The sequence below is a fragment of the Kitasatospora sp. NEAU-CNBT7 genome (genome assembly GCF_057220535.1).
On the sequence record NZ_JBXQQB010000015.1, the window covers coordinates 1 to 111680 of the forward strand.

The 111680-nt window shown below is 73.6% G+C and carries 106 protein-coding genes, 3 tRNA genes and 1 pseudogene (1 of these 110 running past the window's edge); 41 read left to right on the top strand and 69 right to left on the bottom strand.

Annotated features, from left to right (window positions below):
• Together AC2TEW_RS20240 and AC2TEW_RS20245 are read right to left on the bottom strand one after the other, a co-directional pair.
• A partial coding sequence (locus AC2TEW_RS20240) for an acyl-CoA carboxylase subunit beta (protein ID WP_484624737.1) occupies nt 1-1577 on the bottom strand: 1577 nt, incomplete at its 3' end.
• A gap of 161 nt (nt 1578-1738) precedes the next feature.
• The gene (locus AC2TEW_RS20245; RefSeq protein WP_033820403.1) at nt 1739-2557 is read right to left on the bottom strand and encodes an AfsR/SARP family transcriptional regulator; all 819 of its coding nucleotides are present in this window, start codon (nt 2555-2557) and stop codon (nt 1739-1741) included.
• A gap of 243 nt (nt 2558-2800) precedes the next feature.
• Here AC2TEW_RS20245 and AC2TEW_RS20250 point away from each other — a divergent pair, with 243 nt between their 5' ends.
• The 4 genes from AC2TEW_RS20250 (at nt 2801) to AC2TEW_RS20265 (ending at nt 8261) form a co-directional block, all read left to right on the top strand.
• On the top strand, nt 2801-3073 hold the full coding sequence (locus tag AC2TEW_RS20250) for a hypothetical protein (protein WP_051812391.1): 273 nt from the start codon (nt 2801-2803) through the stop codon (nt 3071-3073).
• Nucleotides 3070-5361 carry a TOMM precursor leader peptide-binding protein gene (locus tag AC2TEW_RS20255; protein WP_484624738.1) on the top strand — a complete coding sequence of 764 codons (2292 nt, stop codon included), beginning with the start codon at nt 3070-3072 and terminating at the stop codon, nt 5359-5361. Before AC2TEW_RS20250 ends, AC2TEW_RS20255 begins: the two co-directional genes overlap by 4 nt.
• Nucleotides 5362-5503: 142 nt before the next feature.
• Nucleotides 5504-6997: a SagB family peptide dehydrogenase gene (locus tag AC2TEW_RS20260; RefSeq protein ID WP_484624739.1), complete on the top strand. Its 1494-nt coding sequence runs from the start codon at nt 5504-5506 to the stop codon at nt 6995-6997.
• A gap of 58 nt (nt 6998-7055) precedes the next feature.
• A complete protein-coding gene (locus AC2TEW_RS20265) occupies nt 7056-8261 on the top strand; it encodes a sensor histidine kinase (RefSeq protein ID WP_484624740.1) in 1206 nt (401 codons plus the stop codon).
• A gap of 32 nt (nt 8262-8293) precedes the next feature.
• Here the strand turns inward: AC2TEW_RS20265 and AC2TEW_RS20270 are convergent, their stop codons facing one another.
• The 5 genes from AC2TEW_RS20270 to AC2TEW_RS20290 form a co-directional block, all read right to left on the bottom strand.
• On the bottom strand, nt 8294-8902 hold the full coding sequence (locus AC2TEW_RS20270) for a response regulator transcription factor (protein ID WP_033820400.1): 609 nt from the start codon (nt 8900-8902) through the stop codon (nt 8294-8296).
• 197 nt (nt 8903-9099) lie between these two features.
• Entirely contained in the window at nt 9100-9972 is an 873-nt protein-coding gene (locus tag AC2TEW_RS20275) for a 4'-phosphopantetheinyl transferase family protein (protein ID WP_484624861.1), read from the bottom strand.
• Nucleotides 9972-10250: an acyl carrier protein gene (locus tag AC2TEW_RS20280; protein ID WP_484624741.1), complete on the bottom strand. Its 279-nt coding sequence runs from the start codon at nt 10248-10250 to the stop codon at nt 9972-9974. Before AC2TEW_RS20280 ends, AC2TEW_RS20275 begins: the two co-directional genes overlap by 1 nt.
• Before the next feature lie 52 nt (nt 10251-10302).
• The gene (locus tag AC2TEW_RS20285) at nt 10303-12063 is read right to left on the bottom strand and encodes an acyl-CoA dehydrogenase family protein (protein WP_484624742.1); all 1761 of its coding nucleotides are present in this window, start codon (nt 12061-12063) and stop codon (nt 10303-10305) included.
• The gene (locus AC2TEW_RS20290; protein ID WP_484624743.1) at nt 12060-13925 is read right to left on the bottom strand and encodes a fatty acyl-AMP ligase; all 1866 of its coding nucleotides are present in this window, start codon (nt 13923-13925) and stop codon (nt 12060-12062) included. Before AC2TEW_RS20290 ends, AC2TEW_RS20285 begins: the two co-directional genes overlap by 4 nt.
• A gap of 183 nt (nt 13926-14108) precedes the next feature.
• On the opposite strand from AC2TEW_RS20290, the gene AC2TEW_RS20295 reads away from it, so the two are divergent.
• Nucleotides 14109-17360 carry a S41 family peptidase gene (locus AC2TEW_RS20295; protein ID WP_484624744.1) on the top strand — a complete coding sequence of 1084 codons (3252 nt, stop codon included), beginning with the start codon at nt 14109-14111 and terminating at the stop codon, nt 17358-17360.
• A 78-nt stretch (nt 17361-17438) separates the two neighbouring features.
• Here the strand turns inward: AC2TEW_RS20295 and AC2TEW_RS20300 are convergent, their stop codons facing one another.
• The 5 genes from AC2TEW_RS20300 to AC2TEW_RS20320 form a co-directional block, all read right to left on the bottom strand.
• Nucleotides 17439-17633: a hypothetical protein gene (locus tag AC2TEW_RS20300; RefSeq protein ID WP_484624745.1), complete on the bottom strand. Its 195-nt coding sequence runs from the start codon at nt 17631-17633 to the stop codon at nt 17439-17441.
• Between the two features lie 167 nt (nt 17634-17800).
• Complete coding sequence (locus AC2TEW_RS20305) at nt 17801-19852, bottom strand: phosphocholine-specific phospholipase C (protein ID WP_484624746.1); 2052 nt, start codon at nt 19850-19852, stop codon at nt 17801-17803.
• A 162-nt stretch (nt 19853-20014) separates the two neighbouring features.
• The gene (locus AC2TEW_RS20310; RefSeq protein ID WP_484624747.1) at nt 20015-20686 is read right to left on the bottom strand and encodes a pentapeptide repeat-containing protein; all 672 of its coding nucleotides are present in this window, start codon (nt 20684-20686) and stop codon (nt 20015-20017) included.
• A gap of 60 nt (nt 20687-20746) precedes the next feature.
• Nucleotides 20747-21922 carry a low temperature requirement protein A gene (locus AC2TEW_RS20315; RefSeq protein ID WP_484624748.1) on the bottom strand — a complete coding sequence of 392 codons (1176 nt, stop codon included), beginning with the start codon at nt 21920-21922 and terminating at the stop codon, nt 20747-20749.
• 434 nt (nt 21923-22356) lie between these two features.
• Nucleotides 22357-24054 (bottom strand): ABC transporter family substrate-binding protein, encoded by a 1698-nt coding sequence (locus tag AC2TEW_RS20320; RefSeq protein WP_484624749.1) that lies wholly within the window; start codon nt 24052-24054, stop codon nt 22357-22359.
• Nucleotides 24055-24417: 363 nt separating this feature from the next.
• Here AC2TEW_RS20320 and AC2TEW_RS20325 point away from each other — a divergent pair, with 363 nt between their 5' ends.
• From AC2TEW_RS20325 to AC2TEW_RS20335, 3 genes are read left to right on the top strand one after another with little or no spacing between them, the layout of a single operon-like run.
• Complete coding sequence (locus AC2TEW_RS20325) at nt 24418-25401, top strand: ABC transporter permease (RefSeq protein WP_484624862.1); 984 nt, start codon at nt 24418-24420, stop codon at nt 25399-25401.
• Nucleotides 25401-26345, top strand: a complete 945-nt coding sequence (locus tag AC2TEW_RS20330) for an ABC transporter permease (RefSeq protein ID WP_484624750.1) — start codon at nt 25401-25403, stop codon at nt 26343-26345. Before AC2TEW_RS20325 ends, AC2TEW_RS20330 begins: the two co-directional genes overlap by 1 nt.
• Nucleotides 26342-28426, top strand: a complete 2085-nt coding sequence (locus AC2TEW_RS20335) for a dipeptide ABC transporter ATP-binding protein (RefSeq protein ID WP_484624751.1) — start codon at nt 26342-26344, stop codon at nt 28424-28426. Before AC2TEW_RS20330 ends, AC2TEW_RS20335 begins: the two co-directional genes overlap by 4 nt.
• Nucleotides 28427-28440: 14 nt before the next feature.
• On the opposite strand, the gene AC2TEW_RS20340 is transcribed toward AC2TEW_RS20335, so the two are convergent.
• Nucleotides 28441-28923 (bottom strand): hypothetical protein, encoded by a 483-nt coding sequence (locus AC2TEW_RS20340; RefSeq protein WP_484624752.1) that lies wholly within the window; start codon nt 28921-28923, stop codon nt 28441-28443.
• 111 nt (nt 28924-29034) lie between these two features.
• Here AC2TEW_RS20340 and AC2TEW_RS20345 point away from each other — a divergent pair.
• Nucleotides 29035-29108: transfer RNA gene (locus AC2TEW_RS20345), tRNA-Lys, on the top strand.
• Nucleotides 29109-29166: 58 nt separating this feature from the next.
• On the opposite strand, the gene AC2TEW_RS20350 is transcribed toward AC2TEW_RS20345, so the two are convergent.
• Nucleotides 29167-30039, bottom strand: a complete 873-nt coding sequence (locus tag AC2TEW_RS20350) for an alpha/beta fold hydrolase (RefSeq protein WP_484624753.1) — start codon at nt 30037-30039, stop codon at nt 29167-29169.
• Nucleotides 30040-30120: 81 nt separating this feature from the next.
• On the opposite strand from AC2TEW_RS20350, the gene AC2TEW_RS20355 reads away from it, so the two are divergent.
• Nucleotides 30121-30194 (top strand) — tRNA-Lys (locus tag AC2TEW_RS20355).
• Nucleotides 30195-30248: 54 nt separating this feature from the next.
• Here the strand turns inward: AC2TEW_RS20355 and AC2TEW_RS20360 are convergent.
• The gene (locus tag AC2TEW_RS20360) at nt 30249-31091 is read right to left on the bottom strand and encodes an ATP-grasp domain-containing protein (protein WP_484624754.1); all 843 of its coding nucleotides are present in this window, start codon (nt 31089-31091) and stop codon (nt 30249-30251) included.
• Between the two features lie 203 nt (nt 31092-31294).
• On the opposite strand from AC2TEW_RS20360, the gene AC2TEW_RS20365 reads away from it, so the two are divergent.
• Nucleotides 31295-33571, top strand: a complete 2277-nt coding sequence (locus tag AC2TEW_RS20365) for a transglycosylase domain-containing protein (RefSeq protein WP_484624755.1) — start codon at nt 31295-31297, stop codon at nt 33569-33571.
• Nucleotides 33572-33672: 101 nt separating this feature from the next.
• Nucleotides 33673-34713, top strand: coding sequence for an EamA family transporter (locus tag AC2TEW_RS20370; RefSeq protein WP_484624756.1), 1041 nt, complete (start codon nt 33673-33675; stop codon nt 34711-34713).
• A gap of 54 nt (nt 34714-34767) precedes the next feature.
• On the opposite strand, the gene lepB is transcribed toward AC2TEW_RS20370, so the two are convergent.
• Together lepB and AC2TEW_RS20380 are read right to left on the bottom strand one after the other, a co-directional pair.
• Complete coding sequence (gene lepB, locus AC2TEW_RS20375; RefSeq protein ID WP_484624757.1) at nt 34768-35364, bottom strand: signal peptidase I; 597 nt, start codon at nt 35362-35364, stop codon at nt 34768-34770.
• Between the two features lie 242 nt (nt 35365-35606).
• The gene (locus AC2TEW_RS20380; RefSeq protein WP_484624758.1) at nt 35607-35954 is read right to left on the bottom strand and encodes a chorismate mutase; all 348 of its coding nucleotides are present in this window, start codon (nt 35952-35954) and stop codon (nt 35607-35609) included.
• A gap of 270 nt (nt 35955-36224) precedes the next feature.
• Between AC2TEW_RS20380 and AC2TEW_RS20385 the strand changes: the two genes are divergently transcribed.
• Nucleotides 36225-36650, top strand: a complete 426-nt coding sequence (locus AC2TEW_RS20385) for an OsmC family peroxiredoxin (RefSeq protein ID WP_484624759.1) — start codon at nt 36225-36227, stop codon at nt 36648-36650.
• 297 nt (nt 36651-36947) lie between these two features.
• A complete protein-coding gene (locus AC2TEW_RS20390) occupies nt 36948-38915 on the top strand; it encodes a putative bifunctional diguanylate cyclase/phosphodiesterase (RefSeq protein WP_484624760.1) in 1968 nt (655 codons plus the stop codon).
• Between the two features lie 79 nt (nt 38916-38994).
• Here AC2TEW_RS20390 and AC2TEW_RS20395 read toward each other — a convergent pair whose 3' ends face one another.
• Entirely contained in the window at nt 38995-40056 is a 1062-nt protein-coding gene (locus tag AC2TEW_RS20395) for an LLM class flavin-dependent oxidoreductase (RefSeq protein WP_484624761.1), read from the bottom strand.
• 497 nt (nt 40057-40553) lie between these two features.
• Here AC2TEW_RS20395 and AC2TEW_RS20400 point away from each other — a divergent pair, with 497 nt between their 5' ends.
• Entirely contained in the window at nt 40554-41147 is a 594-nt protein-coding gene (locus AC2TEW_RS20400) for a hypothetical protein (RefSeq protein WP_484624762.1), read from the top strand.
• Between the two features lie 277 nt (nt 41148-41424).
• Complete coding sequence (locus tag AC2TEW_RS20405) at nt 41425-42690, top strand: polysaccharide deacetylase family protein (protein ID WP_484624763.1); 1266 nt, start codon at nt 41425-41427, stop codon at nt 42688-42690.
• A 44-nt stretch (nt 42691-42734) separates the two neighbouring features.
• Here AC2TEW_RS20405 and AC2TEW_RS20410 read toward each other — a convergent pair whose 3' ends face one another.
• From AC2TEW_RS20410 to AC2TEW_RS20420, 3 genes are all read right to left on the bottom strand, one after another.
• On the bottom strand, nt 42735-43445 hold the full coding sequence (locus AC2TEW_RS20410) for a uracil-DNA glycosylase (protein WP_484624764.1): 711 nt from the start codon (nt 43443-43445) through the stop codon (nt 42735-42737).
• A gap of 107 nt (nt 43446-43552) precedes the next feature.
• Nucleotides 43553-44713 carry a low temperature requirement protein A gene (locus AC2TEW_RS20415; RefSeq protein ID WP_484624765.1) on the bottom strand — a complete coding sequence of 387 codons (1161 nt, stop codon included), beginning with the start codon at nt 44711-44713 and terminating at the stop codon, nt 43553-43555.
• A 95-nt stretch (nt 44714-44808) separates the two neighbouring features.
• Complete coding sequence (locus AC2TEW_RS20420; protein WP_033824822.1) at nt 44809-45588, bottom strand: HAD-IIA family hydrolase; 780 nt, start codon at nt 45586-45588, stop codon at nt 44809-44811.
• 363 nt (nt 45589-45951) lie between these two features.
• Between AC2TEW_RS20420 and AC2TEW_RS20425 the strand changes: the two genes are divergently transcribed.
• From AC2TEW_RS20425 to AC2TEW_RS20440, 4 genes are all read left to right on the top strand, one after another.
• Nucleotides 45952-46992 (top strand): lytic polysaccharide monooxygenase auxiliary activity family 9 protein, encoded by a 1041-nt coding sequence (locus tag AC2TEW_RS20425; RefSeq protein ID WP_484624766.1) that lies wholly within the window; start codon nt 45952-45954, stop codon nt 46990-46992.
• A 36-nt stretch (nt 46993-47028) separates the two neighbouring features.
• Nucleotides 47029-48099, top strand: a complete 1071-nt coding sequence (locus AC2TEW_RS20430) for a Gfo/Idh/MocA family oxidoreductase (protein WP_484624767.1) — start codon at nt 47029-47031, stop codon at nt 48097-48099.
• Nucleotides 48100-48262: 163 nt separating this feature from the next.
• Nucleotides 48263-48571: a DUF6412 domain-containing protein gene (locus AC2TEW_RS20435; protein WP_484624768.1), complete on the top strand. Its 309-nt coding sequence runs from the start codon at nt 48263-48265 to the stop codon at nt 48569-48571.
• Nucleotides 48572-48652: 81 nt separating this feature from the next.
• Nucleotides 48653-49342 (top strand): YidC/Oxa1 family membrane protein insertase, encoded by a 690-nt coding sequence (locus AC2TEW_RS20440; protein ID WP_484624769.1) that lies wholly within the window; start codon nt 48653-48655, stop codon nt 49340-49342.
• Between the two features lie 48 nt (nt 49343-49390).
• On the opposite strand, the gene AC2TEW_RS20445 is transcribed toward AC2TEW_RS20440, so the two are convergent.
• The 8 genes from AC2TEW_RS20445 to AC2TEW_RS20480 all read right to left on the bottom strand — a co-directional run bounded on the left by AC2TEW_RS20445 (nt 49391) and on the right by AC2TEW_RS20480 (nt 57789).
• Nucleotides 49391-50383 (bottom strand): adenosine deaminase, encoded by a 993-nt coding sequence (locus tag AC2TEW_RS20445; protein WP_484624863.1) that lies wholly within the window; start codon nt 50381-50383, stop codon nt 49391-49393.
• 111 nt (nt 50384-50494) lie between these two features.
• Entirely contained in the window at nt 50495-51808 is a 1314-nt protein-coding gene (locus AC2TEW_RS20450) for a DUF445 domain-containing protein (protein WP_484624770.1), read from the bottom strand.
• A 36-nt stretch (nt 51809-51844) separates the two neighbouring features.
• Nucleotides 51845-53146: a nucleotide sugar dehydrogenase gene (locus AC2TEW_RS20455; RefSeq protein ID WP_484624771.1), complete on the bottom strand. Its 1302-nt coding sequence runs from the start codon at nt 53144-53146 to the stop codon at nt 51845-51847.
• 2 nt (nt 53147-53148) lie between these two features.
• Nucleotides 53149-54333: a glycosyltransferase family 2 protein gene (locus AC2TEW_RS20460; protein WP_484624772.1), complete on the bottom strand. Its 1185-nt coding sequence runs from the start codon at nt 54331-54333 to the stop codon at nt 53149-53151.
• 110 nt (nt 54334-54443) lie between these two features.
• Entirely contained in the window at nt 54444-55403 is a 960-nt protein-coding gene (locus AC2TEW_RS20465) for an ABC transporter ATP-binding protein (protein WP_484624773.1), read from the bottom strand.
• Between the two features lie 23 nt (nt 55404-55426).
• Complete coding sequence (locus AC2TEW_RS20470; RefSeq protein WP_484624774.1) at nt 55427-56254, bottom strand: ABC transporter permease; 828 nt, start codon at nt 56252-56254, stop codon at nt 55427-55429.
• A complete protein-coding gene (locus AC2TEW_RS20475; protein ID WP_484624775.1) occupies nt 56247-57089 on the bottom strand; it encodes an ABC transporter permease in 843 nt (280 codons plus the stop codon). The genes AC2TEW_RS20470 and AC2TEW_RS20475 overlap by 8 nt, the downstream gene beginning before the upstream one ends.
• Before the next feature lie 334 nt (nt 57090-57423).
• Complete coding sequence (locus tag AC2TEW_RS20480) at nt 57424-57789, bottom strand: ATP-binding protein (protein ID WP_484624776.1); 366 nt, start codon at nt 57787-57789, stop codon at nt 57424-57426.
• 237 nt (nt 57790-58026) lie between these two features.
• Here AC2TEW_RS20480 and AC2TEW_RS20485 point away from each other — a divergent pair, with 237 nt between their 5' ends.
• Together AC2TEW_RS20485 and AC2TEW_RS20490 are read left to right on the top strand one after the other, a co-directional pair.
• Entirely contained in the window at nt 58027-59244 is a 1218-nt protein-coding gene (locus AC2TEW_RS20485; protein WP_484624777.1) for a helix-turn-helix domain-containing protein, read from the top strand.
• Nucleotides 59245-59271: 27 nt separating this feature from the next.
• Nucleotides 59272-59745 (top strand): NUDIX domain-containing protein, encoded by a 474-nt coding sequence (locus AC2TEW_RS20490; protein ID WP_484624778.1) that lies wholly within the window; start codon nt 59272-59274, stop codon nt 59743-59745.
• A gap of 122 nt (nt 59746-59867) precedes the next feature.
• On the opposite strand, the gene AC2TEW_RS20495 is transcribed toward AC2TEW_RS20490, so the two are convergent.
• Complete coding sequence (locus AC2TEW_RS20495) at nt 59868-60170, bottom strand: GroES family chaperonin (protein WP_484624864.1); 303 nt, start codon at nt 60168-60170, stop codon at nt 59868-59870.
• A 232-nt stretch (nt 60171-60402) separates the two neighbouring features.
• Entirely contained in the window at nt 60403-60753 is a 351-nt protein-coding gene (locus AC2TEW_RS20500; RefSeq protein WP_484624779.1) for a DUF3618 domain-containing protein, read from the bottom strand.
• 161 nt (nt 60754-60914) lie between these two features.
• Here AC2TEW_RS20500 and bcp point away from each other — a divergent pair, with 161 nt between their 5' ends.
• Complete coding sequence (bcp, locus tag AC2TEW_RS20505; RefSeq protein WP_359892461.1) at nt 60915-61391, top strand: thioredoxin-dependent thiol peroxidase; 477 nt, start codon at nt 60915-60917, stop codon at nt 61389-61391.
• 198 nt (nt 61392-61589) lie between these two features.
• Nucleotides 61590-62300, top strand: coding sequence for a hypothetical protein (locus AC2TEW_RS20510; RefSeq protein WP_484624780.1), 711 nt, complete (start codon nt 61590-61592; stop codon nt 62298-62300).
• Nucleotides 62301-62340: 40 nt separating this feature from the next.
• Here AC2TEW_RS20510 and AC2TEW_RS20515 read toward each other — a convergent pair whose 3' ends face one another.
• Together AC2TEW_RS20515 and AC2TEW_RS20520 are read right to left on the bottom strand one after the other, a co-directional pair.
• Complete coding sequence (locus AC2TEW_RS20515; protein WP_484624781.1) at nt 62341-62943, bottom strand: DUF4291 domain-containing protein; 603 nt, start codon at nt 62941-62943, stop codon at nt 62341-62343.
• Nucleotides 62944-63107: 164 nt separating this feature from the next.
• Nucleotides 63108-65483: pseudogene (locus AC2TEW_RS20520) on the bottom strand (chitinase C-terminal domain-containing protein).
• Between the two features lie 415 nt (nt 65484-65898).
• Here AC2TEW_RS20520 and AC2TEW_RS20525 point away from each other — a divergent pair.
• Together AC2TEW_RS20525 and AC2TEW_RS20530 are read left to right on the top strand one after the other, a co-directional pair.
• Nucleotides 65899-66552, top strand: coding sequence for an HNH endonuclease signature motif containing protein (locus AC2TEW_RS20525; RefSeq protein ID WP_484624782.1), 654 nt, complete (start codon nt 65899-65901; stop codon nt 66550-66552).
• 70 nt (nt 66553-66622) lie between these two features.
• Nucleotides 66623-66705 (top strand) — tRNA-Leu (locus tag AC2TEW_RS20530).
• Between the two features lie 50 nt (nt 66706-66755).
• Here AC2TEW_RS20530 and rdgB read toward each other — a convergent pair.
• The 4 genes from rdgB to AC2TEW_RS20550 form a co-directional block, all read right to left on the bottom strand.
• Entirely contained in the window at nt 66756-67364 is a 609-nt protein-coding gene (rdgB, locus tag AC2TEW_RS20535; RefSeq protein WP_484624783.1) for an RdgB/HAM1 family non-canonical purine NTP pyrophosphatase, read from the bottom strand.
• 28 nt (nt 67365-67392) lie between these two features.
• The gene (locus AC2TEW_RS20540) at nt 67393-67788 is read right to left on the bottom strand and encodes a DUF8711 family protein (protein WP_484624784.1); all 396 of its coding nucleotides are present in this window, start codon (nt 67786-67788) and stop codon (nt 67393-67395) included.
• 220 nt (nt 67789-68008) lie between these two features.
• On the bottom strand, nt 68009-68734 hold the full coding sequence (gene rph, locus AC2TEW_RS20545) for a ribonuclease PH (RefSeq protein ID WP_484624785.1): 726 nt from the start codon (nt 68732-68734) through the stop codon (nt 68009-68011).
• Nucleotides 68735-68824: 90 nt separating this feature from the next.
• Nucleotides 68825-69058 carry a PTS sugar transporter subunit IIB gene (locus tag AC2TEW_RS20550; protein WP_030569190.1) on the bottom strand — a complete coding sequence of 78 codons (234 nt, stop codon included), beginning with the start codon at nt 69056-69058 and terminating at the stop codon, nt 68825-68827.
• Nucleotides 69059-69414: 356 nt separating this feature from the next.
• Here AC2TEW_RS20550 and AC2TEW_RS20555 point away from each other — a divergent pair, with 356 nt between their 5' ends.
• The 3 genes from AC2TEW_RS20555 to AC2TEW_RS20565 all read left to right on the top strand — a co-directional run bounded on the left by AC2TEW_RS20555 (nt 69415) and on the right by AC2TEW_RS20565 (nt 72753).
• Nucleotides 69415-70704 carry a PTS transporter subunit EIIC gene (locus AC2TEW_RS20555; protein WP_484624786.1) on the top strand — a complete coding sequence of 430 codons (1290 nt, stop codon included), beginning with the start codon at nt 69415-69417 and terminating at the stop codon, nt 70702-70704.
• A gap of 255 nt (nt 70705-70959) precedes the next feature.
• Nucleotides 70960-72219: a PTS transporter subunit EIIC gene (locus tag AC2TEW_RS20560; protein WP_033823837.1), complete on the top strand. Its 1260-nt coding sequence runs from the start codon at nt 70960-70962 to the stop codon at nt 72217-72219.
• Between the two features lie 198 nt (nt 72220-72417).
• Complete coding sequence (locus AC2TEW_RS20565) at nt 72418-72753, top strand: cupin domain-containing protein (RefSeq protein ID WP_484624787.1); 336 nt, start codon at nt 72418-72420, stop codon at nt 72751-72753.
• Here AC2TEW_RS20565 and AC2TEW_RS20570 read toward each other — a convergent pair.
• Nucleotides 72741-73487 (bottom strand): MBL fold metallo-hydrolase, encoded by a 747-nt coding sequence (locus tag AC2TEW_RS20570; RefSeq protein WP_484624788.1) that lies wholly within the window; start codon nt 73485-73487, stop codon nt 72741-72743. The genes AC2TEW_RS20565 and AC2TEW_RS20570 overlap by 13 nt on opposite strands.
• 179 nt (nt 73488-73666) lie before the next feature.
• A complete protein-coding gene (locus AC2TEW_RS20575) occupies nt 73667-73861 on the bottom strand; it encodes a MerR family transcriptional regulator (protein WP_033823838.1) in 195 nt (64 codons plus the stop codon).
• 182 nt (nt 73862-74043) lie between these two features.
• Between AC2TEW_RS20575 and AC2TEW_RS20580 the strand changes: the two genes are divergently transcribed.
• A complete protein-coding gene (locus AC2TEW_RS20580) occupies nt 74044-74469 on the top strand; it encodes a type II toxin-antitoxin system PemK/MazF family toxin (protein WP_484624789.1) in 426 nt (141 codons plus the stop codon).
• 57 nt (nt 74470-74526) lie between these two features.
• Here the strand turns inward: AC2TEW_RS20580 and AC2TEW_RS20585 are convergent, their stop codons facing one another.
• The 7 genes from AC2TEW_RS20585 to clpS form a co-directional block, all read right to left on the bottom strand.
• Entirely contained in the window at nt 74527-75495 is a 969-nt protein-coding gene (locus tag AC2TEW_RS20585; protein WP_033821652.1) for a PLP-dependent cysteine synthase family protein, read from the bottom strand.
• Nucleotides 75496-75506: 11 nt separating this feature from the next.
• Nucleotides 75507-75785 (bottom strand): MoaD/ThiS family protein, encoded by a 279-nt coding sequence (locus AC2TEW_RS20590; RefSeq protein WP_484624790.1) that lies wholly within the window; start codon nt 75783-75785, stop codon nt 75507-75509.
• 91 nt (nt 75786-75876) lie between these two features.
• A complete protein-coding gene (locus AC2TEW_RS20595; protein WP_359887644.1) occupies nt 75877-75993 on the bottom strand; it encodes a putative leader peptide in 117 nt (38 codons plus the stop codon).
• 170 nt (nt 75994-76163) lie between these two features.
• Entirely contained in the window at nt 76164-76595 is a 432-nt protein-coding gene (locus AC2TEW_RS20600) for a M67 family metallopeptidase (RefSeq protein WP_484624791.1), read from the bottom strand.
• 102 nt (nt 76596-76697) lie between these two features.
• Nucleotides 76698-78167, bottom strand: a complete 1470-nt coding sequence (locus tag AC2TEW_RS20605) for an amino acid permease (RefSeq protein ID WP_484624792.1) — start codon at nt 78165-78167, stop codon at nt 76698-76700.
• A 254-nt stretch (nt 78168-78421) separates the two neighbouring features.
• Complete coding sequence (locus tag AC2TEW_RS20610) at nt 78422-78997, bottom strand: DUF2017 domain-containing protein (RefSeq protein WP_484624793.1); 576 nt, start codon at nt 78995-78997, stop codon at nt 78422-78424.
• A 57-nt stretch (nt 78998-79054) separates the two neighbouring features.
• On the bottom strand, nt 79055-79348 hold the full coding sequence (gene clpS / locus AC2TEW_RS20615) for an ATP-dependent Clp protease adapter ClpS (protein ID WP_033821648.1): 294 nt from the start codon (nt 79346-79348) through the stop codon (nt 79055-79057).
• Nucleotides 79349-79482: 134 nt separating this feature from the next.
• On the opposite strand from clpS, the gene AC2TEW_RS20620 reads away from it, so the two are divergent.
• On the top strand, nt 79483-80853 hold the full coding sequence (locus AC2TEW_RS20620) for a nicotinate phosphoribosyltransferase (RefSeq protein ID WP_484624794.1): 1371 nt from the start codon (nt 79483-79485) through the stop codon (nt 80851-80853).
• An 85-nt stretch (nt 80854-80938) separates the two neighbouring features.
• Nucleotides 80939-81529, top strand: coding sequence for an isochorismatase family protein (locus tag AC2TEW_RS20625; RefSeq protein WP_033821647.1), 591 nt, complete (start codon nt 80939-80941; stop codon nt 81527-81529).
• Nucleotides 81530-81758: 229 nt separating this feature from the next.
• Here AC2TEW_RS20625 and AC2TEW_RS20630 read toward each other — a convergent pair whose 3' ends face one another.
• Nucleotides 81759-82787, bottom strand: coding sequence for a hypothetical protein (locus AC2TEW_RS20630; protein ID WP_484624795.1), 1029 nt, complete (start codon nt 82785-82787; stop codon nt 81759-81761).
• A gap of 314 nt (nt 82788-83101) precedes the next feature.
• On the opposite strand from AC2TEW_RS20630, the gene AC2TEW_RS20635 reads away from it, so the two are divergent.
• Nucleotides 83102-83608 (top strand): hypothetical protein, encoded by a 507-nt coding sequence (locus AC2TEW_RS20635; RefSeq protein ID WP_484624796.1) that lies wholly within the window; start codon nt 83102-83104, stop codon nt 83606-83608.
• Here the strand turns inward: AC2TEW_RS20635 and AC2TEW_RS20640 are convergent.
• On the bottom strand, nt 83583-84545 hold the full coding sequence (locus tag AC2TEW_RS20640; RefSeq protein WP_484624797.1) for a hypothetical protein: 963 nt from the start codon (nt 84543-84545) through the stop codon (nt 83583-83585). The genes AC2TEW_RS20635 and AC2TEW_RS20640 overlap by 26 nt on opposite strands.
• 427 nt (nt 84546-84972) lie before the next feature.
• Between AC2TEW_RS20640 and AC2TEW_RS20645 the strand changes: the two genes are divergently transcribed.
• Both AC2TEW_RS20645 and AC2TEW_RS20650 read left to right on the top strand, forming a co-directional pair.
• Nucleotides 84973-85425 carry a hypothetical protein gene (locus AC2TEW_RS20645; RefSeq protein WP_484624798.1) on the top strand — a complete coding sequence of 151 codons (453 nt, stop codon included), beginning with the start codon at nt 84973-84975 and terminating at the stop codon, nt 85423-85425.
• A 194-nt stretch (nt 85426-85619) separates the two neighbouring features.
• Nucleotides 85620-86747 carry a DUF2332 domain-containing protein gene (locus AC2TEW_RS20650; RefSeq protein ID WP_484624799.1) on the top strand — a complete coding sequence of 376 codons (1128 nt, stop codon included), beginning with the start codon at nt 85620-85622 and terminating at the stop codon, nt 86745-86747.
• 180 nt (nt 86748-86927) lie between these two features.
• Here AC2TEW_RS20650 and AC2TEW_RS20655 read toward each other — a convergent pair whose 3' ends face one another.
• The gene (locus AC2TEW_RS20655) at nt 86928-87449 is read right to left on the bottom strand and encodes a DinB family protein (RefSeq protein ID WP_484624800.1); all 522 of its coding nucleotides are present in this window, start codon (nt 87447-87449) and stop codon (nt 86928-86930) included.
• 229 nt (nt 87450-87678) lie between these two features.
• Here AC2TEW_RS20655 and AC2TEW_RS20660 point away from each other — a divergent pair, with 229 nt between their 5' ends.
• Nucleotides 87679-88656 (top strand): transglycosylase SLT domain-containing protein, encoded by a 978-nt coding sequence (locus tag AC2TEW_RS20660; protein WP_484624801.1) that lies wholly within the window; start codon nt 87679-87681, stop codon nt 88654-88656.
• Nucleotides 88657-88751: 95 nt separating this feature from the next.
• Here the strand turns inward: AC2TEW_RS20660 and AC2TEW_RS20665 are convergent, their stop codons facing one another.
• The 6 genes from AC2TEW_RS20665 to AC2TEW_RS20690 form a co-directional block, all read right to left on the bottom strand.
• Nucleotides 88752-89237: an HIT family protein gene (locus tag AC2TEW_RS20665; RefSeq protein WP_484624802.1), complete on the bottom strand. Its 486-nt coding sequence runs from the start codon at nt 89235-89237 to the stop codon at nt 88752-88754.
• A 173-nt stretch (nt 89238-89410) separates the two neighbouring features.
• Entirely contained in the window at nt 89411-89602 is a 192-nt protein-coding gene (locus AC2TEW_RS20670) for a hypothetical protein (protein WP_033821212.1), read from the bottom strand.
• 90 nt (nt 89603-89692) lie between these two features.
• Nucleotides 89693-91162, bottom strand: coding sequence for a S8 family serine peptidase (locus AC2TEW_RS20675; RefSeq protein WP_484624803.1), 1470 nt, complete (start codon nt 91160-91162; stop codon nt 89693-89695).
• A gap of 86 nt (nt 91163-91248) precedes the next feature.
• Nucleotides 91249-92694, bottom strand: a complete 1446-nt coding sequence (locus AC2TEW_RS20680) for a WXG100 family type VII secretion target (RefSeq protein WP_484624804.1) — start codon at nt 92692-92694, stop codon at nt 91249-91251.
• A gap of 85 nt (nt 92695-92779) precedes the next feature.
• Complete coding sequence (locus AC2TEW_RS20685; RefSeq protein ID WP_484624805.1) at nt 92780-93304, bottom strand: DUF2563 family protein; 525 nt, start codon at nt 93302-93304, stop codon at nt 92780-92782.
• A 264-nt stretch (nt 93305-93568) separates the two neighbouring features.
• Complete coding sequence (locus AC2TEW_RS20690; protein ID WP_484624865.1) at nt 93569-94285, bottom strand: endonuclease V; 717 nt, start codon at nt 94283-94285, stop codon at nt 93569-93571.
• 208 nt (nt 94286-94493) lie between these two features.
• On the opposite strand from AC2TEW_RS20690, the gene AC2TEW_RS20695 reads away from it, so the two are divergent.
• On the top strand, nt 94494-94745 hold the full coding sequence (locus tag AC2TEW_RS20695; protein ID WP_484624806.1) for a hypothetical protein: 252 nt from the start codon (nt 94494-94496) through the stop codon (nt 94743-94745).
• A 20-nt stretch (nt 94746-94765) separates the two neighbouring features.
• Here AC2TEW_RS20695 and AC2TEW_RS20700 read toward each other — a convergent pair whose 3' ends face one another.
• From AC2TEW_RS20700 to AC2TEW_RS20710, 3 genes are all read right to left on the bottom strand, one after another.
• Nucleotides 94766-95506 (bottom strand): RDD family protein, encoded by a 741-nt coding sequence (locus AC2TEW_RS20700; protein ID WP_484624807.1) that lies wholly within the window; start codon nt 95504-95506, stop codon nt 94766-94768.
• A gap of 107 nt (nt 95507-95613) precedes the next feature.
• Entirely contained in the window at nt 95614-96216 is a 603-nt protein-coding gene (locus AC2TEW_RS20705; protein WP_484624808.1) for an RDD family protein, read from the bottom strand.
• Between the two features lie 64 nt (nt 96217-96280).
• Nucleotides 96281-97402, bottom strand: a complete 1122-nt coding sequence (locus tag AC2TEW_RS20710; RefSeq protein WP_484624809.1) for a DUF2510 domain-containing protein — start codon at nt 97400-97402, stop codon at nt 96281-96283.
• Between the two features lie 155 nt (nt 97403-97557).
• Between AC2TEW_RS20710 and AC2TEW_RS20715 the strand changes: the two genes are divergently transcribed.
• Nucleotides 97558-97974 (top strand): SsgA family sporulation/cell division regulator, encoded by a 417-nt coding sequence (locus AC2TEW_RS20715; RefSeq protein WP_033825294.1) that lies wholly within the window; start codon nt 97558-97560, stop codon nt 97972-97974.
• A gap of 237 nt (nt 97975-98211) precedes the next feature.
• Here the strand turns inward: AC2TEW_RS20715 and AC2TEW_RS20720 are convergent, their stop codons facing one another.
• The 4 genes from AC2TEW_RS20720 to AC2TEW_RS20735 all read right to left on the bottom strand — a co-directional run bounded on the left by AC2TEW_RS20720 (nt 98212) and on the right by AC2TEW_RS20735 (nt 103893).
• On the bottom strand, nt 98212-99669 hold the full coding sequence (locus tag AC2TEW_RS20720) for a glycosyltransferase 87 family protein (protein WP_484624810.1): 1458 nt from the start codon (nt 99667-99669) through the stop codon (nt 98212-98214).
• A gap of 246 nt (nt 99670-99915) precedes the next feature.
• The gene (locus AC2TEW_RS20725) at nt 99916-101466 is read right to left on the bottom strand and encodes a glycoside hydrolase family 18 protein (protein WP_484624811.1); all 1551 of its coding nucleotides are present in this window, start codon (nt 101464-101466) and stop codon (nt 99916-99918) included.
• Nucleotides 101467-101785: 319 nt separating this feature from the next.
• The gene (locus AC2TEW_RS20730) at nt 101786-103171 is read right to left on the bottom strand and encodes a HAMP domain-containing sensor histidine kinase (protein WP_484624866.1); all 1386 of its coding nucleotides are present in this window, start codon (nt 103169-103171) and stop codon (nt 101786-101788) included.
• 17 nt (nt 103172-103188) lie between these two features.
• Nucleotides 103189-103893 (bottom strand): response regulator transcription factor, encoded by a 705-nt coding sequence (locus AC2TEW_RS20735; protein ID WP_484624812.1) that lies wholly within the window; start codon nt 103891-103893, stop codon nt 103189-103191.
• Between the two features lie 201 nt (nt 103894-104094).
• Between AC2TEW_RS20735 and AC2TEW_RS20740 the strand changes: the two genes are divergently transcribed.
• The gene (locus tag AC2TEW_RS20740) at nt 104095-104637 is read left to right on the top strand and encodes a hypothetical protein (protein ID WP_484624813.1); all 543 of its coding nucleotides are present in this window, start codon (nt 104095-104097) and stop codon (nt 104635-104637) included.
• 11 nt (nt 104638-104648) lie between these two features.
• Here AC2TEW_RS20740 and AC2TEW_RS20745 read toward each other — a convergent pair whose 3' ends face one another.
• Nucleotides 104649-105200 (bottom strand): VOC family protein, encoded by a 552-nt coding sequence (locus tag AC2TEW_RS20745; RefSeq protein WP_484624814.1) that lies wholly within the window; start codon nt 105198-105200, stop codon nt 104649-104651.
• A gap of 179 nt (nt 105201-105379) precedes the next feature.
• Between AC2TEW_RS20745 and AC2TEW_RS20750 the strand changes: the two genes are divergently transcribed.
• The gene (locus AC2TEW_RS20750) at nt 105380-105862 is read left to right on the top strand and encodes an Lrp/AsnC family transcriptional regulator (RefSeq protein WP_484624815.1); all 483 of its coding nucleotides are present in this window, start codon (nt 105380-105382) and stop codon (nt 105860-105862) included.
• A gap of 36 nt (nt 105863-105898) precedes the next feature.
• Here the strand turns inward: AC2TEW_RS20750 and AC2TEW_RS20755 are convergent, their stop codons facing one another.
• The 5 genes from AC2TEW_RS20755 to AC2TEW_RS20775 all read right to left on the bottom strand — a co-directional run bounded on the left by AC2TEW_RS20755 (nt 105899) and on the right by AC2TEW_RS20775 (nt 110367).
• Nucleotides 105899-106696 (bottom strand): S16 family serine protease, encoded by a 798-nt coding sequence (locus AC2TEW_RS20755; protein WP_484624816.1) that lies wholly within the window; start codon nt 106694-106696, stop codon nt 105899-105901.
• A gap of 64 nt (nt 106697-106760) precedes the next feature.
• A complete protein-coding gene (locus AC2TEW_RS20760; protein WP_033821679.1) occupies nt 106761-107411 on the bottom strand; it encodes an IclR family transcriptional regulator in 651 nt (216 codons plus the stop codon).
• Nucleotides 107412-107873: 462 nt separating this feature from the next.
• Entirely contained in the window at nt 107874-109703 is a 1830-nt protein-coding gene (locus AC2TEW_RS20765; RefSeq protein WP_484624817.1) for a DEAD/DEAH box helicase, read from the bottom strand.
• A gap of 122 nt (nt 109704-109825) precedes the next feature.
• On the bottom strand, nt 109826-110218 hold the full coding sequence (locus AC2TEW_RS20770; protein WP_484624818.1) for a type II toxin-antitoxin system death-on-curing family toxin: 393 nt from the start codon (nt 110216-110218) through the stop codon (nt 109826-109828).
• Nucleotides 110215-110367 (bottom strand): hypothetical protein, encoded by a 153-nt coding sequence (locus AC2TEW_RS20775; RefSeq protein ID WP_484624819.1) that lies wholly within the window; start codon nt 110365-110367, stop codon nt 110215-110217. The genes AC2TEW_RS20770 and AC2TEW_RS20775 overlap by 4 nt, the downstream gene beginning before the upstream one ends.
• A gap of 258 nt (nt 110368-110625) precedes the next feature.
• Here AC2TEW_RS20775 and AC2TEW_RS20780 point away from each other — a divergent pair, with 258 nt between their 5' ends.
• Nucleotides 110626-111075, top strand: a complete 450-nt coding sequence (locus AC2TEW_RS20780; RefSeq protein ID WP_484624820.1) for an SsgA family sporulation/cell division regulator — start codon at nt 110626-110628, stop codon at nt 111073-111075.
• A gap of 62 nt (nt 111076-111137) precedes the next feature.
• Here the strand turns inward: AC2TEW_RS20780 and AC2TEW_RS20785 are convergent, their stop codons facing one another.
• Nucleotides 111138-111680 carry the 3' end of a phosphatidylglycerol lysyltransferase domain-containing protein gene (locus tag AC2TEW_RS20785; RefSeq protein WP_484624821.1) on the bottom strand. The gene runs 1977 nt beyond the window's last position, so 543 of the gene's 2520 nt are visible here — the last part of the coding sequence; the start codon falls outside the window, past its right edge; it ends in the stop codon at nt 111138-111140.

The following is a 111680-nucleotide window of genomic DNA, read 5'->3' on the forward strand; positions in this document are numbered from 1 at the left end:
GGCGGGTTGCCGTGCTTGCGGCTGGGCAGGTCGGCGTGCTTGGTGCGGAGCATGGCGAGGGCGGAGGCGAGGACGGTGCGGGTCTCGGCCGGGTCGATGACGTCGTCGACGAGGCCGCGTTCGGCCGCGTAGTACGGGTGCATCAGCTCGCTCTTGTACTCCTTGATCTTCTGGGCGCGCATCGCGTCGGGGTCCTCGGCGCCGTTGATGTCGCGGCGGAAGATGACGTTCGCGGCGCCCTCGGCGCCCATCACGGCGATCTCGTTGGTCGGCCAGGCGTAGGACAGGTCCGCGCCGATCGAGCGGGAGTCCATCACGATGTACGCGCCGCCGTACGCCTTGCGCAGGATCAGCTGGATCCGCGGCACGGTGGCGTTGCAGTACGCGTACAGCAGCTTCGCGCCGTGCCGGATGATCCCGTCGTGCTCCTGGTCCACACCCGGCAGGAACCCGGGCACGTCCAGCATGGTGATCAGCGGGATGTTGAACGCGTCGCACATCTGCACGAACCGGGCGGCCTTCTCCGACGCGTGGATGTCCAGCACCCCGGCCAGCGACTGCGGCTGGTTGGCGATGATGCCCACCACATGCCCGTCGATCCGCGCCAGCGCGCAGATCACATTGGTCGCCCACCGCTCGTGCACCTCGAGGTACTCGCCGTGGTCGACGACCTCCTCGATCACCTTGCGCATGTCGTACGGCCGGTTGCCGTCCGCCGGCACCAGGTCCAGCAGCGCGTCGCCCCGCCGCTGCACCGGGTCGTCGTTCGGCTGCACCGGCGGCATCTCCCGGTTGTTCTGCGGCAGCAGCGACAGCAGGAACCGCACCTCCTCGATGCACGACTGCTCGTCGTCGTACACGAAGTGCGACACCCCGGACACCGTGGAGTGGACGTCCGCGCCGCCCAGGCCGTTCTGCGAGATCTTCTCGCCGGTCACCGCCTGCACCACGTCCGGGCCGGTGATGAACATCTGCGAGGTCTCCCGCACCATGAACACGAAGTCCGTCAGCGCCGGCGAGTAGGCCGCGCCGCCCGCGCACGGGCCCAGCATCACCGAGATCTGCGGGATCACCCCCGACGCCCGGGTGTTGCGCTGGAAGATCCCGCCGTACCCGGCGAGCGCCGTGACGCCCTCCTGGATCCGGGCACCCGCGCCGTCGTTCAGCGACACCAGCGGCGCACCCGCCGCGATCGCCATGTCCATGATCTTGTGGATCTTCTGCGCGTGCGCCTCACCCAGCGCACCGCCGAAGATCCGGAAGTCGTGCGCATAGGTGAACACCGGCCGCCCGTGCACCGTCCCCCACCCGACGACCACGCCATCGGTGTGCGGCTTCTTCGCCTCCAGGCCGAAACCCTGCGCCCGGTGCCGACGCAACGGCTCCACCTCGTTGAACGAACCCTCGTCCAACAACAGCGCGATCCGCTCACGCGCGGTCAGCTTCCCCTTCGCGTGCTGCGCCTCGGTGGCCTTCTCGCTCGGGCCACGGCGGACCTGCTCCCGAAGGTCGTGCAGCTCGGCCACCCGACCCCGCACATCGGCGGGAACGATCTCCAGCTCATCAAGGATGTCCATGCGGCGGACGGTAGGAACGGCATCTCGCGCCGCACTCGTCCGGTACTGGACAACCGGTGGAGACCGGCTCGGATCACGGCACGGACCAGCCGGGAAGCGGTCCGTACCGGAAACACGAACAACGGGTGGCCGAACGGCGAACACGGGCTGATGCCGCGTCACTAGCCGACGACGTGCTGCAGCTCCATCGACAGCTCGGCACCGGCCAGGTCGAGCCTGGTGTCGGCGGCGAGCACCGCGGCGTGCAGCCGCTGCAGCCGGGCCGACGGCTCGATCCCGAGCTCACCGACCAGCGTGGAACGCAGCCGCTGGTAGGTCTCCAGCGCCTGCCAGGACCGCCCGGAGCGGTACTGCGCCAGGATCAGCTGGGCGTGCAGGCCCTCGTGCATCGGACGCTGCGCGGTGAGCATGGTCAGCTCGCTGAGCAGGATGGCGTGCCGGCCGAGCCGCAGGTCGGCCGAGATCCGGCTCTCCAGCGCGCCGAGCCGGGCCTCCTCCAGCTGCAGCACCTCTATCTCCAGCACCCGGCCGACCTGGATGTCCACCAGGGCCGGCCCGCGCCACAGCGCGAGCGCCTGGCCGAGCAGCTTCGAGGCGCTCAGGTCGTCGTGCGCGGCGAGCGCCGTCCGCCCGAGGGCCAGCAGCCGCTCGAACTCCGAACTGTCCACCTCGCCGGGCTGCACGTCGAGCAGGTAACCGCCGTACCGGGTGACCAGGATCTCCTTGGCCGCCTGCGGCTGCTCGGCGTGGAAGGCCGTCCCGAGCTTGCGGCGCAGCTGCAGGATGTACGTCTGGAGCGTGGTGGAGGCGCTGCGCGGAGGCTGGTCACCCCAGATCTCCTCCATCAGCGTCGGCACCGTCACCACCTGGTTGGCCTGAAGCGCCAGCAACGCCAGGATCTGGCGCGGCTTGGCGGCACTTGGTGCGAAGGAGGTCTCCTGCTCCTGCGCGACGAACGGGCCCAGAAGGTTGATCTGCATGGATCCGCCTCCCTTCCATTGCTGGGCGCCACCGGGACTCACTCCGGAGAGCGTCGCACGCGGCGGGTGGCCGGCAACAGTGAGATCCTCACGGATCGGGCGGGAATCGCGGCACGCGTCCGCCATGGGATTCTCACACCACGCGCATGACGGATCCACTGTCCACGGCGGGGTCGGATCACACAGACTTCCGTGCCGTACCCATTGTGAGCACAGGCCATCCCTAACACCGGAGTAGCTCCCGTGACCGCACTCGCCGTTCCAGCCGCACCGTCCAGCACCTGCCTCGAGCGCGACTGGCGTTTCGCCGAACTGGTCATCGCCGCCCATCTCGACCCGGCCCTCCGCTACCGGTACGACGCCGAACCGGCGCCCGTGCTGGCCGAATTCGGCATCCACCTGCCGCTCGACACGCCGGCCCCGGCCCTCGGCAACCCCGGCGGCGCCCCGCTGACCATCGAGAACCTGAACGACGTGACCATCCTCCCCGACCTCACCTTCTGCACTCGCCAATGAGAGCTGCGTCGGAGAACGGGGCGCCGGCCACGGCCGGCCCGCAGGTCCTGGCGTTCCGACGCCACCTGCGGGCCGAGGTCGTGGCCGGTGAGGGGGCGTACCTGATATCCGAGCGGGGCACCACCCGCCTGCGCGGCCCGCACGTCGAGGCCGTGGCACCACTGCTCGACGGCACCCGGGACCTTCCCTCCCTGCTGCGGGAGGCCCAGGGCCTCGCCTCCGCGGCGGAGATCGGCGAGCTGCTCGGCTCGCTCTCCGCCGCGGGGCTGGTCTGCTACCGCCCGGCCGACCAGCCGGGCCGGGACCCGCGGGCCGAAGCGTTCTGGGAGCTGGCCGGCCTCGACGGCACCAGCTCCTCGGCCCGGGTCGGGGCGGGCCGGGTCAGGATCCTGACGGTCGGCCAGGACGACGAGGCGGCCGTCCGCCCGGCCTTCGAGGCCGCCGGACTGCGCTGCGTCGGGCCCGGCGGGCCCGCGGCCGCCGAACTGACCGTGGTGGTCTGCGACGACTACCTCTCCCCCGTGCTGCGCCGGATCGACCTGGCCCAGCGGGCCGCCGGACGGCCCTGGCTGATCGCCAAGCCCACCGGCTCGGTGGTCTGGTCGGGCCCGGTGCTCGACCCGGCCGCCGGCGCCTGCTGGCAGTGCCTGGCCCACCGGCTGCGGGCCAACCGGGTCCACGAGGTGACCGTCCAGCACGCCCTCGGCATGTCCGAGCCACCGCTCGGCCCCGAGGCCTCGCTCGGCGCCACCCGCGCCATCGGCCTCCAGCTCGCGGCCCTGCAGGCCGCCAAGTGGCTGGCCGGGAAGACCGGTTCGGAGCACCAGGAGATCCACACCCTGGACACCCTGAGCCTGCGCGCCGAGCAGCACGCGGTGGCCGGCCGCCCGCAGTGCCCGGTCTGCGGCACCCCGGGCGCGGGCCCGTCCCGGATGCTGCGGCCGGTGGTGCTGCGCCCGGCGCGCAAGCACTCGCTGACCGGCAACGGCCACCGGCACCTCACCCCGCAGCAGGTCCTCGACCGCTACGGCCACCTGGTCAGCCCGGTCTCCGGGATCGTCCAGCAGATCACCCGCGCCGAGGCGCCCGCCCTGCTGCACTCCTACACCGCCCGGACCTGCACCGTGCCGGACGGCCGGGCCCCGCTGCGCCGCGAGAGCGGCGGCAAGGGGGTCACCGAACTCGACGCCCGGGTCAGCGCGCTGTGCGAGGCGCTGGAACGGGAGTCCGGCCGGCTGCACGGCGACGAGCCGAGGATCCGCGACACCCTGCACGGCCTCGGGGAGGCCGCCGTCCACCCCAACCGCGTCCAGCTCTACCACGAGCGGCAGTACCGGGACCGGGTCTGGTGGAACACCGCGCACGGCAGCTACCAGCAGGTCTGCGAGCCGTTCGACGAGCGGGCGGCGGTCGACTGGACCCCGGTCTGGTCGCTCACCGCGCAGCGGCAGCGGCTGCTGCCCACCTCGATGCTGTTCTACGGCCCGGCCCACCCGGGCGACGGCGGCCGCTACGCCCGCGCCGACTCCAACGGCTGCGCCGCGGGCGGCACCCTGGAGGACGCCGTCCTGCACGGCTTCCTGGAACTGGTGGAACGGGACGCGGTCGCCCTGTGGTGGTACAACCGCACCCGCCAGCCCGGGGTGGACCTGGCCGCGCTGAACGACCCCTGGATCGCCGAGGTGTCCCGGCTGCACCGCCGCCAGGGCCGCGAACTGTGGGCCCTCGACCTCACCGCCGACCTCGGCATCCCGGTGGTGGCCGTACTCTCCCGCCGGGTCACGGGGCCGACCGAGGACATCGTGTTCGGCTTCGGCGCCCACTACGAGTTCCCGCTGGCGGTCCGCCGGGCCGTCGCCGAGGTCAACCAGCTGCTGCCGGCGGTCGCCCCGGCCGAACCCGGCGGCCCGCCGCGCTACTCGCTCCAGGACCCGGCCGCGCTGCACTGGTGGCGGACGGCGACCGTCGCCCGCCACCCGTACCTGCTGGCCGACCCGGCGCAGCCGCCGGTCCGGCCGCGGGACCGCCCCTCGCCGGCCGGTACCGACCTGCGGGCGGACCTGGAGACCGCGGGCGAACTGCTGCGCCGGCACGGCATGGAGCTGCTGGTGCTCGACCAGACCAGGGCGGACATCGGGCTGCCGGTGGTCCGGGTGATCGTGCCGGGGCTGCGGCACTTCTGGGCCCGGTTCGCGCCGGGCCGGCTGTACGACGTCCCGGTCCGGCTCGGCCGGCTCGCCGCGCCGACCCCGTACGAGCGGCTCAACCCGGTGCCGCTGTTCGTCTGACCCGGGCCTGCGAACTCGGGCCCACCGGAGGTGAGTTGCCCGGCCGACGGTATCGTCGGATCGGTTCGTGCGGGACTCGAGCGGTGCTCGACCGGCACGCCCGATAGTGGTCATCCGCATACTGTCTAACCCGGAGAGCCCCATGGACCTATCGGCCCGAGGCTCCGCGCCGGAGCTCCAGCGTCTCTGGTCGCTCCGCGAGGACGTGGACGTCGAGTTCGAGGGGCCGAGGGGCGACGCGGTACTGCGCAACCGCTGGACCACCGTGCGGCTGGCCCGGCCCGACCGCGCCGGCCGCGAGGCGCTGCGCCGGATGACCTTCGGGCCGATCTCGCTCGGCAACATCCTCCGGGACGCGGAGAGCGGCGCCCCGGCGCGGCTGTCCGCCCTGCTCGGCCGGATCCAGCACCTGACGATCCGGTCGGTCGGCCTGACCGACAGCGAACTGCCGCTGCTGTCGGTGGTGCCGATCTCGCCGGCGGCCGTCCTCGAACCGGTGGAGCTGCGGCCGGACCAGCCGATCCGGCTGTCCCGGTTCGCCGTGCTGTCCGGTTCGGGGGCGGGCCTGACGGTGGAGTCCCCGCTGTCGCTGTTCCGGGTGGCCGCGCACCGCCCGGCGGTGGCGGGGCTGCTCGGCGCGCTCGGCTGGACCACCACGCTGGCCGAGCTGACCGCGGCCCACCCGTTCCCGCCGGACGCCGTCCGGGAGATGGCCGGCCACCTGCTCGGCGCCGGCCTGGCGGTCGCCGGGTCGCCGGGGCGGGGCGGCGGCCCGGCGGAGTTCGCCGAGGACTCCGACCCGGTGCTGTCCCTGTGGTCCCCGGTGGACCTGCTCTTCCACACCCGCAGCACGATCGGCCGGCACGACCACGACTTCGGCGCGACCTTCGCCCACGCGGGCCGGGTGGCGCCCGAGCCCGCGGTGCGGCCCGCCCCCGAGGGTCCCCGGTTCACCCTGCCGCGCCCGGCCGCGGACGGCCCCGCCACGCCGCCGCTGGGCGCCGTCCTGGAGCGGTCGGCCCCCGAGCCGGACTGCGCCGACCCGGTGGCCACGCTCAGCCTGGAGCAGCTCGGCGAGCTGCTGTACCGCTCGGCCCGGGTCCGCTCGGTCGGCAAGGACCCGTCCGGGCCGCCCGACTACGAGGTCAGCGACCGGCCGTACAGCAGTTTCGGCGGCACCCATCCGCTGGAGCTGTACGTCACGGTGAACCGCTGCCGCGGCCTGCCCCCGGGGGTGTTCCACTACGACCCGGACGGGCACCGGCTGACCCTGGTGAGCGACGACCGCGAGGTGCTGGCCAAGGTGCTGTCCTGTACCAGGGTGTCGGCCGGGCTGGCCGGGGCGCCGCCGCTGGTGATCACGCTGACCGCGCGGTTCGCCAGGACCGCCTGGAAGTTCAGCGGGCAGAGCTACGCACTGGTGCTCCGGGAGACCGGCGCGGCCCTGCAGACCCTGGAACTGACCGCGGCGGCGATGGGTCTGGCGACGGCCTCGCTGGCGGCGGCCGACATCTCGGCGGGGGCGCGGGTCACCCGGCTCGACTGGCGCGCCGAGTCCTCGACCGGACAGTTGGTGGTCGCACCGGCGGCCGCACTCCCCGCCGCCGCCAACCATCCCTGGAACCACGGTGCCTGACCGCCACTCACCCCGTACGCTCAGTCCTCAGTTGTGTCTGATCGGAGGACCTGGACCCGTGGCGAGAGACGAGTTGGCCGGTGACGAGGCAGCCCGGCCCGAACCCGCACCGCTGTTCGCGCTCGGCATCCTCTACACGGCGCTGCTCGCCTACCTGGTGCAGGTCTCGGTCAACCTGAGCGTGCTGCCGCTGGCCACCACCAGCATCGTGCTCGGGATCGTCTGCTTCGTGGCGATCTGCTGCTGCCAGCTGGTCCACGCGCTGCCCCAGGCCAAGCAGGTCCGGCGAAGATACGGCCGGGTGACGCTGACCGTGCAGGCGCTGCTGACGTACCTGCCGATCCTGGTCTTCGGCGCCATCTGGGGCGCCGCCGGCGGCTTCCTGGCCGCCTCGGGACTGATGCTGCTGGAAGGGCTCTGGGCCTGGGTCTGGTACACCGGGGTGGTGCTCTCGATGGCGGGGGTGGCGGTGGCGTTCCAGCTCCGCCCGGTCGAGGTGGTGTACGTCGCGGTCTCCACCCTGCTGTCCGGGCTGATGATGTACGGGCTGAGCCGGCTGGTCACCCTGGTGGTCGAACTGCACCGGGCGCGCGGCCAGCTGGCCCGGCTGGCGGTCGCCCAGGAGCGGCTGCGGTTCGCCCGGGACCTGCACGACCTGCTCGGGTACAGCCTGTCCGCGATCACGCTGAAGAGCGAGGTGGCGATCCGGCTGGTGCACAACAACCCGGGGCGGGCGGTCGACGAGCTCACCTCCGTGCTGGGGATCTCCCGGCAGGCGCTGTCGGACGTGCGGGCGGTCGCCCGGGGCTACCGCGACATGTCGCTGGCCGGGGAGGCCGAGTCGGCCCGGGGGATGCTGGAGGCCGCCGACATCGCGGTGGAGACCCGGATCGAGTGCGCCGACCTGCCGGGGGTGGTCGACACCACGCTGGCCACCGTGCTGCGCGAGGCGGTGACCAACATGCTGCGGCACAGCAAGGTGGAGCGGTGCCGGATCGAGGTGAACGAGGCCGGGCCGGACATCCGGCTGCGGATCGTCAACGACGGCGTCCCCGAGCGCCAGCGCCAGCGCGCCCGGGTGGTGGGCCAGTTGCCGATGCCGCGGGCCGCCGGCGAGGAGGGCGGCAGCGGTCTCGGGAACCTGGAGACCCGGCTGGCCGCGATCGGCGGCACGCTGACCGCGGGCGTCCAGCCGGACGGCACCTTCCAGGTGGTGGCGCTGGTGCCGCTGGCCCAGCAGACCGACCTGCGCAGCGTCTCCTGACGCCCCGCCGCGGCCGTCCGGGCCGGCGGCGCTCAGCTCAGCCAGCCCGCCTCGTCCGCGATCCGGATCGCGTCCACCCGGTTGCGGGCGTTCAGCTTGGTGACGATGTTGGTCAGGTAGTTGCGGACGGTGCCCGCCGACAGGAACAGCCCGGCGGCGATCTCGGTCACCTCGGCGCCCTGCGCGGCCATCCGCAGCACCTGCACCTCCCGGTTGGTCAGTGGACTGTCGCCCGAGTCCCAAGCGGCCATGGCGAGTTGGGGGTCGATCACCCGTTCGCCGGAGGCGATCTTGCGGATCGCCTTGGCCAGTTCCTCCGGCGGCGCGTCCTTGAGGATGAAACCGGAGACCTTGGCCGCCATCGCCCGGCGCAGCGTGCCGGGCCGGCCCAGGCTGGTGAGGATCAGCGCCCGGCAGGACGGCAGCCGTTCGCGCAGCATGGTCGCCGCGGTCAGGCCGTCCACCCCGGGCAGGTCGATGTCGAGCACCGCGATGTCCGGGCGGTGGGCCAGGGCCTGCGGCAGGATCTGGTCGCCGTGGTCGACCTCGGAGACCACCTCGATGTCCGGTTCCATGCCTAACAGCGCCACCAGCGCCCCCCGGACCATGTTCATGTCCTCGGCGAGCAGTATCCGAATCACTTGGCCCGGGCCCCCGTCCGCGCACCGGCTCACAGAGTCAGCCTCCGATACCGGTACAGCTTCGAATCGGTCTGGCTCTGTGTCCTGCCAGAGGTGCGATTCTAGTCAGGAGATCGCGGCAAGCAACCTTCTGATCACACTCCGGAAGCTCGGCCGGATCCGGCGTCGCGCGCCCGGCGGGAAACGTCGGACACGGCCTATCCCGGGCGGACCGGGCCGATCAGGGCGTCCACCAGACCGTCGTCGAGCATGGTGGCGGCGGCGATGTCCGGGGTCTCGTCGAAACCGGCGTCGAACAGCGCGACGCTGACGGTGTAGCCGGTGACCGCCCAGGTGCCGAAGCTCCACTCGCCGCCGGTGCCCGGGGAGCCGTCCGGCCGCAGCACCTGGACCGGTTCGTCCTCGCCGGGGAAGCCGAACTCGGTGAAGCGGAACCGCAGTCCCTGCCCGATCGCCTTGCTGTACGCCTCCTTGAGGGTCCACAGCCGCACCAGCGCCGGGTTGCGCCGCTCCGGCTCCAGCAGGTCCAGCTGGGCGGCCTCGTGCGGGGTGCAGATCTGCTTCTCGGCGCCGGTGCCCAGCAGCAGCCGGTCCTCCAGTTCGGCGTCCACCCCGATCCAGCCGCGTCTGGTCAGCCCCACCACCAGCAGGTCCTCGGTGTGGCTGAGGCTGATGTCCACCTGGTCGCAGCCGCGCAGGTACGGGCGGCCGCCGAGCTTGTAGGCCAGGTCGACGGTCTCCGGCGGCGCCTGGAGGGCGGCGCCGGCGGCGGTCTTCAGCAGCAGCCGGGAGGCCAGGAAGCGGCCCCGCACCTGGTCGTGGGACATCGCCTGGTAGCGGGCCCAGTCCCGGCCGAGGACCGCCCGGTCGCCCGGGTAGTCCTCGCCGGCCGGCTCGGCGGCGGGCCCGTCGGCCGCCCGCTCACCGGGCATCCAGTCGCCGAGGGTGGCGACCAGGACAGCGCTGCCGCGCCGGGCGAGCGACTCCCGGACGTCGTCCCAGCCGCCGTCCGGGCCGCGGTACACCGGGATCGGCCGCCCGATGGCCGCCCCCGGGCCCTGGACCGGCATCACGGTCGTGCCTCCGCGGCCAGCTCGGCGAGGTACTCGGCCAGCGTCGAGCAGTTCACCAGGCTGTCCACCATCTCGGCCAGCGACAGCTCGCCGAGTTCCGGGAAGCGCAGCTCGATCCGGTACTTCAGCTGCATCAGCATCACCGAGTCGAAGCCCAGGTCGTCGTAGAAGCGGGCGTCCACCGGCACCGCGGCGTGCCCTCCGCCGAGCACGGCGGCGGCCTCCCGGACGATCTCCTCCACCAGCTCGGCCGGCCGTTCCAGCACCACGCTCATCGTCCGCTCCCTGTCCGCTGGTCGGTTGTCATCTGTGGCTCCTGATCGGGTGTCAGCCGGCCGGCACGGCGGCGGTGGGGTCGTCGTAGAGGTCGAAGCTGCCGCCCGTGCGGTAGCGGCGCAGCAGTTCGTCCAGGACCGCGGCCTCGGCGCCCGGCGCGGGCCGGCCGGCGAGGCCGAGGCCGAGCCGGCGGCAGATCCGCAGCAGGGCGAGCACCACCCACTCCGGGCGGGCCAGGAACTGGTCGGGGCCGCAGTTCTGGTGGCGCCAGACGCCGAGCGCGGAGGCGGCCGCCAGCAGCAGCGAGTACCGGTCCATCAGCGCGTAGCTGCGCGGGTCGGCCAGGTCGTCGCGGCGGCGGCCGGCCAGCGCGCGGGCGGCCGAGCGCAGTTCGTGCAGTTCGGCGCCGAGCGTGCGGACCAGGGTCTCCAGTACCTCGCGGTACTCCCCGGCCGCGGTGACGGCGGTCGATCCGGCGGCGAAGTCGGCGAGTTCGGCGAGCAGCGGATCGCCGGTGCCGGCCACCCCGAGCCGGCCCGGGTCGAAGGCCGGCAGGTCGTCGCGCAGCCGGAACAGGCCCGGCACCGGGGCCGGTTCGGCCAGCCAGGCGTGTTCGGCGAGCACCGGCAGCCGCGGGATCACGGTGGACTGGCAGGCGGCGGTGCCGGAGTGGCCGAGGCTGGTGATCGGCAGGTCGCGGACCTGCTTCTGGAAGATCCCGTAGGCGCCGGAGCGCTCGTACAGGCTGGAGCCGAGCAGCACCGACAGGTCGTAGACGGTGTCGCTGAGCAGGATCGGCAGCAGGTACTTGGTGGCCGCGGCGTACACCCCGGTGGCCTCCGGGTGGAGGTGGGCGGCGCGGGTGCTGGTCAGTGCGAGGCTGTCGCAGACCAGCAGGTCGGCGAAGGAGCCGGCCAGGCTGGCCTTGGCCTGCGGGTTGCGCAGCACCGGGCGGCCGTTGACCCCGCGGTCCAGCGCGAACCGCAGCGCGGTGCGCAGCGCGGTGTCGACGCCGGCCAGCACCATGGAGGGCAGCACGCTGCGGGTCAGCTGGAACGAGCTGAGGGCCAGCTGGACGCCGTCGCCCCAGCCGCCGAGCAGCGCGTCCCGCGGCACCGGGCAGTCGGTGAAGGCCAGCCCGCTCATGGTGCAGCCGCGCAGTCCGACGGTGGGGAAGCGGTCGAGGTCGCGGACCCGGTCGCGGGGCAGTGCGGCGCGCTCCAGCAGGACCGCGGAGTGGCTGCGGCTGCCGGGGCGCTCGTCGGTGCGGCAGAAGACCACCAGGGCGGCGGCGTGCTCGGCGTTGACGATGACCCGCTTGGCGCCGTCCAGCCGCAGCCCGTCATCGTCCTCGGTGAGGCCGAACTCGTCGCGCAGGAAGGCGTTGCCGTGGGCGAGGTCGCGGTAGGCGACGGCGACCCGGCCGCCGGAGAGCAGCAGTTCGGCGGTGCGGCGCTGCTGCCGCTCGGTGCCGGCCGCCCAGACCGAGACGGCGGCCAGGAAGGAGCCGGCGCCGAAGCCGACGCCCAGCGAGGGGTCGCGCCGGAAGACCGGCCGCAGCATCCGGGCGAGCAGGTCGACCCGCTCGAAGCGGCCGCCGAACCGCTCCGGCACGAACTCGGCGGCGAGCCCGAGGGTGTGCAGCAGCCGCACGGTCTCCTCGGGCAGCTCGCTGCGGTCGTCGGCCTCCAGGACGGCCCGGTGGCCGTGCGGGTTGTCCGGGTCCCAGGGGTCGCCGAGGGCGCTCTCCAGTTCGTGGATCCGGCGGGCGGCGGCGGTCTCGGCGGAGCGGGTGCCGACGGCGGTGGTCATCGTCCGGCCTCCGTCCGCTCGGGGCCGCCGGCCACCAGGGCGGCCACCGCGGGTTCGACGACCTGGTGCAGGGCCTGCAGCCGGCCGGAGAGGAAGAGTCTGCGCATGGTGCCCCGTTCGAGTTTCCCGCTGGTGGTGCGCCGGACGGTGCCGGGCCGCACCAGCAGCACGTTGCCCGCCCGGACCTCGAACTCCCGGGACACGCACTGGCGGACGCTCATGTTGAGCCGGGCCAGGTCGACGTCGAAGCGGCCGCCGGTCCGCACCTCCTGCACCACCACCACGTGCGGGCGGCCCGGTTCGACCTCGAAGACCACGCCGGGGCCGAAGGAGCTGCTGATCTGCTGCACGGCGCGTTCGATGTCCTGCGGGTAGAGGTTGCGGCCGGCCACCACCAGCAGTTCCTTGATCCGGCCGGTGACGAACAGCTCGCCGTCGCGCAGCACCCCGAGGTCGCCGGTGCGCAGGTAGCCCTCGTCGCCCTCGGCGGTCACCGCCCGGAAGGTCTCGGCGGTCTCCAGCGGGCGCTTCCAGTAGCCCTGCGCGATGCCCTCGCCGCGCAGCCAGATCTCGCCGACCTTGCCCTCCGGCAGCACCCGCCGGGTGGCCGGGTCGACGATCCGCAGGGTGAGCGCGTCCGGCGCCGGCCGCCCGCAGCTGACCAGGGTGCGGGCCGGCCGGCCCGGCACCGGCTGGACGAACTGGTGCTTCTCCAGCGAGGCCGCGTCCACCACCCGCTCGGACGGGGCGGTGGCGTGGCCGCTGGGCCGGGCGGTGGCCAGCAGGGTGGCCTCGGCGAGGCCGTACGCGGGGACGAACGCGGCGGCCCGGAAGCCGGCCGGGGCGAAGCGCTCGGCGAAGGCCCGCAGGGTGTCGGCCCGGACCAGTTCGGCGCCGCTGACCGCGGTGGTCCAGCGGGACAGGTCGAAGTGGGCCAGGTGCCGGTCGGCGATCCGGCGCACGCACAGCTCGTAGCCGAGGTCGGGGCCGCCGCTGACGGTGATCCCGTACCGGGTGATCGCCTCCAGCCAGCGGGCCGGGCGGCGGATCAGCAGGTCGGTGGGGAGCAGCACGCCGGTGCCGCCGAGCCACAGCGGGTGCAGCAGCTGGCCGACCAGCCCCATGTCGTGGTGGTACGGCAGCCAGCCGCCGACCGTGGACTCGGGTCCGGTGCGCAGCACGGCCCGGATCGCCCGCTGGTTGGCGAGCAGGTTGCGGTGGGTCACCATGACGCCGCGCGGGTCGCGGGTGGAGCCGGAGGTGTACTGGAGCATCGCCAGCGTGTCGCCGTCGGTGTCCGGGCGCCGCCAGTCGCCGGCGTCGGGCAGTTCGGTGCCGTCCAGGGCGAGGCAGGCGACCTCGCCGTGCCCGGCCACGGCCGCCATCAGGGAGATGTCGGGGGCGTGGCCGCGGTCGGTGAGGATCAGCCGGGGCGCCGAGTCCTTGATCATCCCGAGGGTGCGCTCGTCGTTGCCGCGGCGGCCGTTGGGCGCGGGGCCCGGGACGGCGACCACACCGGCGTACAGGCAGGCCAGGAAGGAGACGGCGAAGCGCTCGGCGTCCGCCTGCAGGATCAGCACCCGCTCCCCGGCCAGCCGTCTGTCCTGCAGCCAGGCCGCCAGCCGGCGGGCCGCGGTGTCCAGCTCGGCGTAGTCCATCCGGCGCTCGGCCAGCCGGTACTCGCGCCGGGCCGGCGCCGGGTGGTCGATCCCGGCCGGCACCGCCAGGGCCGGCAGCCTGACCTGGCGGGCCGCGGTGGGCCCGGCCGGCTCCTCCCGCAGGAACACCAGGGCGTCCTTGTCCGACTGCTGCTCGGCGTGGTGCAGCAGTACGTCGGTGAAGGTGCTCTCGTTCTCCGACATCGCTTCCCTCCTTGGCCGTGGTGTCCGGCGCGGCTTGTCAGGCCTGCGCTGCGCACCGGCAGCCCGCCCCGTTGGGGGTCAGGATCAGCGCAGGTGCTAGAGCGACTCTCGACTGCGGGGCGGGCCCGGGTGGACGGGTCTTCGGCGGCGCCCGGCGGTTCGCCGAGGGGCTGTTGACGGTGCATGAGCCGGAGCCCGGTTGCGGGTGCCACGGCCCGGCCGAACCATGGAGAGGTGCCCGGATACCTGCGCCACCCCCACCTGCGCGGCGGCCTGCTGACCTTCACCGCCGAGGACGACGTGTGGGCGGCGCCGCTGGAGCCGGACGGCGGGGTCGGCCGGGCCTGGCGGATCAGCTGCGACCGGACCCGGGTCAGCCACCCGCGGCTGTCGCCCGACGGCACGGTCGTCGCCTGGACCAGCTGGCTGGCGCTGGTGCCCGAGGTGTGGACCGCGCCCGCGGCCGGCGGCGAGGCCGTCCGGCTGACCCACTGGGGCAGCAACGACACCCGGGTGCGCGGCTGGCTGCCGGACGGCGAGGTGCTGGCGGTCACCTCGTACCACGAGCCGTTCGCCCACTACACCTGGGCGTACGCGCTGCCGCCGGACGGCGCGCCGGGCCGCCGGATGCCCTGGGGGCCGGTCGCCGACGCCCAGGTGAGCGCCGGGCACACGGTGCTGCTGACCGCCGCGGCGCCGCACGACCCGGCCGCCTGGAAGCGCTACCGCGGCGGCGCGACGGGCCGGCTGTGGGTGGACCGGGCGCCGCTGCTGCCAGGCCACCGGGGCCATCTGGCGGCGCCGATGCCGGTGGGCGGGCGGATCGCCTTCCTCTCCGACCACGAGGGCATCGGCAACCTCTACTCCTGCCGCCCGGACGGCGGCGACCTGCGCCGGCACACCGACCACGCCTCGTACTACGCGCGGGAGGCCGCCACCGACGGCACCCGGGTGGTCTACCAGCACGCCGGCGACCTGTGGCTGCTGGAGAGCCTGGATTCCCCGGCGCCGCGCCGGCTGTCGGTGCCGCTGGGCGGGGCCCGGGCGGGCCGCCGGCCGTACCAGGTCGGCGCGGCCTCCCACGTCAAGGACCTGGCCTGCGACGCCACCGGCCGGGCCGGGGTGCTCACGGTCCGCGGCAGCCTGTACTGGCTGACCCACCGGGAGGGACCGGCCCGGGTGCTGGCCGACACCCCCGGGGTGCGGGCCCGGCTGCCGGTGGTGCTGGGCCAGAGCGGCCGGGCGGCCTGGGTGAGCGACGCGCAGGGCGCGGACGCCATCGAGGTGGCCGAGCTGCCGACCCGCGACGGCGGCCGGGCCGCCGAGCCGCACCGGCTGGCCGCGGGCCGGCTCGGCCGGGTCCTGGAGCTGGCCGCCAGCCCGGACGGCCGGACGCTGGCGGTGGCCGCCGCGGACGGGCGGCTGCTGCTGGTCGACACCGGCGACGGCACGGTGCGGGAGGTGGTGGCGTGTGCGTTCGGGCCGGTCAGCAGCCCGGCGTTCGCCCCGGACTCGCAGTGGCTGACCTGGTCGCAGCCGGTGGCCGGCCGCTCACTGCGCTCGATCCAGCTGGCCAGGGTGGACGACCCGGCGCGGACCCTCGACGTGACCGGCGGGCGGTTCGAGGACGAGCACCCGGTGTTCACCCGGGACGGCCGGTTCCTGGTGTTCCTGTCCTGGCGGGGCTTCGACCCGGTGCACGACGTGCACACCGGCGACCTCTCCTTCCCGCTCGGCTGCCGCCCGTACCTGGTCCCGCTGGCCGCCGACACGCCCTCGCCGTTCGCCGCGCCGGTGCAGGGCCGCCCGCCGGTCGGTCTGGACCCGGAGGAGGCGACCGGCGACGGCACCGTCCGGGTGGACGAGCAGGGGCTGTCCGAGCGCCTGGTGCCGTTCCCGGTGATCGCGTCCAAGTACTCGGCGACGGCCCCGGTCCGCGGCGGGGTGGTCTGGCTGCGCTGGCCGATCTCCGGCGCGCTCGGGCAGACCTTCGCCAACCCGGCCGACACCTCGGGCCGGCCCTCGCTGGAGTACTTCGACCTGGCCCACGGCACCCGCAGCACGGTGGTCGACCGGCTGGACGGCTTCGCGGTCTCCGGCGACGGCGGCGCCGTCTCGGTCTTCTCGGCCGGCGGGCTGAAGCTGCACCCGCTGTCCTCGCCGAACTCGCCGATCACCGTGGACCTGCGGCGGATCACCCACACCGTGCACCCGGCCGCCGAGTGGCGGCAGTCGTACCACGAGGCGGCCCGGATCGTCCGCGACCAGTTCTGGGACCCGGACATGTGCGGCCTGGACTGGGAGCAGCTGACCGCCCAGTACGAGCCGCTGCTGGAGCGGATCGCCTCCCCCGACGACTTCGCGGACCTGCTGCGCGAGCTGCTCGGCGAGCTCGGCACCTCGCACGCCTACGTCACCCCCGCCCGGCGCGGTGAGGGGCCCGCCCCCGCCCAGCAGCCGCTCGGCCTGCTCGCCGCGGGCGTGCGCCGCGCCCCGGACGGCCGCTGGCTGGTGGAGCGGATCCTGCCGGGCGAGTCCTCCGACCCGCGGGCCAGGGCCCCGCTGGCGGGCCTCGGGGTGCTGGACGGCGACGAGGTGGTCGCGGTGGACGGCCGCCCGCCGGACCCGGTGCGCGGCCCGGCCCCGCTGCTGGCCGGCACCGGCGGCACCACGGTCGAGCTGACCTTCCGCCGCGGCGAGCGGCTGCGCCGGTACGCGGTGACGCCGCTGACCGACGAGCGGCCGGTCCGCTACCAGGACTGGGTGACCAAACGCCGCAGGCTGGTGCGGGAGTTCAGCGACGGCCGGTGCGGCTACCTGCACATCCCGGACCTCGGCGGGTCCGGCTGGGCGCAGTTCAACCGCGACCTGCGCAGCGAGCTCGCCAAGCCCGCGGTGGTGCTGGACGTGCGCGGCAACGCCGGCGGGAACGTCTCGGAGCTGGTCCTGGAGAAGCTCGGCCGGCAGGTGCTGGCCTGGGACTTCACCCGCGGGCGACATCCGGTCCGCTGGCCCAGGGACGCCCCGCGCGGGCCGGTGGTGGCGCTGGCCGACCACGCCACCAGCTCGGACGGGGACGTCATCATCACCGCGATCCGGCTGCTGGGCCTCGGCCCGGTGGTGGGCACCAGGACCTGGGGCGGGGTGGTCGGGATGACCGGGCGCCACCCGCTGGGCGACGGGACCCAGATCTCGGTGCCCAAGAACGCGTCCTGGTTCACCGGGGGCATCGGCTTCTCGGTCGAGAACCACGGCGTCGAACCCGACGTCGAGGTGGTCCGGACCCCGCAGGACTGGGCCCGGGGCGAGCATCCGGACCTGACCGCCGCCGTCGGGCTGGCGCTGCGGCTGCTGGCCGAGCACCCGGCGGCGGCCCCGCCGCCGTCCGGCACGCCGCGGCCGGACCTGCGGCGGCCGCCGCTGCCGCCGCGCTGAGGCGCCGCCCGCCCGCCGGGCAGCGCGAACGGGGCGCAGCCGTCGTGCCGGCGGGTGCGCCCCGGTCCGTGCGGGCGGTCAGCCGAGCGGGTCGCCCTCGGCGGTCATGTCGGCGGCGGCGCGGCGGTCCTGCTCGGCCTGGTCGGCCTGCTGGCGGGCCCGCTCGGCCTTGTCGCCGAAGGCGTCGGAGGCCTCGTCGTGGGCGAGGGCCGCCCGTTCGGTGGGGCTGGCCATCTCGTGCGACTTGTGCCGGAACCTGTCGAAGATACCCATCGCTCTGTGCTCCCTGGCGTGGTCGGACGGCGGATCCCTCCCACTGTCACACCGTGCACCCGGGCGTGCCACCGGGGCGGCAGGGCCGGGCGGCGCGGCCGGGCCGGGAGCGGGCCGGGCCCCGCGCGGGGTGCGCGGGGCCCGGCTGCGGACGGTCGGCGGGCGGGTCAGCCGCTGATGCTGGGGGCGCCGCTCTCCAGGTGGCCGGTGAACCGCTGGGACCACGTGGTGTCGCAGTCCGCGGTCACCGTGAAGTCGTACCAGCCGTTGCTGTAGGCGACCGCGTTGAAGTAGTCGCTCGCGTTGCCGCCGGCCGGGACGGTGTAGGTCCAGGGGCCGTCGGTGCGGTAGTTGTTCGAGGTGATGGTGAAGGTCACCGCGGTGGTGCCGGCGTTGGCGAGCCTGAACCAGAGCGCGTTCTTGCCGGTGTCGGGGGCGGCGGCGTACGAGGAGGTGACGGTGAGGTTCTTGCCCGCCTTGGTGGCGTCGCCCTTGAAGCGGCGCAGGAAGCGGTTGGGGCCGGTGACGCTCAGGTCGTAGGGGCCGCCGCCGAAGTTGGCGCCGCAGTTGAAGAAGTCGCTGGTGTCGGTGCCCGGGTCGACGGTGTACTGCCAGGGGCCGCCGGTGCGGTAGGCGTTGGCGTAGGCCGCGAAGTGGGTGGTGGCGGTGCCCTGGTTGGCCATCTTCAGCCAGACCTTCATGACGTTGCCGGAGGCGAACTCCAGGTGGTCGAGGTTGGCGTTCGGCTGGTACGGCAGCGCCCGGGCGGGGCGGGTGCCGGCCTCCTGCAGCGGGAGGGCGTTGTTGACCGGCGCCGGGTTGGGCAGCGGGCCGCAGGCGGCGAGGCCGATGGTGGCATCGGTGTTGGGCAGCGCGGGCATGCCGTAGACCGGGTTGGCGAAGTCGAACATGCCGGTCAGGTCGGAGCAGACCTTGCGGCGCCAGGCGCTGATGTTGGGCGTGGTGGCGGGCCTGCCGATGGCGGCGGTCCACTTCTCCAGGAAGCGCAGCACCGACGTGTGGTCGGCGACCTCGGAGTTGACCCAGCCGCCGCGGGTCCAGGGCGAGATGGCGATCAGCGGGACCCGGAAGCCGAGGCCGATGTTGGTGCCGTTGTAGAACTCGCCCGCGGTGCCGGCCGGGGCGACCGGCGGCGGCACGTGGTCGAAGAAGCCGTCGTTCTCGTCGTAGTTGAGGAACAGGACGGAGGAGTTGAAGACGTCCGGGTTCGCGTTGAGCGCGTCCATCACCATGTGCACGAAGTGCGCGCCGTCGGCGGGGGTGGCGTACGGGTGCTCGGAGGAGGCCTGGTCGGCGACGATCCAGGAGACCTGCGGGAGGGTGCCGTTCAGCACGTCGGAGCGGATCGCCGCGGCGATGTCGTCCGGGGTGCGGCCGGTCGCCTTCGGGACGGAGCCCATGCCCTTGACGGCCAGCGCGCTGCCCGCCGGGGCGGTGGAGAACTGCTTGAAGTAGGCGAGCGCGTTGTCGCCGTAGTTGTCGGCGGCGTTCTGGTACACCTTCCAGCTGACGCCGGCCCGCTCCAGCGCCTCGGCGTAGGTCTCCCAGCGCAGGTTGGACTCGTCGCCGCCGTCGTACGCGGGGCCGCCGAGGGTGCCCGCCGGGTCGATCTGGCCGGACCAGTGGTAGGTGCGGTTGGGGCCGGTGGCGCTGAGCACCGAGCAGAAGTACGCGTCGGAGATGGTCCAGTAGTCGGCCAGCGCGTAGTGGAACGGGATGTCGGCGCGGGTCAGGTGGCCGAGCGCGCGGACGTTGCCCTTGGCGGCGACCCAGGAGTCCATCTTGCCGCCGTTCCAGGCCTTGTGCTGGTCGGACCAGCCGTGCGCCAGGTCGCCGTTGCACTGGGCGAGGCGCTCGGGGTCGGCGCCGCCGGCCGGCTTGGTGGCGCTGAACTGCCACGGGTACTGGCGGCCCGAGCCGTTGGGCTGGTTGAAGACGCTGTAGCCGCCGGCGATCTGGATCGCGCTGCGGTCGGCGAACCCCCGGACGCCCTTGAGGGTGCCGAAGTAGTGGTCGAAGCTGCGGTTCTCCTGCATCAGGATGACGATGTGCTTCGCGTCCGCGATGGTGCCGGTGGTGCCCGCCGCCGCGGCCGCGGCGGGGGTGGTGGCCGCGGCGGCCACGCTGCCCGCCACCGCCGCTCCGGCCGCCGCGCTCGCGGAGAGCGCCATGAACTTCCTACGACTCAGCTCAGCCATTGGTGGGACCGCCGCCCTCTCAGGAGTTGTGCACACAGGTTTGCACTCGCCGAACGCGGTGCATCCTGGCCCAGCCCCGGGCGAAAGGCCATGGCTTTCCATGAAGGCTTGTTGGACTGTTCTTCCCCGCGTCGTCGGGCGACCTCGCGGTGAACGGCCGGCTCAGCCGTCCTTCACAACGATGCCCAGCGCCTGGGCGAACTGCGGCGCGAGGTCGAAGAGTTGGTGTGTGGAGATGACCGCCCCGCGCAGCCCGAGGTGACCGTCGGCCAGCTCCAGGCGGGCCGCGCCGCGCAGGTCGGCCCGCTCCAGCTCCGCCCCGCCGAGCCGGACCTCCTCCAGGGTGGATCCGGGGAAGGAGACGTCGGTCATCCGGGCCTCGCCGAAGTCGACGTCGCGCAGCAGGCAGTCCTCGAAGACCACGTCCCGCAGCACCGCGGAGCGCAGGTTGACCGACTCCAGCTTGCACTGGCGCAGCACCACCCGGCGCAGCGCGGCGCCGTACCAGGCGACGCCGGCCAGTACCGAGCCGAGCAGGGCGCTGTCCTGCCAGTCGCTGTCGGCCAGGTCGGTGGCGACCAGCCGGCTGCCCTGCACCCAGACCTCGTTGAAGGTGGTCCGGCGCAGCCGGGCGCCGTCCAGCCGGACGCCGGTGAAGGCGCACTCCAGGAAGCCCGCGCCGGCGGCCGCGCCGGTGTGCTCGAGGTCGTCGAAGTGCACGGTGTCGTAGCGGTGGTCGGGCCGCAGCGGGCCGGTGTGCGGCTGGAGCAGGTGCGCGTACGGCAGCTGGTCGAGCTCGTCCGGGACGGCGGGGACGTTGGGGACCGCGGGCATGGGCTGGCTCGTTCCGGTCGGGGACGGGGTGCTGCCATCGTCCCAGCCGCCACCGACAGCTCAGCTCTCCCGCGTGTGCAGCACCAGTCCGGTCGCGACCGTCGCGGCCGCCACCAGCCCGGCCAGCAGCACCCCGGTCTCCCCGGCGAGGGTGCACAGCAGCAGGGCGGCCGCGGCCGCCGGCAGGACCGCCTGGGCGGCCCCCCGCTTGGTGTGCCGGGCGTGCAGCAGCCAGACCGTGAACAGGTAGACCGCGCCGGGCACGGTGACCGCGGCGGTGGCCGCCTGCGCGGAGATGTGCGCCTGGCCGACGGCGTACTCCACGGCGACCTCCAGACCGGCGCCGATCGCCGCGGCCGAGCCGAGCACCAGATAGTGGCCGTAGCCCCACAGGAAGGCCTGCCGGTTGGAGCGCAGGTGCTCGTGGATCGGGCGGGCGAAGTAGATCCACCAGGCGGAGAAGCAGAGCAGGATGCCGCCGGCGGCGATCGGCAGCAGTTCGCCGAGCGCCTCGTGCTCGTCCAGCGCGGTCTGGATCGCGATGGTGGCGGCGGAGACCGTCTCGCCGAGCACGATCAGGGTGAACAGCCCGTAGCGCTCCGCGATGTGGTGCGGGTGCCAGGTGCTCTGGGTGTGCCGCTCGGCGAACACCGGCACCGAGAGCTCGGCCAGGATGCCCAGCGGGATCACGTACGGGCGCACGCTCTCCGGGAGCAGCAGCAGCACGCCCCAGCCGACCTGGCAGACGGTGATCCCGGCGGCGTAGCGCAGCGCCATCGTGCGGGCGCCGCCGCTCTCGCCGCGGGCCGCGCGCAGCCACTGGGTGACCATCGCCAGCCGCATCACCACGTACCCGACGACCGACAGCACCAGGTCCCGGCCGTCGAACATCCGGGGCACGCCCGCGGCGAGGATCAGCACCCCGGTGATCTGCACCAGGGTGGTGATCCGGTACGGCACGTCGTCCACGTCGTACGCGGAGGCGAACCAGGTGAAGTTCATCCAGGCCCACCAGATCGCGAAGAACGCGAACAGGTAGCCGACCAGGCCGGTGGAGAGGTGGTCCTCGGCGACCGCGTGGGCGAGCTGGGCGCCGGCCTGGGCGACCGCGACCACGAAGCACAGGTCGAAGAAGAGTTCCAACGGCGTGGCGGCGCGGTGCGGTTCGCTGCGACTGCGGGGCACCATCCGCCGTACGGCGCGGTCCGGGTCGGGCAGGGCGGCTTCGCTGGTCATCGGATCGCTTTCGGCTCGCACGCGGTCGGCTCGGGGGCGGCAACCCGGGCCGCTCCCCGCGATCCTGGCAGGAGCCGGGCCCGTGCGCACGTACCCGCGCGGCACGCCGATCCGTCCGCTTGCGCCCGTTTTGGGCGGCCGTCAGGCAGAGTTGACGGTGCAGTGCGCGATCCGGGTGACAGCTCGACGGCTCCCGGGCGCGCCCTGCGGAAGGTGTCCCGTCCACCCCGGCCGGGCCGATAGATTCCCCACCAAGTGGAACGACGACACGGGCGGTCTGCGGGCAACGCGGAAGGTCAAGGCAGATGGCGTGGACACGGGGGCGGCTTCGCCGGATGCCCCCGCGCCCACGCCGGGACGCCTCGTGATCACCGCGCTGCTCGCCAGCGCCGCCGGTCGTTCGACCGTCCCGCGCCGCCGCGGCGCGCGGTGGACTACTTCTCCCAGCCGACCGAGGTGATGACCGTGTCGGCGAGGCTGCCGGCCCCGAAGTTGGCCAGGCCCTTGCGGACCGCGACGATGCTCGGCCGCTGGTACAGCTCGACGGTGTGGGCCAGCTCCCAGATCTTCACGTCCGCCTGGTTGTAGAGCTTCGCGGCCTCCACCGGGTCGAGGGTGGCGGCGGCCTTGCGCAGCAGCGAGTCGATCTCCGGGGTGCTCAGCTTGGAGTAGTTGCCGAACACGTTGTCGCCCTGCGGGGCGCGGTAGATCGGCACCGTCTTGGAGAGCGGGAAGGAGCCGGTGTTGCGCCAGCTCGCCAGGTCGAACTTGCCCTCGTTGATGTACTTGGAGAAGTACTCCTTGCTGGGCACCTTGTCGACCGAGAGCTTGACCCCGACCTGCTGCAGCATGCTCTGCACGGCCGCGGCGAGGTCGGACTGCGCCTGGGTGGAGCCGTCGCTCATCACGTAGTGCAGCTCCAGCGGTTGGCCGTCCTTGCTGCGCACGCCGCCGGCGTCCTTCCAGCCGGCCGCGTCCAGCAGCTGCTTCGCGGCGGCCGGGTCGTACTTCACCCAGTCCCCGGAGTTGGCCTGGTAGCCGGCCTGGTTGGTCATGAAGAGGTGGTTGTCGAGCGGCTTGAACTCGACCGGCACGCCCTGGTTGACGATCTTGATCAGCGAGGCCCGGTCCAGCGCCTTGCCGAGCGCCTGGCGCACGCCCTGGTCGGCGAGTGCGCCGTTGCCGCCGAAGGAGATGTGCACCTCGTCCCAGGGGGTGCCGGTGCGGATCGCCGCGTCCTTGGCGTCCTTGAGCTGGCCGTAGGCGGTGGCGGTGCCGGCCGAGGCGAAGTCCACCTCGTTGTTGAGGAAGGCCTGGGTGATCGCGGCGGCGTCCAGCACCCGGTAGGTGATCTTGTCCAGCTTGGGCTTCGGGCCCCACCAGTCCGGGTTGGGCACCAGCGTGATGGTCTGCGCGGTCTTGTCGGCGCTGCCGATCTTGAACGGGCCGCCGTAGACCGGCACCTGCTCGATCCAGCCCTCGTTGAACTGCTGCGGGGTGGAGATCTGGGAGGCCGGCAGCAGCGGGCTGAACAGGCTCTGCCAGTCCGCGTACGGCTCGGCGAAGGTGACCTTCACCTCGCTCGGGTCGGCGCCCTGCTCGACGGCGGAGATCTGCTCGTAGCCGGAGGAGTCGGAGAGGTTGTACGCCGGGTCCTTGCCGTTGGAGGCCTGCCAGACCGCCTTGAAGTCCTGGTAGCCCAGCTGCTTGCCGTCCGACCACTTGGCCTTCGGGTTGAGCCTGTAGGTCACCACCTGCGGGGACGTGGAGGTGACCTTGGCCGACTCCAGGTACTCCGGCACCGGCTGGTAGACGCCCTTGGCGTCGGTGCGGAAGAGCTTCGCCTCGACGTAGCCCATGATCTCGACGGCGTCGCCGTAGGTGCCGTCGACCTGGTACGGGTTCCACTGGGTGATCCACTGCTGGAGCGGCTCGCGCAGCTCCCCGCCGTCCTTGATCCGGTCCAGCGGCTGCGGGTTGTTGTCCTCCGCGTCCTGGGTCGGCGTCACCGTCTTGGCCACGTCGTCCGCCTTGCCGCCGCCCGAGCTGCTGCAGGCGGTGGCGGCCAGCACCACGGCGATGGCGGCGGCCGCGGCGCGGCCGAGTCTGCGGGTGGCGAGCGAAGCACGCATCAGGATGTCCCCGGGGTCTCGAAGAGTCGACGGCCGCCAGGTGTGGCGACACTTGAACGTGGGCAGCCAAGTCGGTGCCGACAGGCAGAACGTAACAGCGGATCAAGTCGACTACCAGGGGGCGGTGTTCAGATCTGATCGAAACGAAACAGGCCGCAACAGTGCCGCAATCTCCCGTCAGTACCCGTCTGATCGACTGTGACCTGGGCGTTCTCCGGACCGGTTGAACCCCGCAGCGCCGCACCCCCTGGACGGCCGACCCGCGGTGCCGTACAACTGCTGCGCGAAGCTGCTGCAACCACCCCTTGAGCGAAGGCGAACGATCATGTTCACCAGGTGTGCGAACCGCTTCGGCGGTCGGCCGTGATCCGGTATCTGGCGAAACGGCTGAGCTACTACGCGGTCCTGCTGGTGGTCGCGGTCTTCCTCGCCTACGCCCTGTCCTGCACCGCGCTCGGCCCGCGCGCCTACTTCGAGGCCAAGCAGCCGAGGCCCTCGGCCGCCGCGGTCGACCGCCAGCTCACCGCGCTCAACATCAACGACCGCACCCCGGTGGTCGAACGCTTCGCCACCTGGGCCGACGACCTGGTGTTCCACGCCGACCTCGGCCGCACCATCCACAACACCTCCGTCAACGAGGAGTTCGGCCGGCGGATCTGGGTCTCGCTGCGGCTGCTGCTGATCGGCAGCCTGCTCGGGATGGCCCTCGGCGTGGCGGGCGGCGCCTGGAGCGCGGTCAAGCAGTACCGGATCTCCGACCGGACCCTGACGGTCTTCTCCTTCGTCCTGCTCTCCACCCCGGTCTTCCTGGTCGCGCTGCTGCTCAAGAACGGCGCCATCGCCGCCAAGAACGCGGCCGGCCACGAGGTGATCCCGTTCACCGGGTACGAGACGCCCAACCTGGCCGGCGGCCTCGGCGCCCACCTCGGCGACTGGTCGCTGCACCTGCTGCTGCCCACCCTGTCGCTGGCGCTCGGCGGCCTGGCCACCTACAGCCGCTACCAGCGGTCCACCATGCTGGACGTGCTCGGCTCCGACTACCTGCGCACCGCCGAGGCCAAGGGCCTGACCCGCACCCGGGCCCTGCTCAAGCACGGCCTGCGCACCGCGGTGATCCCGATGTCGACCATGTTCGCCTACAGCTTCCTGGGCATCTTCACCGGCGCCGCCTTCACCGAGACAATCTTCGGCTGGCACGGCATGGGCGAGTGGTTCATCCAGGCCATCAACGAGCAGGACATCAACGCCGTGGTCGCCGTCAACCTGTTCGCCGCCGTGGTGATCCTGGCCGCCGGCTTCCTCGCCGACGCCCTGCACGCCGCGCTCGACCCCCGGGTCAGGTACTGATGACCACCACCGTGCTCACCGACACCGTCCCCGCACCGGCCGGGGACCCCGCCCCCAGCGGGCGGCTGCGGCTGGTGCTGGCCCGGCTGGCCGCCGCCCGCGGCGTGCTGGTCGGGGCAGCGATCGTCCTGCTGCTGTTCCTGCTGGCCTTCCTCGGCCCGTACCTGACGCCCTGGGACTACGCCACCCCGAACTACACCGCGATCCGTCAGCCCCCGTCCGCCGAGCACTGGTTCGGCACCAACGGGATCGGCCAGGACGTCTTCGCGCAGACCGTCCGGGGACTGCAGAAGTCCCTGGTGATCGGGCTGCTGGTGGCGCTGTTCTCGACCGTGCTGGCCTCCCTGGTGGGCGCCTGCGCCGGGTACTTCGGCGGCTGGACCGACCGGGCGCTGATGTTCCTGGTCGACCTGATGCTGATCTTCCCCAGCTTCCTGATCATCGCCATCGTGTCGCCGAAACTGCGCGGCACCGGCTGGCTGGCCTTCGTGCTGCTGCTCGGCCTGTTCAACTGGATGATCACCGCCCGGGTGGTGCGCTCGATGACGCTCTCGCTCAAGGAGCGGGAGTTCGTCCGGGCCGCCTCGTTCATGGGCGTCCGGCCGTTCCGGATCATCCTGCGGCACATCCTGCCGAACGTCTCCTCCTTCCTGATCATCGACGCCACCATCACCGTCGGCGGCGCCGTGATGAGCGAGGCGGCACTGTCCTACTTCGGCTTCGGCGTCCGCGCCCCCGACGTCTCGCTCGGCACCCTGCTCGCCGCCGGCACCGGCGACGCACCCGTCTTCCCCTGGCTGTTCTACTTCGCCGCCGCCCTGCTGGTGCTGTTCGTCCTCGCCGTCAACCTGATCGGGGACGGGCTGCGCGACGCACTCGACCCCACCGCCGACGCGGGCCGCCCCGCCCGCACCGCCCGCCGCCCGCGCCGGAGAACCCCGTGACCCCCCAACCCCTGACCCCCGCACCCCCGCTCACCGGACGCCAGCCCGCCGAACCGCTGCTCGCCGTCCGGGACCTGCGGGTCGACTTCGGCCCCGCCCCCGCCGTCCGCGGCGTCGACCTGGAACTGCACCGCGGCGAGACCCTCGGCATCGTCGGCGAGTCCGGCTCCGGCAAGTCCGTCACGGCGCTGGCCGTCCTCGGGCTGCTGCCCGGCACCGCGCGGATCGCCGGCTCGGTCCGGCTGGAGGGCCGCGAACTGGTCGGGCTCCCGGGCCGCGAACTCGCCAGGATCCGCGGCCGCAAGGTCGCCATGGTCTTCCAGGACCCGCTCTCCGCGTTCACCCCGGTCTACCGGATCGGCGACCAGATCGCCGAGGCGCTGCGGATCCACCAGCCGCTCGACCGGGCCGCCGCCCGCAAGCGCGCCGCCGAACTGCTCGACCTGGTCGGCATCCCCGCCCCCGGCCGGGCCCTGGACAGCTTCCCGCACGAGTTCTCCGGCGGCATGCGCCAGCGCGCCATGATCGCGATGGCGATCGCCAACGACCCGGACATCCTGCTCGCCGACGAGCCCACCACCGCCCTCGACGTCACCATCCAGGCCCAGGTGCTGGAGGTGCTGCGCACCGCCCGGCGGGAGACCGGCGCCGCCCTGGTGCTGGTCAGCCACGACCTCGGGGTGATCGCCGGGATGGCCGACCGGGTCGCCGTGATGTACGCCGGGCGGGTGGTGGAGACCGCCCCCGTGGACGAGCTGTTCGCCCGCCCCCGGCACCCCTACACGCTCGGGCTGATCGGCGCCGTCCCCCGCCTCGACGGGCGCGGCGGCCCGCTGGTCCCGATCCCCGGCAACCCGCCGGCCCCCGGCGAGGGAGGCCCGGGCTGCCCGTTCGCCCCCCGCTGCCCGCTGGCCGAGGACCGCTGCCGCACCGCCGAACCCCCGCTGGCCGGCCGCGGCGGACACCTCGCCGCCTGCGTCCGCGCCGACGAGCTCGCCGCCCGCGGCCCCGCCCCGAGCGAGGTCTACCCGGTGCCGGAGCTGCCCGCCCCCGCCGACCCCGGCCCGCGCGAAGGGCGCGCCCAGGTGCTCGCCGTCACCGGCCTGACCAAGACCTTCCCGCAGCTCAAGGGCGCCGTCTTCAAGCGCAAGGTCGGCGAGGTGTACGCCGTCGACGGCGTCGACCTCGACATCCGGCGCGGCGAGACGCTCGGCCTGGTCGGCGAGTCCGGCTCCGGCAAGTCCACCACCCTGTACGAGCTGCTGCGGCTCGCCGCCCCCCAGGCCGGCCGGATCGAGCTGCTCGGCCAGGACACCGCCCGCCTCGACCCGGCCGCCGCCCACCGGCTGCGCGGCAGGCTGCAGATCGTCTTCCAGGACCCGATGGCCAGCCTCGACCCCCGGATGCCGGTCGGCGACATCGTGGCCGAGCCGCTGCACGCGCAGGCCGTACCGCGCGAGGAGGCCGCCCGGCGGGTGCCGGCGCTGCTGCGCCAGGTCGGCCTCGACGCGGCGCACGCCAACCGCTACCCGCACCAGTTCTCCGGCGGGCAGCGGCAGCGGATCTCGATCGCCCGGGCCCTGGCCGTCCGGCCCGACCTGCTGGTGCTGGACGAACCCGTCTCCGCGCTGGACGTCTCGATCCAGGCCGGGGTGCTCAACCTGCTCCAGCGGCTCAAGGCCGAGCTCGGCCTCGCCTACCTGTTCGTCTCGCACGACCTGTCGGTGATCCGGCACCTGGCCGACCGGGTCAGCGTGATGTACCTCGGCCGCACGGTGGAGACCGGCGCGGTCGCCGAGGTGTTCGAGCGGCCCCGGCACCCGTACACCCGGGCCCTGCTGTCCGCCGTCCCGCTGCCCGACCCGGCGGCCGAGCGGGCCCGGACCAAGGTGCTGCTCGCCGGTGACCCGCCGTCCCCGACCGTCCGCCGCCAGGGCTGCCGGTTCCGGGCCCGCTGCCCGGTGTACGCGGCGCTGGACGCCGGCCCGCGCACCCGCTGCGAACAGGAGGAGCCGCAGGCCGCCGGGGCCGGCCCGGGGGTGGACCACACCGCGGCCTGCCACCACCCGGAGCGCCGCTGAGCGCCCGGCCCCGGCTACAGGTCCCAGCTCTCGGCGGTCGGCGGCCGCCACCGCGGGTCGCCCCGCCGCAGCGCCGCGACCCCGGCCGCCGTGGAGAGCAGGCCGAACAGCACCATGCCCGCCGCGATGCCCAGGTCGCCGAGGCCGAGCTGCCGGGCGAACACCGCGTGCCCGGGCCGGCCGTCGGCCACCAGGACGGTGACCGGGTCGCCGGGTGCCAGGCGGTCCGGGGCGCTGTGCGGGTCGTCGACCTCGAGCGGGTCGGCCGAGGCGGTCCCGGGCAGCGCGACGGTCATCCGGGCCGCGCCCTGCCGCAGGGCCGGCTTGGTGTACTCCACCTCGGCCACCACGGCCGCGACCGGCCGGGCGTGCGCGTACTCGTGCCGGGTCTCGGCGTAGGACCAGCCGAACGCCACCCCCGCCACCGCCACCAGCGGCCCGATCAGTACGCCCAGGGCCTGTCCGATGCCCGTGCCCGTCCGCGCTTCCCCGCCCATCCGCCCCTCCCGGCCCGATCCGGCCGAACCGTACCAGCGCGGCGACCGGCCGGACAGGGGTCGATTTGAGCGCGGGCGCCGGTGACCTGTAATGTTCTCCGGGTCAGACAGGCGCCGCTAGCTCAGTTGGTTAGAGCAGCTGACTCTTAATCAGCGGGTCCGGGGTTCGAGTCCCTGGCGGCGCACCGACAACCGAAGGCCCCCTCGCCCAGGCGAGGGGGCCTTCGGCGTTCCCGGGGCGGCTCAGCCCGGCCGGGCGGTGCCGAGGATCGCGGCCGCGACCTCGGCCGGGGCGTCGATCATCAGCAGGTGCCCGGACGGGACGGCGGTCCGGAACGCGCCACCCAGCCGGGCGGCCAGCGCCCGCTGCCGGACCAGCCAGGGCGCGCCGTCCGTCCGGGCCGCGGCGAGCACCGTGACCGGGGCGTCGGGCAGCGGCCGGGCGGTCCGCAGCGCGGCCAGCGCGGCGGCGTCGTCGAGGTAGGCGGTGTTCTCCCGCAGCAGCGCGCGCAGCGCCCGCCCGGGCCGGTAGCAGCGGCGCAGCAGGTCGGCGGGCACCTCCTCGCGGCCGCGCAGCGACGCCTGCCGCACCACCAGCCGCCGGGCGGCCGGTCCGCACAGGTAGGGCGCGGCGGCGGCGGTGAGGACGGCGGCCAGCAGCCGGGCGGACGCGTCGCGCAGCCCGGGTGCGGGCCGGGGCCGGGGGTCCTCCTCCACGCTGCCGTCCAGCAGGACCAGGCCGGCGGTGCGGTGCGGGTACAGCCGGGCGAAGGCCTCGACGTGGAAGGCGGCGAGCGAGTGGCCGGCCACCGTGACGGGTCCCGGTTCGCCGAGCGCGTCGAGGAGTGCGGCGATCCGGTGCGCCTCGCCCGCCGGGCCCGGGCGCTCGGCGGCGGGGGCGGGGCCGCTCAGCCCGTAGCCGGGGCGGTCGAAGCGGATCACCGTGCGGTGCGGGGTGAGCAGCGGCACCACCGGGTCCCAGTCGAACCAGCAGCCGCCGAGGCCGCTGGTGAGCAGGCAGACCGGGCCGCTGCCCTCGCGGCGGACGTGCAGCGGCAGCCCGCCGATCCGGCGGATCACCGGCCGGGCCGGGCGGACGGGGTCCTGGGTGGTCACATCTGCACCCTAAGCGGGTGGAACCGGTCACCCCGTGCCGACCATCCCCGCGGACCGTGTATTGTTTTCCCCGTCAGACAGGCGCCGCTAGCTCAGTTGGTTAGAGCAGCTGACTCTTAATCAGCGGGTCCGGGGTTCGAGTCCCTGGCGGCGCACCGACAACCGAAGGCCCCCTCGCCCAGGCGAGGGGGCCTTCGGCGTTCCCGGCCTCACCCCTGCGGAGTCCCGTGGACCTCGAGGGAGCGGTGCAGCGAGGCCTTCAGCGCGTCGACGAAGGCGTCCCGCACACCGGGCTCCAGCAGGTCCAGCGACAGGTACGGGTTGAGGTCCTCCAGCTCCACCAGGAGCAGCCCGCCCTCGGGGGTGCGGCAGGCGTCGACCCGCTGGATCCCGTAGGCCAGCGTGTTCCAGTCGGCGAAGCGCTGGGCGAAGGCGAGGTCGTCGGCGGTGGGCCGGTGGACCGCCAGCTCCCAGCGCCGCCCGGGGTCCGGGGCGTACAGGGCGTACTGGAAGACCCGGTCGACGAAGTAGAAGGACAGCTCGTGGCGGAACGGGATGCGCGGCTGGATCAGCGCCCCGGTGAGGTCGGCGGTGTCGAGGTCAGCGGGCCGCAGGTACGCCAGGCCCACCGAGTCGGCGCCGAGCAGCGGCTTGACCACGTACTCGTCGGCGGCCGGCAGCCGGCCGAGGTGGGCGCGGTCGGCGACGGTCGGGATGACCGGGTGGCCCTCGGCGGTCAGGTCGAGCAGGTACTGCTTGCCCGCCATGTCGCCGCGGCCGGTGAGCGGGTTGTGGACCAGCGTCCCGCGCTCGAGCGCGGCGGCCCGGAAGGCCCGGTACTCGGCCTGGTAGTGGATCACCGGGCCGCTGTTGCGGACCAGCACCGCGTCGAAGCCGTCCATCAGCGCGACGGCGTCCCGGGGGTGGCAGAGCGCGACGGTGAAGTCCTCGCGCAGCCAGTCGGCGAGGTGGACGTCCTCGTCCCCGTAGCGCCGGCCGCGCGCGGGGTAGCTCAGGTCGGTGACGTACAGGATGCTCGGCCGGTCGGTCATCGCGGTGCTCCGGGTGCGCTGATTCGGGTGAGTTCCGGCACCTTACCCGGGCGGGCGAGCGGGCCTACCAGGGATTTTGCGAGCACCCGGGGAGAATTGGGACATAGGTCACCAACACCTGCGAAGTTGATCAGGCAGGATGGATCGGTCCATATCGTCAACCGGGTGAGCGACCGTCACGGGGCTCGCAGGGAGGTCCTCCGGTGCCCCGAACAATCCAGCAGGCCGATCCCGCCGGCCGGCGCGCCGCGCGCCGTCCCCGCCGCACCGGGTGGCGCCGGCTGATACCGACCTGGCGCACCGCCCTGGTCGGCGTGATCGCGTCGACGCTGCTCGGGATCGGCCTGTTCGCGCTCGGGATCGTCCTGGTCAGGGTGCCGGACGCGCACGCCGCCGCGACCGCGCAGAGCAACACCTGGCTGTACCAGGACGGGTCGCTGATCACCCGGACCGGGCAGACCAACCGGCAGAACGTCACGCTGGACCGGGTCTCGCCCGCCGCGCAGCACGCCGCGCTGGCCGCCGAGGACCGCAACTTCTACGGCGAGGGCGCGGTCAACCTGAAGGGCATGACCCGGGCGGCCGTCAGCACCGTGTCCGGCGGCGGCACCCAGGGCGGCTCGACCATCACCCAGCAGTACGTGAAGAACACCTACCTCAACCAGAAGCAGACCGTCAGCCGCAAGGTGAAGGAGATCTTCATCGCGATCAAGGTCGACGCGACGCAGACCAAGGACGAGGTGCTGGCCGGCTACCTCAACACCTCGTACTACGGGCGCGGGGCGTACGGCATCCAGGCCGCCTCCCAGGCGTACTTCGGCATCGACGCCGACCGGCTCACCCCCGCCCAGGGCGCCTACCTCGCCGCCCTGCTGAACGCGCCGAGCGCCTACGACGTCTCGACCGCGACGCCGCAGGGCAAGCAGAACGCGATCGACCGCTGGAACTGGGTGCTGGACGGCATGGTCCAGGAGAAGTGGCTGTCCGCCGAGGACCGCGCCGCGGCCGCCTTCCCCGAGGTGCTCCAGCCGCGCAGCGCGCCGGGGCTCTCCGGCCAGGCCGGCTACCTGGTGAACGCCGCTACCTCCTACCTGACCTCGCACGGCATCGTCACCGACGCCGAGCTCGCCCGGGGCGGCTACACGATCAAGCTGAGCATCGACCCGAAGCGCCAGCGGGCGCTGGAGGACTCGGTGCGCAGCGAGCTCACCGACGGCCTCAAGCCGGACAGCCGCAAGGCGGACGCCGCCGCCCAGGCGGGCGCGGTCTCGGTCGACCCGAGGACCGGCGCGGTGGTCGCGCTGTACGGCGGCGTGGACGCCACCAAGCACTGGATCGACAACGCGACCCGGCAGGACTACCAGGTCGGCTCGACCTTCAAGCCGATCGCGCTGGCCGCCGCGCTGGACAGCGGTGCCCGCACCCAGTCCGGGCAGCGGATCACCGCGGACACCGTCTACGACGGCACCAACCGCCGTCCGGTCCGGGGCGGCAAGGGCGAGGCGTACGCCCCGCCGAACGAGGGCGAGCGCAGCTACGGCCCGATCACCCTGCAGCAGGCCACCGACTGGTCGGTGAACTCGGTCTACGCCCAGCTGGCGCAGGACGCCGGGCTGCAGACCGTCCGGGACACCGCCGTCGCGCTCGGGCTGCCCGCGGACACCCCCGGGCTGTCCGCCCTGGGCTCGATCCCGCTCGGGGTGGCCTCGCCGAGCGTGCTGGAGATGGCCGGGGTGTACGCCACCCTCGACAACGACGGCCGGCAGATCACCCCGTGGCTGGTGGACTCGCTGGAGCACGGCGGCGAGCAGGTGGCGCTGCCCGGGCACAAGGCGACCCAGGCGGTCTCCCAGCAGACCGCGCGGTCGGTGACCTCGATCCTCCAGGGCGTGGTCACCGACCCGGGCGGCACCGCGGCCCGGGCTCAGGGGCTGGGCCGGCCCGCCGCCGCCAAGACCGGCACCACCGACAACGGCCGGTCGGTGTACTTCGTCGGCTACACGCCGGAGCTGGTGACCGCGGTCGGCCTGTTCGGCCAGGACCCGGCGGACGGCTCGCAGGTCTCGCTGGACGGGCTCGGCGGCGGCGGCAACGCGGCCGGCGGGCGCTTCCCGGCGCAGATCTGGACCGCGTACATGAAGGCGGCGCTGGCCGGTCAGCCGGTCAAGCGGTTCCCGGCGGCGCCGGCCGTGGAGCGGGCCCCGGTGCCCAACCCGCCGGCCGCGCCCAGCCCGTCGCCCTCGCCGTCGGCCCCGGCCGACACCCCGGCCCCGAGCCCGTCGCCGTCGGACCGCCCGTCCTGGGGCGGTGACCGCAACCCGGCCACCGGCACCGGACGGAATCCGGGACGCTCGCCGGCGGCCCCGGCCACCCCCGGCGGCACGCCCGCCACCCCGGGCCGGCCCTCGGCCACCCCGGGCACCGGTACCGCGGCCGACCAGCCGGCCGGCGGCTCGGGGCGGACCGCCCCCCTCGGGTAGCGCGGCGGCGCCGGCCCATCCGGACCGGCGCCGCCCCCGGCAGGACCAAATCACGAGATTGCACCTTACGTAGACCGTATGCCGACTGGCACAATGCGCAGGTGCACAGCTCGACACCCTCGCCCCGCCGCTCCGCCCGCTCCCTCGGCCTCACCCTCGCGCTCGTCTCGGCCTTCGCCTTCGGCGGCTCCGGAACGGCCGCCAAACCCCTGATCGAGGCGGGCCTGTCACCGCTGCACGTGGTGTGGCTGCGGGTGGCCGGCGCGGCGCTGGTCCTGCTGCCGCTGGCCTGGCGGCACCGCTCGGCGCTGCGGCAGCGGCCCGGGGTGCTGACCGGCTTCGGCCTGCTCGCCGTCGCCGGTGTGCAGGCCTGCTACTTCGCCTCGATCGCCCGGATCCCGGTCGGCGTCGCGCTGCTCATCGAGTACCTCGGGCCGCCGCTGCTGCTCGGCTACGTGAAGTTCGTCCAGCGCCGGCCGGTCTCCCGGGGCGCGGCGATCGGGGCCGCCGTCGCGGTGGGCGGCCTGGCCTGCGTGGTCGAGGTCTGGAACGGGCTGAGCTTCGACGCGCTGGGCGTGCTGTTCGCGCTGGGCGCCGCCTGCTGCCAGGTCGGCTACTTCGTGCTGGCCGACGCCGGGCGGCAGGGCGAGCGTCCGATCGACCCGATCGCCGTCAGCGCCTTCGGGCTGCTGATCGGCGCGGTGGTGCTGACCGTCCTCACCCGGCCCTGGGAGGCCGACTGGGGTCTGCTCACCGGCCAGGTCACCATGAACGGCCACCGGCTGCCCGCCCTGCTGCCGGCCGCCTGGATGGTGCTGGTCGCCACCGTGCTGGCGTACCTGACCGGCGTGGTGGCGGTGCAGCACCTGTCACCGCCGGTGGCCGGGGTGGTGGCCAATCTGGAGGCCGTGGTGGCCACCGTGCTGGCGTGGGTGCTGCTCGGCGAGCACCTCGGGCTGCCGCAGCTGGCGGGCGGCGCCCTGGTGCTCGCGGGCGCCTTCGCGGCCCAGACCAGCAAGGCTGCGGCGGACCCGGCGCCCGTCCTGGACGTCCCGGTGCCCGTCCCGGGGTCCCCGGCGGCGGCCGGTCCGCGGCCCGGCGAGGCGCCCGCCGGGGCCGCCGCGGGCCCGGGCCGGGTCTGACCGTTCCGGCCGGGCGCGCGCCGATCCGACGCGGACGGCCGGACCCGGCCTCGGTCAGCGGCCGGTCCAGCCGAACCAGTCGAGGTGAGGGAGCGGCCAGACCACGGCCGTGGCCGGGCCGACCACGTCGGCCACCGGCACCGCGCCGCCCGAGGGGCTGTCCCGGTGGTAACGGGAGTCGGCCGAGTCGCTGCGGTGGTCGCCCTCCACCCAGACGTGGCCCTGGGGAACGGTGACCGGTCCGAAGTCCAGGCCCGAGCAGGAGTCGTCACCGGCGTGCAGATAGGGCTCGTCGACCGTCCGGCCGTTCACCGTGAGCGTCGTACCGCTGCACGCCACGGTCTGGCCGGCGGTCGCGATCACCCGCTTGACCAGGTAGTTGTCGTCCTTCGGCGGCAGCAGGCCGACGAACGAGGCCGCGGCGGCGACCGGGTTGCCGCCCCCGCTCTGCGGCGGCAGCCAGCCGCCCGGGTCGCGGAAGACCACCGGCTCGCCGTCCTCGGGCTGCCAGCCGAACAGCGGGGCCAGCTTGTTGACCGCCACCCGGTCGCCCACCTGCAGGGTGTTCTCCATCGAGCCGGACGGGATGGAGAAGACCTGGAAGAAGCAGGTCTTGATGAGCAGCGCGACCAGCAGGCCCACGGTGATCATGACGGGGATCTCCACCCACCACGGCCAGCGGCGCCGACCGGGCGCCGGGGACGGGGAAGCGGCTGCTGGTACGGGCTGGGTCACTGATCAGACCGCCTGCGGGAGGAGGGAGGGAACACAGCACGCTAACTCCGATCGCCACCCACCGCGAAATCCCGCCCTTATCCCGCCCCGACAGCCCGGCCGGCCACAGCGGCGGGCAGTGCGACAGCCGGAGCGGCGGGCGGCCGGAGCGGCGGGCGTCAGTCGGCCAGCGGCTCGCTGGCGATCGCCTCGTGGTGGCGGATGACCTCGGCGATGATGAAGTTCAGGAACTTCTCCGCGAACACCGGGTCGAGGTGCGCGCCCGCCGCGAGCTCCCGCAGCCGGGTGATCTGCTCGCGCTCCCGGACCGGATCGGCGGCCGGCAGCCGGTGCTCGGCCTTGAGCCGGCCGACCCGCTGGGTGGCCTTGAACCGCTCGGCGAGCATGTGCACCACGGCGGCGTCGACGTTGTCGATGCTCTGCCGCAGGCTGGTCAGCTCGGCCCAGACCGCCTCGTCGACCTTCTCCGGGGCGGCGGTCGGGGAGTGCGTGGGCTGATCCGTCATCGGGTGGCTCCGGGTGTGGCGGCTGGTGCTGGCGTGCGGGACGGCCCCGGCGCGCCCTGGACGGCCGGGCCCGGGCCTCGGCCAATCTAACAGGGGCGGCCGGTCCGGCCCGCGGTTTTCCCGCCCGCCGTCCGGCATGTGGAACGCCCGGCGGACGGGTCGCGCGGCTCGCCCCGGAGCGGCCCCGGCCGCCGGGTCCCGCACCGTAGGCTGGTCCCCGCACCACCGGAACTGACGACCCGGCAGATCCCCAACAGGAGGTACCCGATCGTGGCAACCACCCGTACCGCGCACACCGAGTGGGAAGGCGACCTGCTCAAGGGCGCCGGCCTGGTGACGTTCGACTCCTCCGGCATCGGCGCGTACCCGGTCTCCTGGCCGGCCCGCGCCGAGGTGGCGAACGGGAAGACCAGCCCGGAGGAGCTCATCGCGGGCGCGCACTCGTCCTGCTTCTCGATGGCGCTGTCGCACGGCCTGGCCGGCGCGGGCACCCCGCCCACCAAGCTGACCACCACCGCCGACGTGACCTTCCAGCCGGGTGAGGGCATCACCGGCATCCACCTCACCGTGGTCGGCGAGGTGCCCGGCCTCGACCAGGCCGGCTTCGCCGCCGCGGCCGAGGACGCCAAGAAGAACTGCCCGGTGAGCCAGGCACTGACCGGCACCACCATCACGCTGACCGCCAAGCTGGCCTGACCCCTCGTCGGGTCCCGGCCACCGCCCCCGGCGCGCGCTGCTCGGCGCACGCCGGGGGCGGTGCCGTGTCCGCACTCCGACCGGCTCCGCAATCCCCGCGAATCACCCTGGCGGCGGTCGCCCGCCGATCCGCGGGCGGCCTATGATCAGCGGCAGTGGCCCGTTCGCCGCCGAGTGTGCCCCGTCCAGCGGTCCGGTCCCCCGGGCCGTGGCGGCGGCCCCGCCCGCGGCCGTCAGCGGTCCGCCGCGGTACGGGCAGCCGGCCGGATCAGCGGGAGCAGCGGACGGGAGCGTGCCGTGCCGGGCCGGAACGAGGGGGCCGACGCACCACACCTGGGCGTGCGGCACGACGGACGCAGCCGGGCCGAGGACGCGCACCCGGCCGCCGTCGGCATCCACCAGTCGCACGTCCTCCCGCCGTACCCGCCGGGCGAGTTCGGGCCGCCGCCGGCCACGGCCATCGGGCCCACCGGCTGTCCCGCCTGCGGCGCGCCGGTCGGCGGCGGCACCCAGCGGCTGCTGGCCGCGCTGCGGGCCAGCGAGTCCCGGTTCCGGGCGGCGTTCGCGGACGCGGGGATCGGGATGGCGCTGATCGACGCCGACGACCACATCATCGAGGCCAACCCGGCGTTCGCCGCGATGATCGGCCGGGACTCCGCCGAGCTGGCCCGGATGCACATCCACCGGATCATCGAACCCGAGGACGCGCCCCGCCGGCTCTACCGGGAGCTGATGCGCGGCGAGCGCGACCGGCTGCGGGTGGAGAAGCAGCTCAAGCACCGCGACGGCCGCACCGTGCTGGGCAAGGTGACCATCTCGCTGATCCGGGACGACGCCGGGCGGCCGCTGTACACCCTGGCGATGGTCGAGGACATCACCGAGCAGCGGCTGCTGGGCGACCGGCTGGCGTACCAGAGCCTGCACGACCCGCTGACCAGGCTGCCCAACCGGGCGCTCTTCTTCGAGCGGTTGGAGAGCGCCTTCGAGGCGGCCGGGGCCCGGCGGCCGCCCGCCCGGCTGGGCCTGTGCTACGTGGACCTGGACGGGTTCGCGGCGGTCAACGAGATGCTCGGGCACCACATCGGCGACCAGCTGCTGGTCGCGGTGGCCGAGCGGCTGGAGAACGGCTTCGCCCAGGGCGAGGACCGGCTGCTGGCCCGGCTCGGGGGCGACGAGTTCGCCCTGCTGGTCACCGGGAGCCGGGGCAGCGAGCAGCTGACCGAGCTGGCGGCGCAGCTGGTCGAGGCGCTGGAGCTGCCGTTCGAGGTGGCGGGCCACCAGCTGTCGGTGACGGCCTCGGTCGGCGTGGTGGAGCGGCCGGTGGACGGCACCACCCCGATCGACCTGCTGCGGGACGCGGACTCCACGCTGTACTGGTCCAAGGCCGACGGCCGGGCCCGCTGGACGCTGTACGACGCGGACCGCGGCGCCCACCAGCTCACCCGGCAGCGGCTGGCGACGGCGCTGCGGCCGGCGCTGGAGCGCGGCGAGTTCACGGTGGAGTACCAGCCGCTGGTGGGGCTCGCGGACGGCGCGGTGCGCGGGGCGGAGGCGCTGGTGCGCTGGCGCCACCCGCGGTACGGCACGCTGTCGCCGGACCGGTTCATCCCGCTCGCCGAGGAGTCCGGGGCGATCGTGCCGCTGGGCAAGTGGGTGCTGGCGGAGTCCTGCCGACAGGCCCGGCGGTGGCTGGCGGAGTTCCCCGACACCGAGACCTTCGTCAGCGTCAACCTGGCGGCCCGGCAGATCTGGGACTCGGACGTGGTCGCGGACGTCGCCGAGGTGCTGGCGGACGCCGGGCTGCCGGCCCGGCTGCTCCAGCTGGAGATCACCGAGAGCGCGGTGCTCGGCCCGGGCGGGCGTCCGCTGCAGGCGCTCCAGGCGCTGGCGGACATGGGGGTGCGGATCGCCATCGACGACTTCGGGACGGGCTACTCCAACCTCTCCTACCTGTCCCGGCTGCCGGTGCACGTGCTGAAGCTGGACGGCACCTTCATCGAGGGCTTCCGCGACCCGCAGCCGGAGCGGCGGCCCAGGGCCCGGCGGGAGGCGGCCGACGAGCAGATCGTCGGCGCCATGGTGCAGCTGGCCCACGCGCTCGGGCTGACGGTGACCGCCGAGGGCATCGAGAGCGCCGCCCAGGCCGAGCGGCTGCGGCTGACCGGCTGCGACACCGCGCAGGGCTGGTACTTCGCCCGGCCCGGGGAGGCCGAGCTGGTGGCGGCCATACTGCGCAAACGCCGCCCGGGGCCGGAGCCGGTCTGACCGGCCCCGGCCGTCCACTCCCCCGCCGTCCACTCCCCCGCCGTCGGCTCCCCGGGCGGCGGGCGCCGACGCCGACGGGTCAGCCGGCCGCCGTGAGCCCGTACGCCCGGGCGATCAGCTCGTAGGAGCGCAGCCGGCGCTCGTGCCCGTGGATGTGCGAGGTGACCATCAGCTCGTCGGCACCGGTGCGCTTGCGCAGCCGCTCCAGGCCGTCGGCGACCTCGCCCGGTGCGCCGAGCACCACGTTGGCGAGCCAGTTGTCGACGAAGTCCGCCTCGGCCGGGCCGTACGGGTGGGCGGCGGCCTCCTCCGGGGTGGGGATCAGGCCGGGCCGGCCCTGGCGGAGCCGGAGCATGGCCAGTCCGGCCGAGCGGGCCAGGAACCGGGCCTCCTGCTCGTCCCCGGCGGCCACCGCGCTCACCCCGATCAGCGCGTACGGCTCGGCCAGGACGGCGGAGGGCCGGAAGCTGGAGCGGTACAGGTCGAGGGCGGGCACCGTGTTGGCCGCGCTGAAGTGGTGCGCGAAGGCGAACGGCAGGCCGAGCCGGCCGGCCAGCCGGGCGCTGAACCCGGAGGAGCCGAGCAGCCAGATCGGCGGGCGGCCGGCGCTGCGGGGCACCGCGGCCAGCGCCGCGTACGGGTGGCCGTCGGGGAAGTCGCCGTCCAGGAAGTGGGTCAGCTCGGCGAGCCGGTCCGGGAAGTCCTCGGCGCCCTCGGTGTCCCCGCGGCGCAGGGCGCGGGCGGTCGCCTGGTCGGTGCCGGGGGCCCGGCCGAGGCCGAGGTCCACCCGGCCCGGGTGGAGCGCCTCCAGCAGCCCGAACTGCTCGGCGATGGCGAGCGGCGCGTGGTTGGGCAGCATCACCCCGCCCGAGCCGAGCCGCAGCGTACGGGTGTGGGCGCCGAGGTGGGCGAGCAGTACGGCCGGGACCGAGCTGGCGACGCCCGGCATGCCGTGGTGCTCCGCCACCCAGAAGCGGTGGTAGCCCCACCGCTCCGCGCCGGTGGCGAGCTCGGTGGTGGTGCGCAGGGCCTCGGCCGGGGTGGTGCCGACGCCGACGGTCGCGAGGTCGAGGATCGAGAGCGGCGCGGGGGCCGTTCCCCGGGCGCGGCCGCGGACCGGGTCGCCTTCCACAGTGGTCATGCCGTCCGTCCTCCTGGTCGCCGGGTGCTGTTCCGCAGGGGGACAACCCGGGCCCGGGCCCGGGTGTTCCCGCCGGTGGCGGCGCGGCCGGCCAGGGCTGCTGACCCTCCGACAGCAGGCGGGTACGGATGGCGACTTCACGCCAGCGCCGGAAGTCGCCAGGCCGCGGGGTCGCGGACGGCGGAATCCTCGGGCAGTCTTGTTGATCAGCGCGGACCACTCACCGGTGCCGCGTCCATGTGCAAGACCGACGGGCTGGACCAGCGCCGTCCGGTCGAAGCGGGCCCCTGGGACGGCACCCCGTCCCAGGGGCCCGTGCCATGCCCGCTCCGCAGTCCCGCGCCGGGTCCGGCCCGGCCCGGGCGGTTGCGGCCCGGCGGTTGCAGCCGGGCGGTGTGAGTTGCGCCACCAGGGGTGCTTCATGGCATGAAAGGTCGACCCGATAGCGTTGCCCCCTGTAGCTGCTCTCCCCCGGGCGGTCTGGAGGGAGTACGACCTTGGACGCCGCCGCCTTCATCGGCTCTTCGTGGATCTGTGCGCTGGCACTGTTCGCCGTGCTGGGCGACGCCTTCCTGCCGTTCATCCCAAGCGGCAGCCTGGTCATCCTGGCCGTGCTGCGGACCTCCCACGTCAACGGGGCGCCGCTGCTGCTGGGGCTCGGGGTGGCCATCGCCTCCTTCCTCGGCGACCTGCTGCTGCTCAACCTGGCGCGGCGCGGCGCACCCGCGGTCCAGCGCCGCCTGGCGCACCGCCCGAAGCTGGCGGCGAGCGTGGAGCGGATGCAGCGCAGCTTCGCCGGGCGGTCGAGCCGGACCGCCGCGGCCATCGTGATCATCGCCCGGTTCGTCCCGGCCGGCCGGACCGTGCTGGACCTCGCGGTGGGCCACTCCCCCGAGCGGGGCGGCTTCCTGCGCTGGTCGGCGCTGGCGGCGCTGCTGTGGGCCGCGTACATCGTCAGCCTCGGCTGGCTGAACAGCCACTGGTTCGACACCGCCTGGCTGAGCCTGGCCGTGTCCTGCGCGGCGGCCACCGCCATCTCCACCGCCATCGCGCGCTGGGCCCGGCGGCGGCGGCACGCGGTCGCGGTCTGAGCCCGGCCCGCCCGTCCGCTCGTTCGCTCGTCCGCTCGTCCACGGGTTCGTTCGTCCCGGAATCGCAACAGCCGCGACCGGGCCGCATCCGGCCCGGCGCGGGCCGCGTATGAGATTTCGACGGGAACCTGGAACCGGTACGCCCAGGGGCTCGTGACATCCTTTGGATGGAATTACTGATCAAATGTCCAATTTTGCTATCACTTGACCTCCGGGAACCTGTGGGTTCGCCGGAGGTTCGCTGAGCAGCGGGACTCATCGCGGCAGGGGAGACCACATGGGCGGCATCTCGCGCAGGACAGTGCTGAGCGCCACGGCGGCGACTGCGGCCCTCGGGGCGGTCTCCGCCTGTTCGGGCACCGGCGGCTCCGGCGGCGGGTCGACCCCGGGGTCCGACAGCAAGGGCTCGTCCGTCCCCGGCACCGCCACCGCGAACCAGTCCCCGAAGGGCACCCCGATCGGCGACGGATCCACCTCCGACACCGGCGCCCAGCCCAACCAGCCCAAGCCCGAGAAGCTGAAGCCCGGTGAGACGCCCCCGCAGTTCGTGGTCTTCTCCTGGGACGGCGCCGGCGCCACCGACGACGGCCAGTTCGCCCGCTTCCTCAAGGTGGCGGCGGACCACAAGGCCGCGATGACCTTCTTCCTGTCCGGCATCTACACCCTGCCGAAGGAGAAGTCGGGCCTCTACCAGCCGCCCAAGCACCCGGTCGGCGCGTCCGACATCCCGTTCCTGTCGGCCGGCGCCGTGAAGAACACGGTCAAGCTGATCAGCGAGGCCTGGCGGGCCGGCCACGAGATAGGCACCCACTTCAACGGCCACTTCTGCGCCAGCCGCCCGGACGGCAACGGCGTCGGCAAGTGGACGCCGGAGGACTGGGAGAGCGAGATCCAGCAGGCCGTGGCCTTCGTCACCCAGTGGCGGACCAACACCGGCTTCACCGACGTCGACCCGCTGCCCTTCGACTACCACAAGGAACTCATCGGCGGCCGCACCCCCTGTCTGGAGGGCCAGAAGACGCTGCTGCCGACCGCCGCGAAGCTCGGCTGGAAGTACGACGCCAGCTCGCCCGGCGGCCTGCAGATCTGGCCGCAGAAGGTGCAGGACGGCAAGATCTGGGACTTCCCGCTGCAGGGGGTGCCCTTCCCCGGGCACTCCTTCCAGGTGCTCTCGATGGACTACAACATCCTCGCCAACCAGTCCGGCGGCTCCACCAAGGGCGACCCCGCCAAGTACGACCAGTGGCGCACCCAGGCCCGCGACGCCTACCTGGCCGGGTTCGAGCGGGCCTACACCACCAACCGGGCGCCGCTGTTCATCGGCAACCACTTCGAGCAGTGGAACGGCGGGATCTACATGGACGCCGTCGAGGAGACCATCAAGACCATCGCCGGCAAGCCGGACGTGCGGCTGGTGTCGTTCCGGCAGCTGGTGGAGTGGCTGGAGGTGCAGGACCAGTCCACCGTGCGCAAGCTGCGCACCCTCGGGGTGGGCCAGGCGCCCGCCGGCGGCTGGGCGTCCTTCCTCGGCACCGCGGGCTGACCCCCGGCCGGAGCGGAGTGCGGGACCGCACTCCGCTCCACCCGCTACTTGCCGAGGTCCGGGATCCGCCAGTCGATCGGGGTGGTGCCGAACTGCTCCAGCGCCCGGTCGATCTGCGAGAACGGGCGGCTGCCGAAGAACAGCTTGGCCGACAGCGGCGAGGGGTGCGCCCCCTGCACCACCACGTGCCGCTCGGTGTCGATCAGCGGCAGCTTCTTCTTGGCGTAGTTGCCCCAGAGCACGAAGACCACCGGCTCCTCACGGGCGCTGACCGCCTTGATCACCGCGTCGGTGAACTTCTCCCAGCCCTTGGCCTTGTGCGAGTTGGGCTCGTGCGCACGCACCGTGAGCACCGCGTTGAGCAGCAGCACGCCCTGCTCGGCCCACGGCATCAGGTAGCCGTTGTCCGGCGCCGGGACACCGAGGTCGGCGTCCAGCTCCTTGAACATGTTCCGCAGCGAGGGCGGGGTCTTCACCCCGGGCAGCACCGAGAAGCTCATGCCGTGCGCCTGGCCGTTGTCGTGGTACGGGTCCTGGCCGAGGATCAGCACCCGGACCTTGTCGTACGGGGTGGCCGCCAGCGCGGAGAACTCCTGGCCGGCCGGCGGGAACACCTCGTGCTCGGCCCGCTGCGCGGCCACGAAGGCGGCCAGCTCGGCGAAGTACGGCTTGCCCAGCTCCTCGGCCAGCACCCCGTGCCAGGACTCCGGCACCTCGAGACCCGCACCCACGGCCACCTCGGCAACATCGGTCACGACATCAACCTCCCACCACCACCGGCGGCGGACCGGCACGGCCCGCCCCGGACGCACGACTTACTCCGGTCACCTTCGACACCGAACGCTACACAGCACCACCGACACTACGAAGTCCGCTGCTGGGAGCGCCGCACCCGCAGGTACTCCCAGCCGTTCAGCCCCACCAGCACACCGGCCAGCACGGCGAGCGCCGCCAGCGCCGGCAGCCGGACCACCAGCGGCATCAGCAGCAGCACCAGCGCGGCGGCGGCCAGCCGGGTCGGCGAGACCACCCCGAACATCATCTTGCGGGTGTAGCCGAAGCTCAGCAGGTACAGCGCGCAGCCCCCGTAGAGCAGCGCCAGCGGTCCGGCGCCCAGGGCGCGGCCCGGTTCGGCGACCGTCTCGCCGAAGCCGACGGCGACCGCGATCACCCCGGCGATCAGCGCGAGGTGCCCGTAGGAGAACACCCAGCGGATCAGGTCCCGCCGCGAGGGCGAGGTCTCCAGGGCGAACCGCATGGCGTCCGAGGCGTAGCCGAAGTAGAGCCACCACAGGCCGCAGGAGATGACGAACGCCAGTGCCACCGACACCAGTTGGGCCGGGTGCAGCGGCGAGCCGGCGACCGGGCCGCCGATCCCGACGATCGACTCGCCGAGCGCCACCAGCAGGAACAGCCCGAACCGCTCCGGCAGGTGGGCCGGGTGGTAGCGGACCTTGGCCAGCCGGCGCCGGAAGGCCAGCGGGGCGGCGAGGTCGCACAGCCCGGCCAGCGCCCACAGCGCCGGCCGCAGCGGCCCGTCCAGCAGCCCGCCCGCCACCAGCAGCGGCCCGCTGACCAGCACCCCGACCCCGTACGGGCCCTGCCAGGCGCCGCGGATGCCGGACACCAGCCCGAACAGCACCAGCCGCGAGAGCCAGTACGCGGCGCCGAACAGCAGCCCGCGGCCGCCGTACGCGCCGGGCACCGCCAGCGCCATGAACAGGCCGCCCAGGCCCACCGCGAAGATGCCGAGCCGGGCCCGAGGCCGGTCCACGTCCTGGATGTTGGCCTGCACGGTGGTGCCGACCCAGCACCAGTACAGCGGGACGAACACCACCAGGGCCTGCCCGGCGCCGGCCCAGCCGTGGTGGTGGTGCAGCAGCCCCGACACCTGGGTGATCGCGAAGACGAAGACCAGGTCGAAGTAGAGCTCCGCCCAGGTGACCCGCTTCTCCCCGCCGCCGTCCTGCTCCGGTTCCTGCTCACCGGTCGGCCGTCCGGCGGCCACCGTCCGCTCGCCCACGAAGAATCCCCCCTCGTACGGCGCAGCCCCGCCGCCCGGGCTCTCCCGGGAACGGCGGGGCTGCGCACTCCGGCCGCGCGGCCGGACCTGCTCGGTCAGATCTGGTCGATCAGGTCGGCGATCGACTTGACCACCCTGGTCGGGCGGTACGGGAACCGCTCCACGTCGGTCTCGGCGGTCAGGCCGGTGAGCACCAGGATGGTCTCCATGCCGGCCTCCATGCCGGCCACGATGTCGGTGTCCATCCGGTCGCCGATCATCACGGCGCTCTCCGAGTGCGCACCGGCGGTGTTCAGCGCCTCGCGCATCATCAGCGGGTTGGGCTTGCCGACGAAGTACGGGTCCACCCCGGTCGCCTTGGTGATCAGTGCGGCGACCGAGCCGGTGGCCGGCAGCACGCCCTCGGTGGAGGGGCCGGTCTCGTCCGGGTTGGTGCAGATGAACCGGGCGCCCGCGTTGATCAGGCGGATCGCCTTGGTCAGCGCCTCGAAGCTGTAGGTGCGGGTCTCACCGAGCACCACGTAGTCGGGGTTGTTGTCGGTCAGGACGTAGCCGGCCTGGTAGAGCGCGGTGGTCAGACCGGCCTCGCCGATCACGTACGCGGTGCCGCCCGGGCGCTGGCCCTTGAGGAACTTCGCGGTGGCCAGCGCCGAGGTCCAGATGCACTCCTCCGGCACCTCCAGGCCCATCCCGGCCAGCCGGGCGCTGAGGTCGCGCGGGGTGTAGATGGAGTTGTTGGTCAGCACCAGGAACGGCTTGCCCGACTCCCGCAGGCGGCGCAGGAACTCCTGCGCGCCGGGGATCGGGGTGCCCTCGTGGATGAGGACCCCGTCCATGTCGGTCAGCCAGGACTCGATGGGCTTGCGGTCTGCCACGTGCGTGTCTCCAGAGTTCGTGCGGTGGTGGTACGGAAACTGCACCCGCCGGCCCCGAGCGCGGTGGCCGGCCGGGGTCACTGCCGGCTGCCCCAACGGCACCAGCCTAATCCGCACACCAGCCCGACGGCAGTCCCGCCCGCCCACCGGACCGGGCGGGCGCCGCGGCGCCGTCCCTCAAGGGTGTCTTAAGCCGTCCCTAACGCCTCTGAGCAGCCGTCATCTGCCCCGGCCGGCCGGGCTAGCTTCGTTCCCGGGCACCCCACGGCCCGTCCGGACCACTCCCTGCACCCCCTCTCGTCCCCCTCCTCCGGGCCGCTCCCGCACCCGCCCGGCGAGGGGCCACCCGAAGGAGCACCGCCCATGTCAGTCCGCCTGCCGGTCCGCCGGCTCACGGTCACCGCCGCGGTCCTCGCCGGCCTCGCCCTGGCCGGCACCCTCGGCTGCGGCACCGCCGAGGCGCACGGCTCGATGCAGAACCCGCCGAGCCGCGTCGAGGGCTGCTACCTGGAGGGCCCCGAACACCCGACGTCGGCCGCCTGCCGGGCCGCGGTCGCGGCCGGCGGCACCCAGGCGCTGTACGACTGGAACGGGGTGCGGATCGGCGACGCGGCCGGCCGGCACCGCGAGCTGATCCCGGACGGCAAACTGTGCAGCGCGAACGCCCCGGAGTTCGCCGGGCTGGACCTGCCCCGCGCGGACTGGCCCGCCACCAACCTCACCTCCGGCGCCGACTTCACCTTCCGCTACCGCGTCACCGCCCAGCACAAGGGCACCTTCCGGCTGTACCTCACCAACACCGGCTACGACCCGGCGAAGCCGCTGCGCTGGGCCGACCTGGAGCAGACGCCGTTCCTGACCGTCACCGACCCGACGGTCTCCGACGGCTCGTACGTGCTGCCCGGCAAGGTGCCGGCCGGCCGGACGGGCCGTCAGCTGGTCTACGCGATCTGGCAGCGTTCGGACAGCCCCGAGGCCTTCTACTCCTGCTCGGACGTGGTCTTCGACGGCAGCGGCGCCCCGGCCGGCTCGGCCGCCACCCCCAGCCCGGGCAGCGGGGCGGCGCACTCCCACGAGGCGACGGCGCCGGGCACCCCCACGGCCGCGCCTGCCCCGCCCACGCCGCCCGCCCCGTCCGGCGCCGCCACCGAGGGGGCCCGGCCGGTGGCCGCCGCCGTGACCGGTACGCCGCCCGCCTCCCCCGACGCCACCGCCACCGCCACCGGCACCGGCACCGGCACCGCTTCGGCCGCCGCGCGGCCCGCCGCCGACGGCCTCGCCCAGACCGGCACCGACCGCTCCACCGGCCTGGCCGCCGCGGTCGGCGCCGCGTTCCTGCTGGCCGGGGCAGCGGTCGTGACGGTCAACCGGCGGCGACGCCGGCCGGGCTCGCACGCCCGCTGACCGGGGGTCACCGCCGGCGCGTGATTGAGTAGGGGCATGACCAGCTCGCCCCGCTCCCCGTTCCGCGTCGGCCTGATCGGCTACGGCCTGGCCGGCGCCTCCTTCCACGCGCCGCTGATCGCCACCACCCCCGGACTGCGGCTGGACGCGGTGGTCACCGCCAACCCCGACCGCCGCGCCCAGCTGCACCGGGAGCACCCCGGCGCCCGGACGCTGGACACCCCCGAGCAGTTGTTCGCCGAGGCCGGCGAGCTGGACCTGGTGGTCATCGCCTCCCCCAACCGCACCCACGTCCCGCTGGCCCGGGCCGCGCTCACCGCGGGCCTCGCCACCGTGGTGGACAAGCCGCTGGCCGCCACCGCCGCCGAGGCGCGCGAGCTGTGCGAGCTCGCCCGGCAGCGCGGCACCCTGCTGTCGGTGTTCCAGAACCGCCGCTGGGACGGCGACTTCCTGACCGTCCGGCGGCTGGTCGAGGAGGGCGCGCTCGGCCGGGTGCACCGCTTCGAGTCCCGGTTCGAGCGGTTCCGCCCGAAGCCGAAGGCCGGCTGGCGCGAGCTGGCCGACCCGGCCGAGGTCGGCGGCACCCTCTACGACCTGGGCAGCCACCTGGTCGACCAGGCGCTCACCCTGTTCGGGCCGGCCGAGACGGTGTACGCCGAGATCGACACCCGCCGCGACGGCGCGGTGGTCGACGACGACGCCTTCGTCGCGATCACCCACGCGAACGGCGTCCGCTCGCACCTGTGGACCAGCGCCATCGCCCCGCTCGGCGGCCCCCGGCTGCGGGTGCTCGGCGACGCGGCCGGGTACGTGAAGTCCGGCATGGACCCGCAGGAGGGCGACCTGCGGGCCGGCCGCCGCCCCGGCGACGGCGGCGCCTGGGGCGCCGACGACCCGGCCGCGTACGGCACCCTCGGCACCGACGAGCACGCCGCCGCCGTCCCCACCGACCACGGCGACTACCCCGCGTACTACGCCGGGATCGCCGCCTCGCTCGCCACCGGCACCCCGCCCCCGGTCGACCCCTTCGACGCGGTGGCGACGCTCACCGTGCTGGAGGCCGCCCGGGCCTCCGCGATCACCGGCTCGGTCGCACCGATCGGCTGAGCCGCACCGCGGTGGCGGACGGCAGCGGACGGCGGCGGCGGATGAGCTCTGCACCACATGTCCGGAGGATCCCTGCCGTCCGCCGTCGCCGCGGGCGTACCATCGCCGCAGAAGCCGTCCGCGCGCACACCCGGTGCGCGCCCGTGACCCGAGGAGGCCGGTGGTGTCCGTGATCGCCCTGCTCCTCGGCGTGTTCCGGCTGCTGACCGGCGGCCTGCCCGGCGGCGAGCTGCTCACCGGCCCGACCGGGCTGACGGTGGCCGCGGCCACCGCCGCCGTGGTGCTGCTCTCCGGCGCCGTCGCCGGCACCCTGGCGGCCGCCCGGCTGCTCGGTGCCAGGGCCCCCGCCGCCGTCCGCAGCGGTGTGCTGCGCCGGCGGGCCTACCGCACGGCCTTCCTCCCCCAGCGTGATCCGGACGCCCGCGGCCGACGCCGCCCCAGGGCTCCCGGCGCGGCCCCGGCGGCCGCGTAACCCCTCGCCCCTCTTCCGGCCCGCGCGGCCGCCCTCCGTCGACCTCTCGTTCCCCTGAGACCCCCGGAGGGCTCGCTCCCCATGTCCCTTTTCGCCGTACTCGACCCTGCCGTCCGCGTGGCCCACGACATCGTCGCGGCCCTCGCACAGGTGGTCCCCACCGCCGCCGCCATCGTGCTGTTCACCGTCGCCGTCCGGCTCGCGCTGCACCCGCTCGCCCGGGCCGCCGCCCGCGGCGAGAAGGTCCGGATGCGGCTCGCGCCGCAGGTGGCCGAGCTCAACCGCAAGCACAAGGGCAAGCCGGAGAAGCTCCAGGCCGCGATGGCCGAGCTGTACCGGACGGAGAAGTCCTCGCCGCTCGCGGGCTGCCTGCCGATGCTGGTGCAGATCCCGTTCTTCTCGGTGATGTACCGGCTGTTCACCAACGGCAACGACCTGCTGGACCACACCCTGTTCGGGGTCCCGCTCGGCCTGCACGTCGGCGCCGCGCACGGCCCGGCGCAGCTGGCGGTGTTCGGCGCGCTGTACGCGGCCCTCGCCGCGGTCGGCTACGTGTCCTTCCGGCGCGCGCGCCGGCTCTCGGCGGGCACGGCGGCGCCCGGGGCGGCCTTCGCGCCGTACCTGTCCTTCCTCACCGTGCTGTTCGCGGCCCTGGTCCCGCTGGCCGCCGGGGTGTACCTGCTCACCACCACCGCGTGGACGGTGGCCGAGCGCGCCTGGCTGCACCGGGACGTCCCGGCGCCGGCCGTCGCCCTCGCCAAGGCGGCCTGAACCCGCGGCGGCCCCGGGGAGCGGCTGCTCCCCGGGGCCGCGGGCGGCTCAGCGCCAGGAGGCGAGGTGGGCGTCGATCTCCCCGGCCAGCCGGGCCTTGCCGGCCTGGTCGAGGAAGGACGCCTCGACGGCGTTCTTCGCCAGCGCGGCGACGCCGGCCTCGTCCAGGCCGAGCAGCCCGGCCGCGACCGCGTACTCGGTGTTGAGGTCGGTGCCGAACATCGGCGGGTCGTCGCTGTTGACGGTGACCAGCAGCCCGGCGTCGGCCATCTGCCGGATCGGGTGCTCCTCCATCCGCTCCACCGCGCGGGTGGCGATGTTGGAGGTCGGGCAGACCTCCAGGGCGATCCGGTGCTCGCCGAGGTGGTCGACCAGCGCCGGGTCCAGGACCGCCTGGGTGCCGTGGCCGATCCGCTCGGCGCCCAGCACCCGGATCGCGTCCCAGACCGTCTGCGGGCCGGTGGTCTCACCGGCGTGCGGGACGCTGCGCAGCCCGGCCGCCCTGGCCCGGTCGAAGTACGGCTTGAACTGCGGGCGCGGCACCCCGATCTCCGGGCCGCCGAGGCCGAACGAGACCAGGCCCTCCGGCGCCAGGTCGACGGCCAGCCGGGCGGTCTCCTCGGCCGCGGCCAGGCCGGCCTCGCCGGGGATGTCGAAGCACCAGCGCAGCACCACCCCGAGCTCCTTCTCGGCGGCCTTGCGGGCGTCCTCGATGGCCTCCATGAAGGCGACGTCCGGGATGCCCCGGCTGACCGAGGAGTACGGGGTGACGGTGAGCTCGGCGTACCGGATCTGCTGGCGGGCCATGTCCTCGGCGACGCCGTAGGTCAGCGACCGGACGTCCTCGGCGTCCCGGATCAGGTCGACCACGCTCAGGTACACCTCGATGAAGTGCGCGAAGTCGGTGAAGGTGAAGTACTCGGCCAGCGCCTCGGGGTCGGCCGGCACCCTGGTGTTGCCCTCGTGCCGGGCCGCGAGCTCGGCCACCACCCGCGGCGAGGCGGAGCCGACGTGGTGGACGTGCAGCTCGGCCTTGGGCATGTTGGCGATGAACGCCTCGATACCGCTCTTTTCCTCAGCCACCCTGGCGCTCCTTCATCACGTACCGGTCGGATTCGATCTCATCGTACGGACCCGGGCGGCCCGGCCCGGTCAGCCGCCCAGGGCCACCGCGACGGTGTGGATCAGCAGTCCGGCCAGCGCGCCCACCACCGTGCCGTTGATCCGGATGAACTGCAGGTCGCGCCCGACGTTGGCCTCGATCTTGCGCGAGGCCTCGTCGGCGTCCCAGCCCGCCACCGTGTCGGAGATCAGCGAGGTGATCTCCTCGCGGTAGGTCGCCACCACGTACTCGGCGGCGTCCTGCAGCCAGCCGTCCGCCTTGGCCTGCAGCCGGGCGTCGGTGGCCAGCCGCTGTCCGAGCCGGCGCAGAGCGTCGCGGATGCGCCGGCGCAGCTCGCTGTCCTCGTCCTCGGCGGCCGTCATCACCAGGGTGCGCACCGCCGTCCAGGTGGTGGCGATCAGGTCCTGCACCTCGGGGCGGGCCAGCAGCTCGGCCTTGGCGCGCTCCACCCGGGCGATGGTGTCGGGGTCGTGCTGGAGTTCGGTGGCGAAGTCCGCCAGGAAGTTGTCGACGGCGCCGCGCGCGGCGTGCCCGGGATCGTCGCGGATGTCGGTGACGAAGCGCAGCAGCTCCTTGTAGACCCGCTCGCCGACCTGGTGGTCGACGAACTTCGGCGTCCAGCCCGGGGTCTTCGCGGTGACCCGCTGCACCACGTCCTCGTGGTGGTCCACCAGCCAGTCGTGCACCCGTACGGTGATCAGGTCGACCACCCCGTGGTGGCCCCCGTCGGCGACCACCCGGCCCAGCAGCCGCCCGGCCGGCTCGGCGACCGAGGTGGCCGCGGCCCGCCGGCCGACCGCCTCGGCGACCACCGCCTGGACGTCCTCGTCGCGCAGCACCGCGAGCAGCCCGCGCAGCGCGGCGGCGGCCTCCCGGGTCACCCGTTCCGCGCTGCCGGGGGCGGCCAGCCACTCGCCGAGCCGCCGGGCGATCCCGATCGACCCCAGCCGGGCCCGGACCACCGGGGCGGACAGGAAGTTGTCGCCGACGAAGTCGCCGAGCGAGCGGCCGAACGCGTCCTTCTTGGTCGGGATGATCGCGGTGTGCGGGATCGGCAGCCCGAACGGCCGCCGGAACAGCGCGGTCACCGCGAACCAGTCCGCCAGCGCGCCGACCATCCCCGCCTCGGCGGCGGCCGCGACGTAGCCCGCCCACGCCCCGGCGCCCGCCGCGTCGGCCCAGGTGGCCAGCGCGAACACCAGGGTGGCGAAGGCCAGCAGCCCGGTGGCGAACGCCTTCATCCGCCGCACACCGCGGCTCTTGAGCTCGTCCGCGGCGGTGAAGCGGACACCCGGGCCGGGCCGGGGCGGTTCCTCCCGGCTCACTCTCTGATCAAGGGTCACCCCGACAGTCTGCCCCGCCCGGGCCCGCCCCGGGCCTCAGACCCCGCCACCGCCCAGCACGATCCGGCGAACGCCCTCCCAGCGGGCCGGGTCGGTGATCCGCCGGCCGTCCAGCAGCACCCGCACCCCGGGGTGGTCCACCGCGCCGAGCTCCCGGTACTGCGGGTGGTCGGTCTGCACCACCAGCGCACTGACCGGCTTGCCCTCGTCGGCGGGCAGCCCGAGCGCGGTGAGCTCCTCGACGCCGTACAGCGGGTCCGAGACGTACGGCTGCGCGCCGGCCGCCCGCAACGCCTCGACCAGGGCGAACACCCCGGAGTAGGCGGTCTCCCTGACCCCGCCGCGGGAGGCCGCGCCGAGCACCCCGACCGCGACCCCGCCCAGCGGGCCGAGCGCCCCCTCCAGCAGCCCGACCGCGTACCCGGGCACCGCCTCGTTGGCCTCCCGGGCGGCCCGGACCACGCTGGCGTGCGGGTCGTTCCACAGGTACAGCCGCGGGTGGACCGGTACGCAGTCGCCGCCGACCGTGATCCCCGGGCGGTGCAGATGGCTGTGCGGCTGCGAGTTGCAGGCCTCGATGACCTGGCCGAGGTCGACCCCGACCCGGTCGGCGTACCGGGCGAACTGGTTGACCAGCGCGATGTTGACGTCCCGGTAGGTGGTCTCGGCGAGCTTGGCGAACTCGGCCGCCTCGGCCGAGTCCAGCGCCCAGACGCCGTTGGCCCGCTCCAGGTCCGGGCGCGGGTCGAAGTCCAGCACCGAGCGGTAGAACTCGGCGCCCTGCTCGGTGGAGGCCTCGTCGATCCCGCCGACCAGCTTGGGGCTGCGCCGCAGGTCCGCCAGGACCCGGCCGGCCCGGACCCGCCCCGGGCTGAACACCAGCGCGAAGTCCCGGCCCGCCACCAGCCCGGAACCGGCCTCCAGCCGCCGGGCGAACCGGCCCCGGACCGTCCCGATCGGCAGCGTCGACTCGTAGCTGACCAGGGTGCCTTGCCGCAGGCCGCCGGCCACCGCGTCGGTCGCGGCGTCCAGCTGCCCGAAGTCCGGCTCGCCCTGCGCGTCGGTGAGCAGCGGCACCGTGATCACGACCGCCTCGGCGCCGGCCGCGGCCGCCGCCGGGTCGGTGGTGGCGCGCAGCCGGCCGTCCGCCACCACCTGCGCGAGCAGGTCGGCCACCTCCGGTTCGGGCTCCGGGCCGGCCGGCGGGCGGCCCGCCGCCACCGCGGCCACCACCTCCGGCGCCGGGTCCGCCCCGGTGACCAGGTGCCCCTTCGACGCGAACTGCACCGCCAGCGGCAGCCCGATCGCGCCCAGGCCCACCACGCAGATGTCCCTCATGTTCAGCTCCCTGCCGCCTTCGCCGGCCGGGCGTCCCGCCAGGCCCGGCGCCACCTGCGTGCCTCACGCCTGACCTGGCGCGGCACCAGTCGGCGCCACCCCGGGGGCCGCACGGCCGGGCCCCCCGGAAGTTCGAAGAGCGCGTCGGGCAGGCCGAGCGCGGGGTCGCGGAACGCCGGGTAGCCCGCGTACCTGCGCCCGCCGCGGCGGACCTCGGGCGGCGGGCCGTGCACCGCCTCGTGGGCGATCAGGCCGCGCAGCGCGGCGAGTTCGCCGCGCCGGGCGAGCGCGAGCCGCAGCCGGTCGGCGACCGGCAGCCGGACGAACAGGGCGGGCGAGCAGTACCGGTCGACCAGGCGGCCGGTCTCCGCCAGCACCGCCAGCTGCTCCGGGCCGTCCAGGGCCAGGAACGGCGGCTGGAGCAGCTGCGGCAGCTCCCAGCCGAAGTAGCGGCCGTGGATCGCGTCCCGTTCGGGGCCGGGCCCGGTGAGCCGCTCGACCACCTCCTGGACGGCCCGGACGCCGCGCAGCACCTCGCCCGGCTCGGCCCGGCGGGCGGTCCGGTGCGCCGGGAGGAGGTAGCCGTAGTCGGTCGGTACGGAGATCCGCCGGGCGTGCAGCAGCGCGGCGACGGCGAACACCTGCTCGGCGTGGAGCGGCAGGTCGGGGCGGCGGCGCAGCCCGTGTCCGGTGATCAGCTCGCGGCGGACCAGCATGGTCTCGGACAGCGCCCAGGGCAGCGCGGGGTCGGTGCGGGAGACCCGGTCGGCCGGGGCGGCGAAGATCCCGTGCCGGCGCGCCCGGCCGTCCGGGCCGACCGGCAGCGGCAGCACCACGTCGGAGCCCAGCCGGTCGGCGGTGGCGACCAGCCGCTCCAGCGCCTCGGCGCCGAGCCGGTCGCCGGCCGGCAGCCGCAGCACGTACCGGCCGGCGGCCAGCGCGGTGCCGTGGTCGGCCGCCCCCGCCGGACCGCCGGCGCCCGGCGGCGGGGCCACCCGGAGCAGGTCCGGGTGGCACTGCGCGAGGCGGGCGAGCTCCGCGCCGCCGCCGGCCGGGCCGTGGGCGACCGCCACCACCTCCAGGCGCCCGGTACCGAGGGTCTGCCCGGCCAGCGAGGCCAGGGAGTCCGCCAGCCGGGGCAGGGCGTCGCGGACGGCGATCACGACGCTGACATCGGGTACGGTCATCGGGTCCTCACGCGCTGGCAGAGTCACCAGGTGACAACTGCCGCGCCCGGGGCCCGGTTACTGCGCTTCCCCCCAACGGATCAGCGCCGGGTGGCCGGGCCGCGCGGTGGTCACCCGATGACGGCCTCCGCGTACATCCGGGCGATCACGTCCTCGATGGCGGGCTCGCGCACCGACAGGTCGACCAGCGGGTACCGGGCCGCCACCGAGGCGAGCAGCGGCGCCGCGCTCTCCTGCGCCGGGAAGGCCAGCCACTGGCGCGGCCCCTCGACCCGGACCACCCGGGCGCCGGGCACCTCGATGGCGGGCCGCGGCTCGGCCAGGTCGACCACCAGGGTGCGTTCGCTCTCGCCGGCCGCGTGCAGGCCGCCCAGGCCGCCGTCGTACACCACCCGGCCGTGGTCGATCACCATCACCCGGCCGCACAGCTGCTCGATGTCGGTGAGGTCGTGAGTGGTGAGCAGCACGGTGGTGCCGCGGTCGGTGTTGACCTCGCGCAGGAACTCCCGGACCTTGGCCTTGCTGACCACGTCGAGGCCGATGGTCGGCTCGTCGAGGTACAGCACCTGCGGGTCGTGCAGCAGGGCGGCGGCCAGGTCGCCGCGCATCCGCTGGCCGAGCGAGAGCTGCCGGACGGGGGTGTCCAGCAGGGAGCCGAGGTCGAGGAGTTCGACGCAGCGGTCCAGGTTGGCCCGGTGCCGGGCGTCGGGGATCCGGTAGATCCGGCGGGCCAGTTCGTACGAGTCGCGCAGCGGCAGGTCCCACCAGAGGGTGGTGCGCTGGCCGAACACCACCCCGATCCGCTGGGCCAGCCGGGTGCGTTCGCGGGCCGGGTCCACCCCGGCCACCCGGAGCCGGCCCGAGCTGGGGACCAGGATGCCGGTGAGCATCTTGATGGTGGTGGACTTGCCGGCGCCGTTCGGGCCGATGTAGCCGACGCACTCGCCCGCGTCGACCGTGAAGCTCAGCCCGTCCACCGCGCGGACCTCGCGCTTGACCCGGCGCAGCCGGCCCGCCCTGGTGCGGACCGTGAAGCTCCGCCGGACGTCCTCGAGTTCGATCAGTGCCATGTCCAACTCCTCTGTGGTGAAGGTCAGCTGCCGGTGCCGCGGTAGGCGCGCAGGCCGGCCCGCCAGGCCGCCGCCGCGGCCAGCACGCACAGGGCGGCGGCGAGCGGCGAGGCGTACTGGAAGGCGGCGGGCAGGCCGAGCGGGTCGGGCTTGTCGAGGATCCGCAGCGCGGGCAGCCAGTTGACGAAGGCCAGCGGCAGTCCGAAGACGGTGCCGGCGACCAGCTCCCGGGCGAACACGGTGGGCGGGTACTGCAGCATGGTGGCGCCGCCGTAGGTGAAGGAGTTCTGCAGCTCCTTGGCCTCGTCCCACCAGAACTGCACGCTGGCACCGCCGATGAAGACGCAGGCGAAGATGACCGTTCCGGCGCAGACCATCATGGGCATCAGCAGCAGCCGGTCCGCCGTCCAGTGGACGTCGAGGCGGCTGAGCGACCAGGCCAGCAGCGCCCCCGCCTGCAGCGGACGGCCGAGGCGGCGCAGCGAGAAGCGTTCCGCGCAGAGCTGGGCGAGCGCCGGTGCGGGCCGGATCAGCACGATGTCCAGGGTGCCGGCCCGGATCCGCTGGCCGAGCGCGTCGATGCTGCCGACCAGCAGGTTGGCCAGGCCCAGCGCGAGGCCCGAGGTGCCGTACAGGAAGGCGAGTTCGGGCAGGGTCCAGCCGCCGAGGGTGTCGGTGTGCCGGAACATCAGCAGCAGCACCACGAAGTCGAGCGAGTTGGTGGCGATGTTGGCGAGCAGCATCAGGACGAACGAGACCCGGTACGCCATGATCGAGCGGGTCCACATCGCGGCCACCAGCCACCACGAGCGGACCGACCAGGCGGCCCGCGCGGTCAGGGTCTCAGCCACCCTGGACCACCACCTTGCGGGTGGCCAGCAGCTGGACGCCGCGGCCGGCCGCGAGCAGCACGGCCGCCCAGGCGGCCTGGAAGGCGAGGCCGGTGAGGAGGGCGGCGCCGGTGCGGCGCTCCAGCAGGACGTCGGTGGGCACCGAGATCAGCGCGGCCCAGGGCAGTTCGGCCGCGATCCGGCCGAGCCCGCCGGGGAACAGGGCGAGCGGCAGCAGCATCCCGGAGAAGAACATCGAGACCACCAGCATCACCGCCCGGACGCCCTCCGAGTCGTGCAGCCAGAAGCCGGTCAGCGAGACCAGGAAGCGCAGCCCGAAGCTGACCACCACGGCGAGCAGCACCGAGACCAGGAAGGCCGCCCAGACCGCCGGGTCGGCCGGCAGCCGGGTGTCGAAGAGGACGATGCCGGCCAGCGTCGGTACGGCGCCCCGGGCCAGCAGGTGGAAGCCGGCCCGGCCGAGGTCGGTCGCCAGCCACCAGCCCTGGAAGTCCACCGGCCGGTACAGGTCGACGGCGATGTCGCCGGTCCGGAACCGGTCCTGGACGTCGTCCTGGAAGCCGCCGCCCCAGACCGCGACGGTGACCAGCAGCGCCTGGCTGATCCAGATGTAGGTGACGGCCTGCCGGGTGTCGTACCCGCCGAGGCCGGGCCGGGCGTGCCAGAGCGCCAGGAAGGTGTAGGCCAGGATGCAGCCGAAGACGGTGTTGGTGAAGGCCCCGGCCATGGTCGCGGCCCGGTAGGTGGCGTACCGGCGGAAGGCGCCGCGGGCGACCGCGAGGTACAGCCGGGCGGTGCCGCCGCGCACCGCCCCGAGCTGCGCTGTTAACGTCACAATATCTCCTTGTCGACTTATTCCGGCGGACCCGCCCGCCCGGGATGCCACCACCGCCACCGCCGCACCGGCCGGCGTGCAGAAATGCGCGCATCCGCGAGGGCAGACGGAACGGCTCCGACCGTCGGACCCCGGGGGTACCCGGGGCGGACGTGCGGAGCTGGTCCGTGGAGCTGTTCAGATGTGGAGATTCAACGTACCGTCACCGGCCCCCGGCCGCAGCCGGATTACCCCGGCGCCGCCACGGGCACGGCGCTACAGGTACAGGCCGGTCGGACCCCCGGCGCCGCAGTACCGACAGCCGCCAGGCGGCCGCACCACCTCTCGCCCCACCTCATGGCGCCCCCTCCAGCGGGTCGACCACGGCCCACACGAACTTGCCGACACCACCGGGCCGCAGGCAGCAGCCCCATCCGGACGCCAGCGACTCCACCAGCAGCAGCCCACGCCCCGACTCCTCGTAGCCACCGGCCGGCGGTCGCACCGTCGGCCACTCTCTGCTCGCGTCGTGCACTTCGAGGCGCAGCTGAGCGGTCACCATCTCGAAGCGCACCGCGATCAACCGCCCGGGCGGGACGGATGCGTGCTCGATCGCATTGGTGGCGAGCTCCGAGAGCACCAACTCGCCGGCTGGGAGAAGCTCGTCACCGCCCGGGACACTGCCGAGGAACGTCCGGAGCAGGCCACGGGCTGCGCCCACGGATCTCCTCTGACGGGGCAGCCAAATGAAGTCCGCCCCCGCGGGAGCGCTGCCGCTGCTACGAGCTGCTAAGTCGGACCTGATCACGTCGCACCGCCCTCTGACGCCGGTTGCAAAGCCACTCGGCACGCGTGCTTGATGGCCAGTCAGAACGCTAGGAGCATGAGGAGAGGGGGACCCGGAAAAATCTTCCGGGGGTGGGAGGGCGGGGAGCGCGATGGTGGAGCCATGCGTGGGATGACTGAGATGCTGAGCTTCGGCGAACGTGTTGCCTGGTACCGCCGTCGCCGAGGGATGCCGCAGGAGGTGCTGGCCGGCCTCGTCGGTCGGACCGCGGACTGGCTGAGCAAGGTGGAGAACGGCCGCATCGAACTGGACCGGCTGTCGGTCATCAAGGCGTTGGCGGACGCCTTGGACATCCAGCCCGGCGATCTCCTCGCCGAGCCCTCGCTCCTGGAGTGGACGGCCGATGTCCGGGGCAGCACCGTGCCCGAGCTGCGTGAAGCGCTGATGGACTACAAGCAGATGTCCTCGCTGCTGGCGCCTGCATCGGACGAGGAGCCGCCGGACCTGGACATCCTGCGCGCAGATGTCGGCTCGGCGTGGTCCGCGTACCAGGACGCCCGGTATGCCCGTGCCACCCGCCTGATCCCCGGCATCCTGGAAGAAGCCCAGCGCGCGGCACGCACCTACGAGGGCGACAAGCGACTACTCGCCAAAGCACTACTTGCCATGGCCTACCAAGGCGCGGCCATGGTTCTGACGAAGATCGGCGAGGCCGATCTTGCCTGGATGGCCGCAGACCGGGGACTGGCGGCAGCCCAGGAATCGGGCGACCTCGTCGTGATCGGTTCTCTCTTCAGATCGGTCTCCCACTGCCTGTTGGCCAACGGTCGTCCGGCCGCTTCCAAGGAACTCGTCGCGGACTCCACCAGCTACCTGGAAAGCGGGCTCGACGCCGCCTCACCGACCCATCTTTCGATCTACGGCACGCTGTTCCTCGTCGGCTCCATGGCCGCCGCTCGGCTCGACGACCGCAGTGCGGTACGCGAGTTCCTCAAGGAGGCGGACCGGGTGGCCCAGCGTCTCGGTCACGATGCCAACCACATGTGGACAGCGTTCGGACCGACGAACGTTGCCATCCACCGGGTATCGACGGCGATGGAACTGGGAGACGTCCAGGTCGCCGCCGACTTGGGGCCGCGCGTCGACCCGTCGATGCTGCCGCTGGAACGCCGGGTACGGCACACCCTCGAACTCGCCCGCGCGTACAGTGCGCAGAACCGCACGGATGAGGCCCTCGCACTCGTGCTGGACGCCGAGGAGCTGGCGCCGGAGCAGGTGCGCTACCACCTCATCTCACGGCGCCTGGTGACTGCATGGGTCCGCCAACAGCGCGGAAAGCCCAGCCATCAGCTTGCAGGGATCGCCCAACGCCTCCACGTCGTGGGATGACCGTGCTCGGCGGCTAAGGTCGTGCGCATGAGTGACTCCGAAGTCGGCGAAGCCGTAGCGCAGCCCCGAACCGCTGCCGGTGCACTGTTCTTTGACGAGACCGGCCGGGTCCTCCTGGTCAAACCGACCTACAAGCCCGGGTGGGAGATCCCCGGAGGCTACCTGCACCCGGGAGAGACTCCCAGCGAGGGCGCCGCCCGAGAGGTCGAGGAGGAACTCGGCATCACGCCGCCGATCGGCCGGCTTCTCGTTGCCGACTGGGCGCCTCACCCGACCGAAGGTGACAAGTTGCTCTTCGTGTTCGATGGCGGGCTGCTCTCGCCGGAGTGGCTCGCCAAGATCAATCTCGATGGCGTGGAGATCGGCGAGTACGCGTTCCACGAGCACGACGAATTGGACGCCCACCTCATTCCGCGGCTGGCCCGTCGCGTTCACGCTGCCTGTGCTGCTCGCGCGACCGCCCAAACCACCTACCTGGAGAACGGCGCTCCGCTCGCCTGACCGCGCCGGACACCGAACTGGCGCCATCCATCCTGGTCGCGGCGCTCGACGTGCGTCTACGACGGACACACCACAGATCCAAGGCGCTGCCCCGGTTCCGCCTGCTCCGGGGCAGCCGGACCTCACAGGTACAGGCCGGTCGATCCTTCGGTGTCGCCGAACCGTCCCGCAGCCACCGCATGCAGGTCGCGCTCGCGCAGCAGCACGTACGTCGCGCCGCGCACCTCGACCTCGAGCTTGTCCTCCGGGTCGTACAGCACCCGGTCACCGGGCTCGACCGAGCGCACGCTCTGGCCTACCGCCACAGCTTCCGCCCACGCGCATCTTTTACTCAGCTCCGCGGTCGCGGGGATCAGGATGCCGCCGGTCGAGCGGCGCTCGCCCTCACTGCCCTCGGTCTTCACCAGCACCCGGTCGTGCAGCATCCGGATCGGCAGCTTCTCCCCCAGCCGGTCGTGGCGGGGCTCATCGTGCTGCACACTCAGCTCGTCGTTCTTGCTCACGCCCCCGACCGTACCCGCCCCGGCCGCCGGGGGCGTGTCCACCCCGGCCGCAGCACGGCCGCAGCACGGCCACGGCCACCGCGGCGGCAGCACAAGGGCCGGGCGGGTCGCGACCCTCCCGGCCCTGCCTGCCACGCCCCGCGCGGCCCCGCGGTCAGCCCTTGCGGCGCTTGCGGGCCGACGCCGCCAGCAGCAGCACCCCGACGCCGACCAGCGCCACCGGGACGATCCGCTCCGGCCGCGGCTGCCCCTTCTCGTCGGTGAACTGCGCCTTCACCTGCTCCAGCGCACCGCTCGCGGCGACGTACGCCCGCCCGGCCTTCTGCTCCACCGAGGCCAGCACCCTCGCCTTGGTCTGCGCGGCGATCGTGGTCGGGTGCACCCGCATCGCCAGCTCGTCCAGGGTCGACGCGAGCCGGTCACGGGTCCGGGAGATGTCCGCCTCGATCTGCGCCGTCGACCGGGCCGCCTTGTCCTTCGTGCTCGCCTCGCCCACTCGGGCCACCCCTCTTCTTCCTGCCGTTGTCCGGTACGACAGGGCCAGTCTGTCAGCTCCCCGCCCGGGCCGCGCAGCGCCACCCGCCAACACGCACGGCGCCACCCACCAACAGGGGTAGGTTGGCCGTGGCACGACCACCCACTCCACGTTCGAGGAGAGATCCACCCGTGAGCGAGCGCCTCCAGGCCGGCGACACCGCCCCCGCCTTCACCCTGTCCGACGCCGACGGCAACCAGGTGTCCCTCGCCGACCACCTCGGCCGCAAGGTGATCGTGTACTTCTACCCGGCCGCCCTCACCCCCGGCTGCACCACCCAGGCCTGCGACTTCACCGACAACCTGGAGGTCTTCGCCGGCGCCGGCTACGACGTCATCGGCGTCTCCCCGGACAAGCCCGAGAAGCTCGGCAAGTTCCGCGAGGCCGAGAACCTCAAGGTCACCCTGGTCGCCGACCCGGACCACACGGTCCTGGAGGCCTACGGCGCGTACGGCGAGAAGCAGAACTACGGCCGCACCTACGTCGGCGTGATCCGCTCCACGATCATCGTCGACGAGCAGGGCAAGGTCGAGCGCGCCCTGTACAACGTCAAGGCCACCGGCCATGTCGCCAAGCTGCTCCGCGACCTCAAGATCAACGCGGGCTGAGCCCCGCACGGCCTGACGGCCCACCACTTCGGCGGCCTCCCGGTCCCTCCGGGCGGGCCGCCGAGCCGTGTCACCGTCAGGTCCCGGTGGCGTCCGGGAACGGGAATCGTCCGGCCGCCGCACCCCGGTCCCCACTAGCGTGCCGCGCAACGGGTCCAGCAGCCCGCCCTCACCACGCCGCACCCCCGGGAGACCGCCGTGCCGACCCAGCCGACCCCGCCGATCCAACGACCCCTGCCGACCCAGCCCGCCCGGCCCGCCCGCAGATCCCGCGCCGCCCGCGTGATGCTCGCCGCCGCGGCCGCGGTGACCGTCATCGCGCTCACCGGGTGCGATCCCGAGGGCAGCGGCACCGCGGCCGGAACGGCCGCCCCGACCGCGGCCGCCGCCGGCCGGACCACCGCCGCCTCCTCGTCCACCACGGCCACCAGCACCGCCGCCGCGGCGGGCGGCCGCACCCTGGTCCGCGCCGCCAAGGCCGGCGGCCTCGCCGCGGTGACCGGGGACGGCGCGCTCTCCGACGTGCCGATCGACCCCGGTGAGATGCGCGACGGCATGCACCTGGTGGCCGACACCTACCGGACCGCCGCCGGCGGCCGCCCGGTCCTCCTCCTCGGCGTCGACGCCGTCCCCGAGGACCCGGCCAAGCGCCGCGAGCACCTGTGGCGCGGCCTGATCGACTACGCGCTGCAGAACGGTTCCACCGGCTCTCCGACCACCGCCCGGCCCTACCCGCCCGGCCCGCTCGGCGGCTCGGTCGAGTGCCTCTCGCTGCCCGAGGCCCCCACCACCGACGTCATCTGCGGCTGGACCGACGCCTCCACCGCCGCCGTGGCCCTCTTCCCGCGCACCACCCCCGCCGAGGCCGCCCGGCTGTTCACCGCCATGCGCGCCGATCTGGAGCACTGAGCAGGGGCCACCCGGCCGGGACCGGCGGGCCCCGGCCCGCTCAGGCCGTGGCGCCGATCCGCACCGCGAGAGCGGTCGGCAGCGGGTACGGCGGCTCCGCGGGGATCAGCGCGTCGGCCGCCCCGGGGCGGCCCTCCCGGACCAGGGCGTGCGCCTCGTGGGCCAGGGCCGTGACGTCCTCGACCCCGAGGATCCAGTCGTCGACGTAGCGGTGCACCGCGGGCCCGCTCAGGCCGATCTGGACCGCCCGGTGCGTCAGCGGGCCGAGCCGGGTGGAACGCTCCGGATCCCACTGCACCCGGACCGGGCTCGCCTTCAGCTCCGCCTTCCACTCCGCGGCCGAGGCGTACCGGTCCCGGTCGTGGTGGCTCGGGCACGCGTTGGCGAGCGCCCACGCGAAGCCCTCGCGGCTGATCCGGACCGCCAGCACCCGTTCCTGGCCGGCCTTGGTGCCCCACCCCGAGCGGTACATCATCCAGCGGAACGACGGTTTGATCCAGGTCATCCGCTCCCGCTTGAACGGCGCCACGAACGTCCCCGCCGCCAGCGCCGCGTCCGCGATCACGGCCGGATAGGCCTGGTACACCACCAGACCGGTGTCGTCGTGCGCGGCGCGGACCTCGCGCAGACCGGGTCGGGACATCACAGCGCTCCAGGGGGTCGGGGAAGGCGCCAGCGTCCCAGCCCGGGCCGGCCGTGCGCCAGCCGTTTCTGCCCCCGCACCGCCCCGTCCCGCCCGGGAACAGTGGAGCGGTGGCGGCCGACCCCCCGACCGGGTCGACCGCCACCGCCGTCTCTCACCTCGGGTCAGCAGACCCCGAGGTCGCTCCACACGCCCCACTGACCGGTGGTCGAGGGGTCCTCATTGGTGGTCCACCACTTGTTGCTGTACTGGTGGCCCTTCCACGACACCTTGGTGCCGGTGGTGGCGTACACCGCCGCGGCGCTCCAGCTCGGCGCGGTGCAACCGCCGCCGGTCGGGCTCGCCGACTGCGAGGGGCTGGCCGAGGCCGACGGGCTCGCGGACTGCGAGGGGCTGGCCGAGGCCGACGGGCTCGCCGACTGCGACGGGCTGGCGGAGGCCGACGGGCTCGCCGACTGCGACGGGCTCGGCGAGGCGGTGCCGCCGCCGGTCGAGCCGCGGGTCAGGTCACCGGCCAGGCCGTACAGCGTGCCGCCGACGTTGACCGTCCAGTTGGCCGGGGTCGAGACCGGCAGGTAGTAGACGAAGTCCAGGTCGACCGAGGCACCCGGCGCCAGCGACTGCCAGCCCGGCAGCTTGACCGAGACCCGGTTGTACGTCCCCTTGAGGCCGCCCACGTTGTTGGCCGCGGTGTGGTCCTGCCGGATCACCGTCAGCCCGAAGCCGGACTGGTCCTTGGCGTTGCCCGGCGCCGAGTTGGCGTAGTCGAACTGGAACTCGGTGCCGCCCGGCAGGGTCTGGGCCGAGTTGTTGACGATGTGGATCTTCGGGTTGATCGGGTAGTTCGAGTCGCCCAGCGCGAAGTTGGTGAACGACACGTCGATCGGCAGGGTCTGCGCCGGCAGCGCGACCGTCGAGCGCACCGCGCCGTACGGCGAGGCCGCCTTGAACTTGTCGTACATCAGCGAGGTCAGGGTCGACCCCGCCACGTACTCGCCCTTGCCGCCGTTGGCGGTGGCGTCCCACCGGTAGTCGCCGGCCAGCTCCCAGATCATCGTGCCGCCGGCACCCTGGTTGACGATGTAGTCGGCCTTGGCCGCCACCGACTCCTCGTCCTCCGTCGACAGGAAGACCTTCTTGGTGTCGTTCCACAGCCACGGCGCGACCAGCGAGGAGCTGTAGTTGCGGCTGTAGGTGCCCTGCAGCGCGGTGTCGGTCAGCCCGTACTTCGACAGGTAGTCCGGGACGACACCCTTCTCCAGGTTCTTCGCGTGCCACATCGGGTTGGAGCCCGCCGGGGACTCCTTGCCGTTGGTGTCCAGGTCGTGCCAGAGGTTGTCGATGCCGACCGCGCCGTCGCCACAGGTGGTCAGCCCCGCCCCCGCCGGACAGGTGGAGGTCGACGAGGTGCCCTAGAGGCCGTTGGTGCCGCCGGTGACGTTCTTGAACCCGCGGGTGTAGTACGGCAGCCCGACGTTGATCCGCCCGGCCGGCATCGCACCGCGGAAGTAGTGGTACGCCCAGTCGGTGTTCAGGTACCCGATCCCGCCGTACTGCGAGGTCCCGTACACGTTGGCGGCGGCCAGCTCGGCGTCCTTGCCGTCGTCGTACAGCGAGGCGTTCGGGCCCACGTACTTGTTCCAGGCACCGTGCAGGTCGTACGACATGATGTTGACGTAGTCCAGGTACTGGGTGACCTGGAAGGTCTCCATGCCGCGCAGCAGGTAGCCGGACGAAGGCGCGGCCACCGACAGCAGGTAGTGCTTCCCGTCCGCGGCGCCGGCCCGGTCCAGCTTCTCGCGCAGCGTCTTCATCAGCGCCGCGTAGCCCTTGACCAGCGAGGCCCGCTTGGCGTTGGAGATCGAGGCGTCGAGCGGGTTGCCCGCGTCCTTCATCGAGGTCGGGTACTCGTAGTCGATGTCGACGCCGTTGAACCCGTACTTCTTGATGAAGTCCACCGCGGAGTCCGCGAAGGTGTTGATCCCGGCCTGGTTGACGCTGCCGTCCGCGGTGGTGGTCATCGAGTAGAAGCCGCCGGAGTTCACCCGGTTGCCGTCGTCCCCGAAGTAGCCGCCGGTCTCGGCCCAACCACCCACCGAGATCAGGGTCTTCACGTTCGGGTACTGCTTCTTGAACTTGGTCAGCAGGTTGAAGTGGCCCTGGTACGGCAGCGACGGGTCCATCTCGGCGCCCGGCACGCCCGGGAAGGTCATCCCGGTGGCGGCGTTGGTCGGCGAATCCGCGCCGACCGACAGCTTGTTGGCGCTGTCGATGTGACCGAACGCGTAGTTGAGGTGCGTGACCTTGTCCCACGGGATGTTGTTCACCAGGTAGGCGGGGGTGCCGTCCTGTCCGGTGCGCCAGCCCGTGAAGTAGCCGATGATGCGGCGCTGGTGGTCCGCGCCCATCTTCTCCCGGCCCGCGGTGTCGTACACGCTGCAGTAGGGCACGTCCACGCCCGGCGTGGAGTACATCCCGTCCGGACGGCACGCCTGGTTGTCGACGGCCGCCTGCGAGGGCGTCGCACCCAGGGTCGCCATCAGCAGCCCGGCCAGCGAGGCGGCCGCCGTGGCGGCGAACGCCGGCCGCCCGCCGGAGGTCTTCGGACGGCCGGCAGCGGTGGGACGCTGCGCCGTCGCGTTTCGGATCAACACTCGGTCCTCCAGGAGAGAGTGTCGGACGCGCTGTGGGGACGCGCCTGTGGGGGAGGTTTGCGCCCCGCGGAATCACGGCCCGTCAACTGCCGGACCGTGCACCGCGGAGTGCGCCGAAGCTATGTGGTCTGAACCACATAGGTCAATAGGTCTGTACCAATCGGTAGTGAACCGACACTCCCGCGCCCCTCCCGGACCCCACCACCCCCGCCCGCTCCGCACACCCCGTACCCGCCCGCCCCAACACTCGTTCGTATCTCCACGGGACGAAACCCACCGACCCCCCAGGGGAGGGGCCACCATGCCGGTCCGATACACCCGCGAACTGCTCACCGCCCTGGCAGCGTCCGCGTCCTCGCTGGACGAGCTGCTGGTCGCGCTCGGCCGCGAGCCGGGCACCCACACCCGCCGGTACCTGCGCAGCAGGCTCGCCGCGTACGCCGTCGACACCGCGCACTTCCGGCCGACCGGCAGCATCTACACCAGGGAACTGCTGGAGGAGGCCGTCGCGGTCTGCCACAGCGTGGCGGGCGTCGTCCGCCACCTCGGCCAGCGCCAGGCCGGCGGGACCCAGGCCCACATCGGCCGACGGATCAAGAAGCTCGGCATCGACACCTCGCACTTCACCGGCCAGGCGCACGGCCGCGGGAAGCACTCCACCCGCTGGCTGCCGCCGGAGCGCGTCCTGGTCCGGCGGCCCGCGGACGCCAAGCGGCTGCCCGGTGCCAGGATCCGGATGGCTCTGGCCGAACTCGGCCGCCCCGAGCGGTGCGAGTCCTGCGGGACCGGTCCGGTCTGGCAGGGCCGCCCGCTCACCCTCGAGGTCGACCACATCAGCGGCGACTGGTCGGACAACCGCCCCGACAACCTCCGGCTGCTCTGCCCCAACTGCCATGCCGTTACCGACACCTACTGCGGCCGCAACAGGACGGGCCGCCGGAGCCCGGGCGGCTGACCGCCGCGGCCGGTGCCACCGGAAAGCCGGTGTCGGCATCCGGAGCGGAGGCTCTAGACTTGGGGGGCCTGCGGCCGTGGCGTAATTGGCAGCCGCGCTAGCCTTAGGAGCTAGTGGACCTAGTCCGTGAGGGTTCGAGTCCCTCCGGCCGCACCGTCCCGAGGGCCCGTCCGGAGCCGGTCTCCGTACGGGCCCTCGGCGTCTCAGCCGATCAGCTCGCGTACCACCGGGGCGAGGGCGCGGAAGGCCTGGCCGCGGTGGCTGATGGCGTTCTTCTCGGCCGCGGTGAGCTCGGCGCAGGTACGGGTCTCGCCGTCGGGCTGGAGGATCGGGTCGTAGCCGAATCCGCCGTCGCCCGCGGGGGTGGTCCGCAGGGTGCCCCGCAGCCGCCCCTCGACGACCCGCTCGGTGCCGTCCGGGAGGGCGAGGGCGGCGGCGCAGGCGAAGTGGGCGGCGCGGTGCGGGTCGGAGATGTCGCCGAGCTGGGCGAGCAGCAGGTCGAGGTTGGCGCGGTCGTCGCCGTGCTTGCCGGCCCAGCGGGCGGAGAAGATGCCGGGGGCGCCGCCGAGCACGTCGACGCACAGGCCGGAGTCGTCGGCGACCGCGGGCAGGCCGGTGGCCTTGGCCAGGGCGTGCGCCTTGAGCAGGGCGTTCTCGGCGAAGGTGACCCCGGTCTCGGGGACGTCGGGGGTCTCGGGGTAGGCGTCGGCGCCGACCAGTTCGACGTCCAGCCCGGCGGCACCGAGGATGTCGCGCAGCTCCGCGACCTTGTGGCGGTTGCGGGTGGCGAGGACGAGGCGTCGGGTAGTCATGGCGTCCACCCTAGGGGGTCGTCCGGGCTCAGCCGGTGCAGGCCTTGCTGAGGTTGCCGGCGGCGGCGCCGAGCGGCTGCAGGTCGGGGGCCTGCTTGCGGTCCATGGCCTGCTGGACGTTCTGGACCTGGGCCTGCAGGTCGGTGAGGGCCTTGCTGACGTCGGTGTCGCTGGAGTTGCGGCCGAGCTTGTCGATGTCGTTCTTGAGCTGCTGCATGGCCTGGCCGGCCGCCGTGGGGTCGTTTCCGGCGTTGTTGAACGCGCTGGAGACGTTGGCGATGTCGTTGGTGATGGTGACCGCGGTGTTGCCGCAGTCGATCGCCTTCTGGGCGGCGGAGCAGCTGACCGCGCTGAGCGGCAGGATCAGGACGAGGGCCGCCACGGCCAACGCGGCGGGGCGGTTGATGCTGGCCGGCTGCGGCATCGCGTTCCTTCGGTGGGAGTTCGGCGGCTGCGGGGTCTCTGGGGGCACCGTACGGGCTGGCCCGCGGTGTGTACAGCATCGGTGAGGACGCCGGGCGGTGCGGCGGCGGTTGCGCCGGCGGCGGGTTCGGCCACGACGCGGCCGGCCGGCCGCGTGGGCGGCCGGCCGGGGGTGACGCGGGGTCGGGTCCGGGCGCGGGGCCCGGGGTGCCCGGGCGGGGTCAGGCCTCGAGGGCCTTGCGCTGGATCTCGTCGAGTTCGGCGCAGCCGAGGGTGCCGAGGTCGAGCAGCTGGTCGAGCAGGCCGCGGTCGAAGGGGGCGCCTTCGGCGGTGCCCTGGACCTCGACGAAGCGGCCGTCCGAGGTGCAGACGATGTTCATGTCGGTCTCGGCGCGGACGTCCTCCTCGTAGCGCAGGTCGAGCATCGGGACGCCGTCGATGATGCCGACGCTGACGGCGCTGACGCCGCCGGTGATGGGCTGGCCCTTGGCGCGCAGGATCTTCTTCTCGCGGGCCCAGGAGACGGCGTCGACGAGGGCGACGTAGGCGCCGGTGATGGCGGCGGTGCGGGTGCCGCCGTCGGCCTGGAGGACGTCGCAGTCGAGGACGAAGGTGTTCTCGGCGAGGGCGCGGTGGTCGATGACGGCGCGCAGGGAGCGGCCGATCAGGCGGCTGATCTCGTGGGTGCGGCCGCCGATCTTGCCGCGGACGGATTCGCGGTCGCCGCGGGTGTTGGTGGCGCGCGGGAGCATGGCGTACTCGGCGGTGACCCAGCCCTCGCCGCTGCCCTTGCGCCAGCGGGGGACGCCTTCGGTGACGCTGGCGGTGCAGAGCACCTTGGTGTCGCCGTAGGAGACCAGGACGGATCCTTCGGCGTGCTTGCTCCAGCCGCGCTCGATGGTGATGGGGCGGAGCTGGTCGGCGGTGCGGCCGTCGATTCGTGACATGGACAACGAGCGTAGTGGTTCCGGGCGTACGCGACGGCCCGCCGCCCCTGGGCGGGGGCGGCGGGCCGTGGTGGTGAGCGGGGGGTCAGCTCACATCATGTCCTCGATGTCGGCGGCGATCGGGTCGGCGTCGGTGCCGATGACGACCTGGATCGCGGTGCCCATCTTGACGACCCCGTGGGCGCCGGCGGCCTTGAGGGCGGCCTCGTCGACCTTGCTCGGGTCGACGACCTCGGTGCGCAGGCGGGTGATGCAGCCTTCGACCTCTTCGATGTTGTCGATACCGCCGAGACCGGCGACGATCTTCTCAGCCTTGGTGGCCATGTCTTTCTCCCTCTGTCGCGGCGCCTCGGCGGGATGTCGCCAGCGGCCGTACTGCGTGTGCGGTGTGCGGTGGGCGCTGCCGGGGACGGTGACGCCCGATCAGCTGTCGCGCCGTCGGAGCAGCGCGTCAAGCATCACCCGTCTCCGGACGATATGCCACGTTAGTCCACTTTTGGGCTACTCCGACGCGCAGGCCCGGGGCTGCGGTCCCAGGATGGCGATCACTGGGCCCAGGACCCGGCGCGACCGTCCCATCCGAAGTGGTCTACACCAATACTAGGTGCACTCCGGACAACGCGGGACAGCCCGCCCGCGTTCCCGCCCGGCCTGGCGGGTTCCGGCACTCGGAGGACGACATGAGCTCGGCAGGCGCCACGGTTCCGCAGACGCCCTGGTGGCAGACGTTCTACGGCGGCCTGCAGAAGATGGGCCGCAGCCTCCAGCTCCCGGTGGCCGTCCTGCCCGCGGCCGGCATCCTGAACCGCTTCGGCCAGCCCGATCTGCTCGGCGCGGACGGCCTCGGCTGGGACAACGTGGCCAAGGCCTTCGCGGCGGCCGGCGCGGCCCTGCTGGACGGCTCGCTCGGCCTGCCCCTGCTGTTCTGCATCGGGGTCGCGATCGGCATGGCCAAGAAGGCCGACGGTTCGACCGCGCTGGCCGCGGTGACCGGCTTCCTGGTCTACTACAAGGTCCTCCAGGCCTTCCCCGACCTCAGCGCCTGCAAGGGCGTGGTGGCCGGCACCCAGTGCATCGACTACGCCAAGCAGTCGGCCTCCAACGTCGGCTTCCAGAACCCCGGGGTGCTCGGCGGCATCCTGATGGGCCTGATGTCGGCCTGGCTCTGGGTCCGTTTCCACCGCACCAGGCTGGTCGACTGGCTGGGCTTCTTCAACGGCCGGCGCCTGGTCCCGATGATCACCGCCCTGGTCGGCCTGGTCTTCGCGGCGCTCTGCCTGTGGGTGTGGCCGCCGATCGGCGACGCGCTGGAGTCGTTCGCGCAGTGGCTGGCGGACCTGGGGTCGATCGGCTCCGGGCTGTTCGGCGTGGCCAACCGCGCCCTGCTGCTGATCGGCATGCACCAGCTGCTGAACTTCTTCCCGTGGTTCCAGTTCGGCACCTACGTCAAGCCGGACGGCACCGAGGTGCACGGCGACATCGCCCGCTTCCTGGCCGGCGACCCGACGGCCGGGCAGTTCATGACCGGCTTCTTCCCGATCTTCATGTTCGCGCTGCCGGCGGCCGCCCTCGCCATCGCGCACAGCGCCAAGCCGCACCGCCGCAAGGAGATCTACGGCCTGATGACCTCGGTCGCACTCACCTCCGCGATCACCGGCATCACCGAGCCGATCGAGTACTCCTTCGCCTACATCGCCCCCGTCCTGTTCATCCTCCACGCCCTGCTGACCGGCGCCTCGATGGCGGTCACCTGGGGGCTCGGCGTGCACGACGGCTTCGCCTTCTCCGCCGGGCTGATCGACTACCTGCTGAACTGGAGCCTCGCCACCAGGCCATGGGTGATCATCCCGGTCGGGCTGGGATTCGCGGCCGTCTACTACGCGGTCTTCCGCTTCGTGATCGTGCGGTTCGACGTGAAGACACCCGGCCGCGAGGACGACGACCAGGTCGAGGACGTCACCAAGGCCTGATTGCGCACCACTTGGGAAATCTTTTGTTGCGCGACTCGCCAAAAGAACTGTTACGGCGGGTAGCCAAGATCGCCAATCCACAACAAGGTTTCGATTTCATAGCGCTTCCCACCTGCGCGGCTTTCCGGGGTTCCTCACCCTGTCCGCACGTGTTAGAAAACTGGTCTACACCACTAGTGGTGTAGACCAGTTCGCGAGTCGGCCCCCGACGCTCCACCCGACGTCCGACCCGCCCTGTCGTGAGGAACCACCCCCATGAGTACGACTGCGCAGGCTCCGGCACCCGCCGCCGCCCCCAAGCCGGGAAAGAAGTTCGGCTCCGGAATCCTTCCCGGCCTGCAGAAGGTCGGCCGCAGCCTCCAGCTGCCGATCGCGGTGCTCCCGGCCGCCGGCATCCTGGCCCGTCTGGGCCAGCCGGACGTGCAGACCAGCTGGCACTTCCCCGCCAAGCTCGTCCAGGTGTTCGGCGCGGCCGGCGGTGCGGTGCTGGACAACCTCCCGCTGCTGTTCTGCGTCGGTGTCGCCATCGGCTTCGCCAAGAAGGCCGACGGTTCGACCGCCCTCGCCGCGCTGGTCGGCTACCTGGTCTTCAAGCAGGTGCTGACCGTCTTCCCGGCCGAGGGCACGGTGACCGCCGCCCTGCCGGCCGGCAAGCCGCAGAACCCCGGGGTGCTCGGCGGGGTGGTGGTGGGCCTGCTGGCCGCCGTCCTGTGGCAGAAGTACCACCGCACCAAGCTGGTGGACTGGCTCGGCTTCTTCAACGGGCGCCGGCTCGTCCCGATCATCATGGCCTTCGTCGGCACCGCGCTGGGCATCCTGTTCGGCCTGTGCTGGGGCCCGATCGGTGACGTCATCTCCGGCGGCAACGACAAGCTGGTGGGCGCGGGTGCGCTCGGCGCCGGCATCTTCGGCCTGGTCAACCGCGCGCTGATCCCGATCGGCATGCACCAGTTCGTCAACACCTACGCGTGGTTCCAGACCGGCAGCTTCACCGACGCCACCGGCAAGGTCGTCAACGGCGACATCAACCGCTTCCTGGCCGGCGACCCGACCGCAGGGCAGTTCCAGTCCGGCTTCTTCCCGATCATGATGTTCGCGCTGCCCGCCGCCGCCCTCGCCATCGCGCACGCCGCCCGCCCGGAGCGCCGCAAGGTCGTCCTCGGCATGATGACCTCGCTCGCGCTGACCAGCATCGTCACCGGTGTGACCGAGCCGATCGAGTTCACCTTCCTGTTCATCGCGCCGGTGCTCTACGCGATCCACGCCGTGCTCACCGCGCTGTCGATGGCCGTCACCTGGGCGCTCGGGGTGCACGACGGCTTCAGCTTCTCGGCCGGCCTGATCGACTACGTGATCAACTGGCACCTCGCGAGCAAGCCGCTGCTGATCATCCCGATCGGCCTGGTCTTCGGCGCGATCTACTACGCCGTGTTCCGCTTCGCGATCGTGAAGTTCAACCTCAAGACCCCCGGCCGCGAGAGCGACGAGGAGATCGAGGACGTCACCAAGGCCTGACCGCCGCCCACCCTCCCGGTGCCCCGCCGCGTCCCCGTGCGGCGGGGCACCGGTGTCTCTGCGCGGGTCACGGACGGGGCGGGGCGCGGGCGGGCGGTGCGCGGATTTCTTTGCCGAACGGTCGACCAACGGGCGGGCCCCGCCCGGTAGCGTCCTCGGCATCCGTTGCTTCCGAGGCCCGTGAGGGGTGTGTTCGGCGTGCGTGTGACCGACCTGGTGGAGACGGCTGCGGGACTGCCCGTGGCGTGGAGTTCGCGGCTGCTGGGCGAGGTGGGGGCGGCGGGGGTGAAGGTGCTGCGGATGGACGGGCGCCCGGTCCCGCCGGAGGTGCACACCACCACCGAGGCCCTGCTGGTGCTCGACGGGCAGCTGGAACTCACGCTGGAGGGACAGGAGTTGTCGGTGCGAGCCGGCGAGCTGTGCCTGGTGCCGGCCGGGCACCGGCACGCGGTGCGGGCCGGCAGCTCGGGCACCCTGGTGATCGTCGAGGTGGCGGACCGGCAGGCGGTCGGCGCCGGGGCTCAGAACCGGTAGACGGCGCCGGGTCTGGCGAGCTCCACCGGGCCGCGGTAGGCGGCCTCGGCGTCGCGGAGGTTGCGCTGGGCGTCCGTCCACGGCGGGATGTGGGTGAGCACCAGGCGCTTGGCGCCGGCGGCGGTGGCGTGCTCGCCGGCCTCCCGGCCGTTGAGGTGGACGGCCTGGTAGGTGTCCTTGCCGTCGGTGTAGGCGGCCTCGCACAGGAACAGGTCGGCGCCGGTGGCCAGCTCGACCAGGTCGGCGCTCTCGCCGGTGTCGCCGGAGTAGACGATCGAGTGGCCGCCGTGCTCGATCCGGAAGGCGTACGCCTCGACCGGGTGGTTGACCTGGACCGTGGTGATCCGCAGCGGCCCGAGGTCGAAGCTGCCGGGCTTGAGGGTGCGGAACTCGAAGACCTCGGTCATGCCGGGCTCCTCCGGCATGTCGTAGGCGCGGGCGAGCCGTTCGGGGGTGCCGGCCGGGCCGTACACCGGCACCGGGTCGGGGCAGCCCTCCACCCGGTAGTTGCGGGCGACCCAGTAGGCGCACAGGTCGACGCAGTGGTCGGCGTGCAGGTGGCTGAGGAGCACGGCGTCGACGTCGTACAGGCCGACGTAGTTCTGCAGCGCGCCGAGCGCGCCGTTGCCGAGGTCGAGCACGGCCCGGAAGCCGTCAGCCTCCACCAGGTAGCTGGAACAGGGCGAGTCGGCGGACGGGAAGCTCCCCGAGCACCCCACCACGGTCAGTTGCATGCCGAGCCCCTCCGCCCCGATGGTCATTGGTCCCGCAGGGGGTCGGCGTGGGCTGCCCCGGTACGGTCGTTGCGTGTCGAGGGTAAGGGCCGGACGGCACTTTGCCCCCGTCCCCGTGCCGCGCTGTGGCTGGAATCACCAGAACGGGCCGGGGGCGCGGGCGGGCGTTCGACGGAGGGTCAGCGGTGCCCGGGACGGTTGCGGGCCCAGGCTCTGATGGTGTCGGGGTACCAGCGGGGGTGCCCGTTGCCGTCGGTCAGGTCGGGTTCGGGGAGCAGGCCGTGCCGGCGGTAGTTGCGGACGGTCTCGGACTGGACGTTGATGTGCCGGGCGATCTCGGCGTAGGACCACAGGTCGTTGCTGCTGGGGCTCATCTGGTCACCACCTTCGGACCGAGGTCCCGAGCGCTGCTCGGGTTGTCGTGATCAGCTTTTCCGGGGCGGCCGGGATCCCCGGGCCCGGCCGGACGCCGTCGCCGTTCCGTGACCGACCAGCAGCACGGAACGGACAAATCGTCGAATGTCACAGCGGCCGCCCGGCCCGGTACGGTCGGCGGATGGACGGAACACTGACCCTGCCGCTGCTGGTGGCCGCGGCCGCGGCGGCCCTGCTGCTGGCCCTGTGGTGGTGGCGCCGGCGGGCGCGGCCGCGGGCCCGGCCCGGGGCGGGACGGCCCGCGCCCCGGGAGATCTGGTGGGCGCGGGTGCCGTTCGAGGACGGCCCGGGCGGCAAGGACCGGCCGTGCCTGGTGCTGCGGGTGCGGCCGCGGACCGCGCTGGTCGCCAAGATCACCACCAAGCACCACGCCGAACGGCCCGGGGTGCTGCGGCTGCCGGCCGGGTCGGTCGGGGACCGGCACGGGCGGGCGAGCTGGCTGGAGACGGACGAGCTGCGCGAGGTGCCGCTGGCGGACTTCCGGCGCCGGGTCGGCCCGGTGGAGGAGCGGATCTGGGCCGAAGTGGTCCGCCGGGCCCGGCACTGAGACGCCGTGGGCGCCGCACCCGGGCGGGGTGCGGCGCCCACGGCGGCGACGGCGGACTCAGGCCCAGAGCTGGCCCTGCAGTGCCTCGACCGCGGCCTCCGTCGACTCCGCGGTGTAGATGCCGGTGGACAGGTACTTCCACCCGCCGTCGGCCACCACGAAGGCCACGTCCGCGCGTTCGCCGGCCTTGGCGGCCTTGCGGGCGACCCCGATCGCGGCGTGCAGGATGGCGCCGGTGGACACGCCGGCGAAGATGCCCTCCTGCTGGAGCAGCTCCCGGGTGCGCCGGACCGCGTCGGCCGAGCCGACCGAGAAGCGAGTGGTGAGCACCTCGGCGTCGTACAGCTCGGGCACGAAGCCCTCGTCCAGGTTGCGCAGCCCGTAGACCAGGTCGTCATAGCGCGGCTCGGCGGCGACGACCTGGACGCCGGGGACCTTCTCGCGCAGGAACCGGCCGACGCCCATCAGGGTCCCGGTGGTGCCGAGGCCGGCGACGAAGTGGGTGATCTCGGGGAGGTCGGCGAGGATCTCCGGCCCGGTGCCCCGGTAGTGGGCGCCGGCGTTGTCCGGGTTGCCGTACTGGTAGAGCATCACCCAGTCGGGGTGCTCGGCCGCGATCTCCTTGGCGATCCGCACCGCGGTGTTGGAGCCGCCCGCGGCGGGCGACGGGATGATCTCCGCGCCCCACATCCGGAGCAGCTCGCGCCGCTCCTCGCTGGTGTTCTCCGGCATCACGCAGACCATCCGGTAGCCCTTGAGCTTGGCGGCCATGGCCAGCGAGATGCCGGTGTTGCCGCTGGTGGGCTCCAGGATGGTGCAGCCGGGGGTGAGCAGGCCCGCGGCCTCGGCCCGCTCGATCATGTGCAGGGCCGGACGGTCCTTGATCGAGCCGGTCGGGTTGCGGTCCTCCAGCTTGGCCCAGAGGGTGACCAGCCCGTGGTCGTTGCCGGGGACGGCGGCCGAGATCCGGGGCAGCCGCACCAGCGGGGTGTTGCCGACCGCTTCGATCGGGCTGTCGTAGCGCATCGGGCGGCGGCTCAGCGGGCGCCGCCGGCCACGGCCGGCAGGATGGTGACGCTGTCACCGTCGGCGATCTCGGTGGCGATGCCGTCCAGGAAGCGGACGTCCTCGTCGTTCAGGTAGACGTTGACGAAGCGGCGCAGCTCGCCGGCGTCGAGCAGGCGCTCGGCGATGCCCGGGTGGCGGGCGTCGAGGTCGGTGAAGAGTTCCCCGAGGTTGGCGCCGGTGCCCTCGACGGCCTTGGCGCCGTCGGTGTAGGTACGGAGGATGGTCGGGATGCGGACCTCGATGGCCATGGCTGCGCTCCTGGGGAGGTGGGTCGGGTGGGCCGCACGGGGCGCGGCAGGGGAATGGCCCCGGTCGCTGCCGGGGTGGGCGGTGCCGAAGTCAGCTGGCGTCGGCGGTGCCGGGACAGATCGCACTGGCGAGCCGGCACAGGTCGACGTGCAGGCGCGCCACGAGGCGGATGCCCGGGGCCTGGTTGCTCACATCGACGGAACGCATGGGCTCATCGTATAGATTCCCGCCCCCGGTCCGGCAGCTGCGTCTCGGGATCCGGTCGTTTCCGTATCCGATGCTGAGACGTTGCAGGACCCCGGGCAGGCCGCGGGCCGGTCGCCCGTCCCCGGGCCGGGCGGCCCGGCCCCTCCGGGGTCCGGCGGGGGCGGCCGGGCTCAGGCGGCGTACTCCGCCACCACTTCGACGTCTTCCTCCGTGATCACGCCGTCCACGATGCGGAACGAGCGGAACTGGTACGGGTCGCCCTCGCCGTTGCCCTCGGCGGTGGAGACCAGCACGTAGTGGGCGCCGGGCTCGGAGGCGTACGAGACGTCGGTGCGGGACGGGTAGCCCTCGGTGGCGGTGTGCGAGTGGTAGATCACCACCGGCTCCTCGTCGCGGTCGTCCATCTCGCGGTAGAGCTTGAGCAGGTCGCCGGAGTCGAACTCGTAGAAGGTGGGCGAGCGGGCCGCGTTGAGCATCGGGATGAACCGCTCGGGCCGTCCGCTGCCGGCCGGTCCGGCGACCACGCCGCAGGCCTCGTCCGGGTGGTCGGCGCGGGCGTGGGCGACGATCGCGTCGCGCAGTTCTCGGGTGATGGTCAGCATGCGGTCAGGATAGCCAGGCCCGTCCGGCCGTCGCGGGGTGCGTTCGACGGCCGGACGGGCGACCCGGTCCAGCAGTCGGACCGGGGGTCGGTGGGTGCCGGGTCAGCCGCGCGGGGCGGCCTGCGGACGGGGGTCCGGGTGGGCTTCCGGACGGGCCTCCGGGTGCGCGAGGACGGCCTGCGGCCGGACCCGCTTGAGCACCTGGTAGCCGACCACCAGGGCGGCGGCCCAGGCGGGGAAGACGTACAGCGAGATCCGGGAGTCCTCGTCGAGCGCGATCAGCACCACGACCAGCACCAGGAAGGCGAGCGCGAGCCGGCTGGGCCAGGCCCCGCCGGGCGCCTTGAAGGTGGGCGCCGGGAGGTCGCCGCGCTGCCAGGCGCGGCGGTAGCGGAGCTGGGCGACCAGGATGACGGCCCAGGTCCACAGGCCGCAGACGGTGGCGACGGAGGTGATGTACTCGAACGCCTTGGCCGGGACCAGGTAGTTGAGCACCACGCCGAGGCCCATCAGCAGCGCCGAGACGGTGATCGCCAGAGCCGGGGTGCGGCGGGAGTTGAGCGCGGTGAGCCGGCCGGGCGCCTGGCCGCGCTGGGCGAGGTCGCGCAGCATCCGGCCGGTCGAGTACATCCCGGAGTTGCAGGAGGACAGCGCCGCGGTGAGCACCACGAAGTTGATGATGCCGGCGGCGGCCGGGATGCCGATCTTGCCGAAGGCCGCCACGAACGGGCTGACGCCGGGGCTGAACTCCCGCCACGGGACGAGGGCCAGAATGATCGTCAGCGCCCCGATGTAGAACAGCATGATCCGCCAGGGCAGGGTGTTGATGGCCCTGGGCAGGTTCTTCTCGGGCTCGGCGCTCTCCCCGGCGGTGACGCCGACCAGTTCGACGCCGAGGTAGGCGAACATCACGATCTGCAGGGTCATCACGGTGGAGCCGATGCCCTTGGGGAAGAAGCCGCCGTCCGCCCACAGGTTGCTGACCGAGGCGGTGTCGGCGGCGTCGCTGAAGCCGAGGGTGAGCACACCGACGCCGATCAGGATCATGCCGATGATCGCGGTGACCTTGACCATCGAGAACCAGAACTCGATCTCGCCGAACAGCTTCACCGAGATCAGGTTGGCCGCATAGAGGATCACCAGGAAGACCAGCGCGCTGGCCCACTGCGGGATGCCGGGCGCCCAGAACCGCACGTAGACCGCGGCGGCGGTGGTCTCCGCCATGCCGGTGACCACCCAGAACAGCCAGTAGGTCCAGCCGGTCACGTAGCCCGCGAACGGGCCCAGGAACTCGCGGGCGTACTCGGCGAAGCTGCCGGACACCGGGCGGTAGGTGAGCAGTTCGCCGAGCGCCCGCATGATCACGAAGATCACCAGGCCGGCCACCGCGTAGCTGAGGATGAGGCTCGGGCCGGCCTTGGAGATGGCGGTGCCGGCGCCGAGGAAGAGGCCGGTGCCGATGGCGCCGCCGATCGCGATCATCTGGATCTGACGGCTGCCCAGACCGCGCTCGTAGCCCTCGTCCCCCTCGGACCGGACCTCGGTCATCTCGTCCTGGGCCTGATCGGCCATGGCCACCCTCCTTCTGCTCGCGGGGCGAGGGGAAGTCGTATCACGGTATGACCGGATACCGGTGGGTATCTGAGCGCTATTTGAGCATGACAGGTACGGATATCGAGCGCTTTGTCCGTATTGATGCGAAATCCCGTCCATCATGCGGACTTTCCGCCGGTGGACGGGACATCGGGGTACGGGCGGGTACGAGCGCCTGGCGGGTACGGGCCCGCCGCGGGCGGACCGGGCCAGCCGGTCAGGCGGTCGGGCGGTCAGCCGGTCATCGCGTCGAGCAGGGTCTCCTGCAGCTGGCCGAGCCAGACGTAGGCCATCACCAGGGGCTTGCGCTCGTCGGTGTCCGGCAGGCGGTAGAGGCCCTGCTCGTCCTCCTCGGTGATCTCCAGCCGGCTGCCGAGGGTGAGCCGCAGGTCGTTGAGCGCGCCGAGCCAGTGCCGGCAGTCCCCGGCCGCGACCTGGAGCACCCCGCCGTCCTCGCCCAGGCCGTCGAGGGCGCGCACCACGGCCAGCGCGTCGTCGCGCTTGCGGGCCCGCAGGTCCACCTCGGTGTAGCGGCGGAACTCGCCCGCCATGGCGCGGGTCTCCGCGTCGGCCCGCTCCCCCGGCTCGCCGTACGCGTCGGGGAAGAGCCGGGCCAGCGCCGGGTCCTCGGGCGCCTCGGTGGGGCCCTCGGCGAACAGCGCCGCCAGCGGGTCGTCGCTCGCACCGCCCGGCCCGGGCCCGATCAGCTCCAGCATCTGCACCTCGAGGGTGCGCAGGATGGAGGCCTCGACCTCGTCCAGCGCGATCACCGCGCTGCCGCCGCCGGCGCTCTCGAACAACCCAGCCATGTGTTCTGATCAGCCTGTCTGCTTGGTGGTGGTGAGGGGCCTGATGGTCGTACGGGGTCAGTCGTGCTGGAGGGTCGCCCACAGACCGTAACCGTGCATCGCCTGGACGTCGCGTTCCATCTCCTCGCGGGTACCGCTGGAGACCACCGCGCGACCCTTGGTGTGCACGTCCATCATCAGCTGCCTGGCCTTGTCCTTCGGGTAGCCGAAGTAGGCCTGGAACACGTACTGGACGTAACTCATCAGGTTGACCGGGTCGTTGTGGACGATGGTGACCCAGGGTGTGTCGGGCTCCGTCACCGGCAGGCCCTCGACCTCAGGGCGCTCGATCTCCACCGGGGCGACACTCACGACTGCTTCTCCCTCACCCGACACGACGTCCTCTGCCTCTCATGCTTCCATCCGGGGGACGCGCGAGCGAATCCGGGTCAACACGCCGGAGAGAAATCGTCAGACTGACGCTAAGTGGTAGTAGCATCATCATCATGGACGCCATCACCGCGAGCCGGTCCACCGCGCTGCTCACCGACCGGTACGAACTCACCATGCTGCAGGCCGCCCTCCGCAGCGGAGCCGCCGACCGGCGCTCCGTCTTCGAGGTGTTCACCCGCCGCCTGCCGAACGGCCGCCGCTACGGCGTGCTGGCCGGCACCGGCCGGGTGCTGGACGCGGTGGAGGCCTTCCGCTTCACCACCCCGCAACTGGACTGGCTCTCCGACCAGCAGGTGGTGGACGAGCCCACCCTGCGGTTCCTCGCCGACTACCGCTTCCGCGGCGACATCCACGGCTACCCGGAGGGCGAGGTCTACTTCCCCGGCTCGCCGCTGCTGACCGTCGAGGGCAGCTTCGCGGAGGCGGTGATCCTGGAGACGCTGATCCTGTCGATCCTCAACCACGACTCCGCCATCGCCGCCGCGGCCTCCCGGATGACCGCCGCCGCGGGCGACCGCCCGTGCATCGAGATGGGCGCCCGGCGCGCCCACGAGGGCGCCGCGGTCGCCGCCGCCCGGGCCGCCTACATCGCCGGCTTCGGCGCCACCTCCGACCTGGAGGCCGGCTTCACCTACGGCATCCCCACCACCGGCACCGCCGCGCACGCCTTCACCCTGCTGCACGACAGCGAACGGGACGCCTTCACCGCCCAGATCGACTCCATGGGCCGCGGCACCACCCTGCTGGTCGACACCTACGACCTGGCCGAGGCCGTCCGCACCGCCGTCGAGGTGGCCGGCCCGGGGCTCGGCGCGGTCCGGATCGATTCCGGCGACCTGACCCTGCTCGCCCACCGGGTCCGCCGCCAGCTGGACGACCTGGGCGCCACCGGCACCAGGATCATCGTCACCTCCGACCTGGACGAGTACGCCATCGCCGCGCTGGCCGCGGCCCCGGTCGACGGCTACGGCGTGGGCACCAGCCTGGTCACCGGCAGCGGGCACCCGACCTGCGCGATGGTCTACAAGCTGGTCGCCCGGGCCGCCGGCCCCGAGGGCGAGCTCGTGCCGGTGGCCAAGCGCTCGGCCGGCGGGAAGACCAGCGTCGGCGGACGCAAGTGGGCCGCCCGGCGCCCCGACGCGGACGGCGTCGCCGAGGCCGAGGTGGTCGGGCTCGGGCCGGTCCCCGCGGAGCTGGAGCCGCACCTGCTGCACGTTCCGCTGATCACCGGCGGCAAGGTGGTCGGCCGGGAGCCGCTGGCGGCCGCCCGCGAGCGCCACCTGCGGGCCAGGGCCGGGCTGCCGCTCTCCGCGACCCAGCTCTCCAAGGGCGAGCCGGTGATCGTCACCGAGCAGCCGCCGACGGCCACCGCGGCCGGGTCGCAGGGGCGCACGGCTCTTTCGCCTACGCGCGTCACTCCCTAGAGTTCATACCCCCGGCGCGCCCGGCCCCCGACACCCGGCGCCACCCCGGCAACCCGACGTCACCGAGAAACGAGAGAAGCCAGCCATGCACCGCGCCCTGATCGTCGTCGACGTGCAGAACGACTTCTGCGAGGGCGGCAGTCTGGCCGTGTCCGGCGGCGCCGAGGTCGCCGCCGCGATCACCGACCTGATCGCCGAGTCCGCCGCCGGCTACACCCACATCGTCGCCACCCGGGACCACCACATCGACCCCGGGGAGCACTTCTCCGCAGAGCCCGACTACGTCCACTCCTGGCCGGTGCACTGCGTGGCGGGCACCGAGGGCGTGGGGTTCCACCCGAACTTCGCGCCGTCGGTCACCTCGGGCGCGATCGAGGCGGTCTTCGACAAGGGCTCGTACTCGGCCGCGTACAGCGGGTTCGAGGGCAGCAACGAGAACGGGCAGGGGCTGGCCGACTGGCTGCGGTCACGGAACGTGGTGGAGGTCGACGTGGTCGGCATCGCGACCGACCACTGCGTGCGGGCGACCGCCCTCGACGCCGCACGGGAGGGCTTCACCACCCGGGTCCTGCTCGACCTCACGGCCGCGGTGGCCGCCCCGACGACGGCGGCGGCGCTGGAGGAACTCCGGCTCGCCGGGGTGGAGTTGACCGGGGAGCCGGTGGTGCGCGGCTGACCTCCGCGGGCCGCACCCGCGCGGGCCGGACCTGCGCGGCGGCGGGGCCGGGGGTGGGTGCTGGGTACCAGGTGCTGGTACGGGTGTACCGGTTGCTGCTACGGGGGTACCGGGTTGCCGGGTAGTTCGTGCCGGGTTGCCGGGTAGTTCGTGCCGGGTGCCGGCTCCGGCGGGCCGCTCGGCCTGCGTCGCGGGCCCGCGGCGGGTGGGCCCCGGCAGGGCCCGGCGGTCAGCGCTCGGTCACCACCAGCTCGATCACGTCCTCGCCGCCGGCCCGGAACGCCTCCCGCAGCTCACCGCCGACCGCGTCCGGTTCGGCGGCGAGCCGCTGCCCGGACACGTGGACCACCCGCACACCCAGGTACTCCATCCGGTGCTGGCCGCCGCGCACCCAGGCCGCCTCACCTTCGCTGACGCAGCGCAGGTCCGAGTCCACCTCGACCGCGACCCCCACCTGCGGCCAGTACAGGTCCGGCACGGCGACGTAGGTGCCGCCGCGCATCCGCAGCTCCGGGCCGGCCAGCGGGGCCGGCAGCAGCCACTCGTCGACCAGCTCGCCCAGCCGGTCCAGCACCGACTCCCGTTCGGCGGCCAGCAGTTCGTCCAGCGCGGCCCGCACCCGGGGCTCCTCCAGCAGCCCGGCCTCGGCCAGCTCGGTGGACAACTCCCGCAGCCCGCCGCCCGATCCGATCCGGGAGACGGCCTCGCGGAGCACCGAGCGCAGCAGTCCGGGGCCAATCACCCCGGCGTCGAAGGCGCCCGCGTCCGTCCACTCCCGGATCGCGTCACAGACCGCCCGGGCCACCGGCGCGCAGGCCAGCCCGTGCACCGAGCGTGCCACCAACTCCCGTTCGGTGCGCCGGATCCGCACCTCGCCGGCGTCCCGCAGCCGGCGCTGCCGGGGCACCAGCACCTCGACCCCGGTGACGGCGGGCAGCCGGGGCATCGACACGAAGCCGTACAGCGCCAGCGCCGCCGCGCCGGTGATCACGGCGCCCTCCCGGCCGCCCTCGTCCCGCCCGTTCTGCGCGGCGTACAGCAGCGCGGCCCACATCCGCTGCTCCGGGGTCGGCTCGCTCTCCTGCAGCAGGTACACCCGCGGCAGCATCCGCCGCCAGGGCCCGCCACGCCGGCAGTGCTCGCTGACCACCCGCGTCGGCACGCCACGGGCCCGCAGCTGACTGGCCGTGATCACGTTCTGCTGCCGCCGGGCCAGCTCTTCGAGGGACAAGGACTGGGAGGGAATCTGGTAGCTCATGCCGACACCTTCCCCAACAGCTCCGCCACGGGATCCACGACCTGACGACCTGTTACCCAACCGTCGCGAAAACGGGACTGGTCTGCACTAAAGTCCCCATACCCTCACCCATTCGGCGGATAGGACGTTCATTCAGTTGCCGGATTAGGTCGGACTTGACGGGTACCATCCGATTTTCAGCGAATTGATCTTCGCGGGCCGCGGACCAGGCCCACCGCCGCCACCAGGCGATCATGACGGGGCGTAACCGACTACGCACGGTGAAGCACCAACCCGGAGTCAACCGCTCCCGGACGATTGCCTACCATCAGCTCATGCCACGTGACGAAACCTCCGGCCGGCGCACTGCCCAGCTGCGCCTCGGCCGACTGCCCGGCTACGTCCGCCGACCGGACCTGGCCCGCCGCAACAGCGAGGACGGCCGCGCGTACAAGAAGGGCTGGGAGGTCCGCTTCACCGCGCGGACCGAGGAGGAGATAACCGAGATCCGCGAACTGGTGGTCGCGGCCGGATTCGCGCCCGCCCGCCCGTTCTTCAAGGGCCATCAGCTGATCCAGCCGGTCTACGGGATCGCCGCCGTCCAGGCCTACCTCGCCGCTCGGGAGGCGGTCGAGGCGGTCGAGGAGGCGACGCGCACCCCCCGGGCCGACCGGCCGTCCGGCATCCCCGGCCAGACCCGCCGGGAGGCCGCCCCGGTGGCGGCCGCCGCGGCCTCCGCAGCCGCCGCCACGGCAGCGGCGACGGCCTTGCGCGCCCGCCTGTCGGGCCGTCAGCCGGGCGGCGGCGAGAGCGGGGTCAGCGCAGCCGGTCGTACGTCCTGAAGGTGTAGGCGGCGTCGAGCCGCAGCAGGTTGCCATCGGCCGCCGGCAGTCCGAGCCGGCGGTCGAGCAGGTGGCCCAGCGGGCCGCACTGCCCCACCGCGGGCGCGGCGAAGCCGCCGTCCTCCATCGAGTAGCGGATCAGCGGCGGTTCCTCGGACTCCCGGACCGCCGGCCCGGTACGCCGCAGCGCCAGGTCGATCGGCACCCCGCCACCGATCGCGCAGGAGTCCGGCAGCAGGGGGCTGCGCAGGACCAGCCGCAGACTCAACTGCCCGGTGTAGAAGTCGGATCGGCCACCGTACTCGGGTTGGACGGCGAGCCCGCCGAGCGAGCCGCGGGCGTCGAGCCCGGTGGTCGCGCCCAGCGGCGCCGGGAGCCCGAACAGCCCGCCGGGCACCCGGGTCGGCGCGCTGCGCAGCGCGCCGAAGACCTGGGCCTTGGTGCCGTCCGGCAGCGGGCCCTCGGCGAAGGTGATGGTCATCGGCGCCAGGGCGAGCCCCTCGACACCGCCCACGGTCAGCCGCGGGGCGCCGACGTGCACCTCGCAGCGCCAGCGCGCCGGGTCGGCACCGGCCGGGATGGCCGGGCAGTCCGCGTAGCCGGCCTCCAGCGGGCTGCCGGGGGTCGCTGGGGTAGCGGGGGCTGCGGGGACGGCCGGGGCTGTGGGGGCGGCGGGGTCATGTGCGGGCTGCGGTGCGGGGGCGAGGGCGGCCGGGGCGCTGCCCGCGGCCGGGGTGACCGGGGCGGCCGGGACCGTCGGGGCCGTCGGGGCGGGTGGATCGGGTGGGGCGGGCGCGGCGAAGGCCCACCCGGGGGCGTACGCCGCGACGGCGCAGGCGGTGGCCAGCGCGGCGGCCAGCACGAACCCGGTCCGGCGCGGCCGGGCGGCGGGGGCGGATCGGCCTGGGGCGGCGGGGTGTTCGGTCTCGTTGCTCATGCCCGCAAGCCTGCGGCGCCGGGCCGGGCGACAGCCATCCGGGACGACCCCGATCCGTCCCCCATGCCGCCATGACCGACCGTCAGGGTTCCACCCCCAAGGGTCGCGTCCAGGCTCAGGCCCGCCCGAGTCGACGGGCGCGGCGGTGGCGGCGGTGGCGGCCAGGACGGTGGCAGGCAGGCCCGACCAGATCGCGCCCCGCACGGCAGCAACCCCCCGCCGCCTTCGTCGTTGTACCACCGTTGACCAGCTGTGACCGGTTCGCGGTCGGAAGACCGCAACGAAGATCTGATGAGTCGTCAGCAATCGGCCGGATCGAGCCCCACTCCCGGTCATCTCAACGGACTTGTCACCCGATGCATTGGGGTGAGGGCCTAGAGTGAGCGGAATGTGCGCTCCGCCGTCCCGACCAGATCGAGAGGCAGATGTGACAGACCGTCATGTCCAGGCCGAGGAACCGGCGGCGGCCCCCAGGGCCGGCGACTTCCCCGGTATGCCGGTGGAGTTCGGCGCGTTCTGCGAGCTCCACCGGCCGCGCTACCTGAGCTACGCCCGGGTCTGGTTCGCCGATCCCGACCAGGCGGCCTCGGTGGTCCGGCACGCGTTGGGCTGCCTGGCCGCCGTCTGGTCGGAGGTGCTGGTCGGCCCGAATCCCACCGCCGCGGCCTGGGAGATCCTGCGTACCACCATCACCGAGCAGCGGGCCCGCTCCGCCCCCTCCGGCCTGCGGCCCGGACCCGCCGACGAGGACCTCGCGATCCTGCACTACGTGGTCGGCCTCGCCACACCCGAGATCGCCGACGTGATCGGCACCGACACCGCCAGCATCACCGGCCGGCTGCGTCACGCCCGGCTGAACGAGATGGCCGAGGAGATCTGACCCCGGCCCCACCCCTGCGCCCCCTCCGCCCCGCACGCCCCCGCACTCCCCGTCGCCCCTGCTCCCCCATCGTCCCCGTCGCCCCCGTCGTCCCCACCGTCCCCGCGACCGTGATCGGAATCACCCGGATGCCCGCTGCTGACGGGCCGTCGGCAGGCGAATGATGATCCCAACCGACGGAACGGAGCCAGGAGATGTCCACAGCACCGGCAGCCCCCGGGGCGGCCGAGGGGAACGACGCCAGGGCGAACGCCATCGCCATGGTCGAGCAGCAGGCGCGGGCCTGCGCCGAGCTCGGTTCCCCGCTCTACGCGGCCCTGCTCCACCAGGTCGCCCTCGACCTGGCCGCCGACGGCCCCTGCACCGCCGCTCTCGTCGGGCACGAGGCCGACCCCTGGCGCGAAGCCGTCGCCCTGCGCCTGCTGGGCGGTGTGCACGCCCTGGTTCTGACCGGACGCGCCCCCGACCTCGCCGCCCATTACCCGAGTGCCGGCGGCAGCTTCGACCCGGACCGGCCCGCCGCCGCCTGGCCGGCGTTCCGCGCGGCCGTCGCCGACAACCTGCCGTGGGTCCGCGACTGGCTGACCAGGCCGCCGCAGACCAACGAGGTCGGCCGCGCCAACCTGTTGATCACCGGCCTGCTGCACACCCTGCACACGCTGCCCGGCGGCCCCCGCCCGGTCCGGCTGTACGAGCTCGGCGCCAGCGCCGGGCTCAACCTGCTCGCGGACCGGTTCCGCTGCGAGGCCCCCGGCTTCTCGTACGGGCCCGAGGACTCCCCCGTGGTCCTCGCCGGGGCCTGGGAGGGCCGGCCGCCCGAGCTGCCGGCCGGTACGCCGCCGCTGGACTTCGCCGAGCGGCACGGCTGCGACCTGACCCCGATCGATCCGCGCTCCCCCGGCGGCGCGCTCGCCCTGCGCGCGTACCTCTGGGCCGACCAGCCCGCCCGGGTGGCCCGGCTGGACGGCGCGCTGCGGCTCGCGGCCGAGTACCCGACCCGGGTCGAGGCGGTCGGCGCGGCGGAGTTCCTGCGCGGCGTCGAGGTCCGCCCCGGCGCGCTGACGGTGGTCTGGCACTCCGTCATGCGGCAGTACGTCCCCGCCGAGGAGTGGGCCGAGGTCGAGCGGCAGTCCGCCCGGCTGGCCGGCTCCGCGACCGCCGAGGCGCCGTTCGCGCACATCGCCTTCGAGCCCCGGCGGTTCGGCGACATGCACCGCTTCGTGCTGACCGTCCGGATCGGCGAGGGTCCGGAGCAGCTGCTCGCCGAGGCCGCCCCGCACGGCCTGCCGGCCAGGACCGCCGACGGTCTCGTCCTCGGCTGAACGGACGCCGCCCGCCGCCCGCGCTGCCGGACGCGGACGAGCCGGGGGCCGTCCGGGGCCGGTCCGGGGGGCGGTCCGGGCCGGGCAGGCGGCCGGGCGGTGGCGGGCAGGCGGAGATGGGCAAGCGGAGGCGGCCGAACGGTGGCGGACAGGTGGAGGCGGGCCCGGCAGCCGGTCCGGTCAGGCCGTGACGTCGTGCAGGTGGTGGACCGGGTCGTGGATCAGGTACTGCGCGAAGGACGCCACCGTGAACCGTGCCCCGTCACTGCGCGCGCCGGTCCGCTGCCACTGTGCGCCCCCGACCTGCTCGAAGGAGTCCGCCAACACGCCTGCTGCTTCGGCCAGTTCGACGGCGACCCGGGCCGGGTCCTGCTCCGCGTAGCGGTCCTCGACGGCGGTGTCGTCCTGGTTCCAGTTCGGGAAGGCCGGGTCGTCCTGGTCGAGCATCAGGCCGAGCCGGACCTCGAACAGCCGGAACACGTCCCGGACATGGCAGGCGTACTCCAGCGGCGACCAGGTCCGCGGGTCGGGCCGCCGCCGGAGCTCCGCCGGGTCACCCGCGAGCAGGTCCACCCAGGCGGCCGCGTTGACGCGCACCATGCCCGCGACGGCCTCCGGATCCACCGCCGGCGTGTCCAGTCCGCAGTCGGCGCAGGGGCGTTCGAGCACCCAGGTCCAGTCCTTGGTGTCAGGAGTGATCATGACTCAAGGATGCTTCCCACCCGTCGGCGCACACCAGCGGCCGGACCGCCAACCACCCGCAAAATGCCGCCACCGGCGCCTACGCCACCTCGGGTCCGCCGCCCGGAGCCCCCGCGTCCCCGCCTTCACCCCGCAACTCCCGCCCGCCCCGCCGGAGGCCGTTACCCGGCCGTAGGATGTGGCCCTCGCCCGTGCCCGGGCGGACACCACACCTCGGGGGAACACCACTATGACGGCCACCGGCCCACGTAAAGCTGCGCTCTGCCTGATAACGGTCACCATCGCCGCCGTACCGCTGACCGGCTGCGCGAAGAAGTCCGACGGCAACGCCGCCGCGGCAGCTGCGGCTGCGACCGCGGCCCGGCCGTCCCCGGAGGACTCGGCCACCCTCGCGCCCAGCACCCAGCCCACCACGAGTGACGCCCCCACCACCGGCGCCTCGCCCAGCCCGTCCGCGTCCGCCTCCGCCGGCGCCTCCGCCTCGCCGAGCGCCAAGCGGACCAGCGCCTCGCCGAGCCCCGCCAAGACAGCCGCCAAGCCCGTCGCGGCCGCCCCGCCGCCCACCGCCAAGCCCGGCCCGGTCGCCCCGCCTCCGCCCCCGGCCACCCCGCACACCCCGCCCCTGCAGAGCGGCTGCGCACCGAGCCACACCGGTACGGACGCCCCGCGCGCCACCGTCGGCGACGCCCTCGCCGCCGCGGCCGGCCAGTCCCGCACCCTCGCCCTCGGCAGCGGCGGCACCGACAAGCTCCCGCCACTGCCCGTCGCCCTGGTCAAGGCGATCGCCTGGCAGGAGAGCGGCTGGCAGTCCACGATCCTGGCCTGCGACGGCGGGATCGGCACCATGCAGATCATGCCGAACACGGTCAGCTGGATGAACACCAAGTTCGGCACCAAGAGCGACGTCAACACCCTCAACGGCAACGTCCAGCTCGGCGCGCAGCTGATCGACTGGCTGGTCGCCTACTACGGCGACTCCTGCTTCGGCGGCAACTACGACCTCTCCCCCGACCCGGTCACCGGCAAGACCCCGCTGCTCGACCTGGTCATCGCCGCCTACAACGCGGGCGCGGGCAACGTCCACTACAACACCACCACCGACCCGGCGACCGGCGCCACCGTCGGCACCTCGGTGATCCCCAACCCGAGCTACGTCGCCAACGTGAAGGCGATCATGGCCAAGTCCCCCTGGACCGCGGCCGGCTGAGCCCGGAGCGCGTCCAACGGCTCCGCGCGGCTACGGCCCACCGGCGAGTCGCCTACGAGTCGCCCGCGACCAAATGGCGACCGACCGGCGGCGGCTCACCGGTCCAGCGCCGCGCGGAGCCTCAGCGCGATCCCGTCCCGTACCGCCTCCGGCACCTCCGCCGCCGCGGCGCCGGACCGACCGGCACCGAGCAGCCCGAACACCCGCGGCCCCCGGAACTCCTCCGCCAGGTCGACGGCCCGCGGCACCACGTGGAAGTGCACGTGCTCGAACCCGGCCGCCTCCGCGAACTGCGCCACATAGGTCTTCGCGCACCCCGTCACCTCCGCCAACGCGCGCGACAGCCGCACCTGCCAGACCCCCAGGGCGGCCGCCTCGGCGTCCGTCAGCTCGGCGATCGAGGTCACGTGCCGCCGCGGCAGCAGCACCAGCCACCCCGGCACCGCCGTACCGAACGCGTGCGCCACCCGCCAGTGCTCGTCGAAGGCGATCGCCTCCCGGGGCGGCGTCGTCGAGGCCGGGCTTGTCGCGGCCGCCGGCCCGGTGAGGGCGGCGTCGGTCAGACACGAGTAGCAGTCCACGCCCGCCAGCGTACGGGCCGCCGGACGGCCGCACCGGGCAGGCGTGGAACACGACAGAGCCGGCCCTACCCGTGGGGGCGGGGCCGGCTCCGTCGCGTACCCGGGCCCGCCGTCCAGCCGTCCGGCAGTCCGGCAGTCGGGCAGGCAGTCCGGCAGGCAGGCAGGCAGGTGCGTCAGCCGTTCTTGCGCACCACGCAGATCGCATCCACCAGGCTGCCGGAGACCGCGAACGGCAGCAGCGCGGAACACACCGCCGCCTCCTGCTCGTTGCGCGGCCCCTCCGCCGACGCCGGGCCCGCCGAGGCGAGCAGGCCGGTCGCGGCGGCCGAGGCAACAAGAGCGAGAACGGCAAGCTTCTTCAACATGGCGGCCCTTCAGGTAGTCGACGGCTGTCGAGCCATCTCTTACCCGAAGGGCCGTTCCCATGGGGTCACCCTCGGCCGTCCGTGGGCGTGTCAGCGCTGGTACGGATTCCCGCCGGGCGGGGCCGGGGGCTGCTGCGGGTACTGCTGCGCGGGGTACTGCTGGGCCTGCGCCGGGTGCGGGGCGGCCTGTTGCTGCGGCGGCGTGCCGTAGCCCTGCTGCGGCGGGTAGGCGTAGCCCGGCGCCGACTGCGGCACGGGCCCACCCGAACCCCCACCCGTCCCACCGGCCCCGCCGGACCCACCCGGGCCGCCCGACCCGCCACGTGACCGGCGCACCAGGAACACCACCAGTCCGACCACGACGAGCAGTCCGACCGCCCCACCGACCAGGGCCGCCACCGGCAGGCCGCCGTCGTCCTTCTTCTCGGCCTGCGACCCGTTGCCGGCGGTGGCACCCGTGGCCGCGCCGGCACCGGTGCCGCCACTGGCATTCGGCGCCGGCTGCGCCGTACCGGGCGTGGTCGACGGGTCCTTCTGCGACTCGGCCCGCCCGAGCAGCGGGTTCTCCTTCGGCCCGCCGTCGACCGCCGGGTTGGCTGCCAACGCGGCGGCGGGCGAGGCGATCCCGTACCCGTAGTTGTTGTTCGGCACGGCCGACTTGTCGGGCGGAGCCACCGCCGACTTGATCATCCGATTGATGACCTGCCCGGCCGACAGCTCGGGGTACTTGGCCCGCACGAGCGCGGCGATCGCCGACACGTAGGCCGAGGACGCGGACGTGCCGAAGCCGTTGCCGTAGCTGGTGTCGGACTTGTTGCTGGCGCCGTAGATTCCCACTCCAGGCGCGACCAGGGTGACCTCGGGCCCACGGTCCGACTTGTCCCAGACATTCCCCTGCTGGTCGACAGCACCAACAGCGATTACGCCGGGGAACGCGGCCGGATACGAGACCGGCGCCTGGCGGTTGCCGAGGTTGCCGGAACCACCCACCAACACGACGTCCTTGCTGACCGCGTAGTCGACCGCAGCCCGGGCCTCCGGGTTGGCTCCCAGCCCAGCCACGCTGATCGACATGTTGACGACCTTGGCCCCGTGGTCGACCGCATAACGAATAGCTTCTGCGACCTTCGTTTCGCTGCCTTCACCGACGATCCCGTCCGGGTCGAGTGAGACCCGGATCGGCAGAATCTTCGCCTTCGGTGCCAGGCCGATGACTCCCGCATGGTCCCCGTGACCGTGAGCCGCGATCAGGCTCGCCATTTGGGTGCCGTGGCCGTTGGTGTCGACGCGACCGTCGGTCTTCTCGCCGGACAGGTCAACACCCGGGAGGATCTGTCCGGACAGATCCTGGTGGTCGGCGAACACTCCACTGTCGATCAGTGCGACTGTCACACCGTCGCCCTGGCTGACAGGCCAGACCCTGCTTTCAGCGCCATAGTTGCTGAGAGCCCACTGCCCGTCGCGAACACTGTCTGCCACAGCAGGGCCTACGGCAATGCCGGACAGCAAGGCTCCCACAGCAAACACGGCCATGCCGCGAATCGGTCGGCTGATCGTCAAGCCGTTTCACCTTACCTTCTTAGTCCGCCGGCGATCAGCGGTTACTGCGGATGACTTTCAGGCCCATCAACACAACAATCGGCGGCTCATTCAACGACGTTGGGATTCACCGTCGCGCCCGATGCCCAGGTCTCCTCATCCTCGACGAGATAGTCGGGGCGCTCCTTGCCCTGCTTCTTGTCCTTCTTTCCGACCTGCGACGTGCCAGGCATCCCCTGTCCCTGCGATGCCGGCCCCTGGCTCGACTGACCCCGGCCCCTGCCCAGCCCGGAGCCACCTTCGGTGAAAGCCGTTCGCCCGGTTCCGTCGCGGCCGGGCACGCCCACGGTTCCGCCGGCCTTCCGGGTGAGGCCGCCGCCGGTCCGACCACCAGCAGCGCCTTGGCCGGACCCACCGGATCCCAGGCCGCGGCCACCCTCGAATCCGCCTGCCCCTACACCGCTTCGGCCTGCGCCGGAACTTCCACCGGCCCCGAGGCCACCCCGGCCCGTGCCGGAACCTCCCCCTGCTGACCCACGGCCGCCTGCACCGCCGCCCGACGGGACGCCCTTGGCCGTCCCACCGGCAGTTGTCCCGGTGCCGCCGCCACTACGGGCGATTCCACCTCCGATGCCGGTACCGCCAGTCGTTCCACCGCCGTGGCCCGAAGATCCTGAACCGGTCTGTGTCGAGCCGAAGCTCCCGCCGGCGCCGGTGGCGGATGCGGGCATCTGACCTGCGTGGATACCGTCGATCCCTGTCTTGGTACCCGGGCTTGCGGGCATGCCGGGCTTCGTCGCTGCGTTTGCCGTACCGCCCTTGATCGCAGGGTCGGTGGGGTGCTCCGGAACCGGCACCGTCTTGGGCGATTGAGCTGCTCCGCCGAGGGAGGGGCCAGACGAGCGACTTGTCGTCACCGTCCCCCCGGGCGACCTGGTCGCGCCGGACAGCCCCATGCCGCCACCGATGATCAGAGCCCCGAGCGCGGCCGGCCCGGAGGAGTCCGGCGGCTGGAGATCCTCGATCTCCTCGATGCCACCGCCGCCCCTGGGCGGCTTCAGGTAGGCCGTGGTGGCGCGGTACTTGCTGGAGAGGGTCTCCATGACGGCGACCGCCTGGGCCTTCCTCTCGTCGGTGATCGTGGTGCGGGTGTCCTCGTCGTCGACGCCGACGGTGGCCTCGATGGAGTCGCCGATGGCGTCGCCGGCCTTGTCGAGCCAGCTGGGCTCCTCGGGCATGTCCCGCTTGGCCGTGTCGATCGCCTCGGACATCATCTGCATCGCCGCGGCGGCGTCATTGGCGTACGCGGCCGCATTGTTGACCGCGTTCGCGAGCTTGGTCATCTTCGAGTAGAAGGCGGTGCTGGTCGACCCCTCCCAGGACGAAGTGGCGTCGGCGGAGGCGGTGTTGAGGGCGGTGCGGATCTGCTTGAGGGTCTCGGTGGCCTTGCGCCAGGGGTCGCTGGCGGCCATGACGCCGCCGGAGTCCATGGACTGCACCATCTGGCGCAGGTCGCCATGGCTGTAGTCGTGGAAGTTGGTGTAGTTGGTCATGGCCGGTCGCCTCCCGTTTCCGTCCTCGTCCCGGCTCCGGAGTGGGTTTCAGGAGCTGTGGTCGTCCCCCGAAGGACGTGTCCCGCTACCACGACGGCTTCGGCTCTCCGCTGCCCGACGGGGACGCGCTGCTCACGGGTCCGGTCGGGGAGACCGTGCCGGTCGGCTTCGGCTGCGAGGCGGTGTTCCCGGTGCCGGTACCGGTGTTGGTGCCGTACGCGGCCTGGCTGGTCGTCGAGGGGTTGCCGACCGACCAGCCGTCGGAGCTGATCCGCAGGGTGCGCGAGGTCTCGTGCTCCTGCTCCTCGTAGTTGACGGCGGTCAGGTCGGCCTTGCGCTGGGCCTCGTCGATCGCGTCGTAGAGGGCGTTGAGGACGTCCCGCAGGCCGTCGCGCATCTGCTGGTACTTCTCGTGCAGGTCCACCGCCTCCGGGAAGCTGCCGAAGGCGGTGCCGCCGACGCCGCTCTGCCCGTGGACGCGTGTGCCGTCCGCCGTCGTCTGGAACTCGTTCAGAAGACCCCGTACCTGGGAGGCGAAGGCGCGAAGGCCGTCCACCTCCACGCGGTAGCCGGCCCCGGAGCCGCCGGTCGAACCGCTCCCCGTGCTCACGTCCTCGTACCTCCCCCGTACCCGGTGTGGCGGGCCCGGTGCTGCCGCACCGCTCGCCGCTCACTGGCCGTTGCCACGCTTCAACCCATATGTCTAACACATGCGACGCGGTGTCAGAACGGCGACTCGGACCCGGCCCGTTCACCCGGCCTGCCCCGGGCCGCGTCCCGCGGCGCCCGTCCGCCGCCCGCCAGCCGCCTGCCCGGCGCCCACCTGCTGCGTAGTAGCTGCGCACCTGCCGCGCAGCAGCCGCACACCTGCCGCCTACCTGTGGTTTCCCGGCTGCGGGGTGCCGTACGCCTGTTGGGCCTCGGCCAGCCGGCGGCGGCAGAGCGAGTCCGCGTGGCGGGTGGTCTCGGGGAGCCGGTAGGCGGGTGCCAGGGCGAGCGTGGTGGCGACGGCCTCCGGGAGGCCGATGCGGTGGCCGACCGAGACGAAGACCGGTTTGACGTCCCGGCGGGTACGGACCGCCCGGCCGACCTCCTCCTCGCCGTCGAGGAGCGGGGACCAGTCACCGCGGTCGGGGCCGGGGTCCCGGTGGGTGAAGGTGAACGGGGTCTTGGCGACGCCGATCGCGGGCAGCCCGGTGAGGACGCCCAGGTGGCTGGCGAGGCCGAGGCGGCGCGGATGGGCGAGCCCGTAGCCGTCGCAGACCACCAGGTCGGGGGCGGTCCGCAGGCCGGCCAAGGCGTCCAGGACGGCGGGCAGTTCACGGAAGGCGAGCAGCCCGGGGAGGTAGGGGAAGGCGATCCGGCCGGTGGCGGTGGTCTGCTCGACGACCTTCAGGGTGGCGAGGTCCAGCAGGACAGCGGCGGCCACCACCAGGTCGCGCGCGTCGTCGTACGCGACGTCGACACCGGCCACCAGGGCGCCGTCGCCCGCCTGCGGGGCCGGTCCGGCGGCGACGACCAGCGGGCGCAGCCGTTGCTGCGCGGCGAGCGCCTCGGCCTCGTCGGTCGGCCAGTCGGCGGGTACGGGCATGCGGTCCCCCAGGGTGTCGGTCTGCGGGATCACCGTACCGAGCGCACCGCGGGCGGCTGCGCCTGGCCGGTATGAGCCCGTGCGCCCCCTCTGCCTCTGCATATGCCCGGATCCGCCGATTACCCTGGTGAGGCTGGACTTACCTGCCTGCCGTCCTGGGTAGGCACTCAGTGCCGATTCCCATCCCCCGCGCGAAGGACTGACCGCCATGCCGCGCCCCACCACCGCACAGCTCTGCACGGGCATCCTGATCGTCGTCGCCACCACGGTGGCTCTGCTCGCCGTCTCCGGGTCGTCCGGGGTGTTCGAGGTCGCCGTGCTGGTGGCGTTCGCCGTCGCGCTGGGGACCCTCGCGACGGCGCTGCTCATGTCGGTGGCCGCGCAGCGCCGGGCGGCCGTCGGTACCGGGGTCGGTGAGCGGCCGGGAGCGCCGCAGCCGGAGTACGCCGGCCGGGGCTGAGCCCCGGTCCTGCGGCGGGGTCAGGCGGTGGAGATCACGACGGTCTTCGCCGCCTTGTCGTGGATGCACTGCCGGTACGGCTTGTCGAAGACGCCGAACAGGCCGTCGACCGGCCACCACAGGGCGCCGCAGCAGATCACCGCGGGCAGCACGAAGGTGGCGGACCGGATCCAGGCCGCGTTCCCGGTGGGGACGCTCCCGTCCACGAGCATCGCGACCCTGAGCTTGAAGAGCTTCTTCCCGACGGTCTGGCCGTCCCGGCCGAGCATCAGGCCCTCGTAGACCAGGTAGAACGCGTACGCGAGCCAGATCGGGCCGATCCATCCGTTGTTGCTGGTCAGGTCCGCGAACGGCAGCGACACCAGCACGGCGAGGATCAGCATCATCAGGAAGTCGAGCACCTTGGCGACGATGCGGTTGGACCAGGTGCCCAGCGGCGGCATCCCCGGGACCGGCCCCTCGCCGACGTTCCCGTACGGGCTGCCGCCGGGCGGCGGAGCACCGTAGGGCGCGCCGTACGGGGAACCGCCCTGCGGGGACCCGCCGTACGGGGAACCCTGGCCGCCGGGGGGCGCGCCGTACGGAGCCTCGTACCCGGGCGGACGGTCGGACGCCGGGTCCGACGGGCTGCCGGCCGGCGGCGGCGGGGTGCCGAACGGGTCGGAGGGCGCACCTGGGGGCGGGCCCGACTGCGGGGGCTTGTCGAAGGAGGGCTTGTCGCCCCCTTCCTGCTCGCTGCCTGAGGAGTTGTTGGTGCTCATGCCCCGAGTAGAACACCGCGCGCACGGCAGACTTGGGATATCTATGATGTTTTGTCCGGTTTCGAGCCGGACGGCCCGTCGGCCGCAGCCGGTGCGGTGACCGCGCGTCAGGCGCGTACCACGCGGGTCCGGGCCACCCGGTCCTGCAGTCCTCGCCGCCCCCGCCGGTCGAGGAGCGGCCACACCAGGCCGACCACGAGGACCGCGGCGAACTGGCCGCTCACCCAGCGGAGCAGCGAGCGGGCCGGACGCGGCGGCTGAAGACGGGCCCGGCCCGAAGCCGGTCCGGCGTCGACCACCTTGATCCTGGCGAGCCGCTTGCCGAAGGTCTGGCCGGTCCGGGCGGTCGGCAGCACCTCGTACACCACGCCCAGCAGGACCAGCACGCCGAGCAGGGCGGCCGCCTTGCCGACCACCAGCGGGTCGACCAGCCAGACCTGCACGGACCGGCCGGTCAGCTGCGAACGGGCCTGCGCCTGGTCGAGCTTCTCCCGCAGGTGGTCGAGGGTGGAGGCGGCGAGCGGGACGGCCGCGGCGGCGGCGACCACGGCGACCACCGCCGTGTCGACCGTCCGGGCCAGCAGCCGGCGGCCCAGCCCGGCGGTCCTCGACTGTACCGGCCCACGCGCCGCGGGCTTGGCGGCGGCGCGGGGCTTGGTGGCCGCGCCGGGCTTGGCGGCAGCGCCGGGCCGGAGGGGGGCGGACCTCACGGCGGCGGGCATCGGAACGGTGGGCTTCGCGGCGGCAGGCGTCGGAGCCGCGGGAGCGGGAGCCTTAGCGGGGGCGGGAGCAGGAGCGGGGGCGGGAGCCGCAGGAGCCGGAACTGCGGGCTTCGAGCCTTCGGTCTCCGCCGCTGCAGCTCTCGGCGCTTCGGTTCTCGGCGCTTCGGTTCTCGGAGCTGCGGGCCGAGCAGCCGGGGCGGGCATCGGCGCCGCCTGGGCACCGGCGGGCGCGACCATGGCGGGCCCGGCGGTCACCGGCTCGACGGTCACCGGCCCGGCGGTCGCCGGCTCGACGGCGCCGGGCTCCGGCGCCGCCGTGACAGCAGGCTCCAGAGCGGTGGCGGCCGCGAAGGACAGAGCTGCGGGCTCCGGAGCGGACCCCGCAGCACCGCCGGCCGGCCGCCCGCCCTCCGCATCGCCCTCGACCGCCCCGTCCGCCTCGGCGGACCCGAGCACCCCCCCAGGACACCCATCTCGGTGCCGCGCCGGTCTCCAGCAGCCCGCGCTGCGCCGAGGGGTCGGCCCGCCAGCCGGACCCGTCCGCGCCGTTCGACGACTGGACCGCGAGCGGGGGCAGCGGCTCCAACCGGGGCTCGGGGGTGAACTCCGGGAGCGGGCCGGGCGCCGGCCGCCGGGGCTCGACCACGGCCCGCGGCCGCAGTTCGAGTTCGGCGTGCGGGGCCATGGTGAACGCGGCGCCGGCACCGGTCTGGTCGAGGAAGACCGGGCCGGTCTCGCCGCCCGGCCCGCCGCGACCACCGCCACGGCCGTCGAGGTCGCTGCCGTCGAGGTGGCTGCCGCCGCCCGCCGCACCGCCCTGATGGTCGCCCACATCGGCGCCAGGGCGGCCGTCCGCGGTGCCGTCCGCGGCCGGGGGCTGGACGACGGCCGGGGGCGGCATGTGCCGGGGCGGGACGACCGGCGGTGCCTGGCGGGCGGCGAAGGCCGGCGGCGGCAGGTGCTCGCCCTCGGCGGGCGCCCGTCGGCTGGTGCCGGGGACCCAGCCGGTACCGCCCCAGTAACGGACGAAGCCGGGAATGGAAGGGTCGGGGTAGTAGCCCGGCGTCGGGCCGGCGGCCGTGTCCGCGCCGGCGGCGAATGGCCGGTCCGTCATCCGTGCTTCCTTCGCGCCCGCACCGGGCCGGATCGAGTGGCGCAGGCGGAGAGTCGCCATGCAGTCACAAAGGGTAGTGCCTCGGGCGGGTGTTTCCGCTTGATTCCGCGGAAAAAGACCCCGCCGGAAGGTGTGTAAGAGATCGTGTGCACCGCCCTCTCTCCTTGTGGAGGGGCTGAGCGGCAGCCGCTCCGGAAGCGGAGAGGAGCACGGCCATGGAGCGGTACGTCGGCGTGGTGGAGCAGGAGCTCGACCTGGACCTGGTGCTGTCGCCCGAGCGGAGCGTGTCCGTCCCGGCCCGGCTGTCGTACGGGAGCCACGACCCGTTCGCGGTCCACATCACCTTCCACCTGGACACCGGGACGCCGGTGACCTGGGTGTTCGCCCGTGAGCTGCTGGTGGAGGGCACCTTCCGGCCGTGCGGCCAGGGGGACGTGCGGATCTGGCCGACCCGGTCGGGGCGGCGGAGCGTGCTGTGCATGGCGCTGAGCTCGCCCGCCGGGGACGCACTGCTGGAGGCGCCGCTGGCCACGGTGGCGGCCTGGCTGGAGCGGGCGCACCGGCTGGTGCCGCCGGGCGGCGAGCTGGGCGCGATGGACCTGGACGGCTCGCTCGCCGATCTGCTGGCGTGACCCCCGACCGGTGCGGTCCTCAGGCGCACGCCGTTGACGCGCGAGCGGGCCGCACCCCGGCCGCCCCCGCGCGGGCGGTCCCCGCACGGGTCGCCGACGCACGGGCGATCCGCGCGCGCGCAGGACAGGCGGCGCGAGCAGGACAGGGCGGCGCGGAGCGGGCGCGGCGGCGCCGCTCCCCTGCCACGGGGTTCCCCGCGCCGCCGGGCGAGCGGGTCGGGCCGGGCGTCGAACCCGCTAGCGCCGCGCCCCTGCCTCGGCCTGCGCCCCGGCCTCGGACTCGGCCTGCGCCTGCGCCTGCGCGTCGGACCGTACGCCGGACCGCGCCCGAAGGCGGGCGGCCGGTCCGGCGGGCCGCTGGCGCGGCAGCCGGATCAGCGGGGCCCCGGCGGCCCGGCGGCGGGCTCTGACGCGGAGTGCGGCCAGGGTGAGGAAGCAGATCCCGACGATCGGGTAGACGTCCGCGGGGAGCTGGTGCAGCGGCGGCAGGTGGAGGTCGAGGTCGCCCTTGTGGGGGACGACCCACATGCCGAAGGACAGGAACGCGAGCAGCGTGGCGCCGAGGATCGGCCGCCAGCGCAGTCGGCGGTCGGCCGCCGGCCGGGTGTGTTCGTGGGCGGCCTCGGCGGCGAGCAGGACGAGTACCGGGACGCACCAGACCCAGTGGTGGGTCCAGCTGATCGGGGAGATCAGGACCGCGGTGACCGCGGCGCAGCACACCCCCCAGGCCTCGGCGCGCGGGGTCCAGCGGGCGCTGCGGTGGGCCCAGGCGGCGACCGCGAGGCCGGCCAGGGCGACGGTGGCGCTCGCCAGGGTGGCGAGGGTGCCGGGGTCGGCGCTGTGCAGCAGCCGGGCCACGGCGCCGCGGACGGACTGGTTGTCGACGATCTCGGTCTTGCCGACCCGGGAGGAGTCGTAGAGGTACTTGGTCCAGAAGCCCCAGGTGGCGTCGGGGAGGACGGCGGCGCCGAGGGCGAAGGTGGCCAGGAAGGTGGCGCCGGCCACGAAGGCGGCCCGGATCCGGCCGGTGATCAGCAGGTAGACGGCGAACAGGCCGGGGGTGAGCTTGATCCCGGCCGCGATGCCGATGGCGACGCCCTTGCTGCGCCTGCCGTCGGGGCGGGTGAGGTCCCAGAGGATCAGGCAGGCGAGGGCGAGGTTGATCTGGCCGTAGCGGAGCGTGGTGAAGACCGGTTCCAGCCAGACGCCGAGCCCGGCGACCAGGACCACGCCGACGGGGCGCAGGTCACGCCGCGGCCAGCCGACCAGCTTGAAGGACAGGTGGGCGAGCACGGCGAGCAGGGCGACGTTCCCGGCGGTGATGGCGACCCGCAGGAACCCGATGCCGAACCAGGTGGTGGGGACGAAGAGCATCGCCGCGAACGGCGGGTAGGTGGCCGGCAGGCTCCACTCGGTGACGCGCAGCGCGTACAGGTCGTGGCCGCCGGCCACGGCGGCGCCCTCGGCGCGGTAGACGATCATGTCGACCATCGAGGTGCCGACGAAGTGCCGCACGGTGGCGTATGCGAGCAGGGAGAACAGGGCCAGCGCGGTGGCGGCGGTCAGCGGACGGCGCGGGGCGGTCCGCAGGGCCGTGAGCGGCGCGGCGAACGCGCGGCGCAGGGTTGCCGTCGGGGCATCGGGCTGTCCGGGACGCTGCGCGAGCGACCTGCGTTCCTCTTGCACCGTGCTCACGTCGTGCTCCGTCCGCTGGTGGGGCCAGCAAGCGACCTTACCGGACCTCTCCCGGGGGCCGCCCGGCCGCGGACCGGCGGCTGCGGGCCGGCGGCTGCGGGCCGTCGCGGTGCGGCCACCGAGGGTGGGCGGACGGCCGCCGCCCCCGGGCCGTGGCGGTCCGGGGGCGGCGGTGTCGAGGCGTGGGCGGCAGTGCCGCAGCAGGCGCGGCGGTGCCGTAGCAGGTGCGGCGGTGCAGCGTGCGGGTCAGCCGGTGTAGGCGCCGAGGGCGCGGGTGAAGTCGAGCGGCTGCTGGGCGATGCTGCTGCAGGTGGCGTCGGCGTAGGCCTTGGCGCCGCCGGGGCAGGCCTTGTCCCGGGTGCCGGACCACATGGCGAGCCAGGCCAGGTGCTTGGACTTGGCGAAGTCGGCGAGCTGGGTGGCGTCGGCGACGGTGAAGACCTCGGTGGCGACGTCGTTGACGCCGATCATCGGGGTGACCGCGACCTTGCTCCAGGCTTCGGCGTCGCCGAGCCCGAGCACGCTCTTGACCTGGGCCTGGGTGGCGGTGGCGGCGTCGATGGCGTACTTGCCCATCCGGCCCTGCGGGTTGGGGGCGACGCCGTCGCCGAAGTCCATCGCCATGATGTTCACGGCGCCGATCTTCACGCCGGCGCTCTTCGCCCCGGCGACCAGGTTGATGCCGTCCTGGGTGAGGCCGGTGGGCAGCGCGGGGAGGGTGAAGGAGACGTCCAGGGCCTTGCCCTTGGCGGCGGCGTTCTTCTGCAGCTGGACGATGGCCTGGGCGCGCCGGGTGTTGGCGGCGGTGTCGGCGATGGCGCCGCCCTCGATGTCGAAGTCGAGCTTGTCGAGGCCGTACGCGTCGACGGCCTTCTGGTAGGCGGCGGTCAGGTCGGCGGCCGAGGAACAGGCCGCGGCCAGCTCGCTGCCGTTGGCGCCGCCGAAGGAGGCGCGGACGTCGCCCCCGATCGCACGCAGGGCGCCGATCTGGCCCGCCACCGCGTCGGCGGACAGGTCGGAGACGCCGCCCCACTTCGGGGTGCAGCCGCCGCCGGAGACGATGAAGGCGAGGGTGAAGTTCTTCACCCCGCTCGCCTTGGCGGTGGCCACCAGGTCGTACGGCGGGTAGAGCGAGGTGTCGACGTACGGCGCGAAGCGGGCGGTGCCGCCTGGGGCCGGGGTCGGGGTGCCGGTCGGGGTGGCGGTCGCGGTGGGCTTGGGCGAGCCGGTGGGGGTGGCGCTGGCGGTGGGCTTCGGCGCGGGGGTGGAGGCGCTCGGCGAGGGGCTGGGGGCGGTGCTGGGGGTGCCGGTGGGGCGGCCGGACGGGGTGGGGGCGGGGCCGTTGCCGGCGGTGCAGGAGACGTTGTTGATCAGGCAGTTGCCGGGCTCGGCCTGGGCGGCGCCGGAGCCCTGGACGACGAAGCCGACGTCGACCGTGCGGCCGGGCTCGATCCGCTTGCTCCAGTCCTCGGGCTTCACGGTGACGTGGCGGCCGGCCACGGTGAAGCCGGCGTTCCACAGCGAGGAGACGGTGGCGCCCTCGGGCAGGTCGAAGCTGAGGGTCCAGCCGTCGATCGCGGCGGTGCCGGGGTTGTTGATCACGTACTGGCCGGTGTAGCCGCTCTCCCAGGTGCTGGTGCGGCTGTAGACGGCGCCGACCGAGGCCGCGCTGGCGGAGGAGGCGAGGGCGACGAAGCCGCCCGCGACGATCGCGGCGGCGACGGCCGAGGCGCCGATCAGGGTGCCCTTGCGGCTGCGGCGGCGGTGTCCGGTGCGGCGGGTGGGCTGGCTCGTCATGGTCGGCGTACCTCCGGGAGAGTGACCGTCGTACCCGGGGTGCGGACCCCGGCGCCGCAGACGCTAGCGAGCACGGAAGGGACGAATCGGGCAGCTGAGGGAGGGGTAGCGCTGGCTTAGGGCCGACTTAAGGAACAGCCCCGAAATCGCCCCACCCGCACCATCTGCCCCGCCCGAACCATCTGCCCCACCCGCACCGCCTGCCCTACCGGCACCGCCGGGCCCTCCACGGCTCGCACGGCCCGCCGCGGACCGCTCACCCCGGCCCGCGCACCGCGACCCCACGCCCGCGCGCCGCTCACCCCAGCCCGCGGACCGCTCACCCCAGCCGGCGCGCCGCGCCCGCGAACCGGCCGGCCCGGCGGCGCGGCCGGCGCGGCCCGGCGGCGTCCGCCCTGGTCTGGATCCGCAGCCGGATCTCCGCACCGCCGAGTCCCGCCGAGCGGCCGAGTGCGACGTCGCCGCCGGTGTCCTCGGCGAGCTTGCGGGCGATGTCGAGGCCGAGGCCGGTGGAGCCGTCGCCGCCGTGGCCGGTGCCGCGCTGGATCGCGGCGTCGGGGTCGGCGAAGCCCGGGCCGGCGTCGCCGACCAGGACGATCACCGAGTCGGGGGTGGCGGTCAGGTCGACCGAGAAGGCGGTGCCGATGGTGGTGTGCCGGAAGACGTTGCCGAGCAGCGCGTCCACGGCCGCGGCCAGGTCACCGCGCTGCACCGGGACCAGGACCGAGCCCTCGGCTCCGGCCAGCTGCCAGGGGCGCCCCTCGTCCTCGGCGAGCGCGGACCAGAAGCCGACCCGTTCGCGGATCACCTCGACGGCGTCGCAGCCGAGGGGGACTGCGGGTGCGTCGTCGGGGGCGCGCCGGGCGGAGCGGATGATCTGGTCGACCTCGCGCTCGAGTTGGGAGACGGCGTGCCGGGTCGCGTCGGCGGCGTCGCCGTCGCCGAGCGAGGCGGCGTTGAGCCGGAGCACGGTGAGCGGGGTGCGCAGGCGGTGCGAGAGGTCGGCGGCGAGTTCGCGTTCGGCGGCGAGCAGGTGGACGACCCGGTCGGCCATCGCGTTGAAGGCCAGGCCGGCCTCCCGCAGTTCCTCGGGTGCGCCCGCGCCCGGCCGGCCGTCGACGGGGTACCGGACGGCCAGGTTGCCCGCGCCCAGCGAGCGGGCCGCGCCGGCCAGCCGGCGGGCGGAGGTGACGATCCGGGCACCCATCCGGTCGGCCACCAGGACCGAGATGGCGACCAGCGCGAGGGCGACCAGGGTGAGCACCAGCCAGGCGGTGGTGACGCCGCGGGTGAGGTCGCCGTCGGCGACGTGCACCTCGACCACCGCGATCCGTCCGCCGTCGACGGCGACCGGCTGGAGCAGGGCGAAGCCGCCGGGCACGGCGACCGTGTACGAGCGGCCCTGCTTCTCCACGGCGGCGAGGCCGGCGGGGTCGGCCCGGCCGGTGCCGACCGCGGTTCCGTCCGGGAGGTGGACGGCGAGCCGGTCCCGGGCACCGGCGTCGGTGGAGGCGAGCGCCCGGGCGATGGCGTCCTGGTCGGTGGTGATCGCGAGGGCCGGGCCGAGGGCGGCGGCCTGGCGTTCCGCGGCGGTGAACGCCCGGTCCCGGGCGGTCTGCTGGACCATCAGGCCGAGCGGGATCAGGAAGGCCAGCGCCACCATGGTGGTGCCCGCCACCGCCGCCTTGATCATGGCCCAGCGCAGCGAGCGGGTGAACCGCCTCATGTCGCGGCGCCCGCCGACCCGCCCGGTGCCTCCAGCCTGACCCCGACCCCGCGCACGGTGTGCAGGTAGCGGGGGCTGGACGCGGTCTCGCCGAGCTTGCGGCGCAGCCAGGACAGGTGGACGTCGATGGTCTGGTCGCCGCCGTAGGTCTGCCGCCAGACCTCGGCCAGGATCTCCTTGCGCGGGACCACCACGCCGGGCCGGGCGGCGAGGAAGGCCAGCAGGTCGAACTCGCGCCGGGTGAGGTCGAGCGCCCGGCCGTCCAGAACGGCCTCGCGGCGCTGCGGGTCGATGGCGAGCCCGCCGACCCGCAGGACCTGCGGGGCGGTGACCCCGCCGCCGCCGAGGCGGCGCAGGACGGCGGCCATCCGGGCCGTCAGGTGTTCGGCGGAGAAGGGTTTCACCAGGTAGTCGTCGGCGCCGTCGTTGAGCAGCCGGACGATCTCGGCCTCGTCGTCCCGGGCGGTGGAGATGATCACCGGCACGTTGGTGACGCCCCGGATCATCTTGAGCGCCTCGCTGCCGTCCAGGTCGGGCAGGCCGAGATCGAGGATCACCAGGTCGCAGCCGACCTGGGAGACCTCGCGCAGCGCCTCCAGCGCGGTGCCGACGCTGCGCACGGCATGGCCCGACTCGGAGAGGTGCCGGATGAGGGCGGAGCGGACAAAGGGGTCGTCCTCGACCACGAGCACTGTTGCCATGGCCCTGCACGGTACGGCATCCGCCTCGATTGGTCTGTACCTCGGGTCCCGATCACCGGCCCGACGAGGGGTGCGGACGGGCCGTCAGGCCGCGGTCCGGCCCCGCGGGGGCCCGGACGGCGGTGCTTTGCGCAGGCTCTCTGCCGAATTGTCCGGCCCGCCGACCTGCGCTCGACCGGGATGCGGCAGGATGGGCGCGCTATGCGGAGCGGACTGGTTCAACTCGGCGCCTGGACGGCGGCCACCGGGGCAGCGGTGGCGCTGTCCTGGCTCGGCGTGCACGCGGTGCTGACGGACGCGGTGTCCGACCGGCCGGTGGCCGTGCCGCTGCCCTCCCCCACGGCGCCGCCGCCGGTCACCGCCGAGTCGATCGCCCCGGCGGCGTCCGGCTCCGCCCCACCGGCACCGAGCACGAGTACCGGCGCGAGCACGAACGCGAGCACGAGCCCGGGTGCCGGCACCGGTACGGGCGGGCCCGCCGACCCGGGTCGGGCGCCGTCGCGGCGGCCGAGCCCGAGCAGTTCGGTGCACAGCTACCTGGTGCCGGGCGGCCGGGTGGCGCTGGACATCCGGGCGGACCGGGCCGAGCTGGTCTCGGCGACCCCGGACGCGGGCTGGCAGATGCAGGTCTGGAACGGCGACCACTGGATGCGGATCGACTTCTCCCACCCCGAGGGCACCAGCTCGGTCTTCGTGACCTGGAACGGCCATCCGCCGGCCGTCCAGACCGTCCCCGCGCCGTAGGTGACGGCCGCTCAGCCGAGGAGCGAGGTGGTCGGCGGGCGCAGCCGGTCCGGGACCGGGGTGAAGCCGGGCAGGTACGGGCCGCGGTAGCGGGTGCGGTCGACCAGGGTGTGCCGGGCGGCCCCGGCGGTGGCGATCACCGCGAGCGCCACGGTGCCGTGGCGGTCGGTGAGTTCGTACGGTTCGGCGATCGGGGCGGCGCCCCGGTCGACCGCGTAGTCGAAGGCGGCGTAGGCGTCGGGGACCCGCAGCGCGAGGTCGACGATGCCCTCCCCGTAGCGGGCCAGGTGGTCCGCGATCAGGCGGCCGTGGCCGGTGAGCACCTGGACCACGGAGGTGAGCACGTAGCGGGCGGGCCCGGTCTCGAAGACGTAGGCGCAGGTCTCCGGGTTGCCGTTCTCCGGTCCCGAGTAGGCGGTACATCGCATCGCCAGGGTGGCCGAGTAGTAGTGCGCGGCCTTCCTGGCGTCGTGCACCGCGAGGACCACGGCGTCGGGGCCGGTGATCGGACGGAAGTCGTCGGCGGGTTCCTGGGTCAGCGGTGCGGCGGAGATCTCGGTCAAGGCGCTCCTCCCCGGTCGGCCCCGCGGCGCGGTGTGGGGGTCCGGGCGCGGGGTGTGGAGGGAGACTGGCCCTCGGCGGATCGATGCGCAACTGTTCCGATTCATCCTGGGCAAGGTGCGTGCCGGCACCCGAAAATGGCGGCAGCAGCTGGACAGTTTGCCCACCGGACGGAGCCCCCGTGCACTCCCCCAACGACGCGATCGACGCGCTCGACGGAAAGTTGATCAGACTTCTCAGTGAGGAGCCCCGGATCGGCGTGCTGGAGTGCTCCCGCCGGCTCCAGGTGGCCCGCGGCACCGTGCAGGCCCGGCTGGACCGGCTGCAGGCGCGCGGTGTGATCGGCGGTTTCGGCCCGCAGGTCGACCCGGCGGCGCTCGGCTACCCGGTGACGGCCTTCGCCACCCTGGAGATCTCCCAGGGCCAGGGCGCGGACGTGCGGGCGCACCTGGTGGCGGTGCCGGAGGTGCTGGAGCTGCACACCATCACCGGGCAGGGCGACATGCTGGTGCGGATCGTCGCCCGGTCCAACGCGGACCTGCAGCGGGTGATCGACCGGGTGGTGGGCTTCGACGGGATCGTCCGGGCCTCCACCGCCATCGCGCTGGAGAACCCGGTGCCGTACCGGGTGCTGCCGCTGGTCGAGCAGGCGGCCCGGGAGTAGCGCCGGGGCCCGCCGGGCCGGCCGGGCCGGCGGTGCTCAGCAGGCCGGGACGTCGCCGCCGTTCTTCAGCGCCTTCAGGGCCGCCACCGACTCGTCGATGGTGGTGACCGGGACCAGCCGCAGGCCGTCCGGGAGGTTGACCTTGGCGTCCTTGCACTCCTCGGCGGGCAGCAGGAAGACGGTGGCGCCGTCCCGCGCGGCGGCCTGGGTCTTCAGCGGCACCCCGCCGACCGCGCCGATCCGGCCCTGGTCGTCGACGGTGCCGGTGCCGGCCACGGTCCGGCCGCCGGTGAGGTCGCCGCCGGCGCCGTCGCCGGAGAGCTTGTCGATGATCCCGAGGGTGAGCATCTGGCCGGCGCTCGGGCCGCCGATGTCGCCGAGGTCGACGTCGACCTTGACCTGCCCGGGCGGCAGGTGCAGGTAGTTCAGGGCGGCCGTGGTGGCGGCGTCCTGGGACTCGGTCATCTGGCGGGTGGTCTCCTGCACCGCGTCGGCCGGGTCGGGCTCCGGGTAGACCACCGAGGTGGGCAGGACCGCCTCGTCGTCGTCCAGCCAGCCGTCCAGGGCCTGCCTGAGGCTGATCCGCTCGCCCGCGTTGGTCGCCGAGATGGTGGTGGCCCGCAGCTGGCCCTCGGTGGGCCGGGTGGGCGCGCCGGTGATCGTGATCACCGTGCGGCCCTGGTACGAGCCGAGGGTGTCGGCGGTGACCCCGGGCTGGGTCAGCGTGAACGGCAGCGGCGCGAACGCGGCCACCGCGAACAGCGCGACGACCAGCGCGCCGCACAGGCCGAGCGCGCGGGTCCTCGGGGCGGTGAGGGCCGGGGGAATCTTCACAGGGGACACACCTTCACGGGGGACACACCCCGCATCAAAACACACCCGGCCCGTCCCCCGGGCGCTACCTGAGTGCGTCGGCGACCTCGGTGGCGGCCTCCACGACCCGCGGGCCGACCCGTTCCGGCACCAGGCCGTTGAGCATCACCACGCCCACGCTGCCCTCGATGCCGCTCAGCCCTAGCAGCGCGGCCGCGGCGCCACTGGCACCGGACTGCTCCTCCGCGTGGGTGACGACGAAGCCGAGTTCGGGCCGGCGCTGGCTGGGGAAGGACCGGGCCTCCAGGATCGCCCGGCCGGCCGCGCTCTCGCTGAGCGGGTGCCGCAGGCCGGTCCGGTAGGCGACGTGGAAGTCGGTCCAGGTCGGCTCGACCACGGCCACCGCCAGCGCCTCGCTGCCGTCGACCAGGGTGAGGTGCGCGGTGGCGCCCAGGTCCTCGGCGAGGCTGCGCAGCGCGGGCAGCGCCGCCTCGCGCAGCAGCGGGTGCACCCGGTGGGCCAGCCGCAGCACGCCGAGGCCGACCCTGGCCCGGCCGCCGATGTCCCGGCGGACCAGTCCGTGCTGTTCCAGGGTGGCCAGCAGGCGGTAGACCACAGTCCGGTTGACCGCCAGCCGGGCGGCCAATTCGGTCACGGTCAGCCCGCGTTCGGAGTCGGAGAGGAGTTTCAGTACCCGGACACCTCTGTCCAGGGTCTGGGATGTCTCAGCAGTCACGACGCGCAATTCCTTTCCGCGGCGGTCACCGGTCCGACGTACTGCCGCACCGGGACGGAGGTGTCGCGCGCGAGTGGGTGTCCGCGCTGGAGCCACGTCCCGGCGCCATTGCCGGGCGGGGACTCTGCGGTGCTCTGCCCGGGTCGTGGTGGTCGGTTCGAGAGAGCGTGGGGGGAAAAGTAGTGAACGCAGGGCTGCCTAGGGAAGGCCTTGTCCAAAATCCGATCCGGATCGTCGCGCTACCGAGATGAAACTCCGGGCAAACCACCCGATAAACCCCAGCTCTCCCGCTCTCCTGTTCGAGTACGCTCCGGAGTCCGGACACCGTGGAATGCCATCGACCGCTTTTCGGAGGCCGCGCCGGGCCCCGTCGGCCGGCCTCGGCGGGGACGGCGAACGCCCGGCGGCTCGCAGCCGCCGGGCGTGGTCAACCGTCGAACGGGGGCAGCCCCCGCGGTCCGCTCAGGAGGAGGTCGCCCACTCCCTGATCTTGGCGATCCGGGCCTTCAGCTGGTTGGCGGTCGCCTGCGCGGTGAGCGGCCCGCCGCACTGGCGGCGCAGCTCGTTGTGGACGGTGCCGTGCGGCTGGCTGGTGCGGTGGTGCCAGGCCGCGACCAGCGCGTTCAGCTCCTTGCGCAGCTCGCGCAGCTCCTGATGGGTGACCACCGGGCGCTGCTCGGCGGGGAGTTCGATCAGGTCGGCCTCCTCGGCGGGCTTGGCCTTGGAGCGCTGGATCTGCCGGTGCTGGCGCTTCTGCAGCAGCATCTGCACCTGGTCCGGCTCCAGCAGGCCCGGGATGCCGAGGTAGTCCTCCTCCTCCTCGCTGCCCGGGTGCGCCTGCATGCCGAACTCCATGGCGTTGTACAGCACCCGGTCGAAGACCGCGTCGGAGCCCAGCGCCTCGTAGGAGAACTCCTCGCCGCCGGCCGTGTCCGGGCCGTCGTTGGCCTTCTCGGCCTCGGCGAGCAGCCGGTCCTCCTCGTCGAAGAGTCCCTCGCCCTCCTTCTTCGGCCGGTCCAGCACGTGGTCGCGCTGGACCTCCATCTCGTTGGCGAAGCCGAGCAGCATCGGGATGGTGGGCAGGAAGACCGAGGCGGTCTCGCCGCGCTTGCGGGCCCGGACGAAGCGGCCGACCGCCTGCGCGAAGAACAGCGGGGTGGAGATCGAGGTAGCGTAGACGCCGACGGCCAGCCGGGGCACGTCGACGCCCTCGGACACCATCCGGACCGCGACCATCCAGCGGGAGTCGCCCGCCGCGTAGTCGGAGATCCGCTTGGACGCCTCGGCCTCGTCGGAGAGGACCAGGGTCGGCTTCTCGCCGGTGAGTTCGCGCAGGATCTTGGCGTAGGCGCGGGCCACGTTCTGGTCGGTGGCGATCACCAGGCCGCCGGCGTCCGGGATGGCCTTGCGGACCTCGGTGAGCCGCCGGTCGGCCGCGCTCAGCACGTTCGGGATCCACTCGCCCTGCGGGGCCAGCGCGGTGCGCCACGCCTGGGCGATCAGGTCCTTGGTCATCGGCTCGCCGAGCCGGGCCTCCAGCTCGTCGCCGGCCTTGGTGCGCCAGCGCATGTTGCCGCTGTAGGAGAGGAAGATCACCGGCCGCACCACATGGTCGGCCAGCGCGTGCCCGTAGCCGTAGGTGTAGTCGGCGACCGACTTGCGGATGCCGTCGCCGCCCGCCTCGTACTGGACGAACGGGATCGGGTTGGTGTCCGAGCGGAACGGCGTCCCGGTCAGCGCGAGCCGCCGGGTGGCCGGCTCGAAGGCCTCGGCGCAGGCCTCGCCCCAGGACTTGGAGTCACCGGCGTGGTGGATCTCGTCCATGATCACGAGGGTCTTGCGGGCCTCGGTCCGGTTGCGGTGCAGCATCGGGTTGACGCCCACGCCCGCGTAGGTGACCACGATGCCGTGGTACTCCTTCGACAGCGGACCCGAGGAGTAGGCCGGGTCCAGCTTGATGCCTATCCGGGCCGCGGCCTCCGCCCACTGCTTCTTCAGGTGCTCGGTCGGGGCGACCACGGTGACCTGCTGCACCAGGTGGTTGTGCAGCAGGTACGAGGCGAGGGTCAGGGCGAAGGTGGTCTTTCCCGCGCCCGGGGTGGCGACCGCGAGGAAGTCCCGCGGCTGCTTCTCGATGTACTTGTCCAGCGCGCCCTGCTGCCAGGCCCGCAGCTTGCCGGCCGTACCCCAGGGGGCACGGCCGGGGAAGGCCGGGGACAGGTGCGACGCTGCGTTGGTGCCGGCCGGACGGCTGGGGCTGTGCTGATCGGCGTGCGAGAACAGAGGGGCCATCGGGGAGGCGGCAGTACTCACGGTCTCCGGAGGGGGTCGTCGCAGGTCAGGACTGGTGTCAGCGCCCGGCCCGCGGTCGGTCGGCGGTCGTACAACCCGCCCAGCCTACCGGCCCGCGGACCTCAGGCGGCCTCGGCGCGCTCGTACAACCGCCGCAGCCGCAGGGCGATCTCGGTCACGTCCGCGAGTTCCCCGGACGCCACCTCGACCACCAGCCGGTACGCCTCCTGCTGGTCCACCGCGGCCATGTCGAGGCCGTGCAGGTCCAGGAAGACCACCGTGCTCATCCACGCCGTCCGCTTGTTGCCGTCCACGAACGGGTGGTTTCCGGCCAGCGCGTGCAGCAGGGCCGCGGCCTTGCCGAAGCGGCCCTCGAACGCCTCCACGCCGAACATCTCCGACCGCGGCCGGTGCGCGGCCGAGGCCAGCAGCCCCGCCTCGCGCACCCCCATCGCACGGCCCTGGCAGGCGAAGGCGGACAGCTCCAGCACGTCCGACACGTCCAGGTACCTCATTCGCCCAGCCTCCGCAGCAGGTCGGCGTGGCAGGCCGCGTACTTGGCGCCGAGCCTGCGCACCTGCTCGCGGTGGCGCAGCCCGTCCGCCTCGGCCTCCGGGCGCGGCTGCGGGAGCGGCGCGGCGGGGTGCTCGGGTCGGGGGTCCATCCCGCGATGGTAGAAGCCCGGACGATCGCCGCGACAGCGCTTTTCGGCCGCGCCACCCCCGGCCGGCCGGGTGAAGTTCGCACCATCCGACCTGGTTTCCGGCCGAATCCGGTTTGATGTGACCCGGATCACACCAGAAACGGCGAAAAGCCGCGTAACGCCTACCGCCCTCCGTAGTCCTACTTCAACGGAGCCGCACTCGCCCCACGCGTCACGCGGCCCACACGGATCCCATCGGGAGGAAGTCACATGTCCGGTATGCCGGCAGTCGTGGAGCAGGTCGTCCAGGCCCGCCTGATCATCAGCGCCGGGCGCTCCGCCCAGCTGCAGGTCACCCTGCGGTACCGCGCGGACGACCCCCTCGCCGTCCGGATGGTCTTCCCGGTGGAGTACGCGCTGGACGGCACGGACCAGGAGCCCGGGCCGGCCGACGCCGCGGCCGGGGTCGAGTGGGTGTTCGCCCGCCGGCTGCTGGCCGGCGGGCTGGAGGAGCCGTCCGGGCTCGGCGACGTGCACGTGCGGCCCGTCCCCGAGCGCGGGACGGTGGTCGAGCTGCGGGCCCCCGAGGGCGTCGCCGTGCTCCGCTTCACCACCGCCGACCTGCGGCGCTTCCTGTGGCGCAGCAACCTGGCCGTCCCCGAGGACCAGGAGTCCCGCTACCTGGACCCGGACCGCGAGCTGGCCGAGCTGCTGGGCCACCTGGGCTGACCGGGCCGACCGGGGCCGGCACCCCCGGGCCGGGGCCTGGGCCGCCACCGTCCGGCGGCGGCTCAGGCGGAGAGCCGGCGCATCAGCCGCACGCCCTGGGCGGGCGTCAGGTGCGGCAGGTACGCCTTGCCGATCGCCCGGGTGATGCTGCCCAGCGCGGCCGGATCGGGGTACACCATGTACATCGGCCGGTACTCCGGCTGGAACTTCGCCTTGAAGGCCAGCAGCGAGCGGAAGCCGTAGACCGGCTCCAGCGTCTTGCCGATCCAGTCGAGCATCCGCTGCAGCGCCGTCGGCGGCTCACCGCGGTCCGAGCGGGCCAGCGGCGCGCCGGAGAGCGAGAGGAACTCGGCGCCCTCCTCCTTGAAGCCCAGCGCGGCCGAGGCGATCAGGAACTCCATCACCCCGCGGAAGCCCTCGCTGCGCCGCCGCATGAAGTCCAGCGTCCAGCCGACCGGCGCACCGTCCCGGTAGACCGGCATCCAGCTGGTCAGGCCGTGCACGGTGCGTTCCGCGTCCACCGCGACCAGCATCCGCACCGCCGGGTCGGCGAGTTCGGGCAGGCCGCCGAGGGTGAAGCCCATCTCCGGCAGCCCCTTGTCGGA

Coding starts and splice junctions, on each gene's coding strand:
- AC2TEW_RS20245 (WP_033820403.1), bottom strand. CDS start 2,557: ATGCAGATCAACCTTCTGGGCCCGTTCGTCGCGCAGGAGCAGGAGACC.
- AC2TEW_RS20255 (WP_484624738.1), top strand. CDS start 3,070: ATGAGAGCTGCGTCGGAGAACGGGGCGCCGGCCACGGCCGGCCCGCAG.
- AC2TEW_RS20260 (WP_484624739.1), top strand. CDS start 5,504: ATGGACCTATCGGCCCGAGGCTCCGCGCCGGAGCTCCAGCGTCTCTGG.
- AC2TEW_RS20275 (WP_484624861.1), bottom strand. CDS start 9,972: ATGCCGGTCCAGGGCCCGGGGGCGGCCATCGGGCGGCCGATCCCGGTG.
- AC2TEW_RS20280 (WP_484624741.1), bottom strand. CDS start 10,250: ATGAGCGTGGTGCTGGAACGGCCGGCCGAGCTGGTGGAGGAGATCGTC.
- AC2TEW_RS20285 (WP_484624742.1), bottom strand. CDS start 12,063: ATGACCACCGCCGTCGGCACCCGCTCCGCCGAGACCGCCGCCGCCCGC.
- AC2TEW_RS20290 (WP_484624743.1), bottom strand. CDS start 13,925: ATGTCGGAGAACGAGAGCACCTTCACCGACGTACTGCTGCACCACGCC.
- AC2TEW_RS20295 (WP_484624744.1), top strand. CDS start 14,109: ATGAGCCGGAGCCCGGTTGCGGGTGCCACGGCCCGGCCGAACCATGGA.
- AC2TEW_RS20300 (WP_484624745.1), bottom strand. CDS start 17,633: ATGGGTATCTTCGACAGGTTCCGGCACAAGTCGCACGAGATGGCCAGC.
- AC2TEW_RS20305 (WP_484624746.1), bottom strand. CDS start 19,852: ATGGCTGAGCTGAGTCGTAGGAAGTTCATGGCGCTCTCCGCGAGCGCG.
- AC2TEW_RS20310 (WP_484624747.1), bottom strand. CDS start 20,686: ATGCCCGCGGTCCCCAACGTCCCCGCCGTCCCGGACGAGCTCGACCAG.
- AC2TEW_RS20315 (WP_484624748.1), bottom strand. CDS start 21,922: ATGACCAGCGAAGCCGCCCTGCCCGACCCGGACCGCGCCGTACGGCGG.
- AC2TEW_RS20320 (WP_484624749.1), bottom strand. CDS start 24,054: ATGCGTGCTTCGCTCGCCACCCGCAGACTCGGCCGCGCCGCGGCCGCC.
- AC2TEW_RS20330 (WP_484624750.1), top strand. CDS start 25,401: ATGACCACCACCGTGCTCACCGACACCGTCCCCGCACCGGCCGGGGAC.
- AC2TEW_RS20340 (WP_484624752.1), bottom strand. CDS start 28,923: ATGGGCGGGGAAGCGCGGACGGGCACGGGCATCGGACAGGCCCTGGGC.
- AC2TEW_RS20360 (WP_484624754.1), bottom strand. CDS start 31,091: ATGACCGACCGGCCGAGCATCCTGTACGTCACCGACCTGAGCTACCCC.
- lepB (WP_484624757.1), bottom strand. CDS start 35,364: ATGATCACCGTGGGCCTGCTGGTCGCGCTGCTCATCAAGACCTGCTTC.
- AC2TEW_RS20380 (WP_484624758.1), bottom strand. CDS start 35,954: ATGACGGATCAGCCCACGCACTCCCCGACCGCCGCCCCGGAGAAGGTC.
- AC2TEW_RS20395 (WP_484624761.1), bottom strand. CDS start 40,056: ATGACCACTGTGGAAGGCGACCCGGTCCGCGGCCGCGCCCGGGGAACG.
- AC2TEW_RS20405 (WP_484624763.1), top strand. CDS start 41,425: ATGGGCGGCATCTCGCGCAGGACAGTGCTGAGCGCCACGGCGGCGACT.
- AC2TEW_RS20425 (WP_484624766.1), top strand. CDS start 45,952: ATGTCAGTCCGCCTGCCGGTCCGCCGGCTCACGGTCACCGCCGCGGTC.
- AC2TEW_RS20430 (WP_484624767.1), top strand. CDS start 47,029: ATGACCAGCTCGCCCCGCTCCCCGTTCCGCGTCGGCCTGATCGGCTAC.
- AC2TEW_RS20440 (WP_484624769.1), top strand. CDS start 48,653: ATGTCCCTTTTCGCCGTACTCGACCCTGCCGTCCGCGTGGCCCACGAC.
- AC2TEW_RS20445 (WP_484624863.1), bottom strand. CDS start 50,383: ATGCCCAAGGCCGAGCTGCACGTCCACCACGTCGGCTCCGCCTCGCCG.
- AC2TEW_RS20455 (WP_484624771.1), bottom strand. CDS start 53,146: ATGAGGGACATCTGCGTGGTGGGCCTGGGCGCGATCGGGCTGCCGCTG.
- AC2TEW_RS20460 (WP_484624772.1), bottom strand. CDS start 54,333: ATGACCGTACCCGATGTCAGCGTCGTGATCGCCGTCCGCGACGCCCTG.
- AC2TEW_RS20465 (WP_484624773.1), bottom strand. CDS start 55,403: ATGGCACTGATCGAACTCGAGGACGTCCGGCGGAGCTTCACGGTCCGC.
- AC2TEW_RS20485 (WP_484624777.1), top strand. CDS start 58,027: ATGACTGAGATGCTGAGCTTCGGCGAACGTGTTGCCTGGTACCGCCGT.
- AC2TEW_RS20490 (WP_484624778.1), top strand. CDS start 59,272: ATGAGTGACTCCGAAGTCGGCGAAGCCGTAGCGCAGCCCCGAACCGCT.
- AC2TEW_RS20495 (WP_484624864.1), bottom strand. CDS start 60,170: ATGCTGCACGACCGGGTGCTGGTGAAGACCGAGGGCAGTGAGGGCGAG.
- AC2TEW_RS20515 (WP_484624781.1), bottom strand. CDS start 62,943: ATGTCCCGACCCGGTCTGCGCGAGGTCCGCGCCGCGCACGACGACACC.
- AC2TEW_RS20525 (WP_484624782.1), top strand. CDS start 65,899: ATGCCGGTCCGATACACCCGCGAACTGCTCACCGCCCTGGCAGCGTCC.
- rdgB (WP_484624783.1), bottom strand. CDS start 67,364: ATGACTACCCGACGCCTCGTCCTCGCCACCCGCAACCGCCACAAGGTC.
- AC2TEW_RS20540 (WP_484624784.1), bottom strand. CDS start 67,788: ATGCCGCAGCCGGCCAGCATCAACCGCCCCGCCGCGTTGGCCGTGGCG.
- rph (WP_484624785.1), bottom strand. CDS start 68,734: ATGTCACGAATCGACGGCCGCACCGCCGACCAGCTCCGCCCCATCACC.
- AC2TEW_RS20550 (WP_030569190.1), bottom strand. CDS start 69,058: ATGGCCACCAAGGCTGAGAAGATCGTCGCCGGTCTCGGCGGTATCGAC.
- AC2TEW_RS20555 (WP_484624786.1), top strand. CDS start 69,415: ATGAGCTCGGCAGGCGCCACGGTTCCGCAGACGCCCTGGTGGCAGACG.
- AC2TEW_RS20560 (WP_033823837.1), top strand. CDS start 70,960: ATGAGTACGACTGCGCAGGCTCCGGCACCCGCCGCCGCCCCCAAGCCG.
- AC2TEW_RS20570 (WP_484624788.1), bottom strand. CDS start 73,487: ATGCAACTGACCGTGGTGGGGTGCTCGGGGAGCTTCCCGTCCGCCGAC.
- AC2TEW_RS20575 (WP_033823838.1), bottom strand. CDS start 73,861: ATGAGCCCCAGCAGCAACGACCTGTGGTCCTACGCCGAGATCGCCCGG.
- AC2TEW_RS20580 (WP_484624789.1), top strand. CDS start 74,044: ATGGACGGAACACTGACCCTGCCGCTGCTGGTGGCCGCGGCCGCGGCG.
- AC2TEW_RS20585 (WP_033821652.1), bottom strand. CDS start 75,495: ATGCGCTACGACAGCCCGATCGAAGCGGTCGGCAACACCCCGCTGGTG.
- AC2TEW_RS20590 (WP_484624790.1), bottom strand. CDS start 75,785: ATGGCCATCGAGGTCCGCATCCCGACCATCCTCCGTACCTACACCGAC.
- AC2TEW_RS20595 (WP_359887644.1), bottom strand. CDS start 75,993: ATGCGTTCCGTCGATGTGAGCAACCAGGCCCCGGGCATCCGCCTCGTG.
- AC2TEW_RS20600 (WP_484624791.1), bottom strand. CDS start 76,595: ATGCTGACCATCACCCGAGAACTGCGCGACGCGATCGTCGCCCACGCC.
- AC2TEW_RS20605 (WP_484624792.1), bottom strand. CDS start 78,167: ATGGCCGATCAGGCCCAGGACGAGATGACCGAGGTCCGGTCCGAGGGG.
- AC2TEW_RS20610 (WP_484624793.1), bottom strand. CDS start 78,997: ATGGCTGGGTTGTTCGAGAGCGCCGGCGGCGGCAGCGCGGTGATCGCG.
- AC2TEW_RS20620 (WP_484624794.1), top strand. CDS start 79,483: ATGGACGCCATCACCGCGAGCCGGTCCACCGCGCTGCTCACCGACCGG.
- AC2TEW_RS20625 (WP_033821647.1), top strand. CDS start 80,939: ATGCACCGCGCCCTGATCGTCGTCGACGTGCAGAACGACTTCTGCGAG.
- AC2TEW_RS20630 (WP_484624795.1), bottom strand. CDS start 82,787: ATGAGCTACCAGATTCCCTCCCAGTCCTTGTCCCTCGAAGAGCTGGCC.
- AC2TEW_RS20635 (WP_484624796.1), top strand. CDS start 83,102: ATGCCACGTGACGAAACCTCCGGCCGGCGCACTGCCCAGCTGCGCCTC.
- AC2TEW_RS20640 (WP_484624797.1), bottom strand. CDS start 84,545: ATGAGCAACGAGACCGAACACCCCGCCGCCCCAGGCCGATCCGCCCCC.
- AC2TEW_RS20650 (WP_484624799.1), top strand. CDS start 85,620: ATGTCCACAGCACCGGCAGCCCCCGGGGCGGCCGAGGGGAACGACGCC.
- AC2TEW_RS20655 (WP_484624800.1), bottom strand. CDS start 87,449: ATGATCACTCCTGACACCAAGGACTGGACCTGGGTGCTCGAACGCCCC.
- AC2TEW_RS20660 (WP_484624801.1), top strand. CDS start 87,679: ATGACGGCCACCGGCCCACGTAAAGCTGCGCTCTGCCTGATAACGGTC.
- AC2TEW_RS20670 (WP_033821212.1), bottom strand. CDS start 89,602: ATGTTGAAGAAGCTTGCCGTTCTCGCTCTTGTTGCCTCGGCCGCCGCG.
- AC2TEW_RS20680 (WP_484624804.1), bottom strand. CDS start 92,694: ATGACCAACTACACCAACTTCCACGACTACAGCCATGGCGACCTGCGC.
- AC2TEW_RS20690 (WP_484624865.1), bottom strand. CDS start 94,285: ATGCCCGTACCCGCCGACTGGCCGACCGACGAGGCCGAGGCGCTCGCC.
- AC2TEW_RS20695 (WP_484624806.1), top strand. CDS start 94,494: ATGCCGCGCCCCACCACCGCACAGCTCTGCACGGGCATCCTGATCGTC.
- AC2TEW_RS20700 (WP_484624807.1), bottom strand. CDS start 95,506: ATGAGCACCAACAACTCCTCAGGCAGCGAGCAGGAAGGGGGCGACAAG.
- AC2TEW_RS20710 (WP_484624809.1), bottom strand. CDS start 97,402: ATGGCGACTCTCCGCCTGCGCCACTCGATCCGGCCCGGTGCGGGCGCG.
- AC2TEW_RS20715 (WP_033825294.1), top strand. CDS start 97,558: ATGGAGCGGTACGTCGGCGTGGTGGAGCAGGAGCTCGACCTGGACCTG.
- AC2TEW_RS20725 (WP_484624811.1), bottom strand. CDS start 101,466: ATGACGAGCCAGCCCACCCGCCGCACCGGACACCGCCGCCGCAGCCGC.
- AC2TEW_RS20735 (WP_484624812.1), bottom strand. CDS start 103,893: ATGGCAACAGTGCTCGTGGTCGAGGACGACCCCTTTGTCCGCTCCGCC.
- AC2TEW_RS20740 (WP_484624813.1), top strand. CDS start 104,095: ATGCGGAGCGGACTGGTTCAACTCGGCGCCTGGACGGCGGCCACCGGG.
- AC2TEW_RS20765 (WP_484624817.1), bottom strand. CDS start 109,703: ATGGCCCCTCTGTTCTCGCACGCCGATCAGCACAGCCCCAGCCGTCCG.
- AC2TEW_RS20770 (WP_484624818.1), bottom strand. CDS start 110,218: ATGAGGTACCTGGACGTGTCGGACGTGCTGGAGCTGTCCGCCTTCGCC.
- AC2TEW_RS20775 (WP_484624819.1), bottom strand. CDS start 110,367: ATGGACCCCCGACCCGAGCACCCCGCCGCGCCGCTCCCGCAGCCGCGC.
- AC2TEW_RS20780 (WP_484624820.1), top strand. CDS start 110,626: ATGCCGGCAGTCGTGGAGCAGGTCGTCCAGGCCCGCCTGATCATCAGC.